General features: G+C 70.3%; 95 protein-coding genes and 5 pseudogenes (1 of these 100 only partly in view). 51 read left to right on the top strand and 49 right to left on the bottom strand.

The window, feature by feature from the left end; genetic code table 11:
* Positions 1-48 precede the first annotated feature (48 nt).
* On the bottom strand, positions 49-1299 hold the full coding sequence (locus M878_RS89770; protein WP_023553516.1) for an ATP-grasp domain-containing protein: 1251 nt from the start codon (positions 1297-1299) through the stop codon (positions 49-51).
* A gap of 1 nt (position 1300) precedes the next feature.
* The gene (locus M878_RS89765; RefSeq protein ID WP_023553515.1) at positions 1301-2533 is read right to left on the bottom strand and encodes an ATP-grasp domain-containing protein; all 1233 of its coding nucleotides are present in this window, start codon (positions 2531-2533) and stop codon (positions 1301-1303) included.
* A 292-nt stretch (positions 2534-2825) separates the two neighbouring features.
* On the opposite strand from M878_RS89765, the gene M878_RS89760 reads away from it, so the two are divergent.
* Both M878_RS89760 and M878_RS89755 read left to right on the top strand, forming a co-directional pair.
* Positions 2826-4259, top strand: a complete 1434-nt coding sequence (locus M878_RS89760; protein WP_023553514.1) for a coproporphyrinogen-III oxidase family protein — start codon at positions 2826-2828, stop codon at positions 4257-4259.
* Positions 4256-5350 carry a DUF1152 domain-containing protein gene (locus tag M878_RS89755; RefSeq protein ID WP_023553513.1) on the top strand — a complete coding sequence of 365 codons (1095 nt, stop codon included), beginning with the start codon at positions 4256-4258 and terminating at the stop codon, positions 5348-5350. Before M878_RS89760 ends, M878_RS89755 begins: the two co-directional genes overlap by 4 nt.
* 133 nt (positions 5351-5483) lie before the next feature.
* Here M878_RS89755 and M878_RS89750 read toward each other — a convergent pair whose 3' ends face one another.
* The 6 genes from M878_RS89750 to M878_RS89730 form a co-directional block, all read right to left on the bottom strand.
* Positions 5484-6008: a transglycosylase SLT domain-containing protein gene (locus M878_RS89750; RefSeq protein ID WP_023553512.1), complete on the bottom strand. Its 525-nt coding sequence runs from the start codon at positions 6006-6008 to the stop codon at positions 5484-5486.
* Between the two features lie 463 nt (positions 6009-6471).
* On the bottom strand, positions 6472-7704 hold the full coding sequence (locus tag M878_RS89745) for a cytochrome P450 family protein (protein ID WP_031227257.1): 1233 nt from the start codon (positions 7702-7704) through the stop codon (positions 6472-6474).
* A 261-nt stretch (positions 7705-7965) separates the two neighbouring features.
* The gene (gene acs / locus M878_RS89740; RefSeq protein WP_023553510.1) at positions 7966-10056 is read right to left on the bottom strand and encodes an acetate--CoA ligase; all 2091 of its coding nucleotides are present in this window, start codon (positions 10054-10056) and stop codon (positions 7966-7968) included.
* Positions 10057-10092: 36 nt separating this feature from the next.
* Entirely contained in the window at positions 10093-10389 is a 297-nt protein-coding gene (locus M878_RS92645; RefSeq protein ID WP_158692856.1) for a hypothetical protein, read from the bottom strand.
* 150 nt (positions 10390-10539) lie between these two features.
* Positions 10540-11010, bottom strand: coding sequence for a cyanase (gene cynS / locus M878_RS89735; protein ID WP_023553508.1), 471 nt, complete (start codon positions 11008-11010; stop codon positions 10540-10542).
* 167 nt (positions 11011-11177) lie between these two features.
* Complete coding sequence (locus tag M878_RS89730) at positions 11178-11783, bottom strand: carbonic anhydrase (protein WP_023553507.1); 606 nt, start codon at positions 11781-11783, stop codon at positions 11178-11180.
* Positions 11784-11909: 126 nt separating this feature from the next.
* Between M878_RS89730 and cynR the strand changes: the two genes are divergently transcribed.
* From cynR to M878_RS89695, 8 genes are all read left to right on the top strand, one after another.
* Entirely contained in the window at positions 11910-12902 is a 993-nt protein-coding gene (gene cynR / locus M878_RS89725) for a transcriptional regulator CynR (protein WP_023553506.1), read from the top strand.
* A gap of 220 nt (positions 12903-13122) precedes the next feature.
* Positions 13123-13665, top strand: coding sequence for a L,D-transpeptidase (locus M878_RS89720; protein WP_158692855.1), 543 nt, complete (start codon positions 13123-13125; stop codon positions 13663-13665).
* 165 nt (positions 13666-13830) lie between these two features.
* Positions 13831-14040 carry a cold-shock protein gene (locus tag M878_RS89715; protein ID WP_031227253.1) on the top strand — a complete coding sequence of 70 codons (210 nt, stop codon included), beginning with the start codon at positions 13831-13833 and terminating at the stop codon, positions 14038-14040.
* Between the two features lie 738 nt (positions 14041-14778).
* A complete protein-coding gene (locus M878_RS89710) occupies positions 14779-15048 on the top strand; it encodes a hypothetical protein (RefSeq protein WP_023553503.1) in 270 nt (89 codons plus the stop codon).
* Between the two features lie 111 nt (positions 15049-15159).
* Positions 15160-15423, top strand: a complete 264-nt coding sequence (locus tag M878_RS89705) for a hypothetical protein (protein WP_023553502.1) — start codon at positions 15160-15162, stop codon at positions 15421-15423.
* Between the two features lie 29 nt (positions 15424-15452).
* Positions 15453-15851 (top strand): VOC family protein, encoded by a 399-nt coding sequence (locus M878_RS89700; protein WP_023553501.1) that lies wholly within the window; start codon positions 15453-15455, stop codon positions 15849-15851.
* Positions 15852-16104: 253 nt separating this feature from the next.
* Entirely contained in the window at positions 16105-16647 is a 543-nt protein-coding gene (locus tag M878_RS92640; RefSeq protein WP_023553500.1) for a hypothetical protein, read from the top strand.
* On the top strand, positions 16640-18136 hold the full coding sequence (locus M878_RS89695; protein WP_245238324.1) for an LCP family protein: 1497 nt from the start codon (positions 16640-16642) through the stop codon (positions 18134-18136). Before M878_RS92640 ends, M878_RS89695 begins: the two co-directional genes overlap by 8 nt.
* A 634-nt stretch (positions 18137-18770) precedes the next feature.
* Here the strand turns inward: M878_RS89695 and phoU are convergent.
* Together phoU and M878_RS95565 are read right to left on the bottom strand one after the other, a co-directional pair.
* Complete coding sequence (phoU, locus tag M878_RS89685) at positions 18771-19445, bottom strand: phosphate signaling complex protein PhoU (RefSeq protein WP_031227249.1); 675 nt, start codon at positions 19443-19445, stop codon at positions 18771-18773.
* A gap of 206 nt (positions 19446-19651) precedes the next feature.
* The gene (locus tag M878_RS95565; protein ID WP_023553496.1) at positions 19652-20299 is read right to left on the bottom strand and encodes a SpoIIE family protein phosphatase; all 648 of its coding nucleotides are present in this window, start codon (positions 20297-20299) and stop codon (positions 19652-19654) included.
* Positions 20300-20656: 357 nt separating this feature from the next.
* Here M878_RS95565 and M878_RS89680 point away from each other — a divergent pair, with 357 nt between their 5' ends.
* Entirely contained in the window at positions 20657-24268 is a 3612-nt protein-coding gene (locus M878_RS89680; RefSeq protein ID WP_023553495.1) for a hydantoinase B/oxoprolinase family protein, read from the top strand.
* A 351-nt stretch (positions 24269-24619) separates the two neighbouring features.
* Here M878_RS89680 and M878_RS89675 read toward each other — a convergent pair whose 3' ends face one another.
* Positions 24620-25399, bottom strand: a complete 780-nt coding sequence (locus M878_RS89675; RefSeq protein WP_023553494.1) for an NAD(P)H-dependent oxidoreductase — start codon at positions 25397-25399, stop codon at positions 24620-24622.
* 138 nt (positions 25400-25537) lie between these two features.
* On the opposite strand from M878_RS89675, the gene M878_RS89670 reads away from it, so the two are divergent.
* Entirely contained in the window at positions 25538-26428 is an 891-nt protein-coding gene (locus tag M878_RS89670) for a helix-turn-helix transcriptional regulator (protein WP_023553493.1), read from the top strand.
* Between the two features lie 130 nt (positions 26429-26558).
* On the opposite strand, the gene M878_RS89665 is transcribed toward M878_RS89670, so the two are convergent.
* Both M878_RS89665 and M878_RS89660 read right to left on the bottom strand, forming a co-directional pair.
* Positions 26559-27716, bottom strand: coding sequence for an RNA polymerase sigma factor (locus M878_RS89665; protein ID WP_023553492.1), 1158 nt, complete (start codon positions 27714-27716; stop codon positions 26559-26561).
* Positions 27713-28132 carry a YciI family protein gene (locus M878_RS89660; RefSeq protein WP_023553491.1) on the bottom strand — a complete coding sequence of 140 codons (420 nt, stop codon included), beginning with the start codon at positions 28130-28132 and terminating at the stop codon, positions 27713-27715. The genes M878_RS89665 and M878_RS89660 overlap by 4 nt, the downstream gene beginning before the upstream one ends.
* Before the next feature lie 211 nt (positions 28133-28343).
* Between M878_RS89660 and M878_RS89655 the strand changes: the two genes are divergently transcribed.
* On the top strand, positions 28344-29309 hold the full coding sequence (locus M878_RS89655) for a PLP-dependent cysteine synthase family protein (protein ID WP_023553490.1): 966 nt from the start codon (positions 28344-28346) through the stop codon (positions 29307-29309).
* A gap of 40 nt (positions 29310-29349) precedes the next feature.
* On the opposite strand, the gene M878_RS50240 is transcribed toward M878_RS89655, so the two are convergent.
* Entirely contained in the window at positions 29350-30471 is a 1122-nt protein-coding gene (locus M878_RS50240) for a hypothetical protein (RefSeq protein ID WP_023553489.1), read from the bottom strand.
* A 157-nt stretch (positions 30472-30628) separates the two neighbouring features.
* The gene (locus tag M878_RS89650; protein WP_023553488.1) at positions 30629-31531 is read right to left on the bottom strand and encodes an SDR family NAD(P)-dependent oxidoreductase; all 903 of its coding nucleotides are present in this window, start codon (positions 31529-31531) and stop codon (positions 30629-30631) included.
* A 144-nt stretch (positions 31532-31675) separates the two neighbouring features.
* Here M878_RS89650 and M878_RS89645 point away from each other — a divergent pair, with 144 nt between their 5' ends.
* Complete coding sequence (locus M878_RS89645; protein ID WP_158692854.1) at positions 31676-32365, top strand: TetR/AcrR family transcriptional regulator; 690 nt, start codon at positions 31676-31678, stop codon at positions 32363-32365.
* A gap of 42 nt (positions 32366-32407) precedes the next feature.
* On the opposite strand, the gene M878_RS89640 is transcribed toward M878_RS89645, so the two are convergent.
* On the bottom strand, positions 32408-33229 hold the full coding sequence (locus M878_RS89640) for a TrmB family transcriptional regulator (RefSeq protein WP_023553486.1): 822 nt from the start codon (positions 33227-33229) through the stop codon (positions 32408-32410).
* A gap of 328 nt (positions 33230-33557) precedes the next feature.
* Here M878_RS89640 and M878_RS89635 point away from each other — a divergent pair, with 328 nt between their 5' ends.
* Positions 33558-34727 carry a S53 family peptidase gene (locus tag M878_RS89635; RefSeq protein ID WP_023553485.1) on the top strand — a complete coding sequence of 390 codons (1170 nt, stop codon included), beginning with the start codon at positions 33558-33560 and terminating at the stop codon, positions 34725-34727.
* Between the two features lie 159 nt (positions 34728-34886).
* On the opposite strand, the gene M878_RS89630 is transcribed toward M878_RS89635, so the two are convergent.
* Positions 34887-35132, bottom strand: a complete 246-nt coding sequence (locus M878_RS89630) for a Smr/MutS family protein (RefSeq protein WP_023553484.1) — start codon at positions 35130-35132, stop codon at positions 34887-34889.
* 249 nt (positions 35133-35381) lie between these two features.
* Between M878_RS89630 and M878_RS89625 the strand changes: the two genes are divergently transcribed.
* The gene (locus tag M878_RS89625) at positions 35382-36419 is read left to right on the top strand and encodes an urea transporter (RefSeq protein WP_245238322.1); all 1038 of its coding nucleotides are present in this window, start codon (positions 35382-35384) and stop codon (positions 36417-36419) included.
* Between the two features lie 255 nt (positions 36420-36674).
* On the opposite strand, the gene M878_RS97975 is transcribed toward M878_RS89625, so the two are convergent.
* The 3 genes and pseudogenes from M878_RS97975 to M878_RS95555 form a co-directional block, all read right to left on the bottom strand.
* Positions 36675-36911: a hypothetical protein gene (locus M878_RS97975; protein ID WP_158692853.1), complete on the bottom strand. Its 237-nt coding sequence runs from the start codon at positions 36909-36911 to the stop codon at positions 36675-36677.
* Between the two features lie 116 nt (positions 36912-37027).
* On the bottom strand, positions 37028-37552 hold the full coding sequence (locus M878_RS50235; protein WP_023553482.1) for a MarR family winged helix-turn-helix transcriptional regulator: 525 nt from the start codon (positions 37550-37552) through the stop codon (positions 37028-37030).
* Between the two features lie 246 nt (positions 37553-37798).
* Positions 37799-38064 (bottom strand): annotated as a pseudogene (locus tag M878_RS95555) (pyridine nucleotide-disulfide oxidoreductase); the annotation flags it as partial.
* Between the two features lie 113 nt (positions 38065-38177).
* Between M878_RS95555 and M878_RS000000101215 the strand changes: the two are divergent.
* A complete protein-coding gene (locus tag M878_RS000000101215) occupies positions 38178-38291 on the top strand; it encodes a DUF3574 domain-containing protein (protein WP_023553480.1) in 114 nt (37 codons plus the stop codon).
* Between the two features lie 62 nt (positions 38292-38353).
* Here M878_RS000000101215 and M878_RS92635 read toward each other — a convergent pair whose 3' ends face one another.
* From M878_RS92635 to M878_RS89595, 5 genes are all read right to left on the bottom strand, one after another.
* Positions 38354-39016, bottom strand: coding sequence for a hypothetical protein (locus M878_RS92635; protein WP_023553479.1), 663 nt, complete (start codon positions 39014-39016; stop codon positions 38354-38356).
* 369 nt (positions 39017-39385) lie between these two features.
* Complete coding sequence (locus M878_RS89610) at positions 39386-40186, bottom strand: right-handed parallel beta-helix repeat-containing protein (RefSeq protein WP_023553478.1); 801 nt, start codon at positions 40184-40186, stop codon at positions 39386-39388.
* Between the two features lie 79 nt (positions 40187-40265).
* A complete protein-coding gene (locus tag M878_RS89605) occupies positions 40266-41069 on the bottom strand; it encodes an FHA domain-containing protein (RefSeq protein ID WP_023553477.1) in 804 nt (267 codons plus the stop codon).
* 71 nt (positions 41070-41140) lie between these two features.
* Positions 41141-43123, bottom strand: coding sequence for a serine/threonine-protein kinase (locus M878_RS89600; protein ID WP_023553476.1), 1983 nt, complete (start codon positions 43121-43123; stop codon positions 41141-41143).
* 371 nt (positions 43124-43494) lie between these two features.
* Complete coding sequence (locus M878_RS89595; protein WP_031227238.1) at positions 43495-43986, bottom strand: peptidylprolyl isomerase; 492 nt, start codon at positions 43984-43986, stop codon at positions 43495-43497.
* A gap of 398 nt (positions 43987-44384) precedes the next feature.
* On the opposite strand from M878_RS89595, the gene M878_RS99115 reads away from it, so the two are divergent.
* The 5 genes from M878_RS99115 (at position 44385) to M878_RS89575 (ending at position 48727) form a co-directional block, all read left to right on the top strand.
* Positions 44385-44660, top strand: a complete 276-nt coding sequence (locus M878_RS99115) for a hypothetical protein (protein ID WP_023553474.1) — start codon at positions 44385-44387, stop codon at positions 44658-44660.
* 28 nt (positions 44661-44688) lie between these two features.
* Positions 44689-45087: an amidohydrolase family protein gene (locus M878_RS99110; protein WP_023553473.1), complete on the top strand. Its 399-nt coding sequence runs from the start codon at positions 44689-44691 to the stop codon at positions 45085-45087.
* Positions 45088-45342: 255 nt separating this feature from the next.
* Positions 45343-46008, top strand: coding sequence for a GNAT family N-acetyltransferase (locus tag M878_RS89585; protein ID WP_031227237.1), 666 nt, complete (start codon positions 45343-45345; stop codon positions 46006-46008).
* A 92-nt stretch (positions 46009-46100) separates the two neighbouring features.
* Positions 46101-47390: a gluconate:H+ symporter gene (locus tag M878_RS89580; RefSeq protein WP_023553471.1), complete on the top strand. Its 1290-nt coding sequence runs from the start codon at positions 46101-46103 to the stop codon at positions 47388-47390.
* Positions 47391-47485: 95 nt separating this feature from the next.
* Positions 47486-48727 carry an LmeA family phospholipid-binding protein gene (locus M878_RS89575; protein ID WP_031227236.1) on the top strand — a complete coding sequence of 414 codons (1242 nt, stop codon included), beginning with the start codon at positions 47486-47488 and terminating at the stop codon, positions 48725-48727.
* Positions 48728-48790: 63 nt separating this feature from the next.
* Here the strand turns inward: M878_RS89575 and M878_RS89570 are convergent, their stop codons facing one another.
* Complete coding sequence (locus tag M878_RS89570; protein ID WP_342452741.1) at positions 48791-49771, bottom strand: asparaginase; 981 nt, start codon at positions 49769-49771, stop codon at positions 48791-48793.
* On the opposite strand from M878_RS89570, the gene M878_RS89565 reads away from it, so the two are divergent.
* Positions 49747-50439 carry an NUDIX domain-containing protein gene (locus M878_RS89565; protein WP_209445601.1) on the top strand — a complete coding sequence of 231 codons (693 nt, stop codon included), beginning with the start codon at positions 49747-49749 and terminating at the stop codon, positions 50437-50439. The genes M878_RS89570 and M878_RS89565 overlap by 25 nt on opposite strands.
* A 54-nt stretch (positions 50440-50493) precedes the next feature.
* On the opposite strand, the gene M878_RS000000100775 is transcribed toward M878_RS89565, so the two are convergent.
* Positions 50494-51003 carry a DNA glycosylase AlkZ-like family protein gene (locus tag M878_RS000000100775; RefSeq protein ID WP_023553467.1) on the bottom strand — a complete coding sequence of 170 codons (510 nt, stop codon included), beginning with the start codon at positions 51001-51003 and terminating at the stop codon, positions 50494-50496.
* Here M878_RS000000100775 and M878_RS89555 point away from each other — a divergent pair.
* Positions 50926-51792, top strand: coding sequence for a helix-turn-helix transcriptional regulator (locus tag M878_RS89555; protein WP_245238321.1), 867 nt, complete (start codon positions 50926-50928; stop codon positions 51790-51792). The two genes, M878_RS000000100775 and M878_RS89555, sit on opposite strands and share 78 nt — an antisense overlap.
* A gap of 71 nt (positions 51793-51863) precedes the next feature.
* Here the strand turns inward: M878_RS89555 and M878_RS89550 are convergent, their stop codons facing one another.
* Positions 51864-53192: a C1 family peptidase gene (locus M878_RS89550; RefSeq protein ID WP_031227233.1), complete on the bottom strand. Its 1329-nt coding sequence runs from the start codon at positions 53190-53192 to the stop codon at positions 51864-51866.
* Between the two features lie 182 nt (positions 53193-53374).
* Between M878_RS89550 and M878_RS89545 the strand changes: the two genes are divergently transcribed.
* Positions 53375-54217: a lipocalin-like domain-containing protein gene (locus M878_RS89545; protein WP_158692852.1), complete on the top strand. Its 843-nt coding sequence runs from the start codon at positions 53375-53377 to the stop codon at positions 54215-54217.
* Between the two features lie 51 nt (positions 54218-54268).
* Here the strand turns inward: M878_RS89545 and M878_RS89540 are convergent, their stop codons facing one another.
* Positions 54269-55438: a carboxylate-amine ligase gene (locus M878_RS89540; protein WP_158692851.1), complete on the bottom strand. Its 1170-nt coding sequence runs from the start codon at positions 55436-55438 to the stop codon at positions 54269-54271.
* 385 nt (positions 55439-55823) lie between these two features.
* Here M878_RS89540 and M878_RS89535 point away from each other — a divergent pair, with 385 nt between their 5' ends.
* Together M878_RS89535 and M878_RS89530 are read left to right on the top strand one after the other, a co-directional pair.
* Positions 55824-58169 (top strand): ArnT family glycosyltransferase, encoded by a 2346-nt coding sequence (locus tag M878_RS89535; RefSeq protein ID WP_031227231.1) that lies wholly within the window; start codon positions 55824-55826, stop codon positions 58167-58169.
* Between the two features lie 394 nt (positions 58170-58563).
* Entirely contained in the window at positions 58564-61020 is a 2457-nt protein-coding gene (locus tag M878_RS89530; RefSeq protein ID WP_023553461.1) for a SpoIIE family protein phosphatase, read from the top strand.
* Between the two features lie 18 nt (positions 61021-61038).
* Here the strand turns inward: M878_RS89530 and M878_RS50215 are convergent, their stop codons facing one another.
* The 8 genes from M878_RS50215 to M878_RS89500 form a co-directional block, all read right to left on the bottom strand.
* On the bottom strand, positions 61039-61386 hold the full coding sequence (locus tag M878_RS50215) for a DUF1330 domain-containing protein (RefSeq protein ID WP_031227229.1): 348 nt from the start codon (positions 61384-61386) through the stop codon (positions 61039-61041).
* Positions 61387-61487: 101 nt separating this feature from the next.
* A complete protein-coding gene (locus M878_RS92630) occupies positions 61488-61670 on the bottom strand; it encodes an alpha/beta fold hydrolase (RefSeq protein WP_023553459.1) in 183 nt (60 codons plus the stop codon).
* Positions 61671-62000: 330 nt separating this feature from the next.
* Positions 62001-62153, bottom strand: coding sequence for a hypothetical protein (locus tag M878_RS97970; protein WP_023553458.1), 153 nt, complete (start codon positions 62151-62153; stop codon positions 62001-62003).
* Between the two features lie 347 nt (positions 62154-62500).
* A complete protein-coding gene (locus tag M878_RS89520) occupies positions 62501-62893 on the bottom strand; it encodes a hypothetical protein (RefSeq protein ID WP_023553457.1) in 393 nt (130 codons plus the stop codon).
* Positions 62894-62987: 94 nt separating this feature from the next.
* Positions 62988-63443: a MaoC family dehydratase gene (locus M878_RS89515; RefSeq protein ID WP_023553456.1), complete on the bottom strand. Its 456-nt coding sequence runs from the start codon at positions 63441-63443 to the stop codon at positions 62988-62990.
* 8 nt (positions 63444-63451) lie between these two features.
* Positions 63452-64966: an o-succinylbenzoate--CoA ligase gene (menE, locus tag M878_RS89510; RefSeq protein WP_023553455.1), complete on the bottom strand. Its 1515-nt coding sequence runs from the start codon at positions 64964-64966 to the stop codon at positions 63452-63454.
* 10 nt (positions 64967-64976) lie between these two features.
* Complete coding sequence (locus M878_RS89505) at positions 64977-65852, bottom strand: amidohydrolase family protein (RefSeq protein ID WP_023553454.1); 876 nt, start codon at positions 65850-65852, stop codon at positions 64977-64979.
* The gene (locus M878_RS89500; RefSeq protein WP_023553453.1) at positions 65852-66769 is read right to left on the bottom strand and encodes an SDR family NAD(P)-dependent oxidoreductase; all 918 of its coding nucleotides are present in this window, start codon (positions 66767-66769) and stop codon (positions 65852-65854) included. The genes M878_RS89505 and M878_RS89500 overlap by 1 nt, the downstream gene beginning before the upstream one ends.
* Before the next feature lie 231 nt (positions 66770-67000).
* Between M878_RS89500 and M878_RS50210 the strand changes: the two genes are divergently transcribed.
* From M878_RS50210 to M878_RS89485, 4 genes are all read left to right on the top strand, one after another.
* Positions 67001-67426, top strand: a complete 426-nt coding sequence (locus M878_RS50210; RefSeq protein ID WP_031227227.1) for a MarR family transcriptional regulator — start codon at positions 67001-67003, stop codon at positions 67424-67426.
* 108 nt (positions 67427-67534) lie between these two features.
* Entirely contained in the window at positions 67535-68362 is an 828-nt protein-coding gene (locus M878_RS89495) for a PaaX family transcriptional regulator (protein ID WP_031227226.1), read from the top strand.
* Between the two features lie 191 nt (positions 68363-68553).
* On the top strand, positions 68554-69987 hold the full coding sequence (locus tag M878_RS89490; protein WP_023553450.1) for a hypothetical protein: 1434 nt from the start codon (positions 68554-68556) through the stop codon (positions 69985-69987).
* 15 nt (positions 69988-70002) lie between these two features.
* On the top strand, positions 70003-71592 hold the full coding sequence (locus M878_RS89485) for an MFS transporter (protein WP_023553449.1): 1590 nt from the start codon (positions 70003-70005) through the stop codon (positions 71590-71592).
* Positions 71593-71699: 107 nt separating this feature from the next.
* On the opposite strand, the pseudogene M878_RS95545 reads toward M878_RS89485, so the two are convergent.
* Positions 71700-71920 (bottom strand): annotated as a pseudogene (locus M878_RS95545) (ATP-dependent endonuclease); the annotation flags it as partial.
* Here M878_RS95545 and M878_RS95540 point away from each other — a divergent pair.
* A pseudogene (locus M878_RS95540) lies at positions 71837-72378 on the top strand (LLM class flavin-dependent oxidoreductase); the annotation flags it as partial. The pseudogenes M878_RS95545 and M878_RS95540 overlap by 84 nt on opposite strands.
* A gap of 100 nt (positions 72379-72478) precedes the next feature.
* Here the strand turns inward: M878_RS95540 and M878_RS89470 are convergent.
* Entirely contained in the window at positions 72479-73222 is a 744-nt protein-coding gene (locus tag M878_RS89470) for an SDR family NAD(P)-dependent oxidoreductase (RefSeq protein WP_023553446.1), read from the bottom strand.
* A gap of 31 nt (positions 73223-73253) precedes the next feature.
* Positions 73254-73925, bottom strand: a complete 672-nt coding sequence (locus M878_RS89465; protein WP_158692850.1) for a VC0807 family protein — start codon at positions 73923-73925, stop codon at positions 73254-73256.
* A 228-nt stretch (positions 73926-74153) separates the two neighbouring features.
* Between M878_RS89465 and M878_RS50195 the strand changes: the two genes are divergently transcribed.
* The 7 genes from M878_RS50195 (at position 74154) to M878_RS50190 (ending at position 84251) form a co-directional block, all read left to right on the top strand.
* Complete coding sequence (locus M878_RS50195; protein ID WP_023553444.1) at positions 74154-75467, top strand: sensor histidine kinase; 1314 nt, start codon at positions 74154-74156, stop codon at positions 75465-75467.
* Positions 75407-76063 (top strand): response regulator transcription factor, encoded by a 657-nt coding sequence (locus tag M878_RS89460; RefSeq protein ID WP_023553443.1) that lies wholly within the window; start codon positions 75407-75409, stop codon positions 76061-76063. Before M878_RS50195 ends, M878_RS89460 begins: the two co-directional genes overlap by 61 nt.
* A gap of 182 nt (positions 76064-76245) precedes the next feature.
* Positions 76246-77433 (top strand): ROK family transcriptional regulator, encoded by a 1188-nt coding sequence (locus M878_RS89455; protein ID WP_023553442.1) that lies wholly within the window; start codon positions 76246-76248, stop codon positions 77431-77433.
* Positions 77434-77753: 320 nt separating this feature from the next.
* A complete protein-coding gene (locus tag M878_RS89450; protein ID WP_023553441.1) occupies positions 77754-79619 on the top strand; it encodes an alpha-galactosidase D in 1866 nt (621 codons plus the stop codon).
* An 89-nt stretch (positions 79620-79708) separates the two neighbouring features.
* Positions 79709-82126: a glycosyl hydrolase family 95 catalytic domain-containing protein gene (locus tag M878_RS89445; RefSeq protein WP_023553440.1), complete on the top strand. Its 2418-nt coding sequence runs from the start codon at positions 79709-79711 to the stop codon at positions 82124-82126.
* 163 nt (positions 82127-82289) lie between these two features.
* The gene (locus tag M878_RS89440) at positions 82290-83468 is read left to right on the top strand and encodes an SGNH/GDSL hydrolase family protein (RefSeq protein ID WP_245238320.1); all 1179 of its coding nucleotides are present in this window, start codon (positions 82290-82292) and stop codon (positions 83466-83468) included.
* Between the two features lie 153 nt (positions 83469-83621).
* Entirely contained in the window at positions 83622-84251 is a 630-nt protein-coding gene (locus M878_RS50190) for an AAA family ATPase (protein ID WP_245238319.1), read from the top strand.
* Between the two features lie 42 nt (positions 84252-84293).
* Here M878_RS50190 and M878_RS99105 read toward each other — a convergent pair whose 3' ends face one another.
* From M878_RS99105 to M878_RS89420, 4 genes are all read right to left on the bottom strand, one after another.
* On the bottom strand, positions 84294-84683 hold the full coding sequence (locus M878_RS99105; protein WP_209445599.1) for a gamma-glutamyl-gamma-aminobutyrate hydrolase family protein: 390 nt from the start codon (positions 84681-84683) through the stop codon (positions 84294-84296).
* Positions 84684-84750: 67 nt separating this feature from the next.
* A complete protein-coding gene (locus tag M878_RS89430) occupies positions 84751-85701 on the bottom strand; it encodes an XdhC family protein (RefSeq protein WP_023553435.1) in 951 nt (316 codons plus the stop codon).
* 128 nt (positions 85702-85829) lie between these two features.
* Positions 85830-86495 carry a class I SAM-dependent methyltransferase gene (locus M878_RS89425; protein ID WP_023553434.1) on the bottom strand — a complete coding sequence of 222 codons (666 nt, stop codon included), beginning with the start codon at positions 86493-86495 and terminating at the stop codon, positions 85830-85832.
* A gap of 306 nt (positions 86496-86801) precedes the next feature.
* The gene (locus M878_RS89420) at positions 86802-87623 is read right to left on the bottom strand and encodes a class I SAM-dependent methyltransferase (RefSeq protein ID WP_031227219.1); all 822 of its coding nucleotides are present in this window, start codon (positions 87621-87623) and stop codon (positions 86802-86804) included.
* A gap of 71 nt (positions 87624-87694) precedes the next feature.
* Between M878_RS89420 and M878_RS89415 the strand changes: the two genes are divergently transcribed.
* The 3 genes and pseudogenes from M878_RS89415 to M878_RS000000100765 form a co-directional block, all read left to right on the top strand.
* Positions 87695-88282, top strand: a complete 588-nt coding sequence (locus M878_RS89415; protein ID WP_023553432.1) for a TetR/AcrR family transcriptional regulator — start codon at positions 87695-87697, stop codon at positions 88280-88282.
* Positions 88283-88543: 261 nt separating this feature from the next.
* Positions 88544-88784 (top strand): annotated as a pseudogene (locus M878_RS000000100770) (IS110 family transposase); the annotation flags it as partial.
* Positions 88785-88888: 104 nt separating this feature from the next.
* Positions 88889-89023: pseudogene (locus M878_RS000000100765) on the top strand (IS110 family transposase); the annotation flags it as partial.
* A gap of 84 nt (positions 89024-89107) precedes the next feature.
* On the opposite strand, the gene M878_RS89410 reads toward M878_RS000000100765, so the two are convergent.
* Positions 89108-90274, bottom strand: a complete 1167-nt coding sequence (locus tag M878_RS89410) for an FAD-dependent oxidoreductase (protein ID WP_023553431.1) — start codon at positions 90272-90274, stop codon at positions 89108-89110.
* A gap of 1 nt (position 90275) precedes the next feature.
* Positions 90276-90746 (bottom strand): hypothetical protein, encoded by a 471-nt coding sequence (locus M878_RS89405; RefSeq protein WP_023553430.1) that lies wholly within the window; start codon positions 90744-90746, stop codon positions 90276-90278.
* A gap of 73 nt (positions 90747-90819) precedes the next feature.
* Between M878_RS89405 and M878_RS89400 the strand changes: the two genes are divergently transcribed.
* The gene (locus M878_RS89400; RefSeq protein ID WP_023553429.1) at positions 90820-91413 is read left to right on the top strand and encodes a PadR family transcriptional regulator; all 594 of its coding nucleotides are present in this window, start codon (positions 90820-90822) and stop codon (positions 91411-91413) included.
* A 111-nt stretch (positions 91414-91524) separates the two neighbouring features.
* Here M878_RS89400 and M878_RS89395 read toward each other — a convergent pair whose 3' ends face one another.
* On the bottom strand, positions 91525-92379 hold the full coding sequence (locus tag M878_RS89395) for a LysR substrate-binding domain-containing protein (protein WP_023553428.1): 855 nt from the start codon (positions 92377-92379) through the stop codon (positions 91525-91527).
* A 303-nt stretch (positions 92380-92682) separates the two neighbouring features.
* On the opposite strand from M878_RS89395, the gene M878_RS89390 reads away from it, so the two are divergent.
* From M878_RS89390 to amaB, 3 genes are read left to right on the top strand one after another with little or no spacing between them, the layout of a single operon-like run.
* Positions 92683-93855 (top strand): NAD(P)/FAD-dependent oxidoreductase, encoded by a 1173-nt coding sequence (locus M878_RS89390; RefSeq protein WP_023553427.1) that lies wholly within the window; start codon positions 92683-92685, stop codon positions 93853-93855.
* Positions 93856-93906: 51 nt separating this feature from the next.
* Entirely contained in the window at positions 93907-95316 is a 1410-nt protein-coding gene (gene hglS / locus M878_RS89385) for a 2-oxoadipate dioxygenase/decarboxylase (RefSeq protein WP_031227217.1), read from the top strand.
* Entirely contained in the window at positions 95313-96842 is a 1530-nt protein-coding gene (gene amaB, locus M878_RS89380) for an L-piperidine-6-carboxylate dehydrogenase (RefSeq protein WP_023553425.1), read from the top strand. Before hglS ends, amaB begins: the two co-directional genes overlap by 4 nt.
* 15 nt (positions 96843-96857) lie before the next feature.
* Here amaB and M878_RS89375 read toward each other — a convergent pair whose 3' ends face one another.
* Positions 96858-98192 (bottom strand): alpha/beta fold hydrolase, encoded by a 1335-nt coding sequence (locus M878_RS89375; RefSeq protein ID WP_031227216.1) that lies wholly within the window; start codon positions 98190-98192, stop codon positions 96858-96860.
* 79 nt (positions 98193-98271) lie between these two features.
* Here M878_RS89375 and M878_RS89370 point away from each other — a divergent pair, with 79 nt between their 5' ends.
* From M878_RS89370 to M878_RS89360, 3 genes are all read left to right on the top strand, one after another.
* Positions 98272-98889, top strand: coding sequence for a TetR/AcrR family transcriptional regulator (locus M878_RS89370; protein ID WP_023553423.1), 618 nt, complete (start codon positions 98272-98274; stop codon positions 98887-98889).
* A gap of 406 nt (positions 98890-99295) precedes the next feature.
* Positions 99296-101062, top strand: coding sequence for an ABC transporter permease subunit (locus tag M878_RS89365; RefSeq protein WP_051430350.1), 1767 nt, complete (start codon positions 99296-99298; stop codon positions 101060-101062).
* Positions 101063-101108: 46 nt separating this feature from the next.
* Positions 101109-102539, top strand: coding sequence for an ABC transporter ATP-binding protein (locus M878_RS89360; protein ID WP_023553421.1), 1431 nt, complete (start codon positions 101109-101111; stop codon positions 102537-102539).
* Positions 102540-102649: 110 nt separating this feature from the next.
* On the opposite strand, the gene M878_RS89355 is transcribed toward M878_RS89360, so the two are convergent.
* Positions 102650-103063, bottom strand: a complete 414-nt coding sequence (locus M878_RS89355; protein WP_031227213.1) for an ArsR/SmtB family transcription factor — start codon at positions 103061-103063, stop codon at positions 102650-102652.
* Between the two features lie 307 nt (positions 103064-103370).
* Here M878_RS89355 and M878_RS89350 point away from each other — a divergent pair, with 307 nt between their 5' ends.
* Both M878_RS89350 and M878_RS89345 read left to right on the top strand, forming a co-directional pair.
* Entirely contained in the window at positions 103371-104099 is a 729-nt protein-coding gene (locus M878_RS89350) for an MgtC/SapB family protein (protein ID WP_023553419.1), read from the top strand.
* Positions 104096-104123 carry the 5' portion of a hypothetical protein gene (locus M878_RS89345; protein WP_023553418.1) on the top strand. It continues 251 nt past the right edge of the window, so the window shows 28 of its 279 coding nt (coding positions 1-28); its start codon is at positions 104096-104098; the stop codon falls past the right edge of the window. Before M878_RS89350 ends, M878_RS89345 begins: the two co-directional genes overlap by 4 nt.

Below are 104123 nucleotides of genomic sequence, written 5' to 3'. Positions count from 1 at the left end.
GGCCCGGCGGCGCGCCGCTGCGTGCCGACCGCCTGCCGGCGGGGACGCTCACTGGCCCGCGGGGGTCAGCAGACGGCGGATCTTGTCGAGCCTGGGGACTGCGATGAAGCCGGTCCGCTCGTACAACTCGGTGAGTTCCTTCACGGCCCGCTGCTCGTCGCCCGGGTTCACGGTGAACGTGAGGATGCCGCCGTGGTTGTGGCCGTCGATGATCAGGTCGTGGCAGGTGACGAGGTCGATGCGGGCGCGGAGTTCGGCGAGCAGCGTGGGTGTGGGGTTCGCGGTGAGGCACTCGATCGCGAATCGCTCGGCCGGAGCGCCGCTGCGGGTCGGCCAGGTGCCCGTGAGGATGTCGAGAAGGGCGGCGAAAGTGTTGAGTCCGCCGGCGGCGATGGACAGGGTGGTGGCGCCGCCGATCCGGGGGTTGATCTCCAGGACGTGGTACACGCCGTCGGCGTAGATCATGTCGACGTTCACGGAACCCTCGACACCGAGCGCCGTACACAGGTCCACGAGGCGTTGCGCGGTGGGCCCGAAGTCGGCGCCCCGGGCGGGGTCGACGTAGCGGAGGTCTTCGAAGGTGAAGGCGGGAGGGCCGCCCGCGGTGCCGGTCCAGATGAGCGGCATGACGGTGTAGTGGCCGCCGGCGCCGACGATGTCGACCGAGCAGAGCCGTCCGCTGACGCACTTCTCCAGGACCGCGTGCGCCGCGGGCGGGGCGGCGAGATGACGGTCGAGGGCGGCCGGGTCGGGGATGAACTCGATGCCCATGCTGGTGGAGTCCCACAGCGGCTTGGCCATGAGGGGGTAGCCGAGGTCCTGGGCGGCGAGGCGGACGGCGTCCGGGTAGGCCGGGACGGGCAGCGCCCGGTCGTTGAGCAGGTCGCTGTCGACCAGGACGGCGGGCGGGGTGGTGAGGCCGTGCGTGCCGAGGGCCCGCTTGGTCTCCCACTTGTCGCACAGGACGCGCGTGGCGGCGAGGGGAGTCATGACGGTGCGGATGCCGAGGGCTTCGAGCTTGGTCTTGACGACGGCGTCCCGCAGTGCGTTCTCGTCCGGCAGGGAGATCGCCACGGCGGCGTCGGCCCCCCAGGCACGCACCCGCTCGACGAACTCGTCCGGCGTCGCGGCCGGGTCGAGCCGTTCACTCGTGCCCGGGAACATGTCCGGGCCGCACTCGCCGTGGGTGTGGAAGAGGCGGGCCTCGGCGCCGAGCCGCGCCAGGGCAGGGGCGATGCCGTGGATGTACGGGTCGGCGCGCTGGATGTCGACGGACCGGAGGAAGGCGATGCGCTGCATGTCAGCTCACTTCTATGCGGGTGTGGGCGAGTGCGTGGGCGGCGTCGGCGTTGACCTGTGCGGCCGTGGGCGCGGTGAAGACCAGATGGCCGATGCGGGCCGAGTTGTCGTGTGCGCTCCCGACGACGGCGCCGGTCGGCGTGGTGATGTCCCCGTCGACCAGGCCGTCGTGCCGGCCGTCGATGGTCACCCCGTGGAAGGTGCCGGCGCGCGGCGGGGTGAGGAAGCGGATCGCGCACGCCCCCTCCCGGGGCGCCGGCACGTCCGGCTTCTCGTCGAGGACGGCCTGGAGGTAGGCGCGGGCCTCGTCGATGCCGGAGGCCCGGCGTATGACGTCCACGAGGTGGTCTCCCGGCAGGCGGGCGCCGACCTCGATGACGACGGGGCCCGCGTCGGGTGAGATCTTGAGTTCGGTGTGGGCGACGCCGTTGCGGATGCCGAGGGCCCGCAGCGCCCGTTCGGTGGCGGCCCGCAAGGCGCTCAGTTCGGCGGCCGGCAGAGCGGCGGGGCAGGTGTGACCGGTCTCGGCCCGGTAGGCACCGGCGGTGGTGTGCTTCTCGACCGGGGGCAGGTGGAAGTACTCGTCACGCCAGACCACGGTGTCGAGGCTGAACTCGGGTCCGGCGACGTACTCCTGGACGATGACACGCTGGTCCATGGGCAGGCCGTGCGGGGCGGCGATCGGCCAGGACTGGGCGTGCTGTACGCCGGCGTCGAGCTGTTCGGGGCTCTCGACCACGCTGACACCCCAGGAGCCGCCCTGCTCGGCGGGTTTGACGACGACCGGGAATCCGATGCCGATGCGGCCGAGGGCGCGTGCCGCCTCCCCGGCCGTGCGCACACTGATCGTTCTCGGCGCGGGTACCTGGCCCGCGTAGAAGGCCTGGGCCATCACCGCTTTGTTCCGGCACGCCTGGGCGAGCCGGGGGTCGTTGCCGGGCAACCCCAGGCGCTCGGCCAGGTGGGCGACGAGCGGGGTGAAGAACTCCCAGCAGCCGGCCACCGCGTCGATCCCCGTCGCCTCGGCGAACGCGGCCAGGTCCGCCAGCGCCCGGTCCGGGTCGGTGAGGTCGGTGAACACCGCGCCGTGGATCTTGTCGCGCAGAGCGCCGGGGTAGCTCTCGTAAACGTCCTCGTGGGTGGCGACGAAGACGCGCGCGCCGAGTGCGCGGGCGGCATCCAGCACATAGGGGCCCGAGTTTGCGAGCGCTTCGATCAGCAGGATCTTCTTCACGCCGCGCAGTAGACCGCACCGGCAGGGCCGGGGCCATCAACGTAACAACCAGAGCAGGACAGCGATTTCGCGACAACGGTTGTAGCAAGCTCCAGCCGCCCGCCGGGGCACGGATCCTAGGGGTTCGGCTTTGCGGAAGCGACCTTTCCGGTGGAGTTCGGGTCATCGCACAGGAGTGCACGCTCCCAGCGGGCCGGGGTTCGTGGATACCGGACCTGGGTCCCGGCCACCGATCGCGGATTGACTCATCGACGACCCACCCGTCACACATGTACGAGAGGGGCACTTTCGCGTGACCGGCTACGCCGCACAGCTCACCGAATACATCCGGCAGGGCGTCATCCCGCCGTACAACTACTCCTATCCGTCACGCTCCACCTACCGGCCGCTCGACGGTTCCTGGACCGTCGAGGAGGCCTGGAAGCGGGACCTGACCCTGTATCAGGTACCCGAGCTCAACCTGTACCTGCACGTGCCGTTCTGTCGCTACAAATGCGGCTTCTGCAATCTGTACACCGTCATCAGCGAGGACACGGACGTCTACACGGCGTACATGAACGCGCTGTGCACCCAGCTGCGGGACCACGCCGACATCATCCGCGCCCGCCGGCTGCGTACCGTCTACCTCGGCGGCGGCACCCCGAGCCTGCTGTCCCTGCGCCACTTCGAGCAGTTGTTCAGCACGCTGGACGAGGTGTACCCCAACTGGCGCTCCACCGTGGAGGAAGTGGCGATCGAGGCCACGCCGGACTCGATCGTCAACGAGCCCGCCACTCTCGAAGGTCTGCTGCAACTCGGCCTGACCCGGGCCAACATCGGGATCCAGTCCCTGGTGCCGAAGGAGATCCGCGAAGCCGGACGCGGCCAGGCGGGCGAACAGGTCATCCGCAGGGCCATCGAGATCGCGCACGACAAGGGCCTGCCGGACCTGTCGACCGACCTCATCATGGGCTTCGCCGGCCAGACCGACGAGACCTGGCGGCACTCCGTCGACGAACTCGCGCGGCTCGACCCGGCCACGATCAGCACGTACTTCCTCACCGTGCGCCCGGACGCCTGGTTCTCCAAGACCGGTGCCTACCAGTACGCGCAGTCCCCGAACCTGTACGAGCGCTACGACTACGCCCGTCAGGTCTTCACCGACCACGGCTACGTCCAGGAGGGCTCCGTCCGCTACAAGAAACTCGGCCGCGGCGGCTACAAACAGAAGGTCCTCACCTTCCACGGCGTGCCGCTGCTCGGGCTCGGTGTCGGCGCCCGCTCCTACACCGGCGTCCTCGACTACATGGTGGGTTCCGTCAAACCGTCCATGTCCGAAGTGGCCGACTACATCGCCGAGGCCGAGGCCCACGTGCTGCGGCCGGTCACCGGCTTCGTCCTCGATGACGAGGAGATCATCCGCAAGCGCCTCGTCCTGGACACCTTCGACCTGGACCTCGCCGAACTGGACCGCTTCGGCTACCAGGACAAGGCTCACCTGTTCGAGCCGATCCTGGACGCCGCCGAGGAGACCGGGCTCCTGCGCCGCCTCGGCCGCCGCGCCCAGCTCACTCCCGAGGGCTTCAAATACCGCGACATCCTGTCCTGGATGTTCTTCTCCGACACCGTGGTGCAGCTCGACCGTGACTACTACGAACGCCTGCACGAGCAGAACAAGCGAGCCCGGAAGCACATGGGTACGCCGGTCGGCATCTCGGGGATCCGCACGGCGCGAGCGGCTTCGTGACCGAGCTGTTCATCGCGGCGGGCGGCGGCGGTGACCCGATCGGCACGGCCCTCACCCACGCGAGCCTGGGCTCCGACGCCGATGCCGTGGTCCTCACCTACGCCTGGGAACGCCTCACGGTGGATCCGCTTCCCGGCCCCCTCGCCCCGCATGACTTCGCCGGCCTCGACCGCGACACCCTGCCGGTGCCGCTCGTCACCGCCGGATCGAAGCCGGTCGGGCAGCGCGGATCGACCCTGCCGCGGCTGGCCGGCGACCTGCCGACGAGGCTCGGGCTCCTCGACCCCTACGCCGGTGTCGAAGGGCTGGCCGATCAGATCGGGCGGACCGCCCGCGCGCTCGGCGCCGGCCACATCAGCGTCGTGGACATGGGCGGCGACATCCTCGCCCACGGCGACGAACCCACGCTCGTCAGTCCCCTGCCCGACGCGCTCGTCCTGGCGTCCTGCCGGCTGGCGGGCATTCCCGCCACCGTCCACATAGCCGGCCCCGGCCTCGACGGCGAGGTACCCGAGGCGACCCTGCTGACCCGCTTCGCCGACGACGGCAATGACCTCGGCCGCACCATCCCCGAGTGGGCGGCGAACATCTTCCGCTGGCACCCGTCCGAAGCCAGCACCCTGCTCGCCGCAGCCGCTGCGGGGCTGCGCGGCCCCTGCCTCACGAGGGAAGGCGCGGGCCCGATCCCGCTCACCGGCCACAGCGGCCGCGTCTGGGACCTGCCACTCGCACGGGCCCTGGACCACAACCGCCTCGCTCAAGGCCTGCTGGCAGCTCGTCCCCACACCCTGGCCGACGCGGAGGACGTCAGCCTGCGGCTGTACGGATTCAACGAGGTCGAACGGGAGCGCCGACGCGCGATCCGGCGGCACACCGCGCGCGACCTCCTCGACGACGAGACCTTCCTGAGCGAACTGGACACCTGGCTCCACGTCCAGCGCGCCGGCCACCCCGGCGCCCGGTACGTGAGCGTCCGCTGCGCCGTCGAGTCCCTGGGCTACGACTGGCGCCTGACCGAACAGGTCCGCGACCTGCTGACCAAGCACCGTCCCGGCCTGGACGCCTTCCCGCTCCTGTCCCTGACACACTGACCTACCCGAGCACGCGCGGGGCGGCTCCTGGCAACGGGGGTCGCCCCCAAGTGGTCGCCGTATGTGGCGAGTTGTGGTGGCTGTCAGGCCTCGCGCATCACGTGCGCGCGGTGGGCGGTCGCCTGGAGCCGGGTCAGTAGGCGGAGTTGACGTTGTCGATGGAGCCGTAGCGGTGGGCGGCGTAGTTGGCGGCCGCGGTGATGTTGGCCACCGGGTCGGTGACGCTCTGAGCGGTGCCGGCGACGTGGTAGGCGTTGAAGGTGGGGTCGATGACCTGGAGGAGCCCCTTGGACGGGGTGCCCTGCCTGGCGTTGACGTCCCAGTTGTTCTGGGCGTTGGGGTTACCGCCGGACTCGCGCATGATGTTGCGCTTGAGGCCCTCGTAGCTGCCGGGAATGCCCTTGGCCTTCATGATCTGCAGAGACTGCTTGATCCAGCCGTCGAGGTTGTTGCCGTAGCCGGTCTGCTGCCCGGAGGTGGTGCGGGTGTCGCTGCCGGAGGCCTTGACCACGGAGGTGGCATGCACCTGCGTCATTTCGGCGGCCTGTGCGTTCGTCGGCATCAGGGTGATTGCGGCGGCTGCGGCACCGGTGGTGGCGATGCCGGTGAGGCCGAGGGTGCGGAGACGAGCGATGCGGGTGCGAGTGGTCATGGTCATGCGAAAGGGACTCTCCGGTGGGGGACGTCGTCATTGCCGACTGCTGCCGGCGGCGGCGTGGGGCGGAGCCCCGCGCTGCGAGCGGGAGTGGACAGACTTTGCGGGAATCCGAATTCCGCTCGGTCCGTCGCCGGGCTCCCAGCAACGACAGCAATGTTTAGCGGTGGCCCAGGCGGGGCGCAATGATGTGACGTACTATACCACTTCGGAGTAATGTCTGAAATAAGCCCTTATGACGGGTTTCTTCGCTGTTCAGGCAATTCTGTACCTACTATCCCGCTTCGGATGTGATTCGCGCCCTATGGGTCGCGTCACTCCCCTAAGCCCCTTGGAAGCTCTTTCGGACACCTGAATCGGACACCTGAATGGCATAGGGGTTCGTCTGCCGATGCTTCGTGCAGGGGTGACATCTGACCCGGCGTCGCTGCGATGCTTTCCCGCCGGGCCCGGGGCACGACCGGCTTCAGGCTGCCGGGGCGCCGAAGGAGGTGAACGTGACCGGAAGCCGCACCGGGCCGCGGAGACCGCCGGGCCGCCAGCGCAGCTCGGCCGGCGGGACGGCCAGGGCCAGGTCCGGAAGGCGGCGCAGCACCGTCCCGATGGCGATCTGTCCCTCCAGCCGCGCGAGTGGCGCGCCCAGGCAGTAGCGGATGCCATGCCCGAAGGCCAGGTGACCGTTGTCGCGCCGGGTGATGTCCAGCCTGTCGGGGTCGGGGAACCGTGCCGGATCACGGTCGGCGATCGCCGACGCGACCAGCACGGTGGCTCCGCGCGGGACGGTCACGCCCGCGATCTCGACGTCTTCGCGGGCGAACCGGGCGATGCCCGGACTGACCGGGCCGTCGTAGCGGAGGAACTCCTCGATCGCGTCGGGCAGCAGTTCCGGACGATCTCGCAGCAGGGCCAGCTGGTCGGGGTGGGCGAGCAGCGCGGCGATGCCACCGCCGATCAGGTTGACCGTCGTGACGTACCCGGCCACCAGCAGCAGGAAGGTCATGGCTATCAGCTCGTCGTCGTTCAGCCGCTGCTCGTCGTCGTGGGCGCTGATCAGCGCGCTGAGAAGATCGTCCCCCGGCTGGGCGCGCTTGGTTTCAAGGTGCTTCGTCACGTACGCGTGCATGCGTTGCCACGCCTCGTTGACGACGGCCGGGTCGGGCATCCTCTCCCCGCGCATGAGCATGGCGTCGGTCCACCGCTGGAAGTCGTGCCGGTCGTCCACCGGCACACCGAGCAGCTCGCTGATGACGGTGACCGGCAGCGGCAAGGCGAAGTCCGCCACGAGATCGGCCCGGCCGGCCGGCACCACGGCGTCGAGCAGGCGGTCGGTGATCTCCTGGATACGGGGCCGCAGCTCGGCGACGCGGCGTGCGGTGAACGCCTTCGAGACCAGGCGGCGCAGCCGGGTGTGGTCGGGCGGGTCGGAACGCAGCATGTTGCTCATCATCGAGTCACGCTCGAACTCGGGCAGCTGCTCGATGAGGCGGGGATCCGAGGCATCCCGCACATCGCTGCTCAGCCTCGGGTCGAACAGGGCGGCGAGCCCGTCCTCGTAGCGTGTGACCAACCAGGCGTCCAGGCCGCCGGCGATGACCGCTCGCCGGACCGGGCCGTCCTCGCGCAGCCGTCGGTAGAGCGGGAAGGGATCGGCCACGAAAGCCGGGTCGCCGTAAGGAAGAAGGACTGGCTGCTGGCTCATCATGTCTCCTGGGGCAGCATCGACCGCGCTCGTCCCGCTGCTGGCATCCAGGGGGCATATACCCAGCTTGTCCGATACCGCAATCGCCGACGGGCCTGACCACCGGTTCGTCGCTGCGGAGGTACGCGGTGTGTCCGGGTGGCTCCGGCCTGGTGCCGCCGGTTCACGATGCGTGGTTGTCGGTGGGCGACGCTGAGCTGACCGACTGGCGCGGTGGCGGACCGTACGACTGGAACAGCCCCGCGTAACCGCGACCCGCTCTCAGCTCGCGTCGCCGAAAGCACGGATCTCGGCGGCCTCCTGCTCGCTGAGGTCGCGCGGGACGTCCCCGCTCGCCATCTTGCTGCTCTGCACGTGGTGGCGGATGTCCTCGACGATCTCGGGGTTGGCCAGGGTGGTGACGTCGCCGACGTCGGCGAAGTTGGAGACGGCTGCGATGACCCGGCGCATGATCTTGCCGGAGCGGGTCTTGGGCATGTCGGGAACGATCCACACCGCGTGGGGGCGGGCGATCTTGCCGATCTGCTGGTCGATGGCGTGGGTGACCTTGTTCTCGATCTCCTCGCTGGGCTCCTCGCCGGGGTTGAGGGCGACATACATCTCCACGACCCGGCCCCGCAGCTCGTCGACGACCGGGACCGCCGCCGCCTCGGCGACCTCGGGCACGGTCAGGGCGGCGGACTCCAGTTCCTTGGTGCCCAGCCGGTGCCCGGCCACATTGATCACGTCGTCGATACGGCCGAGGATGCGCAGGTAGCCGTCGGCTGCCTGGACCGCGCCGTCGCCGCACAGGAACGGCCAGTCGTGCCAGTCGGTGCTCTTCTCGTCGCGGCAATAGCGGCCGTAGTACAGCTGCTTGAAGCGGTCGGGCTGGCCCCAGATGGTCTGCAGCACTCCGGGCCAGGGGTTGCGGATGCATACGTTGCCGGCGCGGCCGCTGCCCGGGTCGACCGTGTTGCCCTCGTCGTCGTAGATGACCGGATAGATGCCGAGCACACCGGGGCCGCAGCTGCCGGGCTTCATCGGCTGCAGGGCGGGCAGGGTGGCGCCCAGGAAACCGCCGGTCTCCGTCATCCACCAGGTGTCGACCACGACGGCCTCGCCCTTGCCGACCACGTCGTGATACCAGCGCCACACCTCCGGCTCGATCGGCTCGCCGACCGTGGTCATGTGCTTGAAGTGGTAGGCGTACCTGGCCGGTTCGTCCGGGCCCAGCTTGCGCAGCATACGGATGGTGGTGGGGGCGGTGTGGAAGATGTTCACCCCGAGCCGCTCGGCGATGCGCCAGCAGCGGCCCGCGTCCGGGTAGGTGGGGACGCCCTCATACAGCACGCTCGTCGCACCGAGCGCGAGCGGTCCGTAAACGATGTACGAGTGGCCGGTGATCCAGCCGATGTCCGCGGCGCACCAGTAGGTGTCGGTGGGGTGGATGTCCTGGTAGTACTTCGACGTGCCGGCCACGTACGCCAGATAGCCGCCGGTGGAGTGCTGGCATCCCTTGGGGCGTCCGGTGGTGCCGCTTGAGTACATCAGGAACAGCGGCGCCTCGGCGGGCATCGACCTCGGCTCGACGCGGTGTCCGCGATAGCGGGGCAGCAGGTCGTCGACGAAGATGTCGCGGCCCTCGACCATGGTGCTGTCGGACAGGTAGCGGTCCGGGTAGCGCCGCCACACCAGCACCTTGTCGACCTGCTGGCCCAGCTTGGCCGCCGCTTCCACGGCCTCGTCTGCCTTCGTCTTGTGGTCGGAGATCTTCCCGGCCCGGTGGTAGCCGTCCATGGTGATCAGGATCCGGCTGCCCGAGTCGGCGATCCGGTCGCCGCACGCCGTTCCGGAGAACCCTCCGAACACCTGCGAGTGCACGATGCCGAGGCGGGCGCAGGCCAGCATGCACACCGGCAGCTCGGGCACCATCGGCAGGTGCAGGGTGACCCGGTCACCGGCCTGTACACCCACGTCGTGCAGCAGCGCGGCCACCTCGTTGACCTGCGCGTACAGCTCCTGGTAGGTGAGGGGGCGGGTGGGCTCGTCCTCCGGTTCGGGGACCCAGATGAAAGCCGCCTTGTCGCGGTTCGCGGCCAGGTGGCGGTCGACGCAGTTGAAGCAGGCGTTCAGCCGCCCGCCGGCGAACCACTTCCAGAACGGCGGATCGCTGGTGTCCAGTGTCGTGTGCCAGTACGTGTCCCAGGTCAGCAGGTCCGCGTAGGCGCGGAAGCAGTCCGGGAAGTTCTCCTCACGGAACTGTTCGAGCAGGGCCGGGTCGGCGGCGTTCGCCTGGCCGATGAAGGCTGCCGGGGGCTGGTAGTACTCCTCCTCGCGCCAGTGGACGGCGATCTGGGACTCGGTACTCATCTGCCCAACCTCCCGATGATCCGGGCTCCGGCGGGGTCACTCCTCGTACACCAGCCCGGCACAGACACCGAACTCGTACAGTCGGCCGACAATGCCAGCCTGCCACTGGAATCCGGCCGTGTCCCCCCGGGACAGGGACAGCCAGCACAGCTGGTCCCCCGCCGCCAGCGCCCGCGCGGCAACCGCTCCCAGGGAGTCGAGCGGCCGCGTCTCCGCCTGCCGGCGTAGCCCGCGCAGCTCGCGGGCGACGTCCGTCTCCTCTGCCTGGGTCGCCGTCCCGAGCTCGGCGATCAGCTGGGACAGCTCCCCGGCCACATACTGCCGCGTCACCACCCTCGCCACCCCGGTCCTCGCGCCCGTGCCACGAGCACCGTGCCCTGCTCCCACCACACGCTCGGCGCACGTACCTGTCAAGGCTCCATGACCGTCAGGTAGTGACGTGACTGGTTGATTTCCTCGGTGTCACACGTGATGCCGCGTGGGTCAGAAGGGCTTGGTCGGCAGGTACTTGCCGTCCAGGGTGATGACGGCGCGCTCGCCGCCCTCGGGGTCGGCGACCTTCTTCACGTCCAGCTTGAAGTTGATCGCGGAGATGATGCCGTCCCCGAACTGCTCGTGGACCAGCGCCTTCAGGGTGGTGCCGTAGACCTGGAGCATCTCGTAGAAGCGGTAGACGGTCGGGTCGGTGGGGATGCCGCCGGGGATCGAACCGCGGGTGGGGATCGTCTGCAGCAGGAGTGCCGCGTCCTCGTCCAGGCCCAGCAGCTCGGCGACGGCCTTCGCAGACGCCTCGGGCAGGGCGTGCTGGCCGAGGACGGCCGCGGTGGTGAAGGCCACCGACAGCCCGGAGGCGTCGGCGATCTGCTGCCAGGAGAGGTTCTCGCGGGTCTTGGCCGCCACGGCCTGAGTGGCCAGGGCCTGGCGGGCGGTGGGGTCGAACTGGGCGTGCGCCATGGGAGGGGCTCCTTTTCTGAGGGTGCCGATTTTTCTGAGGGTGCCGATCCGCGCGGATGAAGCGGAAGAAGCGGAACGGCGGGTTTTGGGGGACGGTGGTCTCGGGCGCCACGTTGCGTGCGGGACCGTGTCAACGGCTCGCGGGCAGGGTGCGGACCGGGCCCTGGTCAGGACACGAGGGCGGCACCCGCGCCGGCGGCGTCGAGTCGTTCGATGCGCCCACCGGCGATGTCGAAGACCCAGCCGTGCAGTGTCACCCCGCCCTCCGCGAACGCCCGGGCGACAGAGGGGTGGGTGGCCAGGTTCGCCAGTTGCGCATACACGTTCTGGCGCACCAGGGCCGCCGTCTTCTGCGGGCCCGCCGCCATGCCGGCAGTGCGGGCCAGGGCGGCGTCCGCGTGCCGGAGCCAGTCGGCGACCACGGGTGCGCCGCTGAGGTCGTGGCCCTCGGCCAGAGCCGTCATCGCGCCACAGGCGGAGTGCCCGCAGACGACGATGTCGCTCACGCCGAGCACGGCGACGGCGTACTCGATGCTCGCGGTGACCCCGTTGGCGCCGGGGGTGTAGGCGGGGACGAGGTTGCCGGCGGTGCGGACGACGAACAGTTCGCCCGGCTCGCCCTGGGTGATCAGCTCTGGTACGACACGGGCGTCCGAGCAGCCGATGAACAGTGTGTGCGGCGTGTGATGCGTGGCCAGGCGGGCGAAGAGGTCCGCCTTGGCCGGGAAGACGTCCCGCTGGAAACGCGCGACGCCATCGGCGAGGTCGGGCATGGGGTCACTCCCTTCGGTGGCAGCCGGCCGCCGTGGGCTGGCGAGATCCACCTTGCATGACCTGCACATATAGTGTCCAAGAACTAGTCATCATGATTGCTATTGATCTCATCTATAGTTGCGTCCATGGCCACTCTGGAACTGCGTCACCTGCGCTACCTGCTCGCCGTGGCCGAGAACGGCAACTTCACCCGCGCCGCCGAAGAGCTGCACATCTCCCAGCCCACGTTGTCCCAGCAGATCAAACAGCTCGAACGCGCCCTCGGAGTGCAGCTGCTGGATCGCACCGGCCGCGCGGTACGGCTCACCGACGCCGGCGCCGCCTACACCGACCATGCCCGGCGCGCACTGCGCGACCTGGCCGCCGCCGAACGCGCCATCCACGACGTGCACGATCTCTCCCGCGGCCACCTGCGCCTGGGCGTCACCCCCACGTTCACCGCCTACCTCATCGGCCCGCTCACCGCCGAACTCCACGCCCGCCACGCCGGCATCGATCTGACCGTGACGGAGACGACACAGGACCGGATCGAAGCGGCCCTGCTCGCCGACGACCTCGACCTCGGCATCGCCTTCGCCGGTCCCCACCTGCCCGGCATCACCGCCACACCGCTGTTCACCGAAACCCTCAGCCTGGTCACCGCCGCCCAGCAGAACCAGACACCGCCTGAACCCCTAAGCGTCCGAGGCCTGCAAGAAAAGCAACTCGCTCTGCTCAGCAGCGACTTCGCCACCCGCGGCCACATCGACGCCTACCTCGCCGACCACCGGGTCGCTCCCCGTATCGCGGTCGAAGCCAACTCCATCCAAGCCCTCACCGAAATCGTCCGGCGCACCACGCTGGCCACAGTCCTGCCCGACGCCATCACCCACGACCACCCCCACCTCACTCCCATCCCCCTCGACCCACCCCTGCCCACCCGCACGGTCACCCTCCTACTGCGCGAGGGCGCCTACCGCAGCGCCGCCGGCCGCGCCTTCACCCGGCTCACCCACGACCTCGTCCGCACACGCGGATACACCCCGCCGGCCTCGTTGAAGACCATGTCAACAGAATCAAGACGATCAAGCGGCAGACGTACGGCCGAGCCTCCTCCACCTCGCTCAGAGCCCGCGTAGTCCTGCAGCCGTAGTCATCACGAAAGCGCAGCCACAACCCGCCAGTTGGCCATTGAGCGCTTTGGCCGGCCAGCTGAGGGCTCGACCGACCGGCTGAGCGCTTCAGCCGGCGGAAGCCCGCGTGGAAACCCGCGTGGAAACCCGCGAAGACAGGGCGAAGCTGCTTCGATGCGAGGGCGGAGGCAGAATGGGTTTGCAGGGAGAGCGACGGTGATCAGAAGTGTCCCACCAACGCCTGGTCCTACGCCCACGGCTTCGAGGCGCCACCCGGCTCGTGCTGGTCGGTGCTCTGGCGGCCGTCCTGACGCTGGGTGCCGGTCCTGTCCGGGCGGCCTCCGCGGGCCACGTTTCGACGATCGACGCGGCCACCCACCAGATGACCGTCACGGATCACGGCCGGACGGTGATGACCTTCACCGCGGGCTTCGGAAAGCCCGGCTTCCGCACCCCGTCCGGAACGTTCCACGTGCTGGGCAAGGACGCGGTCATCACGATGACCTCGTGCAGCGCGAACATCACGTGTAATCCGCGCAATCCCAACTACTACGTCCTCGCCGTCCACTGGGCGGTGCGCCTGACCGGCTCCGGCGTGTTCGTCCACGCGGCGCCCTGGGACCACGCCATCGGCCGGGCCGACACCTCCCACGGCTGTATCCACCTGAGCACGGCGGACGCCCACCGCTTCTACGATTTCAGCCGGACCGGCGACACGGTGATCGTCAAGAACACCGGCAGCCTCACCAGCGGCCCGAGCGGCCCGTAGCGCAATCCTGCCCGGCCGACTTGACTGGCCAACTGAAGGATTCCGCCCCCTTCTCCGGCGCCCGCGTCACCCCACTGATTCATCTCACGTGACCACCAGGTTCGTCGCAGGTCCTGCCGGGGGAACATAGGTCGAGCAGAGAACACCAAGCGTGAGGGACGTGTGATGGCTACGGGAACCGTGAAGTGGTTCAACGCGGACAAGGGGTTTGGATTCATCTCGCAAGACGACGGCGGGCCGGACGTCTTCGTGCACTTCTCCGCGATTCAGTCGTCCGGCTTCAAGTCCCTCATGGACAACGACAGAGTCGAATACGACGTGGTGCAGGGCGCGAAGGGGCCACAGGCCGAGAATGTAGTGGTCATCGAGCAGTAGGCCACGTTCCATCTGCAGAGAGACCGGGCATGGCCTGCCCGGTCTCCACCGGATCCGCTGCAACTGTCACCGGCGTCCTCCTGGCGCTCGGCGCCTGGGGCGTCGTACGCGCGTGACTTGGCGCAGCGACCCGGCCCCCGCGAAGGCAGCCCGCGGTCTGCGGTTGCCGCCGGCCGGCCGAGGACGGTGTTGCCCTTGTTGCGTCGATGTGCAAGTATGAGCTTCGCCAGCCTGGAGGCGGCCTGTGCCGGAGTGCCAGGCCGTGACGAATCCCGGGCGGCCGACCAGTGAACAGCGCGGGCCTCTCCCCGCGCTCGGACCGGAAGGGGGCGGACATGGACAGCGGTTGCAGTCCCGGCCATAGTCCGGCCCGGTGTCCGGACGCGCTCCCGCGTGCCTGACCGGAGCCGTATCACCGCCTGACGGGCGGTTGTCGAGGGCGTCCAGGAAGATCACCTCATGCCCGTGAGCATTCAGGGCGTCCACGGCACGGGGGCCACGCCGGCCAAGACCGCGCGCTGTCAGGCGGCGCGTCGGATGTCGCGCCTGGTACCCCGTACCTCATGAACGTCGCCGACAGGTCCGAACCGTCCTGGGGCATGGCGTCTTGACCCATGCCCTCCTTGCTGTCCCTTCAGCGTCGCGCTGATCCCGCTGCGGCATGTCCGCTCTGCCGCCGCCGACCGCGCTGCCACCGTACCGGCCGGCGCCCGACCCCCTGCGAAGGAGGACACCGCCATGCGCCTCCCCGGAAACCTCACCCCCGCGCCCTGCCCGCCCGGCAGGATCTGCCCCAGCGTCCGGCTGACCCTGGACGACGGCGTCGAACGCGCGTACCTGCTCGATCTCCTCGCCTGCACCGGGACCCGATGCGGGACGTATGAGCCGCGCGTTCATCTGGCCCACATCCTCGCCCGGCAGGGCCACCGCCCCGACTGGCTGGCCGAGTTCACCGGCCTCCCGCCGACTGCCGCACGGTGCATCGCCGACGTCGCGGCACACCCCTGACCCACGGACCCGCGCACCGTCCATACCCCTCGCCGACCCGCCCGGCCCTCCCCCGCGTTCCCGGAGGGCCGACATCGCACCCTGCGCACACTCCACCGGAGGCAACCGCTCATGTCCGTCTTCGCCCACCACCCTCTGCGCCACACCGGCACCCGCTCGCACAGCACCCTGCAGTCCGCGTATGCGCTCCTCATCGGCTTCGTCCGTCGTATCGCCGACAGCCCCCTGGAGCAGCCCGTGCTCCACGCCCTCGAAGCCCCGGCCCGCCGGTCGGCGGCCGGTGCCGCCCGGTGGCGGCCGCACGCCCACTGGCACGTGACCGGCGGCCCGGACGGCGGGCGGCACCTCGAAGCGACCTGGCACGCCCGTCACTGACGTCACCGACCCATGAACGGAGGTCCGGCATGATCACCGCAGTCGACCACATCCAGCTGTCCGCCCCGCCGGGCAGCGAGGAGTTGCTGCGCGCCTACTACGTCGACGCCCTCGGGCTGGTCGAAGTCCCAAGGCCTGCCCGCCTCGCCACCCGCGGAGGCTGCTGGTTCAGCGACGACGACGGCCGTGTCCGGATCCACCTGGGCATCGAGACCCCGTACCGGGCCTCCGCAAAAGCCCACCCCGGCCTGCGCGTCGAGGCCATCGACTCGCTCGCCGCCCGCCTCGAAGCCTTCGGCGCCCCGGTGATCTGGGACGACGCCCTCCCCGGCCACCGTCGCTTCCACAGCCAGGATCCCGTCGGCAACCGCCTCGAATTCCTCCAGCCCACCGTTGGGGAACGGCCGTTCAGCAGTACTCGCGCGTGACAGCGCGGGCTGCGGGCCCGGCCTCAGCCTTGCGATCAACGCATTCCTGTCACGCCCTCGGAAAACTCCGGGCCGCGTGGACCGCAGCTCCCTTCCCTGGCTGGAATCACGAGGATTGCGAGACTCCGCACTTGCTCGATTGCGCGACCGTGCAACTATAGGGGTCGTTTCTTCGTCTCACTGGTAGCAGTCGGGGCGACGCCGGTCGGATGTGACCACGTCGCCTTGCGTCGAGACGAGCGAGAGCGAGCGTATGCGCCATCAGCAGGAACGCATCACCGGCGCCATCGGCCCGCAGGGGCGGCACAGCCCTGTCATGCACGGGCGGGTGGTGCCGCAGGGCCAGGCCGAAGAGCGGATGCCGTCCGCCGGTGCGACCCGCGTACGACGCTCACATCGGGACGGGGGTGGCGGGCGGGCCGCGCGTCGACCCGGGGTCGGTGCCATCGCCGTGCTGCTGTTGGGGCCGTTGGCGCTGGGAGCCGGGGTGGATGCCCTGGTCGGCCGGGAGCCGGGCTGGGGTGTGGCGGTCGGTGCGACCGCGGGAGCCTTGCTCGCGGCCGTGGCGGCGGTTCGTTGCCGCAGCCTGGGACTGGTGGCGCCGCTACCGGTCCTGGCCGTGGCCGTCGTCACGGCGGGGGCGATGCTGACGTCCCACGGTCCGCTGGTCACACGACTGGTGCGGTGGGCCGTGGCGGTGTTCCCGGCCATGGCCGCCGCGGAATGTGCGATCGCCGTCGTGGCCCTGGCGGCAGCCGGGCTCCGGTTCGGGATGACGCGGAGGGGCCGTGCCTGAGACGATGCGACACCGCCCGCGACCCCGAAAGGCTCCTTTGCTGCTCGCCCTGCGCGTGGCGGTGTGGGGGGTGTCGGCCGCCCTGCTGCTCGGCTGCGGTGCGACCTGGTACGTGTACCGGTCCCTGACCCGGGGCCTCACTACCTCCGACGCGCTCGACGCGGTGCGCGGCAAGGCGCCCCGGCACCTGGACAACTCGGTCAACCTGCTGCTCATCGGCCTGGACTCACGCAAGGACATGAACGGCAACGACCTGCCGCGGCAGTTCGTGCAGACCGAACTGCACGCCGGGTCGAGCGACATCGGCTACTACAACACCAACACCCTGATCCTCATGCACATCCCCGCCGGCGGCGGCAAGGTACAGGCGTTCTCCATTCCGCGCGACGACTACGTGCAGACCCTGAACGGGGACGGCTCGGCACAGGGCCACTACAAGATCAAGGAGGCGTACGCCAACGCGTACACCACCGCCCACGACAAGTACGCGGCACAGGGCGTCAAGGGCGCGGATCTGGAGGCCAGGAGCCGTGAGGCCGGCCGGGAGGCGACGCTGTCGACGGTGCAGCAGTTCACCGGTGTGCCCATCGACCACTTCGCCGAGGTCAATCTCCTCGGCTTCTACGACATCGCCAAGGTTCTGCAGCCCATCACGGTCTGCCTCAAGCACCCGGTCAAGGACCGCTATTCGGGCGCCGACTTCCCCGTCGGCGTACAGCAGCTGAATGCCCGTCAGGCGCTGGCCTTCGTACGCCAGCGGCACGGACTGGACGCCGGGGACCTGGACCGCACGCGCCGACAGCAGGCGTTCATCTCCACGGTCACGCATCAGCTCAAGAGCGCGGGCGTATGGGGCAGCCCAGCCAAGCTGCAGGGTCTGTTCGACGTGGTGAAGAAGGACGTCGTCCTCGACAGCAGCTGGAACGTGCTCGACTTCGCGCAGCAGGCGCCCGACCTCACCGGCGGCAACGTCGTGTTCCACACCCTGCCCATCGAGGGCTTCGGCATCCGCAACCGCGAGGACGTCAACCTCGTCGACCCGGAGAAGATCAAGTCGATCGTGCAGCAGGCCTTCGGTGCGCCCGGTTCCGCCTCCCCCTCGGCCGGCACCACCGCGGTTTCCTCCACCACCGTGGACGTCATCAACGGCAACGGCGCTCGGGGGGCCGCTTCCGACGTGCTGTCGTCCCTGGTCAAACTCGGCTACAGCGCCGGTACGACGGGCAACACCGCCACGCAGTCCGCGACCACCGTCCGCTACGGCGCCGGGGCACAGCGGGCGGCCCAGCAGATCGCCGGCCGGCTCCACGGCGGCACCGCCGCGCCCGGTCCGGCCGTGCCCGCGGGCCACGTCGTCGTCACCCTCGGCGCGGACTACACACACCCCGACGCCCCGACGTCGTCCGCGACAGCTCCTCCGTCCAGCGGAGCCCCGGACGCCGACTCGGGCCCGGCCGTGAAGGCGGGCGGGGTGCCCTGCGTCAACTGACCGGCGCGGATCCGGTTGGGGTCGTAGATGGAGTTGCCGATGGACACTGCACGCCGGCCGACCGCAGCCCCTTCTCCGGGAAGCCAGTGTCTTCCACGATCGGGACTGCGTCCGTCGGCGTCCTACTCGTCCCACTCGTGCACGCCGCGTATGTGGCGAACCGGGAGTATCTGGCTCCTTGGGAACCTCACCGTCCGGACAGCTTCTTCACGGTCGCGGGGCAGGCCGAGCGCATAGCCGAGCGCTTGAGGGAATTCGCGGAGCGGATTCTGCACGACGGTCCGCCGTCGGACTGACCGCCGCCGAGACGTCTGGCGCGGGCCATTCACCGGGGCGCACGAGTACTTCAACGGCACCTGCCGTGACCACTGGCCAACTCAGCACGCGGGTACAGTCCATGAAGCCGCCGCCGCGCACGCTGGACAGCCGCCGCAGAGCACTACGGGTGCCAGCGCACCGCCGACGCACACTCCTCGGCCCATGACGGACGACGGGCGGCCCCTGGCCCCTGACACCACCCGCGCCGAGGTCACCACTGCGGAACAAGCCCTGACTCGCTGGCACCGGGATTCGCGTTGACTACGTCCGGGCAGCCGCCGCTGCAGGTGCGCGCCACAGTCGGCCGCAGGGTGGGTCAAGTGGTCGTGGGCGGCTCGGTGAGCAGGTCGTCCGCGTGCTGTCCGGTGACGAGGAAGACCACGTGCCGGGCCACCGCCACGGCATGGTCGGCGAAGCGCTCGTAGTAGCGGCCGACGAGCGTGGCATCCACGGCCGTCTCGACTCCGTGGTGCCACTGCTCGTCCATGAGGTGCTGGAAGATCGTACGGTGCAGTTCGTCCATGCGGTCGTCGTCCTTGTCCAGCTGGAGTGCCGCGTCGACGTCGTGGGTGGTGAGCACCTCGGCGGCCTGGGCCATCAGGCGCTGCGCGAGCTGGCCCATTTCCAGGATCGTGCGGCGCAGGTCGCGCGGAATCGCATGGCCGGGATAGCGCAGCCTGGCCAGCCTGGCCACGTGATGGGCGAGATCTCCCGACCGTTCCAGATCGGCGCTCATGCGCAGTGAGGTGACCACGATCCGCAGGTCCGTGGCGACCGGCTGCTGCCGTGCCAGCAGCGTGATCGCCCGTTCCTCCAGGTCACGCTGCAGATCATCGACCTTCTCGTCACCTGAGATCACGTTCTCGGCAAGGTGTAGATCGGCATCGAGGAGTGCGGTGGTGGCTCGGCCGATGGCCGAGCCGACCAGGTTCGCCATCTCCACCAGGCCATCAGTGATCGATTCCAGCTCTTCGTGGTAATGCTCCCGCATCATGTGCCTCCCGCTTCGTCGCTCGTTTCCCAGCCTCCGCCGACTACCGGAATTGCACACCTCGCGCCCAGGTCGACACCGAGTGCCAAGGCGGCCGAACTGAGGCACTCAGTTCTCGGCACAGCTGTCCCGTGTCACCCGAGGCCGAGCATGTGCCATCGACGGCATGGCCCGATGGGGTCAGATCGACCTCACTCACATCCATTTCAGGAGCTTCCGCCGAACCCGCTCGCGTGGGTGACGCGCCTGTGATGGCGGCGTCGATGGACGCCGGGCTCGCGGCGGAGCGCGACGAGAGCCGCGTCGTCGTCAAGGCGTCCGCGGGTGTACGCGTGCCCGCAGCTGACGATTCGGGTGATGGGGTCGTCGTCGGGGAGCTCCAGCAGCAGGGTGGTGGCGAAGCGTTCGCCGGATCCCTCGGCCGGCTCGAAGTCGGCCAAGTATCGGGTGACGCTCTGTTCCAGGGAAGCGGCCAGATCAGGCAGGGAGGTGTGCCGGTGGGCGGCTTCACGGAAGGCTCCGAGCAGGAGGGCGGCCTCGCCGATGGCGGACAGCCCCTTGCCCCGCACATCGCCGATCATGGTGCGCACACCTCCGATGATGCGGGTGGCCGCGTAGAGGTCACCGCCGATCTGCGCCTCGTCCTCGGCGGCCAGGTACAGGCAGGCAATCCGCAGGGCGCCGATCCGCTCCGGCAGCGGCCACAGCAGGACATGCTGCGCGGCCTCCGCGACCGACCGTATCCGGGCCAGCTGGCTTCGGTGCCGCTCACGCACCACGCCGAAGAACACGATCATGGCTGACAGCACTGTCAGGGCGAGGATCTGCACCAGCGCGTTACGCGAGAACAGCACGCCGAAGTGCCAGCCGATGTACGCGCCTGCGCCGCCACGGCCAGGAACCCCAGCGCATGACTCGACTGCCACAGCTGCCGCACCCCAGCCAAGCCGTGCTCGGCCTCCACATGTTCCAGATTGCCGCCGTCGAAGACAGCTGACGAACGACGACCGGGACATGAGCCGGTTCCGGGCTCGCAGCCGGTCCCGCTTCACCTGGCTCGCTCGGCAGCGGCACCGGACCGGTTTGCAGTTCATGGTCGCGCACGAGGGCGGCTGGCACACACATCTCCGGCCTTCCGCCCTGCCGCTTGTCCGAGCGCCACGACCCGTCTCCGACCGTCCGGTCACCGGCCGAGGGCGCACAATAAGTGCATGACTGGTCGCTGGCAGTTCTGGATCGACCGTGGAGGCACTTTCACCGATGTCGTGGCGGTGTCGCCGGATTCCGAAGTGGTCAGCCGCAAGCTGCTGTCGGAGCGGCCGGAGGCGTACCGGGACGCGGCCGTCGCCGGGATCCGGCTGGTGCTGGGCCTGGAGGCGGACGAGCCGATTCCGGCCGGCCGGATCGAGGTGGTGAAGATGGGCACCACCGTCGCCACCAACGCGCTGCTGACGCATACCGGCGAGCCGACCGTTCTCGTCATCACCCGGGGTTTCCGGGATGCCCTGCGTATCGCATACCAGAACCGCCCGCACATCTTCGACCGCCGCATCCTGCTTCCGGAGGCCCTGTACGACCGGGTGGTCGAGGTGGAGGAACGGGTGGGTGCACGCGGCGAGCCAGTCCGCCCACTCGACCTGGACGCCACGCGCGAGGCACTGGCGGCGGCGTACGCGGACGGGTTCCGCAGCGTCGCGGTCGTCTTCCTCCACGGCTACCGTCACCCGGATCACGAGGCCGCAGTCGCCAAGGCGGCCCGCGCGATCGGCTATCGGCAGGTCAGCTGCTCGCACGAGGTGAGCCCGCTGATCAAGCTGGTGCCGCGGGGCGACACGACCGTGGTCGACGCCTATCTCTCGCCCATCCTGCAGCGCTATGTCGACCAGGTGGCGAGCGAACTGAGCGGCGTACGGCTGATGTTCATGCAGTCCGGGGGCGGCCTGCGCGAGGCGGGCCACTTCAGGGGCAAGGACGCCGTGCTCTCCGGCCCGGCGGGCGGCGTCGTCGGTATGGCCCGCGCCGCGAGGCTCGCCGGCCACACCAGGGCGATCGGCTTCGACATGGGTGGCACCTCGACCGACGTGTCCCACTACGCGGGCGAGATCGAACGAGTCCTGGGCACCCAAGTTGCCGGGGTACGGATGCGGACGCCGATGACCGACATCCACACCGTCGCCGCGGGCGGTGGCTCGATCCTGCACTTCGACGGGATGCGCTACCGCGTCGGCCCGGACTCGGCCGGCGCCGACCCCGGCCCGGTCTGCTACCGGCGCGGCGGGCCGCTGACCGTCACCGACGCCAACGTCATGCTCGGCCGCGTCCAACCCGCCTTCTTCCCAAGGGTGTTCGGCACGGACGGCGACCAGCCGCTGGACGAGGCCGCGGTCCGTGCGCGCTTCACCGAGCTCGCCGAGCAGACTGCCGCCGCGACCGGGCGGCGCCGCAGCCCGGAAGAGGTCGCGGCGGGCTTCCTCGACATCGCCGTGCTCAACATCGCGAACGCGGTGAAGAAGATCTCCGTCCAGCGCGGCCGCGACATCACCCGCTACGCACTGGTCGCCTTCGGCGGCGCGGGCGGCCAGCACGCCTGCGCGGTCGCCGACCGGCTCGGCATCGACACCGCCCTGATCCCGCCACTCGCCGGGGTGCTGTCCGCGTACGGCATCGGGATGGCGGAGGCGGTGGCGCTGCGTGAACGCTCGATCGAGGCCGCCCTCGACCGGCCGGAGACGGCGGCCCGCGTCGAGGCTGTCCGCGCCGAGCTGGAGGAGCGGGCACGCACCCAGCTGCGTGAGGACGGCGTGCCGGACGCCACCGTCCGCACGGCCGCCCGCGCCCTGCTGCGCTACGAGGGCACCGACTTCTCGCTGCCCGTGCCGCTGGGCCCGGCCGAGGACATGCGAGCCGCTTTCGCACGCGACCACCGCGACCGTTACGGCTTCATCATGAGCAAGCCGCTGGTCGTAGAGGCCCTCGCGGTCGAGGCGACCGGTTCCTCCGGTCCGCGCACCGCCACCACCACCGTGCTGCCGCCGCGGACCGGAACGCTGCAACCCGCCGCCACCGTGCGGACGTTCACCGACGGTCGCTGGCAGCCCACCCTGCTCTTCCGACGCGAGGACCTGCGCCCCGGGGACAGTGTCGAGGGCCCGGCGATCCTCTCCGAGGCGGATGCGACGACGGTCGTCGACCCCGGGTGGCGCGCCACGGCTGACGAGCACGGCGACCTCGCCCTGACACGCTCAAGGCCCCGCCCGGCCCGTACGGCGGTCGGTACGACGGTCGATCCGGTGATGCTGGAAGTCTTCAACAACCTGTTCATGTCCGTCGCAGAGCAGATGGGTGTGCGGCTGGAGAGCACCGCCCACTCGGTCAACATCAAGGAGCGCCTCGACTTCTCCTGCGCGCTGTTCGACCCGGACGGCAATCTCATCGCCAACGCACCCCACATCCCCGTACACCTCGGCTCGATGGGCGAATCCATCAAGGAGGTTCTGCACCGCAACGAGGGCTCGCTCCGGCCCGGCGACGTCTACGCCATCAACGACCCGTACCACGGCGGCACCCACCTGCCCGACATCACCGTGGTCACCCCGGTCTTCGACGAGGCGGACGAGCGGCTGCTCTTCCTGGTCGCCTCGCGCGGGCACCACGCCGAGATCGGCGGCATCAGCCCCGGATCCATGCCCGCGTTCAGCACCACCATCGACGAGGAGGGCGTGCTCTTCGACAACTGGCTCCTGGTGCGCGAGGGACACTTCCGCGAGGACGAGACCCGCCATCTGCTGACGAGCGCCCGATACCCCTCGCGCGACCCGGACACCAACCTCGCCGACCTGCGCGCGCAGATCGCCGCCAACGAGAAGGGCATCCACGAACTGCGCCGCGTCATCGACCAGTTCGGCCTCGACGTCGTCCACGCCTACATGCGGCACGTCCAGGACAACGCCGAGGAATGCGTACGCCGCATCATCGCCACCCTCGACGACGGCGAACACCGCTACGAGACCGACAACGGCGCCGTCATCCAGGTCGCCCTGCGCGTCGACCGCGAACGGCGCGGCGCCGTCCTGGACTTCACCGGCACCTCGCCTCAGCAGCCCGGCAATCTGAACGCGCCGACGTCCGTGGTCATGGCGGCCGTGCTGTATGTGTTCCGCACCCTGGTCGCCGACGACATCCCGCTCAACAGCGGCTGCCTGAAACCCCTCGACGTGCGCATCCCCGCCGGGTCCATGCTCTCCCCCGCCTGTCCTGCCGCCACCGTGGCCGGAAACGTGGAGACCTCCCAGGCCGTCACCGGCGCCCTCTACGCCGTCCTGGGCGCTCAGGCCGAGGGGTCCGGCACGATGAACAACGTCTCCTTCGGCAACGACCGTGTCCAGTACTACGAGACCGTCGCCTCCGGCTCCGGCGCGGGCGAGGGCTTCGACGGGGCGGACGCCGTGCAGACCCACATGACCAACTCCCGCCTCACCGACCCAGAGATCCTGGAATGGCGCTACCCGGTGCGCGTAGAAGAGTTCCGCATCCGCGAGGGCAGCGGCGGAGCAGGCCGCCAGCACGGCGGATGCGGGGTGGAACGCCGGATCCGATTCACCGAGCCGATGACAGTCGCGGTCGTCTCCAGCCACCGCCGCGTGCCGCCCTACGGCATGGCCGGCGGCGAACCCGGCGCCCTCGGCGAGAACCTGATCGAACACGCCGACGGCCACACCCAGCAGCTGCGCGGCTGCGACACCGCGGACGTCACCGAGGGCGACGTACTGGTGATCCGCACACCCGGCGGAGGCGGGTACGGTCCCACAGACGGCACCCAGTGAGGCGGTATTCCTGAGGTGCGCTATTCGGGGGTTGAGACTGGCAGGCCCGCATATTGAGGTGCCGCGTATTCCTCTGGGATGTCGGGGGACCTGTCACCGTGTGTGGTCTCCGGGAGCGTGTCGGCTGTCGTAGACGTCGACGCGGGCCGCATCGACCCGCGTTGTACCACCGCCACCGGCGACAGTCGGTAAGCAGCCGCCGAACCCGCACACCGAATAAGCGGCACTTCAACATGCGAGCCCAGCAGTCCCGGAGGCCGGACTTCCTTCCCGCGGCCGACGCCCGGCGCTGATCGACTCAATGCCCCTTCGTCGTGTATCTCGGCGACATCCCCTGTCCATCGCCGGCGGTCAGCCGCGCACGTGCAGCCCGAACCCCGTGCGGCCCGCGGGCTCCAGTCCCTCCCTCAGGTGCAGCGAGGGGATCTCGTAGTCGCCGAAGTTCTGCCGCCGGAACGCGATCGGCTCGGTCGACTCCAGGGTGAGCAGGCGCTGCTCCCAGGCTTTGGCGATGTCCTGGTAGTCCTCGCCGGTCATCCGGTCGGTGCCGTACAGCACGAACGGCGGCAGCACCTCGATGCCCGGGTAGTAGAGGATGCCGTGGTGGATCGGGAACAGCAGATCGTCGATGGGGCCGTTGATCCCGCGAGCGGCGTAATGCGACTCCGGGCCGCCGGCGGTCACCGACAGCAGAGCCTTCCTGCCCGCGAGGGTGCCTTCGCCGAAGCGCTCGCCGTACCTGGTGTCGCTGTGCTCGCCGACGCCGTACGCGAAGTGGTAGGTGAACACCCGGTCCACCCAGCCTTTGAGGATCGCGGGCATCGTGTACCACCACAGCGGGAACTGGAAGATGATCGTGTCGGCCCACAGCAGCTTCTCCTGCTCGGCGAGGACGTCCGGGGTGAGCGTCCCGGCGTCGAAGGCTCGGCCCGAGTCCAGGGCGACCTTCAGCGGACTTGAGGCGTTGGGGCCGTAGTCCGCGGCGTCCACGACCGCCTTCCAGTTCATCGCGTACAGATCGCTCACCCGTACCTCGTGCCCGGCGGTCTCCAATGTGGACACCGCGAGGTCCTTCAGCGAGCTGTTGAGCGACTTCGGCTCCGGGTGGGCGTAGACGATCAGCGTCTTCATGGGAACTCCTTCGGATCGGGTGCCTTCGATACTGGGCGCCGCGGCGCCCGGCGTTCAGGGGCGCCTCTTCCGTCGGACGGGACTTCCTGGTAACAGCAGGACCACCTTCACGGGCACCACCGAGGCCATACTGGGGGCATGGACGATCTTGCGGGCTTCCTGCGGACCCGGCGTTCCCGCGTCGACCCGGCGGCCGTCGGCATCCCCACCGACAGCCGCCGCCGGGTCGAAGGGCTGCGCCGCGAAGAGGTCGCGCACCTGTCCGGAGTCAGCGTCGACTACTACGTACGCCTGGAGCAGGGCCGCGCGACCCAGCCATCCGAGCAGGTCGTTGACGCGCTCGCCCGCGTCCTCGGGCTCGACGAGACCGAACGCGGGCACCTCTACCGGCTCGCCCGGCAGCGCCGCCGCCGCGCGAAGGCGCCGGGCGGGCGGGTCCGGCCGGAGCTGCTGCGCGTCCTCGACCTGATCGCCGACGCACCCGCGCTGATCATGGACCACCGCCTGGACGTGCTCGCCGGAAACCGCCTCGCCGGGCTCCTCTTCGGCCGGCCGATGCCGGGCCTGAACACCGCCCGGCACATCTTCCTCGAGGAGGCTGAGCGCGGCCTTTACGCGGACTGGGAGAACTGCACCCTCGACGTGGTCGGGCACCTGCGCCTGGCCGCCGGCAAATACCCCGAGGATCCCCGCCTGGCCTCGCTCATCGGCGAGCTGGCGATGGGCAGCGAGCGCTTCCGCCGCCTCTGGGCCCGCGCGGACGTACGCGCCCGCACACATGGACGCAAGGCGTACCGGCACCCGCTGGTCGGACTGCTGGAACTGCATCAGGAGAACTTCGCGCTACCTGACGAGTCGGGCATGGAGCTGCTGGTGCTGTCCGCGGCCCCCGGCAGCCCCGCCGAGGACGGGCTGCGCCTGCTCGCGGGCCTGGGCGCGGACAGGGGTGACACGCATCCCGCGGTGAACGCCCAGGTCCGCGAGCAACTCAACGACGCCAACCCACCGCCGGGAACGCCTCAACACTGACGGCTTTCCGGCCCCCGGCCCGCTTTGTGCCAGCGGCGATGAGCCCACCGCGCGATGTCCTCCAGGGCCTGCCCAATCCGTTGCTCACTCACCTCATGCCGGGCCACATTCGTGATCGTCATGGCCAAGCTCAGGGGCTGGACGTGGATGAGCGAGGGGAGTTGAGTCGAGCGGCCTGGCGGGTCAGGTGGTCGCGTTCGGCGAGGTTGGGTGCCTTTCGGGCCGCCTCGGCGTACAGCTTGGCCGCCGTTGTCAGGTTGCCCGCGCGTTCGTGGAGGTAGGCCGCCACCGCGGTGTGGCGGGGCAGTGAGTCGTCCAACTCCGCGAGCGCCGCCAGGCCGGCGCGTGGGCCGTCGGCCTCGCCTACAGCCACCGCGCGGTTGAGCCGTACGACCGGGCTGTCGGTCAGGCGCGTGAGCTCGTCGTACCACTCGACGATCTGCACCCAGTCGGTCTCCTCGGCGGTGGGCGCGTCCGCGTGGAGTGCCGCGATGGCGGCCTGGGCCTGGAACTCGCCCAGCCGGTCGCGGGCGAGGGCCGCCTGCAGGATCTCGACGCCCTCGGCGATCGCGTTCGTGTCCCACCGGCCGCGGTCCTGCTCGGCCAGCGGCACCAGACTGCCGTCGGGCGCGGTCCGGGCCGCGCGTCGGGCGTGGTGGAGCAGCATGAGGGCGAGCAGCCCGGCCACCTCGGGGTGGTCGATCGCGGCCGTGAGCTGCCGGGTGAGCCGGATGGCCTCGGCGGAGAGGTCGACGTCTCCGGAGTAGCCCTCGTTGAAGACGAGGTAGAGGACACGCAGCACGGTCGCGACGTCGCCGGGCTGGTCGAATCGCACACCGGAGACGGTGCGCTTGGCCCGGCTGATGCGCTGCGCCATGGTCGCTTCGGGCACGAGGTAGGCCTGGGCGATCTGGCGGGTGGTCAGACCGCCGACGGCGCGCAGTGTGAGCGCGACCGCGGACGCCGGCGTCAGCGACGGGTGGGCGCACAGGAAGTAGAGCTGGAGCGTGTCGTCCACCGCGGGCGTGGGACCGGGCGCCGGCTCCTCGTCGACGAGGTCCTCACGCCGGCGGCGGGCGGCGTCCGCCCGGGTCGCGTCGAGGAACCGGCGCCAGGCCACGGTGACCAGCCAGCCCTTCGGATCCCGCGGCGGGTCGGCCGGCCACACGCGCAGCGCCTCGACCAGTGCGTCCTGTACGGCGTCCTCGGCCGCCGCGAAGTCGGCTCCGCGGCGGACGAGGATGGCGAGCACGCTCGGCGTGAGGCTCCTCAGCAGGGCCTCGTTCATCGATGAGGGCACTCCGTGATGGTGGGCGTCGCGGTCAGGAACGGGCGCACCTCCAGCCACTCGTGGATCGGCTTCCCGCCCGCCCCGGGGGCGGCCGACAGCTCCCCGGCCAGCTCGACGGCGCGCTCGTAGGTGTCGACGTCGATCACCATCCAGCCGGCGATGAGGTCCTTGGTCTCGGCGAACGGGCCGTCGGTGACCGGCGGGCGCCCCTCACCGTCGTACCGGACCCACATCCCCTCGGGGGCGAGTGCCTGGCCGTCGACGAACTCTCCGGTCTTCTCGAGCCGGGCCGCGAAGTCGTTCATGTACTGCAGGTGCGCCGAGATCTCCTCCGGCGTCCACTGGTCCATGGGCACGTCGTTGACCGGAGCCGGAGCGCCACGGTAGTGCTTGAGCAGCAAGTACTTGGCCATCGTCGTTCTCCTCGGTGCTGGTGCGATCCATTGTGGTCGCGTTCACCACGAGGACGGAGCCGGTCACGGGTTCTCGACATCACCGTCGGAAGTATTTCGGGCTCTCGTGGATGACCCCCAACGTTCGGCATGGAAGTATGATCGTTCGACATCGCGAACAGCGCTTCGCAGTGATCCGATCAGTAAAGGTCCGATCAGTAAAGGACTGACGATGAACGACGTCCTGCCCTCCGCCGTGGAAGCCATCGGGGCGACCCCGCTGGTGCGGCTCGACCGGATCACGAGCGGGTTCGACGGGACCATTCTGGCCAAGCTCGACTACCTCAACCCGGGCGGGTCCAAGAAGGACCGCGCCGCGAAAGGGATCATCGAGGAGGCCGAACGCTCCGGACTGCTCGGGCCTGGGCAACCCGTCGTAGAGCTGACCAGCGGCAACATGGGCACCGGACTGGCCATCGTGTGTGCCGTCAAGGGGTATCCGTTCATCGCGGTGATGTCCAGGGGAAACTCACCGGAACGGGCCCGGATGATGGCCGCGCTCGGCGCCGAGGTGGTCCTCGTCGACCAACAGCCCGACTCCGTACCAGGGCAGGTTTCGGGCGGGGACCTGGAACTCGTGGACGCCGCCGCGCAGGAGATCACCCGGAGCCGGGGCGCGTTCCGCGCCGACCAGTTCCATCGCGACGGCAACTGGCTCGCCCACTACCACGGCACAGGCCAGGAACTGTGGCAGCAGACAGGCGGCGGCCTCGACGGCTTCGTCGACTTCCTCGGCTCCGGCGGGACGTACGCGGGCGTCACCAAAGCCCTCAAGGAACACAACCCGGCCGTGCACTGCTACGTCGTCGAACCGGCCGGCGCCGCGGTCGTGGCCGGCCGGCCCCTCACCCACCCCGATCACCCGATCCAGGGAGGCGGCTACGCCATGAGCGACCTGAACTTCCTGGCCGGTGTGCCGGTCGACGGCTTCGTCCAGGTCACCGGCGACGAGGCGAGAGACGCCGCCCGCCAACTGGCCACCCGGGAAGGCATCTTCGGCGGTTACTCCTCCGGCGCCAACCTCGCCGCGGCCCTGAAACTGCTCGACGGCCGGATGCGGGGAAAGACCCTCGCCATCATCGTCTGCGACTCCGGGCTCAAGTACCTCTCCACCGACCTATGGGCCGCCGACGCCTGAGGCACCGCACCACATCCACCCACACGCGGGCAGATCAGGCTCACGTGGTCGCCCAGGTGGGCGCCGGCGTCGTTGCCTTCGGCTTGGCGCGGTGGCGGGCCGCGCGGTCCAGTGCGTACTGGGCGGTGAGGCAGGCGGCGGTCCAGCAGACGAGGAGGGTCAGCCCGGCTGTGAGGTGTGCTTCGTGGAAGTACGACGCTCCGCGCAGGGCGCGGACGGCGATGCCGGGTGGCATGGCGTAGGCGAGGGGGGCCAGCCAGGTGGGCAGGTACTGCGGGGGCAGAATGCCGCCGCTGGATGCGTTGCCGAGGATGAGCAGGGCGATGGAGGCCAGCGGGACCCCGGCAGGTCCGCAGGCGCGCATGATCAGGCCGGCAGAGGCGGCCAGGGCGAAAGCGAGCAGTGCGGTCACGGCCGCGGTGGTGGCGAAGGGGGCGGGGATCGCGTCGAGGCCGAGGCAGGCGATCGCGGCCACGGTCACGCCGGAGGCGGCGGAGAAGGCGGCCATGCTGGCCATGCGTGCCGTGAGGGCCATGCGGGGGGCGATCTGGTACGAGGACACGGCGAACAGGTAGCCGGCCAGGACGACTCCGAAGCAGGAGTAGAAGATCGACAGTCCGCGGGAGTCTTCGGGGGCCAGCGGTACGACATCGGCCACGGGGATCGGGTGGCCGAGCGCGGCGGTCAGTGCGGCCTGGACCGAGCCGGTGGCGGAGGGTCCCTGGGCGCCGGCCACCAGCAGCTTCAGGTGCTGGCGTGCATCGGTGACGAGGGCGGCGGGGACCTCGTCATGTCTGATCGCGGTACGGGCGGCCGCTGCCGTGGGGTAGCGGTGGAAGGTCATGGCCTGGCGGTCGAGGTCGTTGATCTCCAGTTCGACGCGGGCTGCGGCGCTGTCGGACGCGGCTACGCCCAGGGGCAGCCCGTGGGAGGTCGGCGCGTGGAACGCCGCGAGGAACACGGCTATGAACGCGGCGCCGACGAGCAGCGAGGTGATCACCGGGACGAGGATCGCTTTGCGGGGTGGGGCACCGGAGGCGAGGACCGGGGCGGGTATCCCGTGCTCGGTGTCGTCCAGGTGGTGGGGCTGCCGGTCGGCGTGGGCCGCGCGGTGGCGCGGCCGGCTGGGCTCGACGGCTGCCGGGGAGTTCGAGGAGGGCATGGTCTCTTCTTGTCGAGGTCGACTGGGTCGACCGGGTGATTGCGTGGGGGGTCGCGTGGTGGTCGCGTGGGTGGTCGCGGAAACCGGCGCGGGCCGGGGCCGGCGGATGCTGGTCTGCGCAGCAGGGCACGGGGAGGCTTCGGATGCTCGGGACGGTCTAGAAGAAGCCGCCGTCGAGGGGGAGGGTGCGGCCGGTGAGATAGGCGGCGTCGTCGGAGGCGAGGAAGGCGTATCCGGCGGCGACTTCCCGAGGCTCGGCGAGGCGGCCGAGCGCACCGTGGACCTCGAGCCACCGGGACAGGGGCATGGTGCCGCGGAGTGCGGGGTGCTGGTAGCCGGGGGCGTGTTCGGCAGCCATGTCGGTCGCGGTGCCGCCCGGGGCGATGGCGTTCATGGTGATGCCACGCTGTCCGAGTTCGGCGGACAGGTTGAGGACCATCGCCTCCACGGCCGCCTTGGACGCGGCGTACAGAGTGTGGCCGAAGACCGCGCGGGAGGCGCTGACGGACGAGGTGAGCACGATCCTGCCGCCGGCGCCCATGTGGGCGGCCGCGTACTGGGCGGCGAACAGCTGACCGCGGGTGTTGACGGCGAAGACACGGTCGAAGTCGGCCGGAGAGATGTTCTCCAGCGCGTCGAAGTGCTCGACGCCCGCGCACGAGGCCAGGACGTCAAGTCGGCCGAACTGGTCCATGGTTCGCTCGAACAGGGCCCTGGTCTGGTGGGGTTCGGCGACGTCGGCGCACAGTGCGACGACGCGGGCGCCCTCGGCGCTGAGCGCGGTGACGACTGCCTGTGCCGCCTGCTCGTTGCCCCGGTAGCCGATCACGACGGAGGCCCCCTCGGCGGCCAGCCGCGTCGCGACCGCCGCCCCGATACCCCGGCTACCGCCGGTGACGACGGCGACTTTGCCTGTGAATCGCGAGCAGTGCCCTGCGGTCATCGGATGTGTTCCTTTCCACTGGTGGTGCGCCGCGCCGCGCGCCGGCATCCGCTGGGTGCCGAGGTGCACCGCGTAGGCGTGGCTGACGTGCAGCGCGTACGCGGGGCTGACCTGCACCGCGCAGGCGTGACTGTGGCAGCGAGCGCCACGGCTCCGCTGTGGCGACACGGCGAGGCTAACACTAACCGCAGGCTTTCCTTCACTTACAGGGGTGTCGTAGTCTCTCGGCTGGCAGGACACGACGACAGCAGGGGTGAACCAGTGACCGCCCGACCGGCCCAAGGGCGCGCGGCAGCGCGATTGCGTACCGACGCGGCTCGCAACCGCGCCCAGATCCTGAGTGCCGCCCGCAGCGCCTTTCTGGAGGCGGGGACCGCCGTTCCGCTGGAAGAGATCGCCCGTCGCGCAGGCGTGAACATCGCCACTCTCTACCGGCGCTTCCCCAACCGCGAGGCGCTCATCGCGCAGGTCGTCGTCGACGGATTCTGCATCGTGCTGGAAGCCGCCCGGGCGGCGGCGACGTCAGCGCGGACGGATCCTCCCGCTGCCGTCCAGGCATTCCTGCAGAGCGTGGTCGACAGCCGGGACATGCTGGTCCTGCCCCTGATCGGCGGCCCCCAGACCGACGCCCTGGAGGCACGCGAGCTGCAACGGGACATCGCCGCCGCCTTGGAAGAGGTCCTCGAGCAGGGGCGCCGGCACCACGTGATCCGTGCGGACGTGACCGCAGTGGACCTGATCACCACCGCCGCGCTGCTGTGCCGCCCCCTCCCCCACCTTCCTCCCCAGCAGGCCGCTGCACTGACGGCACGTCACCTCGGCGTCTTCCTCGACGGGCTGCGCCCCGGCCACTCCGTCACCCTGCCCCCTCCCCCGAGCCACCAGGAAATGGCCGACCATCTCCTCGGGGGCCCCGCTGAGGCCGCCCCGAGCCGACACGGGCGGGGCTGACGGGACCGACGGGGGACCTCGGCGCCCAGGACACGCCGAGGATTACGGCGCCACGCTGGACTCCGGAGCCGGCGCAGCGTCCCTCCAGACGGTGTGGAAGGCCAGCCGCAGGCAGCCTGCGAGGGCCGGATGCTCGATGAAGAGGGTGGTGGTCGTGCCCGCGCCGGCCACCGGGTCGGGCATGTCGCACAGGACGAGGGAGGCGTCGGCGATGACGAGTTTCAGGGGCAGTTCGGGGGCGAAGCGGGCCTCCTCCCCCGCGGCGGCGAAACGCCGTACGTGCTCGACCGTCTCGGGGTCGTCCAGGGCGTCGTCGAGGTAGAGCGCCCGGACGGTGCCGCCCGCACGGTGGAGTCGGTGGACCACCGCCAGGCCCTCCGTGTTCTCGGCGGGGGCGACGAACGGCGGCTTGCAGAAGGTGAGCAGCTCATGTCGCGCCTGCCGCTGGATGTCGGCGAAGCGCTCGGAGATCGCTTTGGGGTCGCGCAGGATCTCGATGTAGTCCAGCGGATCGGTGTGTTCCCGCCCCTGGGACCAGAGCGGCTGCAGGACACCGGCCAGCTCCTGCGAGACCCGCTCCAGCCGGTCGACGGACTCCCGTTGCACGGTCATCAGCCGGGCGAGGGCCAACTCGGGCGTGACGGCGGAGTATGTGGCCACCCGTCCGGGGTGGGCGGTGACCAACTGCCGCCGTACGAGCGCGTCCAGCACGTCGTACACGCGCTGGCGCGGCACGTCGGCTTTCCGTGCCACCTCGGCCGCCGTGTAGGAACCACGCCTGATGAGTGACAGGTAGACCCGTGCCTCGTACCGGGGCAGCCCCAGCGACATGAGTTCGTTGATGGTTCCATCTTCCAGCTCCATGGCTGCACAAGGTATATGCCCGCACTGAGAAGTTGGAGGCAAAGTTTTTCCAACTGCCTCTGTTCTCTTCGGCAAACAGTCAATAGCCTCATCCATAGCCACCACTGACCGTGGTGGCAGCAACCAGCAGTATGCCCGGAAGCAGGTTCCGCACGGCTACCCCCAACGGAAAGCGCTTGTCATGTACGTGACATCGCTGCCCGGCCGCCGTCGTGGAACCACCCATCCCCCCACGGAGGGCAGTTCATTGCATTCTCATCGCAGAAGGAACTCCATACGTCGCGGCGCGCCCGCACTCCTGTCTGCAGCGGCTCTGATCACCGGCGGTGTGGCCATCGCCACTCAGTCGTCGGCCTTCGCGACGACGGCCCCCGCAGCATCCACGGCCTCGACGGTGCAGACGCACCGGCTCTGTTCCCAGCCGAGCAAGCCCGGTTACATGGCCTGCCAGGCAGAGGTCCGCACCGACCTCGCGCCGCAGAAGTCCCTCGGCCGGCACGACACCCCCAAGGGCTTCGGACCGGCCGACCTGCAGACCGCGTACAACCTCCCCAAGGACGGCGGCAAGGGCGCCACCGTCGCGATCGTCGACGCGAACGACGACCCGAACGCCGAGAAGGACCTGGCGGCCTACCGGTCCCAGTACGGCCTGCCGGAGTGCAGCACCGGCAACGGCTGCTTCAAGAAGATCGACCAGGACGGCGGCTCGAACTACCCGGCGCCCGACGCCGGTTGGGCCGGGGAGATCTCCCTCGACGTGGACATGGTCAGCGCGGCCTGCCCGCAGTGCCACATCCTGCTCGTCGAGGCCAAGTCCGCGAACATGGACGACCTCGGTGCGGCCGTGAACCAGGCCGTCAAGCAGGGCGCCAAGTACGTCTCCAACAGCTACGGCGGCGGCGAGGAGGCCGCCGACACCCAGGCGGACGACAAGTACTTCAAGCACCCCGGCGTCGCCATCACCGTCAGCTCCGGCGACAGCGGATACGGCGTCGAGTACCCGGCCGCCTCCCAGTACGTGACCGCCGTCGGGGGCACCTCGCTCAAGAAGGACAACAGCACCCGCGGCTACTCCGAGTCCGTCTGGGGCACGTCCGCCGGTGGCGAGGGAGCGGGCTCGGGTTGCTCCCAGTACGACGCCAAGCCGTCCTGGCAGAAGGACACCGACTGCGGCAAGCGCAGCGTCGCCGACGTCGCGGCCGTCGCCGACCCGGCCACCGGGCTCGCCGTCTACGACACCTACCAGGCAAGCGGCTGGAACGTGTACGGCGGCACCAGTGCCTCCTCGCCGTTCATCGCCGGTGTCTACGCCCTCGCGGGCACCCCGGGCGCCGGTGACGTTCCGGCCTCGTACCCCTACGCCCACCCGGACAAGCTGAACGACGTCACCGAGGGCTCCAACGGGTCCTGCAGCAATTACCTGTGCAAGGCGGGCAAGGGTTACGACGGTCCGACGGGCCTGGGTACCCCGAACGGTGTCGCGGCCTTCACCAAGTAAGCAGCACATGAGTCCCACGCGGCAGGCCTGAGCCGACACCAACGGCCACCGCCCCTCGCTCACGGCTCCGCAGCACTTCGCCCCGCCGGTCATCCGGCGGGGCGAAGTGCTCTTCAGTGCCGGAACAGCTCTCTCATCAGGTACGACACCTGCTCCTGATCACTGGAAGTAGATGAGAATGCGTCCGGTGTTGCCCGCGTCGACCTCACGCCGGACGTACAGCCTCCTGATGTGCTTCTGGTCCAGGAACGCCAGAACGCGGGCCTTCAGCCGCCCGGAACCCTTGCCCGGAATGATCTCCACGACCCGCTCGCCCGAGTGGTTCGCCCTGAAGAGGAACTGACGCAGCGCCAGCTCGATGTCGCGGTTGTTGCGGAAGATCGGGTGGAGATCGAGCGACAACATGCGGAGCCTCCTGGCGATGCGGCACGGGCGAGAGTCACCGCCGTAGAGCCTGCCATGCGAGAGGGGCCCTTTGCCTCCACGCCTCCCTGCTTCGGTGCGCCTGCCTCCACAGTGGTGCAATGTCGCATTGTGGAAATATGATGCCGCGAAGCGGAAAAGATGGCCTTGGGGGGCTTGGGTATGCGGCGCCGTATGCGGATGAATGTGCACGCCTGCGGAGATGTGTCCGGGAAAGGGTGGGACGGGCGATTGCCGGCTCGGCCCCGTCGGGGGGAGCCGAGACGCGGTCTGGAGTTCGGGCTGCGGGTGCTGCGCGGCCTCGCCCAGGTCATGTTCCTGGACAGCGCCTGGTCGGGCGCTGTCTTCGGCCTCGCGCTGTTCACCGCTGACTGGCGCTACGGCGCCTACGGTGTGGGCGGCGCCGCCCTCGGCACCGGTGCCGCATGTCTGCTGGGCGTGGCCCCCGACCGGGTGCGGGCGGGACTGGAAGGCTTCAACTCCTGTCTGATCGCGCTGTGCTTCGCCGTGTTCCTCGATGCGCGGAGGCCGGCCACGGCACTGCTCGCCGCCGCGGCCTGCCTCGTGGTCACCGTCGTCACGGCGGCCGTCGCCCAGCTGCTGCACGTCTGGGACATGCCGACGCTGACCCTGCCCTACTGCCTGCTGGCGGGCGCCGTCACCGTGGCCGCGCCCGCCTTCCAACGGATCTGGGCCCATGGCGGGAGCGTCGCCGCGCTGCCCCACGCGGCATCCGGACCTACCGGCCTGAGACCCTTCGACGTGGCAGGAGCGTTCTTGCGCAATCTGTCCCAGGTCTTCTTCATGGATCAGTGGTACGCGGGGGCTCTGCTGCTCGCGGGCCTCTTCCTGGCGAGCCGGGCAGCGGGTTGGGTGGCCTGTTGCGGCAGCGCGACGGGCATCCTGACGGCCTGGGCGCTCGGGGCACCGGCCGCACGGATCGCCGACGGCACGATGGGCTACAACGCCGTGCTCGTCGCATTGGCACTGTGCGGGGTGTTCCTGGCGGTCACCCGGGCGACACTGCTGTACGCGCTGCTCGGTGCCGCGACGGCGACCGCCCTCACGCCGGCCGTCGCCGCTCTCCTCGCCCCGTCCGGCGGCCACGCGTTCACGTGGCCGTTCGTGCTCACCGCCCTCGGCTTCCTGCTGGCCGCCCGGCGATTCCCGCACCTCACCGGCCCGAGCGCCGACCGCGCCCCGGACCGTCCCGCCGGCCCACTCCGCGACGACCGGGGCGCCGCCCGCGGTCAGCTCGGCTCCGCCTGAACGAGGTCCCGCTCGGCTGTCTGCCGGGAGGGGCACGCGGTCGAACAGAGCCCGGCATTCGCTTTCGCCGCCGACCTCAGCGGGCTCCGCGCCGGCGGCACGGAATCGTCGGTTGTGGTCGGCAGGGCGGTCAGGGACAGGGATCGTGCCCCTGCTCCTGACCGCCCCGGGGGTGGGTGGACTTCTTCCATGTGCGGTTGTGCGGTTGTGCGGTCGGCGGACAGGAACTACCGCCGGTTGTCCGTCAGTTGCACATCAGTTACAGAAGTTGAGGAGGTCGAGGAGGCCGTTGCCGCACTTGTTTTCCTCCCCTCCTCCGCCACCGCCGTAGGCCGGGGCGGCCTTTGTGGCGACGTGCGTGACGGGCGTCGCGGCCACGGCGGATGTGGCAGTCGCCACCCCCGCCGCACAAGCGATGCCCAGGGCGGCACTCACCGCGAAAACTCGCGGCATCCGGGAAACGGTCTTCTTGGGGTGAGGTGTAGTGATCATGAACTCACCATGCACACCCTCGCGACCGCTGTCGCGCCGAGCGCATCCGAGCGGGTGAGCCACCCCCCAGGGCCGGATCACCATCCGTTTCCGGGGATACGATCGTCGCGTTCGCTTCAGCTGCCCTGGCCGCGCGACGGTGCGGGGCCTGTGGCGATGGCCTCGCACTGGAGGTCGGCCACTCGGCGCAGAGCCGTCTTGAAGGCGGCGTACTCCTGATCGCCCAGTGCCCTCGCGTGGCGCTCCTCGATCGCGCGCATGATGGAGGCGGCGGCCTGCATCTGGAGGAGGCCGCGTTCGGTGGGGCAGATCAGTTTGGCACGGCGGTCCGCGGGGTCGGGTGTGCGTCCGACGTAGCCGAGACGTTCGAGGCCGTCGATGAGGGAGCCGATGACCTGCTTGTGCTGTCCCGAGGCGCGGGCGAGTTCGCTGGCCCGGATGCCGCCGGGGCGCAGGCAGGCCAGGACGGCACCGGCGCGGGGCTGGATGTCGTCGAAGCCCTGCTCGGCGAGGGCGGTGACTCGACCTCGAAGGAGTGAAAGATGAGCGAGCGCAGCGCGTTGCTGGAGCCGGTCACCCGGGAGAACGCCGTCGTGGTGCTCGTGGATCAGCAGGTTGGCCTCCTGTCCGGCGTCCGGCACATCCCGTCGGCGAGCTGAAGCACAACGTGGTGGCACTGGCGCGGGCGGCGACCGTGCTGGGCATCCCGCTGGTCGTGACCACCACCACCGCCGCCGAAAGCATGGGGGGCCGACCACCCCCGAACTGGTCCAGGCACTGCCGGCCGGTCAGGAGATCATCGACCGCAGCACGGTCAACGCCTGACACGACGACCGGGTGCGGGCGCGGTGCCGGCCGCCGTGCTGATCGGTGACGGTGAAGGTGCCGTCGTCGGCGGTCGGGAAGTAACGCTTGCTGTAGCGGCTGAACAACAACTCGGGATCCGGTGACAACAGGGAGTTCCCGTCCATCCGCAGGTTGAGCTCCAGATCGGACGTTCCGTTGTACACCTTGTTGATCGAGATGAGGGTGGGGTGCCGGGGGCCGAGCCGGCCTCCAGGATCCGGTAGGTGTGCCCTACCGCCTGAAGCTGACACCCGAGCTGGAGTCCGGCGGGGCCGACGCAGACCGAGCTTCTGTTCGGAACGCCCAAGCCGGACGGCGGCCCTCCGGTGACCGGCAGACAGTTCCACGCTTTCGTCGACGAGTTCGTCACCCCGCGCTTCCCGGCCGGCCTGACCTGCCGGTCGCCGAGGCGCGGGCCGGGTGCCCGCCACCGCCGACAGCGGCAAGATCGAGAAGATCCGCGCCGCCTACGACAAGCGCTTCCGGCAGGAATCCGTGGCCCGCATCGACGACACCGAGATCGTCGACTTCTGATCAGGCCACCTCACAGGCGGGCGTGGCCGGCGGCACGCTGTTCCACGTTCCGTGTCCGCCGGTCACATCCGCCAGGCGAAGACCATCCACGCGACGCCGAAGGCGCCCATCAGCCCGGCCCAGGCCAGCTCCGGGACGTCGCCGAGCAGGACGCCATGGACCACCATGACGAACGGGATGGTCAGCCACAGCCATCCGAAGTTCGGGAACGCGATCAGTTCCGAGGGCCGCCCGCTCACGACCGCCCAAGACCCCAGGCCCAGGAACAGCCAGGCCCCGCTCAGCCGCCAGGCCATCGAGTCCGAGGAGGGCGGAGAGTAGGTCTCGGTGTGGCCGTCCACCGTCATGCGCACGACCGCACCGTGCCAGATCCGCAGTTCCGCGGGGTCGCCCCGGTGCGCATCGTCGTACGTGCCCGCGTCGACGCCGAGCCACTGCGTGCGATCCGGGCGGCGCACCCGAAGCTCGTAGCTGGTGGTGCAGTGCTCGACGCCGTTGCTGTCGGTGGTGCAGGACTCACTGGTGCGCCGGTCGACTACCGTGCCCGACGCCTGCACCAGACAGCCGTGGTGGGCCGTGCCGTGGCAGACGGACGCCTGCCGGAAGGCCATGACGTCGTCGTACCGCCCGGCCGCCCATAACGCACAGGCGGCGATCCCGCCCGCCGCCGCCAGGAAGATCAGCACGCGCAGCCACGGCCACAGCGGCTCGCGCCAGGAAGTCATCGCCGCGTCCCCCGAGCTTCTTCGCCGATTGGGTCGCTCTCTCACTCAGATGACGCTCAGCGGCCCCGACCGGTTTCCTGTGTCCACCTTGCTCGGCCCCCACCAGACAGCGGCTTCGGCCGAACAACCGAAGCTCCGGTCTCCTGTCGTAGGTCCAAAGCCCGATTCGGCTCCCGGTGGGCGCCTGGCAGGATCGCCCCCTGGCACACTCCCGGCCTGGCCACCTCGACGTCGGAGCGGTCCGCTTCGCCTGGCGCCCTGGGTCTTCGGCGAGGAGCCCAAACCGGCCGGTTGGTCGAGCGAAGGATCACAGGACCTCGCGCCTGCGCAGGGCCGGATCGCACTGACGCCGGTCCGGGCCGGGAGCGATCAGGGAGGGCCGCCCGGCTTCGGGCCGCGGTAGCCGGGCCGGGAGGAGGCGTCGATGCCGACCTCGTAACGGACGCGGGGGTTGGTCCTGTTGCCGCAGACGTGGGCGCTCATGGAGTGGATGGCCAGGCCGATGGCGTGGTCGGTGGGGGCGGCGAAGGTGTTGCCGACGATGGTGACGTGCTGCACGTCCTCGAACATCAGGGCCTGGGACGCCCTCAGGGTCTCGCAGTAGTTGCCGCGGATCGTGAAGCCGAAGGTGTGGCCGTGACCGTCACCCTCCCCGTCATTGGGCCCCTCGGCCATCACGCACATGTTGTCGATGTGCTCGCAGCGGTTCCCCTCGATCAGCACATGCCGACTGGGCGGGGTGTCGCTGGCGAAGGTCTGCATGCAGTCGGCGTGACCGTAGCGGTTGGAGGCGCCTCGGACGGTGTTGTGCTGGATCCTCAGGTCGTCTCCGAAGAAGCGCATCCCGTCACCGTCGCCGCCGTGCGGGCTGGTGACGGTGTTGTTCCGTATGGTGATGTCGTCGCCGGTGATCTCGATGCCGGGCGCCTTGGGCCGGGTGACCCGGTAGTTCTCCACGATCACATGGTTCGCCTCGACCGTGATGCCGGCGACGGTGTGACCGTGACCGTCGTACACGGCCGGGTGTGCCGTGGTGCCGCCGTGGGTGACGACGAGCCGCGGGTGCGCGGCGGCCGAGGCGGAGGACGGGTACGACGCGGTCGCGCCCATGGCCGCTGCGGCGGCGAGCAGGACGGCGGTCCGGAGCGCACATCGTGATGAGGTGGGCATGGCGGGGAGCGTAGGCGCAGCGGTCGGGAGGGGTCCCGGGCCCGGTGGTCCGCGGTGGCTCGCGGGCGGGGCGTCGGGGTCAGGTCGCCTCGACGAGGGCCAGGTCCATCGGGACGAGAGTCGTGGAGGTCAGCAGGGCGCACAGGAGATGGTCGTTCAGGGCGTTGCCGACCGGTTCGCCGACCTCCTCGCGGGTCAGATACGGCACTCCATCGCGGGACAGCCGGGCGCGCACGGCGTTGACGATGTGCTCGACGCGCTTGTTCGTCCAGCTCGCCCCCGGTTGCAAGTCGACGAGCTGGGCTGCCGTCTGCTTCCAGGTCAGGGGCTGCGGCCTCGGCTCGTGCAGCAGATAGCGCGGGCCGAGTACGACGAGGGCCAGTTTCTCCTGTTCGGTCAGCACCCACACCCGCGGCGGGCGGGTGACGTCCGCGTGCCGGGGGCGCGGAGGCTCGTCGTCGGCGCCGGTGACGAAGACCTCGAGCAGGTGCTCGCGTCCCCGCGAGCCCTGGACGAACAGCGGGGTGTAGCCGGTGGACAGCGGGAGCGGCTCCTCGCCGCGGAAGAGCAGACGGCCCTCGGCGCAGCGGATCGGCAGCTGCCCGCTGGTGCTCAGCCACCACCGGCCGTCCCGATGCGTGAGCGTGCCCTGGTGGCGGCTGACGCGCGGATCGTCCTCGCCCAGACAGACGTGGACCTCGGGCCTGTTGCGGCCGAACAGGACCTCGCGTCCCTCCCCCGGCCGGAGTGTGATGCCGCCGGTGAGCGCGAGGGCGAAGAGCGTGCCCGTCACCGGCGCCGAGACGCCGCGCGCGAGGCTGCCGTGGGTGGCGGGGAGAACTCGGGTCGGTGGCTGTGTCATGCCGGTCGGCGTCTGTGTCATGTTCGTATTCCGGGGCGGGTCTGTCGTCCGGTCAGGCTCATTGTCCGGTCAGAGTCATTTTGCGGGCCGGGTCATTTCGCGGGCAGCCTCTTCTCGATGTTCTGTACGGCGGCGCCCGCGACCGACTTGGCGTCGTCGCACACCTTGGCGTTCTGCTGCCCCTGTTCCTTGAGGGTCAGCCGGAACAGCTCGATGGTCCGCTCGCCGACGGAGTCCGTGAACGTACGGTGCGGTGTGTAGACGACGCAGCTGTCGTCCCCCTCCTCCTTGGGGGAGACATAGCTGGTCGTTCCGGCCACCCGCGCGGGCCGTCCATTGTCGGACAGGTCGTTGTCCTGCGTGAACTGCAGCTGCACATAGGCGCTTTGACCGTCAGGGCTCGCCCAGTCACAGGTCCAGTCGGCAAAGCCGTGATCCTTGGGCCGCAGCTCAAGGCCGGGGACCTTCTTGAGCGTGGCCGGGTCCAGCACGGCGCAGGCGTCCAGTCGGCCCAGGGAGTCGGCGGGCCACACGGCCGAACGCCGGGGTACCGGGCCCTTGTCCAGCACCGTGACCGCATAGTCGACGGCGGCGTCGGACAGGGCGCAAGGGTCGGGCGCGCCGGTTCCGTCCCGCTTGCCGTTGACCACGATCTGCTTGCGGTCGGGGGTCGTGATGAACCGCAGGCACTGGTCCCCGTCCCGCTTCAGGGAGGCGACTTCGACGTTGCTGACCTTCCTGACGGCCACGTCACTGTCGAACTGTTGGAGATCACTGCTGAAGTCGACCTCGGCGTCGGCGATCTCGTCCCCGCCGGAGTTCAGCACCAGTACGTCACACCGGCTCAACTGTCCGTAGGCCGGGGCTAGTTCGGTGTGACCGAAACGGCTCAGCGACGCGGCGTCCATCACCTTGCAGGGGTCGGCGCTCGGGGCGTCGCCCAGGGCACCGGCCTGAGCCTGCCCCGTCGCCGAGGGCTTGGCGTCGGAACGGTGCCCGGTGCCGCCCTTGTGCCCGAACGGCCAAGCGCCGAAGAGAGCGAGCAGTCCGATCGCGAGTCCTGCCACGGCCAGGGCCGCCGCCGTGACCGTCAGCGCGCGGCGCCGGCCAGTCAGCCGGCCACGCAGCTTCCGCGGCAGCCACATCGTGAGGGACGGCAGGGCCAGCGTAGGACGGAGCCGAAGCGTCGCCTGCGCGGCCCCCTGCCCGCTCCGGCGCTGGTGCTCCTGGACGTATTCCTGGATGTGCGCGGGCGGCGGTGCGGCGCGCGTGAGCAGGCTGCGTGCCTCGCCGGCGTCCGGGCGGTTCCCGGGCTCGACCTGCAGCAGCGCGGTGAGCGGTGCGGTGAGCGGGCCCGCCTGTTGCGGGGCGTCCACATGTCCTTCGAGGGCCCTGGCGAGGTAGCCCATGACGTGCTCGAACTCCCCGTAGGGCGAGCGGCCTTCGACCGCCGCGAACAGGCTGGCGCCGAGGGAGAACACATCGGCCTTCGCGTCCGGCGCCTTGCCCTTGGCCACCTCGGGGGCGAGATAGCGGGGCTTGCCGCGCACCGTGCCTGTCGTGGTGTGCGTGCCGGTCTGGGTGACCTCGCTCCACAGGGCCCGCGCGATCCCGAAGTCCGTCAGCCGGGCCACGCCGTCATCGGTGACCAGGATGTTCTCCGGCGTCACATCGCCGTGCACCACGCCCTCGCCGTGGGACTTCGCCAGCGCGGCCGCGATCTGGCCGCCGATCGAGCCGGCCTCCTGAGGGGAGAGCGGTCCGCGCTCGGCCATCAGCTGGGCCAGGCTGCGCGAGGGCACGTACTCCATGACGATCCAGCAGGCGTCGCCCTCGGCGACATAGTCGAACACGGCTACGACGTTGGGGTGGTGCAGCCGCGCGGCGTACCGCGCTTCCTTCTTCAGTCGCTGGGCGGCCTTGGCGTCGTCCGGGCGGGCGCACTTGACCGCGACACGCCGGTCCAGCAGTTCGTCCCGGGCCTGCCAGACGACGCCCATCCCGCCCTGGCCGATGGGCTCCTGCAGCCGATACCGACCCCCGACCCTGTAACCGGCCTCCGGTGTCACCGGCACCGCCCCACTCCCTGCCCACACCGACACACCTGGTCCCGTACGGGTCACAGAGTGTACTCAGTGGCGATCAGTCCCAGGAGCCATCGGGCCGACCGTCACAGGATCCCCCCAGGAGCGGATCACGGGCCGATGCCGCCGAACTGCCGCACGGCGTACGGCGGTTGGCCGACGCTCTGCTCGATCGGGGGCGCTGAGGGTGACCTGCGGCCGAGCGGTCGCGGTGGACTCCGCGATTGCGCCCATGGAGGCCTGGCCGGGCCCTGAAGAGGGACCCCGGCCAGGCGTGGTGATCCAGAAGAAGAGCGCTGGTCGCGCCCCGGATGAGTGACCGCGTGGCCTCACCGGGGGCCACGCGGGTGAGGTCACCGACCTCAGACCACCTGTGCGGACACGATCGTCACGGGCTCCACCGGCACATCGCCGTGCCCGGCACGGGACGTGGTGGGCACGCCCTCGATCTCATCCACCACCTCGGTACCCGCGGCGACCTTGCCGAACACCGCGTAACCCCAGCCGTCCTGGCCCGGGTAGTTCAGAAAATCGTTGTCGTTGGTGTTGATGAAGAACTGCGCGCTCGCCGAGTGCGGGTCCGACGTCCGCGCCATCGCCACCGTGTACTTGTCGTTGCTCAGGCCGTTCTTGGCTTCGTTCTCCACCCGCCGCGGTGCCGCCTTCTGTTGCATGTCCGCGGTCATGCCGCCACCCTGCACCATGAAACCGGAGATCACCCGGTGGAAGATGGTGCCGTCGTAGTGACCGGACTGCACATATTCGACGAAGTTCGCCACCGTCTTCGGCGCCTTCGACTCGTCGAGCTCCAGGGTGATGTCCCCGGCGGAGGTATTCAGCAAAACTGTGGTCATTCGGCCATCGTATGTCTCCGGCTCGAAGAACCACGGGAACGGCCCGAAGCCTTTCTAGGCCGTGTCCGGCGAGCATGTGCGCTTCACGCGCGACGGCCGACCCACTACGCTGCCGGGGCGACGTGACCTGGACCACACATCTGGAGGTCTTCCGTCACGACCGATGGAAGCGTAGGTTCCGTTTACCCCGCGAGAGTGTCCTTGAGGGCCGCGAGAGCGTCCTTGAGGGCGCCGGTCCGCCAGTCCCGGGGCGGCGGACCAGCGGGGGCCAAAAACCGCACACACCATCGGGCCGGGCCACAGTCCGGCGGCACCCTTCTCTCCTGATCAGTGACAGATCGAACGCGAGGACGCAGCCAACCGAAGTCGCGTCGCCCATGTCTCTTGGGTGGCCACTGGTGACCCACAGCGACGAGATGTCCGAGTCGTTGCGTCGCTGGACGGGGCAGGGACTCCTGGAGGAGCCGTTGCCGGTCAAGGCCACTGTGGCCGCCATGGCCGCAGCAGACGTGGAGATCGGTCTCTCGGCGGCCTGGTACGGCCCTCAGGGCCCGCTGATCAGCAACGACGAGGTGGCCGAGTTCGTCGCACAGTCCGACGGACGGCTGCGCGGGGCCGCCGGCGCGGACCTCACCCGGCCCGTCCAGGCCGTACGCGAACTGCGCCGCTGTTGAGGAGCTCGGCTTCCTGGCCCTGCGGATCGTGCCCTGGCTGTGGCAACTGCCGCCCACCGACCGGCTGTACTACCCGCTGCACGCCGCCTGCGTCGATCTCGGCATCCCCTTCTGCACCCAGGTCGGCCACACCGGCCCGCTGCGCCCCTCCGAAACCGGACGCCCCATCCCCTGCATCGACCAGGTCGCGCTCGACTTCCCCGAACTGACCATCGTCTGCGGCCACATCGGCTGTCCGCGGACCACGGAGATGATCGCCGTAGCCGACAAGCACGCCAATGTCTACATCGACACCAGTGCCTACACCGCCCGCCGCTACCCGCGCGAACTGGTCGACTATCTGCGCGGCCGGGGCCGCGGGAAGGTGGACGAAGAGGCCACCGAGCTGTTCCTGTCCGGGAACGCCCGCCGGGTCTTCAGCCTGTGATCGCATGTGTCGGCCCGGCCCGGCCCGGATCCCGGCTGCGCGCCACCCGGGTCGGTACTTGGAGGCGTGACGTGACCATACGGTCACGCTCGGCAAGCTCGCGGCCTGCCTTCGCTGGATCGCGTCCGACGGGACGCACGAGGCGAGCGTCATCGCATGACGGGGCAGAATTCGCGCGACATGGAGTGATGACTCTGGCACGCTGACGCCCCGGATGCGGTGCGGACGGTCTGCACCGGCAAGGAGTGATGATCCGTGGGATTCACGCTTGAGGGCCCGGTTCTTGAAGGAGCGCTTGTGCGTCTGGAGCCCTTGGGTCATCGCCATGCCGCAGACCTGGCCGCTTCGGCGGAGGAGGACCGGAGCGTATACCGGTTCACGTGGGTGCCTCGGGCGAGCGAGGTCGAGGAGTACATCGACCTACAGCTCGCTCGTGCCGCTGCCGGAAAACTCGCTCCGTATGCGCAGGTCGAGAAGTCTTCGGGGCGGGCCATGGGAGCCACCGCCTACTGGGATCCGCGCCTGTGGCCCACCGGGGACGGTCTCTGCGCGATCGAGGTCGGTTACACCTGGCTGGCGGCGTCGGCCCTGGGCACGGGGTTGAACACCGAGGCCAAGTTCCTGCTGTTCCGGCACGCATTCGAGAACTGGGGCGTGGCGCGCGTCGACTTGAAGACGGACGCACGCAACGGCCGTTCGCGAGCGGCCATCGAGAAGGTGGGAGCACGGTTCGAGGGCGTGCTGCGGAACTGGTCACGGTCGTGGGTGCCGGGTGAGGACGGTCTGCTCCGCGATTCCGCGATCTTCTCGATCACCGCGGCAGAGTGGCCCGACTGCCGTACACACCTGGCACGGCGACTGGCCCGTGTCCCGGACCGCCCTCGCGGCATCGGCAACCTGACCCACTCGCCGGACAGCTGACGACAGCGCGGCAGCGCGCGCCGAGCAGCGGCGAGTTCTCCCCCTGGTATCAGACGAGCGGACGGAGTGTCAGGTCCCGCCTGCTCTTCCTGATGACGAACCTGAAACTCAACGGCTTCGCCGCCCTGCTGCTGGTGGCCGTGGGGGTCGGCCTCGTCCGGGGCATCCCGCTGGAGAAGATCCCCGACGTGCTCTCCGAGGGCATCGGCGGGCAGATCGGAGACACCATGCTCACCATCGGGCTCGGCGCGATGGTCGGCCGGGTGATGGGCGACTCCGGCGCCGCCCAGCGGATCGCCGGCCGACTCCTCGACCTGTGCGGCCCGCGCTGGGTTCAGCTCGCCATGGTGCTGTCCGCCATGCTGATCGGCGTCACCATGTTCTACGAGGTCGCCTTCGTCATCATCGTGCCGGTCGCCTTCACCCTCGTACGTGTCACCCGGGCGAATCTGCTCTGGGTCGGGCTGCCGATGTCGATCGCCCTGTCCACCATGCACAGCTTCCTGCCGCCGCACCCCGGCCCGACCTCGGTCGCCGCGACCTTCCACGCCTCGCTCGGACTGACCCTGTTCTACGGCCTGTTCATCGCCATCCCGGCCGGTGCGCTGATCGCTCTGATCTGGCCGCGTCTTCCGTTCATCCGGAGGATGGACCCCTCCATACCCACCGGCCTGGTCAGTGACCGCGTCTTCACCGACGAGGAGATGCCGGGCACGGGCTGGTCACTGTCGGTGGCCCTGCTGCCCGTGGTGCTCATCGCCGGAGCCGCGGTGACCGACCTGGTCGGCTCCGGGTCGGGGCCCGTCCTGCACTTCATCGCTTTCATCGGTTCCGCGCCCATCGCCCTGCTGCTCACGCTGGCCGTCGCGATCTGGGCGTTCGGCTTGCGGATCGGCCGCAGCCTGGAAGAGGTCAGCGTGTCCTGCCGGTCGGCCGCCCAGGCGATGGCGATGATCCTGCTCGTGATCGGCGCGGGCGGCGCGTTCAAGCAAGTCCTCGTGGACGGCGGGATCTCGGACTACATCAAGAACACCACCCACGGCTGGTCGCTGTCGCCGGTCATCCTCGCTTGGCTCATCGCGGCCAACCTCCGCGTGGCCCTCGGCTCGGCGACCGTCGCCGTCGTCACCGCCTCGGGCGTGGCCCTGCCGCTGCTCGCCGGCAGCGGAGTCCATCCGGAGATCATGGTCCTCGCCATCTCGTGCGGATCGATCGCCTTCTCACATGTCAACGACCCGGGATTCTGGATGTTCAAGGAATACTTCAATCTGTCCGTCATCGACGCGATCAAGGCGCGCACCACCTATACGACCGTGCTCGCGGTCCTCGGCCTCGGCGGTGTCCTCGCCATGGAGTCGATTCTGGACGCCCTCAACATGTGAGTGCGGTCACGGGGCGGGGCGCGAAGTGACTCATATCTTCCCTTACTTCAGGTAGGACTTGCGGAACGGGTGTGACTATGTGATGAAATCTGGCGATGCGTACCCCCCACAAACACACGCATCAATCTGCCCAGTCGGACGGGCCACCCACCGCTCAGGTTCCGTCCGGCCGCAATCCATACGACGAATTGGCGTCACTGGCGGACCATCCGCTGGACGACTTCCTGACCGAGGACGGCGCGGAGGCCCGGCAGGACAACCACGAAGAGCCCTGGGAGCCGCCCAATCACCGGCGCGGCAGCCGCCGTCGTAACCGCGCCACCGGCCTGCCCACCATCGCCCGATTCCTCGTCTGGGTGCTGACCCTCGTCTGCCTCGTCGTCCTGGCCGACCGGTGGGCGCTGCTCTACGCCGAGCACAAGGCTTCCCAACGGCTCAAGGACTCCATGCATCTCGCCGCGGCCCCCGAGGTCTCGATCGGCGGGTTCCCCTTCCTGACGCAGGTGGCCGCGGGGCGCCTGGACTCGGTCCAGGTCACCGTCCCCGACATCCCGGCCCACCGAGTCACCCTCACCCAGGTCACCGCGACCGCCAACGACATACGCATCGACGGTGACGGACCGACCTCGGTACGCGGCGCGCTCGTTCGCCAGGTGCACGGCCAGGTTCTGCTGTCGTTCGCCGACATGAACCGTGAACTCGGCGCCTCGCAGGTGGACTTCACGGCCCAAGGACCCGACCGCGTGCAAGCCCATGGCACCCTGCGCATCGCGGGCCGCGACCTGAGCGTACGAGCCGATGCCGAGATCCGGCGCGAGGGAGAACGCGGCATCGCCACCTCCGTGGACGGCATCCGGCTCGACATCGACGACCTCGCGACGTACCGGCCCGGCACCAGACCCTCCGAGGGCCTCCACCTCACCCCCGCCTCAGCGCGCCGTATCACCCACGAGGCTGACCAGATCAAGTCCATGCTGACGATCCCGGCGATCGTGCACCGCCTGGGTGTCCCCGACAGCACGGTGAGCGCCGCGCTCCACGACGAGGACAAACTCCATCAGCTCACCGGCGCGCCGCGCTTCCTGCACGATCTGACCAGGATCAACCTCGTGGACGTGGCGCTCGCCCACCCCAGCCTCCTCAAGCGACTGGGCCTCGACCCGTCCCTGCTCACCACGCTGACCAAGCTCACCCGCCCCCAGATCGCCGACCGCTTCTCCTTCGCCTTCCAGCTGCCGAAGCCGCCGGGAGGCGCGCTGCAGCTCCAGCGCGTGGCCGTTGACAAGGACGGCATCCGCGTCGACGTGTCGGGGACGGGACTGCTTCTGGGCCACTGAAGTCACGGCTCGTACGAGCGGGCACCTCATCTGCGCCCGACGGCATCCCGTTCCGCCGTGGTCTCAGCCCCGGAGGGCGAACGCCTCCGCGATGTCGCCGTGCCCGGCGCCGGCCGCCAGCAGCAGCCGGAGCAGCACCCGGGCCTTGTACGGGTCGAGGAATCCGCCGTCGATCAGCCCGCGCTGCCGCAGGTCCTGTTCCGAGCCGGGTGCGCTGTAGGTGTGCCGCAGGACCGAGCCGGTCCCGGTGCGCGAGGTCAGCACGACCGGTATGTGCTCGGCCAGCGCGCCGAGCCTGGGCGCGAGCACACCGGGTACGTGCCCGACGCCGAAGCCGGCGACGACCAGGCCCCTGTGCGTGGTCTCGAGCCCCTGGAGCTGTGTGCCGTCGTCGTCCAGGGTGACCACGTGCAGGGCGACGCGCGCGGCCTCGAGCCGCTCCCGGTCGAACCCGGCCGACAGCGGCTCGTACCGGGGCGGGGCGAGGAGCATCCGTACCCGGTCCTCGACGACATGCCCGAGCGGACCGGTGCTCGGCGAGGCGAAGGTCGCGGTGCTCGTGCTGTGTGTCTTGCGCACCCATCGCGCCGCGTGCACCTCGTCGTTGAGGACGACCAGCGCACCCGCGTCGCGCGCCTCCCGCGCCATGGCGACGCGCACAGCGGCGAGTACGTTGGCCGGTCCGTCCGCCCCCGCCATGGCCGGCTGCCGCATCGCGCCGGTCAGCACGAACGGCGCATCGTGCGGCCACACCAGGTCGGCCAGGAAGGCCGTCTCCTCCAGGGTGTCCGTGCCCTGCGTGACGACGACCCCGTCCGCGCCCTCGGCCACGGCCCGCGCGGCGACGGCGATGACATCGAGGACCTGCGCGAAGGTGAGACTCCCGCTGGGCACGGCGTGCATGTCCCGTACGTCCAGAGGGACCCCCAGCTCCGCCAGGCCCGGTACGGCCGAAGTGATCTCGGCACCACTGAGCCGCGCTCCCCGCGCGGCGCCCCGCACCGATATCGTTCCCCCAAGTGCCAGCAGTACGACGCTCAACACCCGCCCCCTCACACCGATTCCACCGAGCGGAGACCCGCCGGGCGCCCCCAACGTACAGCGCCTGCGCACGCATCTGCGCGCGCCACCCGTACACCCTGCCAGGCGGCAACGTCGAGCCCGGCGAACCCGTCCTTCAGGCCCTGGCACGCGAGCTGGACGAGGAGCTGGGCCTGGACCTCACGGACGTGGCCGGCGCCCCGCAGCTGGCCTGGATCCTGGACGCCATGGTCACTATGATCATGAGCATGTCCGCCCTCCGTGAGCGTTCCGCACACAGTCAACTGGCCCCAGGTGAACAGCTCTTGGGGTACGGCTCCGTCGTTCCCGCCAACAGCGCCAAAGGCGTCGGCATCGGCGCGGCCATCGCGAACCAGCTGGTCAACAACGTCGCGGCACAGTCCGGCCAGGTCGGCAGCATCGCGGCGGGGATGCCACGTACCTCCGGCGCGCTGCTGCTGCGCGTGACCGACCAACGGGTCGGACTGGTCCGGCCCCTGGACGGCACCCCGGTGTGGGAGGTGCCGCGTGCCTGGGTGATCCGGGTCGAACGCCGGCCCCGGACACAGCTGATGGCCCGCTTCCGGCTGCACTACTCGGACGGCTCCTGGCTCGCCTTCCTCACCATGCGGCGCCGTACGATCGAGCAGTTCCGCTCGCTCATCGGCTGATCCCGGAGCCGTGAACGACGCGGAGACCGAGGCGGTCCTCCCGTGCACGGCATGTCATGTGGCGAGGCGGCGTTCGAGAGGGGTTCGGTAGCAGGGGGTGACTCCGGTGCCGTCGAGGAACGCGAGGGTGCGTTCGATCTCGGTTTCGACGGCGGCACGGGCTCGGCTGCCGGGGTCGGTCAGCAGGTGGTGGTTGATGTGCCCGTCCGCGTGCTGGGCCCAGGTGCCGATGACGCGGCCGTTCCACCAGATCGTGGGGCCGATATCGCCGTTGCGGTCGAAGAGGGCCTTGCGGGTGTCGGTGACAGTCCGCCCGGTCCACCACTTCAGGTCGTCGGCCGTCACCGGGCCGAACGCGGCGATGTAGCACCAAGCGAGCGTGCTCTTCGCCTCCGCCTCGGGGATACACGGCAGGGGGTTGGCGGGAGCCCAGCGAAACTGGGCGGAGGTCCTCGCGCCGGTGCCGATCTCGCCGAACGCCTCGACGTGACCGTCCGGACCGTCCGCCGCGACATCGGCCCGCTGCGCGAACCGGGCTTCCCCGTGGCCGGCGCCCGCGGGCACGCCGGTGGCTACCGCCTCACCTCAGGCAGCGATCTGCCCCCACTCCTCCTCGACGACGAAGAGGCCGTCGCGATCGCCGTCGCCCTGCGCACCACGGCCGGTGGCCTGGCCAGGATCGAGGAGAGCGCCCTGCGGGCCCTGGCCGCGCTCGAACAGGTGCCCCCACGGCGGCTGCACGGGCAGGTCACCGCCCTCCGGACGTCCCTCGCCGGCATCACCTGGGAGGAGCGGGGACCGCGCGTCGACCCTGCGGTCCTGGCCGGGCTCGCCGTCGCCTGCCGCGACCACGAGATCGTCACCTTCGACTACACCACCCGCGACGGCACCACCGGCTCACGCCGGGCCGAGCCCTGCCACCTGGTCGATTCCGGTGGGCTGTGGTACCTCCTGGCGCGCGCAACCGGCAAGGAGGCCTGGCGTCTCTTCCGTCTCGACCGCATCGCCGGCGTCACGCCCACCGGCCGCCGCGTCGCGCCCCGTCCCGTGCCCGGCGACGACCCTGCCGCCTTCGTCGCCACCCGCCTCTCCGCCGCCCCCACCCGCTACCGCGCCGTCGCCACCGTCCACGCCTCCGCGGACCGGGTCCGCGCCCGCAGCCGCGGGCTGGGCACCCGCCTGCAGCCCATCGACGAGCGCACCTGCCGCGTCGACGCCTGCGACGACTGTCTGCCGCGCATCGTCCAGACCCTCGCCGGCCTCGACATGGACTACACCCTCGACGCCGACCCGGATGTCCTCACCCACCGCCGTGCCGCCGCGCACCGCGACTTGCACGCCGTAGGCAGCTGAGCCAGCGGCTTGATCGAAGCCTGCGCCATGCGGCTCAGGCCGCGGCTGCGGCGCACGCCACATCGATCTCCTCAGTCCGCCAGGGCGCCCATCGGGTCCCAGGCCGGGAGGACGATCGGCGGCTGGTCGAGGGCGGCGGCCAGCTCCGGCGGCAGCGCGGATCGCCGCACCGCGATCTCGAAGACATGCTCGCCGAACCAGGAGTCATTCATGGTCCAGAAGCCGTTGTCCGCCTTCTCCTCGCCCCAGCTGTTCTCCACCCGCCAGCGGCGCGGGCTCCCGTCGACCACGTCGACGCCGGTGAACAGCATCGCGTGGGTCATCTGCGTGTCGTGGTACAGCAGCCGGGTGGCCTTGTCCATGGTGAAGGGGGTGTCGTAGACGGCCGCGTAGTCGAAGAGCCCGGCGTCCCAGACGCCGGCGTCCGAGCGCATCATCTTGGTCACGTCACAGCCGAACCACACCGGCTCACCGCCGACGATCGTGTCCATCGCCAGCCGCTTCAGCAGCTCCATCTCCGCGTTGAGATAGACGACCGGCGGGGCGTCCACGATGTTGCCGAGGTACTCGACGGTGAAGGTACGGCCGACCGGGCTCGACTCCCGCGGGTCGTGCACCAGGCAGACATACTCGTCCAGCGGGAGCTGGACGTACGAGGCGGCGAACTCCGCCGGGGTGAGCCAGCCGTCGCGGTGGAAGTCCTTGTCCTTGTCCTCCCACTGCCACAGGAACCGCTGCGGAGGCGTGCCGAGGTGAATGCTGAGCACCCGGTGGACTGCGGCCAGCACCTCCCTCTTGTGCTCCCGCTGCGCTTCGACTCCCTCGGCGGCCCGCCCGCGCAGATCGTGGGCGCCCTGGCGGAGGAGGGTCTTCAGGGCCCGGTTCATCGCACGGGTCGCGGAGGAGCTGTCGGTCTCCGGCATGGCTGATTTGGGCACCAGGCCGTGCTTGGCGACCAGTGCCACGAACATGTTCCACTGCCCGCCGTCACCGATCGGGTCCGCCAGCAGGTGCGCGACCGTACGGTCGTCCACGTCCCGGTCCGAGGTCTCGATGATCGCCTCGAGGACATGGTTGGCCCGCTCGAACTTGTCCCACCAGAGCAGGTAGTTCTGGGAGAACTCGAAGTCCTTCACGCCCAGCTTCCGGGCGGCGCCGACCCGGAGCAGGTTGAGCCCGGCGAACATCCAACAGCGGCCGCTCTGCCTCTGGTTGGTGGCTTTCCAGTCGTCCAGGTGGTGGGAGACGGAGTGGTCGATACCGGTGAGGATCCGGCGGTCCAGGGCCACATCGTCCACGGGTGTCTGGGTGACGGCGTTCTGCATCAGCCGGTTCACCGGCCGGGCGGCGAACTCCTTCTCGAAGACCTCGAGCTGATCTGGTGTCAGACTGCGATCCATGGCCTGACGGGAGTCGTCGTTTCCGAAGGTCACAGCATCCAGCCTTCCGTTCCCGGTGATTCTCGAGAAGAGCGCGTCCTCACCGTCGCACGGCCGTTCGGCCGGAGTCAACGGAGTACCGAGGGTGAGCCGTTGGTTCAATGGGATCAAGCGGCAACTGCCGCCCGGTAAAAGGAGTTTCGATGACCACAACTCGCCCCACATTGATCGACGCCGTCAACGGCCTCGCCCCGACCTCCCCCGACAACACGGACTCCTGGTGGTTCTGCGCCAAGCTGCACAACGCCGAGAACGTCTTTTGGGCGAAGATCCACACGATGACGATGCAAGGCGTCTGTCACAGCACGGTCGCCCTGCTCGAGGAAGGCGACAGCCACGCCGACGGCAAGTACGCCGGCGAAGCCGTAGACGATGTGAAGGTGTCCGCGGATTCCCTCAATGTGCAGACTTCGGTACTCGCGGTGAGCGGAGACCTGGACCAACTCGACATCTCGGGTACGACAGACACCGCGTCGATCCGGCTCACCCTGCGACGCGAGGACCCCGTCCTCTACAACGGCGGCGGTGGAGTCTTCCCCTTCTTCGGCGGGACCACCGGACAGTACGCGCTGCCCGGCCTGATCACGTCAGGAACCGTCACCATCCAAGGCGTGACGCATCAGGTCGACGGACGCACCTGGTTCGACCGCCAGTGGGTCGCCGGCATCACCCAGCCGCCGCGCTTCACCTGGCTCGGGCTCGACCTCGGCGCGGGCCGGTATCTGAGCGTCTGGGACGCCACGGGAGACGGCACGTCCTGGCTCACCCAGCTCACGGCCGACGGCTCACACCTGATCACCCACGCTCAGCGAACAGACCACAACGGCGACTGGGTTCTCACCATTCCCGCCCTCGACGCCTCCCTCGAAGTCTCCCGTCACACGCTCTCCGACGTCCCTGGCGCCTACACCGGCGTATGTCACGTGACCGGCACTCTCGCGGGAGCGGACGTCACCGGACACGGTTTCACGGATGTCATCGGCTGATGCGGCTCTGATGTCCGCCGGTCCGATCTCCGCCGAGCGGAACTGACGGATTCACGGAAGCGCTACGGCGAGGTCGTCCACCACGGCCCGTAGGCCGTCCTCGTGCTGTTGCGCCACACGCCTCTGTCGCGCGGAGCCGGGCCCTTTGCACTGGACATCGCTCAGCCAGTCGCCGACGCGCTGGTCGTCGCCGTGCCGGCTGAGGTGTGGCTCGACCCGTTTCCACAGCTCCTCGATCAGCCGGCCGACGGCCAGGGCGGTGCAGTCGCGAGTGTGGGTGCCGGGCAGCGCACCGATCGGCCCCTGCCGGGCCGCCTGCCAGCACGCCGCCCGCAACAGCAGGTCGGGGACCTCGGGCGCGCGTTCGCCGGCGCGTACTGTCTCGACGGCGTGCGCGACGAGGGCGCGGACGAGCAGCGCGTACGCGGTGGTGGTCCCGGCGTCGGGCATCACGTCCGCGACGCGCACCTCGATGGTGGGGAGGTGCGCCGAGGGCCGCACGTGCCAGTAGAGCATGGCCGGATCCATCGCCGCTCCGCTGGCCACGAGTTGGTCGACGACCCATGCGTAGTGGGCCACACCGCGCAGGTAGGGCGGAGGTCCCGCCGAGGGCCAGCGGCTCCAGACCATCGAGCGCCAGCTCGCATAGCCGGTGTCCGCCCCGTCGCTGTACGGGGAGTTGGCGGTGAGGGCCAGCAGCAGGGGCATCCAGCCGCGCAGGTGGTTGACCGCCTGTACGGCTTCCTCCCGGTCGGCCACGCCGACGTGCACGTGGCAGGCGTTCACCCCCTGCCCATGGACGACGGGCCCGAAGCGGCGGGCGAGGGCGCGGTAACGTGCCTGGTCGAGGACGGGCGGCGGCCCGGGACGGCCGAGGACCGCCATGCCGCTGGGCACCAGCAGGCAGTCGTACTCGGCCGCGGCGACGGCCGCGCCGGTACGTAATCGCACGATTTCCGCCTCCAGTTCCACGGCGGTACGACACACCGCGCTGACGGTCTCCACCTGCGACAACGACAGCTCGGGAGTGGCGTGCGGCCCGCCGAGGTGAGCGCGCGCGGCAGCCACGACGGACAGGGATCTGTGGACAGCCGACCGGCTGTTCCGGTCGGCCAGGACGAACTCCTCCTCCACCCCGAGCGTCGGCGGTGCGGGCGCCTCCGGCGGGAACCCGGGTCCGCCGGCGACGGCAGGAGTCATGGCATCGAACGGCTCTGGCACGTCCAGCCCCTTCCGAAAGGACACGGGACACCAAACAACCGGTGGGAAGGGCCATGCTGAGGGCTCGACGGAGCCGCTGCAAGCGGTTGCCCGGCCACCATCAAGGCACGCGGCCGCCGCCCGTGACCCGTGCGGCGGCCGTGGACCAGAGCGCCGTAGGTGCACTTGCGGAGGGAGCACCGACCCGCCGGGCGCCTTTTCCGGCAGCTGTGTGCCACCTGTTGAATTCCTGTGTACGGGTTAATTGTGCGGGAGGCAATGCAAAGCACTTCCCAGATTTAAGGCCGGGCAAGGCCCGTAAAGATTTTCCCTCGATCTCACAAGAATCTCCTTGAAAGTCGCTGGTTCTCGATGACGGGCTCGGACAGTGCCGAAGAATGCGGGCATGGTTACGACAGTTCTCAGGCCGGCCGACTCCCTGCGCACCGTTCGTCGCGCTCCGTGGCGGTCGCCGGCGGGCCAGCCCGGATATGTGCGTCCGACACTGCTGGTCATCACCATGCTTGCGGCCGTGCTGTACACGTGGGGTATCGAGCACAGCCAATACCACACGTTTTATGCGACCGCCGCACGCAGCATGGCGGAGAGCTGGAAGGCTTTCCTATACGGCTCTTTCGACCCGGGAAACTCCATCACTCTGGACAAGTTGCCGGGATTCCTGTGGCCCCAAGCCATTTCTGCCCGTATCTTCGGATTTCATCCGTGGGCGCTGGTCCTGCCCCAGGTCCTCGAGGGAGTGGCCAGCCTGCTGGTGCTGCACCGCGTGGTGAGCCGGTGGGCCGGCGCCCACGCGGCGCTGATCGCCGACGCTGCGTTCCTGGTGACCCCGGTGGCCGTGGGGCTCTTCCGCACCGCCGTCGAGGACCCAGCCTTCACACTCTGCGTGCTGCTGGCAGCCGAGGCCACCCAGCGCGCCGCCGTGAACGGCCGACTGCGCCCTCTGGTGATCGCGGGTGTGTGGGTCGGCGTCGGCTTCCAGGCCAAGATGCTGGAAGCGTGGGCGGTGCTGCCGGCGCTCGCCCTCGTCCACCTCGTTTCGGCGCCGATCGCCCTGCGGAAGCGGCTGACGCACCTCGCGCTGTCCGCCGCGGTGATGACCGCCGTGTCGGTTTCGTGGATGCTCGCGGTGACGCTCGTCCCGGCCAAGGACCGGCCCTATGTGGATGGCACCACGAACAACTCCGCGTTCAGCATGGTGGTCGGCTATAACTTCCTGAACCGCTTCTCCTCGCTCGGTATCAGCGCGGCCTCCACCGGCAGCGTGAGCGCCACGCAGGGCGGAGGCGGCCGGCACGGCCAGGCGTCGCCTTCGGCCGGCGGGGCCGGCGGGGCCAGCGGGGCCGATGGTGCACTCGGTGCCGCAGGCCGTGGGGCCGCCAACCGTCGTCCTACCGGGGCGAGCCGGGCCCAGGGTGCGCAGAACGCCGGGAGCCAGGCACTGGGGCCGGCAGCAGGATTCGGGCCCGGCGCCGGGGGCAGGTTCCGCGCCGGTGGCGGGTCGGGCGGTGACCAGAACGGCTGGTCGAAGATGTTCGGCGCCTCGCTGGCCTCGCAGACCGGCTGGCTGTATCCGATGGGTGCCCTCGCCGGAGTCTGTGGTCTCCTCTGGCGCCGCGGCAAGCCGCGCACCGACCGCCTGCGTGCCGGGTTCGTGCTGTGGGGCACGTGGCTGGCCACATACTTCCTCGTCTTCAGCGCGGGCAGTGTCGGCGGCCACACGTACTACATGGGTGTGATCGCGGTCCCCCTCGCCGCGCTCACCGGCGGCGGCGTCGTTCTGATGTGGCGTGCCTACCGGGCGGGCGGCCCCCGTGCGTGGGCACTGCCCGGTGCGGTGGCGGCGACGGCGGCGTGGAGCGCGTACCTCGCCGGCCGGTTCCCGTCGTTCCTGCCGTGGCTGGCGCCCGTGGTGGGCCTGCTCGGTCTCGCCGCCGTCGTCCTGCTGGTGCTGGCCAGGACCGTTCGTACCGCGTCCGGCGGCAGGCTCGCCCTGGTCGGGCTGGTCGTGTCCCTCGCGGCGATGCTCATCGCGCCGAGTTCATGGGCGGCGCAGGTGCTCAGTCCTTCGTACCGGGACTCCGGGATGGGCGCGGTGGGCCCGTCCGGCATGACCCGCGGCCACGGTTCTGTGACGTCGGCGGGTCGTCGTACCGGGCAGGTGTCGTGGGCGGGCGGAACACAGCGCGGCCGGGCGGCAGAAGCCGACGGGACGCACGTCGTCGGCGACCTCGGCGACTTCGCCGGTGCCGGTGGCATCGGCGGTCCCGGCGGCTTCGGCGGCTTCGGCGGTTCCAGCGCGGGCGGCCAACTCACCGCAGATCAGCGCAAGTTGCTCGCCTACACCTCCGCGCACCGCGGATCGGCGAGCTACGTCTTCGCCACCACGAGTTGGAGCGGCGCGGCTCCGTACATCCTCGCCACCGGGGCCCATGTGCTACCGCTCGGCGGCTTCAGCGGCAGGGTGCCGTTCCCGAGCACGGCGCAGTTCCGGCAGCTGATCGACTCCGGCGAGCTGAAGTACGTGGTGCTGGGCGGCACGGGGCGCGGTGGGGACGGCATGTTCGGCGAGAGCAGCGGGACCACGGTCAGCGCGCGGATCACCGCATGGGTCGAGTCGTCCTGCCGTCGCATCCCGAACGCCGCCTACAGTTCCACCGCCCGCCCCACCGGCGGCCGTAGCGACGCCAAGGCCACCGAGCCGATTCTCTACCAGTGCCGTCCCGGCCGGTGAGGACAGCCTCGTCGGGCACCAGGGCGCCGAACTCCTCAACGGTCCGGGTCCGTCCTTCTGTTGCGGAGCCCGATGATGATGGGCTTGCCCCGGCCTTCGCGCCACCACCCGGCCCGGCAGTCAGGAGGACTCCGCCCCATGAGCAACGGCTACCCGATAGGGCCCGGAGCCGTGGAGGGTCTCCTGCTGACCTTCGAGCGCCCGCGCGGCTGACGTTCGCGCCGCCGCCCGCGTGGGTGACACTCACCCCGTCGGCCGGCGGCCGCCGCGCCCCGTATACCGGCGCGTGGCGCCTGCGGCCTGGGCACATGCCCGGGCCGTCGGCCCGAAGACACTCCCGGGTGCATGTGAGACCGTGGTGTCAGGAAACCCGCCTGCGGATGCGGCCGACGCGATGGATCTCAGGGATCTGGCTGCCAAGGACCGGGGCGACCCGCTCGGCATCATGTCTGCCGCCGTCGCCCTCGTGGACGCACACGGCCTGATCCGGTACTGGAGTCAGCGGGCGGAAGATCTTCTCGGGTATCCGGCGCCCAGCCTGCTGGGACGGCCCGCGGCCTCGCTCCTCACGAGCGCCACGGGCCAGGACTCGAGCGAGGACTCACCGGTGTCCGCGCTGTCCGTGGCGGAGCGGATCGGGGACGGCTGGGAGGGCCTGATCACCGCGCGTCACCGTGCGGGGCACCCGGTCGAGCTGGCGGTACGGGTGTGCCCGCTGCGCGCGGAGCAGGGCCCGGTCTGGCTCGCCGTGGCGTGTGAGGCCTCCGACTCGCGCCGGTGGGAACTCGATCAGGCCGTGCTGCGCGGCCTCCTGGAGGACTCACCGATCGGCATCGCCGTCCTCGACAGCGAGCTGCGCTTCCAGTGGGTGAACCAGGTGCTCGCTGCCATGGAGGGCCTGCCCGCGCACCTCGGGGACCACCACGCAGCCGGGGCCGCCGGACCGGGACAGGTGCCGTCGGCCGTGGACTGGCAGGCGCGCCAGGCCCTGCTGTCGGGTCAGGCCACGCCGGCCGTGGAGCATGTGCCGCCCTCGCAGAGCAGGTCCCGCCGGAACTCACACGGCCGCCTCCGGCTCCGCTCGTCGTTCCCGCTGCGGGACGGCGACGGCAAGACGCTCGGGGTGTGTCACACCGCCGTCGACTTCACCGCCCAGGACCGGGCGCGCGAGCGGCTCGCGCTGGTCAACGAGGCGGCGCAGCGTATAGGCACCACGCTGGACCTGGACCGCACGGTGCAGGAACTGGCCGAGGTCCTCGTGCCGCAGCTCGCCGACTTCGTGGCGATCGACCTCTTCCAGGGCGTCCTCGCGGCCAGGGACCTGTCCCCGCGGCCGGTCACCGGTGGCCCGCTGCAGCGGGCGGCACACCTGTCGATCCACGAGGAGCGGCCGGAGGCGATCGTGCCGGTCGGGGAGCCCACCGAGTACCCGTCGAAGTCTCCGCAGCGGCGTTGCCTGACCACGGGCCGGCCGATCCTCGATCCGGTGCTGGGCCCTACGACATGGTGGGTCGCCGACGATCCACAGCGCCTGGCCAAGCTCGTCAGTCTCGGTGTGCACACCCATCTGGTGGTGCCGCTGCGGGCGCGGGGCACGACCATGGGCGTGGTCAGCCTGCTGCGCTGGGAGAACCCCAATCCGTTCGACGAGGACGACCTGCTGCTCGTGGAGGAGCTGGTGGCGCGGGCCGCGGTGTGTGTGGACAACGCCCGGCGATTCGTCCGTGAGCACCACGCGGCCCTCGCCCTCCAGACCAGTCTGCTGCCCCCGGATCTGCCCGATCACTGCGCCGTCGAGGTCGCCTACCGCTATCTGCCGACCGACGCCGAGGCCGGCGTGGGCGGCGACTGGTTCGACGTCATCCCGCTGTCCGGCGCCCGCGTCGCCCTGGTCGTGGGGGACGTCGTCGGCCACGGAATCCACGCCGCGGCCAGCATGGGCCGGCTGCGCGCGGCGGTGCAGACACTCGCCGACCTGGACCTGCCCCCGGACGAGCTGCTCGCCCATGTCGACGACCTGGTCCTGCGCCTGGCGGACGAGGCGGAGGCGGCCACGGACGGACCGGTGGTGATCGGGGCGACCTGCGTCTACGCGGTCTACGACCCGATCTCGCGGAAACTCAACGTGGCCCGGGCCGGCCACCCCACCCCCGCCATCGCCCACCTCAGCGAACCGGTCGAACTGCCCGACATCCCCGCCGGCCCCCCGCTGGGACTGGGCGGTCTGCCCTTCGAGTCGGCCGAGATCGAGCTGGAGGAGGGCAGCGTCGTCGCCCTCTACACCGACGGGCTGATCGAGGCCTCGGACCGCGATGTCGACGTCGGCTTCGAGCGTCTGTGCTTCGCCCTGGCCCACCCCGACCGGCCGCTGGAGGAGATCTGCGACACGATGGTCCGCATCCTGCTGCCCGACCATCCGCACGACGACGTCGCGTTCCTCATCGCCCGGACGCGCGCCCTGGCCCCGGACCGCGTCGTCTCCTGGGAGGTTCCCGCCGATCCCCAGGCGGTGCACGAAGCGCGTGACAACGCCACTCGTCAGTTGGCCGCGTGGGGTCTGGAGGACATCGCCTTCACCACCGAGCTGATCGTGAGCGAGCTGATCACCAACGCCATCACGCATGCCTGCGGACCGATCAGCCTGCGTCTGATCCACGAACGGACTCTCATCTGCGAGGTGTCGGACGCCAGCAACACCTCGCCCCATCTGCGCCGTGCCCGCAGTACCGACGAGGGAGGGCGAGGTCTCTTCCTGGTCGCGCAGGTCGCCCAGCGCTGGGGCACGCGGTACACCGAGACGGGCAAGACCATCTGGACGGAGCAGCAGCTGCCGGCCAAGGCTCCCTGCTGACGGCCGGCCGGTCACCCGTCAACGGACGGCGAGCGCTTCCAGCATCGTCTGTGCGGTGTCCGTCGCGTCGTAGTCCTCGCTCACGCCCGGAACCAGGACGATGTCGCCCTCGATGTGCCGTGCACGCAGGGGCGCGATGGCCTGGTAGGCGTCGGAGTCCCACCAGGCGCGCGCCTTCACGATCGACGGGAAGCCGATCACGACGACGTGCCCGGGCCATGCGCCCTCCTTCACCTCGTGTGCGGTGCCGTGGACGAGGAAGCGGCCGCCGTACGGTTCGAAGGTGGCGGTGATCCGCGCGATGTACTCGGCGATCTCGGGGTGCGGGGCGGCTTCCTGCAGGTGAGCTATCGCGTACGCGGTCATGGTGGCGTCCTTCCGGCTGGTCGGCTGCTGATGTGCACGATCCTGCCGCCCGGGTGCGCCACGGTCGATGACCTGCCGGGTAATGAACGCGGAGCCGCGGATCACCGGGTGTCGAGGAAGCGGACGAGGTGTGCGGCGACCTCGTCCGGAGCCTCCACCTGGGGGTAGTGGCCGACGGCGGGTGGCCCGGCGAGTCCGGCGACGGTGGCGGACGGCAACCGCTGTCTGATGCGGGTCAGCACATGGGCGCCGCTGATCGGGTCGGCAGGTCCCCAGAGGAACAAGGTGGGGCCCGAGTAGCCCTCCAGTGCCGGGACCCAGCGTGCCTCATGGGTGCGCCGCTCGTCGATGTAGCGCAGCAGCCGCGGAGCCAGCAGGCGGCCTCCGTCATGGCTGATGCTCTCTCACATGGCGTGCAGGTCGGCGTCCTAGCGCATCGTCGTGCGGAAGCCGCGTTCGGTGACGGCGTGGCGAGCAGTTCCTGGGCCACGCTGACGCCGTAGTCGTGGGCGACCAGCGCTGTGTCGCCGTGTGCGGCCCCGTGCGCCCTTGAACGGTGACTCTGCTTCCTCCGGTGGCCCAGTGCGCGGTGGTGGGCATGGCGTTCCGGGACATCAGCGGCTCTCCAGTGTCGCGGCGATGCCGTCCGGCAGGCATCGCAGACCGAAGTCGAACTCCCCGTCGTCGTCCAGGCCGTTGAGCAGCGCCGAGTGGGCGGTGACCAGCGGATGGGCGCGGGCCGGCAGCGAGGCGAACGGGCCGGTCATGGCGGTGCGTTCGCCGGGTGTGCGCGCCGCTCCTCCGGTGTCCAGAGGGAGATCCGTACGGCACTGTCGGCGGACCAGCCGCCCCCGGCCAGCGCCCCGAGGCCTGTCCGCGGGCACGCTCCACCAGGCGGCCCAGCCGACCACCGGGCTCCGCTCGTACGGCACTTCACTCTGTGCGATCGTGCGGTGGCGCGGTGGTGCGCTGAGCCATGTGCGAGCCGACCGTTCATGAAGGGGCAGGGACGGCATCGCACCTCATGCGTCCAGCGGACGCGCCACAAGAAATGGCAGCGCGACCGACCCCCGCCCGGAGTTCCCGCACCGCCCGCGCTTGCGACGGTCGCGGATCAGCCGGCGAAGACCCTGCCCTGCTTCACGACGTAGTGGGCCGGCTCGGAGCAGCCGATGGACGGTGTGACCAGCAGGCTGACGGTGAGCGGCGCGGGCTGCGTGCTCGCGGTCGAGAACTCGCAGACGGCGCCGCTGCCGGTGAGCGGGTACCAGCGCCACCCGTGGGCATCGCCCACGGTGACCCGGTCGGACTCCTTCCAGCCGCCGTCGGTGTGCTGGTAGACCTGCAACCGTACGGGGGCGGCGTACTGGTCCTGCGTCGAGCGCAGCGCGGTCGGCGTGACCTCGTAGTCGCTGCCGAGGACGGACGAGGCGATCACCTGGGTCCGCGGTGCGGCGGTGTCGGCGCTGGACGCTCCGGCGCCGGCGGCCCCGAGACCGGCTGCCATGAGGAGCGTGCAGACCGCGGCCGCGACGCCGCGCGTGTGACTCCGTACAAGGCTTATGTCTTCCCCCAGTCAGCTGCTTCCTGTCTGTGGCGGGTCAGGCGCAGAAGCGGGACAGGCTCTGCAGGACGGCGGCGGGCTTCGTGCCGCCGTCCACCTCGACCGTGCCGTCGACAGTGATCTGAACGCCGCCGGGCACGTCCTCGACCGAGGCGAGCCGGGCGAGGAGCCGGATGCGGGATCCCACCTTCACCGGTGCGGGGAAACGCACCTTGTTCAGGCCGTAGTTGACCTTGGTGGTCACGCCCCGCACGTCCAGCAGTCCGGTGAAAAGCGGGATGAACAGGGACAGGGTGAGGTAGCCGTGTGCGATCGGTGCGCCGAAGGGGCCCTGGGCCGCCCGTTCCGGGTCGGTGTGGATCCACTGGTGGTCGCCGGTGGCGTCGGCGAAGGTGTCGATGCGCTCCTGGGTCACCTCGATCCAGTCGCTGGTGCCGAGGTCACTGCCGGCGAGGTACCTCAGTTCGTCCAGGCCGTTGACGGTGATGCTCATAAGTTGCCCTACTTTTCAGGGAGTTGAGTGCCGCAGAGGTGCCGTACGCGGGACTTGAGGAGTTTCCCGGAGGCGGTGCGCGGGAGTTCGTCCGTGACCACCACCGACTTGGGGATCTTGTACTTGGCGAGCCGCCCGGCCAGTGAGGCCAGGACTTCTTCCGGGTCCAGTTCGGCGCCCGCGGCGGGCACGACGACCGCGCAGGGCACCTCGCCCCATGTGCCGTCGGGGACACCGATCACCGCGCACTCGGTGATGCCGGGGTGGGCGAGGAGGAGGTCCTCGATCTCTGCGGGGTAGATGTTCTCGCCACCGGAGATGACGACGTCCTTGATCCGGTCGACGATGCGCACATAACCGTCCTCGTCGACCCGAGCCGCGTCCCCGCTGCGGAACCAGCCGTCCGCGAAGGCGGCCTCCGTCTCCTCGGGCAACCCCCAGTAGCCGGGCATGACATGCGGTCCGCGCACCATGACCTCGCCGGTCTCGCCCACGCCGACCGGGGTCAGGTCGGGCCGTACGACCCGTACGTCGCTGAAGAAGTGCGGTACGCCCGCCGAGCCCGCCTTGTCGACTGCGTGCTCCGGGTCCAGGAAGAGTGTGCCGGGCGCGGCCTCGGTCATGCCGTAGCCCTGGAGAAAGGTGAGACCGCGCTCCTGGTAGGCGGCGATGAGCGGGGTTGGCACCGGTGATCCACCGCAGGTGAGGATGCGGAGCGAGGACAGGTCGGCCCCCGCCCAGCGTGGATGCCGGGCGATCCGGTCGAACATCGTCGGCACCCCGAACATGAAGGTGATCCGGTGCCGTTCGATCAGATCGAAGGTGGCCTCGGGGTCGAAGGCCTCCACCAGGACACAGGTGCCGCCCTTGAGCAGCACCGGCAGGGTCAGCATGTTCAGGCCGGCAGTGTGGAACAACGGGGCGGACACCAGAGCGCGTTCGCCGGCGATCAGGTCGTGGTCGACCAGGACGTTGACGGCGTTCCAGGTGAGGTTGCCGTGGGTGAGCATCGCGCCCTTGGGGCGGCCGGTCGTCCCCGAGGTGTACATGATGATGCAGACGTCGTCGGGGGTGACGGGTTCATCGATCGGCTCGTCCGAGGCGGCTGCCAGGGCTTCCTCGTACGCGTCGCCGGTCTCGACGTGGATCCGTACGTCCGTGCTGCCCGCCAGTTCCGCGACGAGCCCGGCCTGTGCGGGGCCGTGGACGAGGGCCTTGGCGCCGGAGTCGGCGAGCTGGTAGGCGATCTCGGGGCCGGCGAGGCGGGTGTTGAGGGGGACGAAGACGGCGCCGAGGGTACCGGCGGCGAACAGGGTCTCCAGGTAGGCGGGGTGGTTGGGGCCGAGGTGGGCGATGCGGTCTCCGCGTCTGATGCCCCGGGCGCGCAGGGCGTGCGCGAGGCGGGTGACACGGGTGTGCAGGGTGCGGTAGTCGGTCGGCCGTTCCTCGTGGATCAGGGCCGTGCGGTGCGGGGTCTTGCGGGCCCTGCGGGCGGGCCACGATCCCAGTCCCTCGTTGCGCATCTGACGCCCCTTACGATGTCGTCAGCCCGAGCACACGGGCCGCGTTCTCCTTCAGGATCTTCGGCCTGACCTCGTCCTTGACGGAGAGCTTCGCGAAGTCGGCCAGCCATCGGTCCGGGGTCAGCACCGGGAAGTCGGAACCGAACAGGACCTTGTCCTTCAGCAGCGTGTTGGCATACTGCACGAGCTGCGGCGGGAAGTACTTCGGCGACCAGCCGGAGAGGTCGATGTGCACACCGGGCTTGTGGGTCGCCACCGCCAGGGCCTCGTCCTGCCAGGGGAACGACGGGTGCGCCAGGATGATCTTCAGCTGCGGGAAGTCGGCGGCGACGTCGTCCACGTGCAGCGGGTTGGAGTACTTCAGGCGGATGCCGCCCCCGCCAGGGACGCCGGCGCCGATTCCGGTCTGGCCGGTGTGGAAGAGCGCGATGGTGCCGGTCTCCTCGATCAGCTCGTACAGGTCGTACGCCACCGAGCGGTCGTTGGGGAAGAAGCCCTGGATGCTGGGGTGGAACTTGAAGCCCTTCACCCCGTACTCCTCGACCAGCCGGCGGGCCTGCCGCACACCCGCCTTCCCCCGGAAGGGATCGATGGAGGCGAAGGGGATGAGGACGTCCGCGTTGGCGGCGGCGGCCTTGGCGACCTCCTCGTTGGGGACGGGCGCGGTACCGGTGGCGGACTCCGCGTCCACCGTGAAGACCACGGCGGCCATCCGCCGCTCGCGGTAGTAGGCGGCGGTCTCCTCCAGCGTGGGCTTCCGCTTGCCCTTGACCTTGAAGTAGGCGGAGGAGGCGTCGTGCAGGTCGTCGTCCAGGGAGGAGTGGCCCTTGCTGGAGATCTCCGCGTGGGTGTGCACGTCGATGGCGACGAGACGCTCGATGTCCATCACGCCTCCGGGAGCTTCGGGGCCGGAATGCCGACCGTCTGGAGCTCCGCGCCGACCGATGCCAAGAAGGCGTCGGCCAGGGTCTGGGGAGTCCAGCCGCCGTCGGCGTAGGCGGCCCGGATCTCCTGTGGATGCGACCACAGGGCCACCTTGTCGCCGCCGATGCCGATGCACTGGCCGGTGATGCCGCGGGCGGCCTCGGAGGCCAGGAAGGGGACGAGGGCCGCACAGTCCTCGGGGGTGCCGAAGCCCTCCCCCTTGCGCAGGAAAGCCGGCAGCGGTTCGCCGTTGTGCAGGGCCTCGATGTACGGAGCGAAGGCCGGGATGGTCTCGGTCATCGCGGTGGCGGCGACCGGCACGATCGTGTTGACGGTGATGTCCGCGCGGGCCAGTTCCAAGGACCAGGTACGGGCCATGGCGGCGATCCCGGCCTTGGCGGCGGCGTAGTTGGTCTGGCCGAAGTTGCCGCGCTGCCCGGCCGGGGAGCCGACGAGGACGAGGGTGCCGCCCTCGCCCTGTTCGCGCATGCGGACGGCGGCGGCGCGGGCGCAGGTGAAGGTGCCCTTGAGATGGGTGCTGAGCACCGCGTCGAAGTCGTCGTCGGTCATCTTCCACAGCACCTTGTCGCGCAGTATGCCCGCGTTGGTGACGAGGATGTCGAGCCGGCCGAACTCCTCGACGGCGCGCCGCACCAGCCGGTCGGCGGCCTCGGCGGTGCCGACCGCGACCGCTTCGGCGACGGCGGTGCCGCCGGCCTCGGTGAGGGACTTGACGGCCTGTTCGGCCACGGTTTCGTCGATGTCGTTCACGACAACGGACGCGCCGTGGGCGGCGAGGGCGTGCGCATAGGCGAGGCCGAGGCCACGGCCGCCGCCGGTGACGACTGCGGCCTTGCCGGTCAGATCGATGGGGGGCACGAGCGGGTCCCTTCGCATGGGCTGCGGCGACTGTGAGATCGAAGCTAAGAGCAATAATTGTTGTCGTCAATAGTTGTTGGTGACCTTCAGCTGCGTCATGCTGGAATGCACGCGAGACCGACGCACCTCGGGGGAGCCGGGAACACCGCCCCCGAGACCGAGACCAGGGAGCCCGCCATCGCCCGCAAGCACACCGAGAACCCGGCCCCCATCGACGCGGACGAGCCGTGGATGCGGGCACTGCACGCGGACACGGGCTATCTGCTGTACCGCCTGGGCCTGCGCTCCGGTCAGTTGTTCAACGCGTTCCTGCAGGAGTCGGGGCTGCGGCTGCGGCACTACGCCGTGCTGCGCTTCCTCGCCACCTGCGAGGGCGCACTCCAGCGCGAGCTGAGCGCCCGGCTCGGCTACGACCCGAGCGCGATCGTCGGCCTGGTGGACGACCTGGAGAAGCAGGGCTTCGCCGAGCGCCGCCCCGCCCCCGACGACCGCCGCAGCCGCATCGTCGTCCTCACCGAGGACGGCCGCGTGTTCCTCCGCGACACGGACCAGGCGGGCCTGCGGGTGACCGAGGAGCTGCTCACCCCGCTCTCCCCCGCCGAACGGGAGGCGCTGCACACCCTCCTGCTGCGCGTGGCCGGGGACGGGCTCGACTGACGCTGCGGCCGGCAGGTGCCGGCGCTCCGGCCATGGCCGTCGACCACCCCGCGCCCGACCGGACGCCACCCGCCGTGCGTGTCGAGGGGAGACGCGGCCTCGTAATGTATCCGCGTGACCGGTCCTGCCCCACGCCCCCAGTCCCTCCTGCTCAGCTTTCTCGGCGACGAGGTGCTGGGCCGTGGGGTGTGCGTGTACACGGGGAGCGTCATCGAGGTGTTCCGGCGCGCCGGAGTCGGCGAGCAGGCCACCCGCTCGGCCCTCACCCGCATGGTCGGCCGCGGTCTGCTGAGCCGGCGGCGCGCGGGCCGGCGGACCTACGTCGGCCTCACCGACCGCTCGGAGGCGATCCTGCGCGACGGCGAACGGCGCATCTGGAGGACGGGCGCGGTCAACCGGGACTGGGACGGCACCTGGACATTGCTCGGCTTCTCGCTCCCGGAGTCGTGGCAACGCCAACGGCACGATCTGCGCTCCCAGCTGACCTGGGCGGGCTTCGGCGCCCTGTTCAACGGGCTGTGGATCGCGCCGGGCGAGGTCGACGTCTCAGGGATCGTCGCCGAACTGGGCCTGGCCGCACATGTGAAGGTCTTCCGTGCCCACGCGGACGCCGGGATGGACATCGCCGAGATGATCGACGACACCTGGGATCTGCACGAACTGGCCAGCCGTTACCGGGACTTCGAGACCCGCTGGCGACGGTACTCCGTGGAAGGCGCCTTCCTGGCCGCGGAGGACGCCCTCGCGCTGCGCCTCCGGCTCACCGCCGAGTGGCTCCAGGTCATCCGCGGCGACCCGAGGCTGCCCGTACGGCACCTGCCGGCGGACTGGCCCGCAGCCGGAGCCGAGCAGACGTTCCGCGCGGCGCACGCCGTGCTGGAAGCGCCCGCACGGGACGCGGCACGCCGGCTGATCGAGACGATCCCGGCGGCATAGCGCCTTTCACACGGCCCGCTTCTCCGTATCCCGTCATACATCTCGCGCGTCCAAGCGTCCCGGCCTTCACCGATGTTGTGCATCGCATTGACGGCCGTAAGAAATCCGCCCTACATTCCTGGCACCTTCGTTCAGTGCACTGAGCATCTGCCCAAGTCCCGCTCTGCAGCCACCCAGAAGGAGCCGACGCCATGCGCGCCAGCAACCACCCCCGTACTCCCCGCACAGCCCGTACTTCCCGCACTCGTCTCCGCGTCGCCCTGGCCGCCCTGGCCGCGCTGACGTCGGCGGCCCTCGCCACGTCCCCCGCGCCGCCCGCTCGGGCGGACACGGCAGCCGGCACCCACCTCACCGGCACATTGCCCGACGGTGCCACCTGGATCGCGGACGTCCCCGCCCACTGGAACGGCACCCTGCTGCTGTTCAGCCACGGTTTCGGCCCCACCGTCGCCCAGGACGCCCCCTCCGCCGCCGCACGCAGCGAGTTGCTCGCCGAGGGGTATGCGATGGCCGGGTCGTCGTACGACCCCCATGGCTCGATGTGGGCTCTGAACAGTGCGGAACACGACCAGTTCGGCGCGCTCGGCGCCGTCACCGCGAAGATCGGTACCCCACGGCGGACCCTGGCGGTCGGGCAGTCCATGGGCGGGCTGGTCAACGCGCAGATCGCCCGCGACGGTGCCGGCCGCGTCGACGGCGCGCTCGGCCTGTGCGGGCTGGTCGCGGGCGGCACCGACCTGGACAACTACCAGCTCGACACGGAGTACACCATCGCCCGGCTGCTGCTACCGCCGGGGCAGGACGTCGGCCTGGTCCGTTTCGGTTCCGCAGACGACGAGGCCGCCACCGCCAAGAAGCTCACCGGCGCGGTCACCGCCGCCCAGGCCACCCCGCAGGGCCGCGCCCGGATCGCGCTGGCCGCGGCCTTCCTCAACCTGCCCGCCTGGGCGCCCGCAAAGGACCGGCCCACTCCGGCCGACTGGGCGGGGCAGGAGGAGCAGCAGTATGTGTGGTTCGCGCAGGGCATCCTGTCGTTCGTCGAGGGCGGCCGGTACGCCGTGGAGCAAGCCGCCGGCGGCAACAACTCCTGGAACCGGGGCGTGGACTACGCCCGCCTGCTGGCCGGTTCCGTCCACGCCCCGCAGGTCCGCTCCCTGTACCGGACGGCCGGACTCGATCTGGCCGCCGACCTCGCGTCCCTGACCCGGGGCGCCTCGATCACCGCCGATGGGGCCGCGGTCCGTAGCGCACAGCGCACCTCCTCCGCCGGTCAGGGACTCGGCGTACCTCTGCTGGACGTGCACACGATCGCCGACAATCTGGTCCCGGTCGAGCAGGAACGGCAGTTCGGCGACCGGGTGCGCAGGGCCGGAGACGGTGTGCTGCTGCGGCAGGTGTATGTCGCGCGGCAGGGCCACTGCACGTTCACCACGGCCGAGACCGTGGCCGCCCTGCACGCGCTCGAACACCGCGTCACCACCGGTCACTGGGACGCCGCCGCCACCCCGGCCGCGCTCGAGAGGTCCGCCACCGCACTCGGTCTGGACGGGGCGGCGTACGTCCCGTACCGCCCGGCACAGCTCACGGTCGGCCGCGACCGCCCCAAGTACCCCGCTCACCACTGACGTTGGGACCCGTTCATGTCCGACGCACCCGCTGCCCCGCGTACGTCCCTCCCCCTCGGCACGCTCGTCGCCGGCTGTCTGGCCGTCTGCCTCGCCCAGATCGGTCTCGCGATACCGGCCACTCTCAACGGCCTGTTCCAGGAACACCTCCATCCGGTCGGCTCCCAACTGACCTGGATCTCGGACGCGTTCCTACTGCCCGTCGCCGTTCTCGAACTCTCCTTCGGCGTGCTCGGCGACCTCTTCGGCCGCAAGCAGCTCCTTGTCGGGGGCGCCGCACTGGTGTGCGCGGGCGAGGCCGTCGCCGCGAGCGCCTCCGGCATCCATCAGCTGTGGGTGGGGCAGGCGCTGGCCGGTCTCGGCGCCGCCGCGCTCTTCCCCACCTCGCTCGCCATGATCGCCGCCGGCACACACACCGGCGCCCGGCGCGCCCGCGCCATCGCCGTATGGGCCTCCAGCCTGTCCGCGGGCGGCTTCCTCGCCCCGCTGCTCGGCGGGATCACCGGGACCTACGGCTCCTGGAGATCGGCGTTCGTGGTCGTCGCCGTACTGGCTGCGGTCAGCGCCCTGGTGAGCCTGTGGCTGGCCGCCAACTCGCGTGCGCCGCAGGGGCGTTCGCTGGACGTGGGCGGACAGATCACCATCGGCATCGGTCTGTTCGCCCTGCTGTACGCCGTCATCCAGGGGCCGACGGACGGCTGGGGGTCGGCTCCGGTGGTCATGGCGTTCGTGATCGCCGGGGTGTTCCTGGGCCTGTTCGTGGTCGCCGAGAGCCGGGCCGGCTCCCCTCTCCTGCGCCTGGACCTGTTCCGCAACCGTTCCTTCGCGATCGCGTCCGTCGTCGCGGTCACGGGCATGTTCAGCTTCCTGGGCACGGCCTACGCGGCGAGCATCCGACTCGGCCCCGTCCAGCACCAGAGCGCCATGCGCACCGCCTTCGCGTTCCTGCTGCTCAACGGCATCACGCCCGTCCTCACCCCGCTGACCTCCCGGCTGCTGCACCGGCTGCCCGCGCGGGCGCTGCTCAGCGCCGGTCTGGCGCTGATCGCCGCTGGAGACTTCCTGGCCGCCGGGCTCGCCGTCGGCGACCGGAACCTCATCTCGCTGATCCTGCCACTCGGGCTGGTCGGGATCGGCTTCGCCTTCACGGTGTCGTCGATCACCGCGACCGCCGTCAACACCGTGCCGCTGCCACTCGCGGGCATGGCCAGCGCCGCCACCAACCTGCTGCGTGACTTCGGCTTCACCCTCGGCCCCGCGGTCATCGGCGCCGTCGCGCTGAGCCAGGCGGCCTCACGGGTGACCTCCTCGCTGACGACCCCGTCGTCGTTGAACGCGGAGTCGAAGGCGGCTGCGCACGAGGTGCTGAAGGAGGGCGGCCCTCTCGCCCTGAACTCCGTCCCCACCGACTCTCCGCCGGGTGCGGCCCGCTCCTACGCCCTCGACGCCCTCGGCCACGGCTATGCGCTCGGGTTCGTGGTCTGCGGCTCGGCCGCCCTCCTCTCAGCACTGCTGGTGGTGACGGCACTGCGCGGGCGTACGACGCAGGAGGACGCGTCGCGGTCGGACGACGGTACGGAGCGGACCGTCGTCATCGCGGGATGACGCCTGAGGACGGCCTCTGATCCTCACTCACCCGCTGACTGCAAAACCTGCTCAACAAGCCCCGGATTCCCTCGAGTTGCTTCACCGGGCTGTGCGCGCCCGAGAGGTCAGAGGCTGGTGAGCAGGCCGTCGAGTGGGGCGGGTACGCGGTCGGGGTCGAGGGCTTCGACGAGGACACGGCCGTAGCGGATCTTGCGCCCTGTCTTCGTGCCGAGGAAGCGCCGCAACTGCCCTCCGCCCGGACGAGTTCCTCCACCCGTGCCACGCCCAGCGCGCGGATCAGCTCGTCCTCCAGATCCGCCGCGAAGACGAAGAACCCTTGCTCGGCCCGAGCATCCCCCTGTACCTGGCGGCACTGTCACCGGCCATGTTGCGTCTCACCGGGGAAGTCGCCGATGGCTGGCTGGGCACCAGCTCCGCCCCCGAAGGCGCAGACGGCGCCTACTTCGCCCACCTGGACGAGGGCCTCGCCCACAGTGGTCGTACACGCGCCCACCTCGACGTCTGCCAGGGCGCCGAAGTCGCCTTCGCGCCCGACGAGGAGGCACTCGGCGCGATGGCCGCCCGGCGCAAGAAGGAACTGGCCTTCAGCCTGAGCGGCATGGGGTCGGCGTCCACCACCTTCTGCAACAACGCCTACGGCAGGCAGGGCTGGGCCGAGGGCGGGTGTGGCGCGCCGCCGGCGTCGACACCGTACGTCTGTATCCGGCCGGCGACACCATGGAAGCCCGGCTCGCCACCTTGGCCAGGGCGATCGAGCTGGTGCGGGAGGTCGACGACTCCTGATGAGCCTTGCCGGTCACAGCGCTTTTCGCGCAGGTCGTCACGATTGCCCGTCCGGACATCCCGGCAGGCGGCGGCCCCGTGCCCGGCTCGCGGGCGGCGTTCAGGTGTCGGTGCGTACCAGGTCGAGCCGGGGGAAGGCCACCGGCTCGGGGGCGCTGCCCGCCTGGAGCACGTACGCACGGCCCGCCTCCTCGCTCGCCGCGATCTCAGCGACCGACGCCGCGATCTCGGCGGGCTCCGCCAGGGCGAAGCCCTCGCCGACGATGTAGTCGATCGCCTCCGGCGGCAGGATCGGCGTACGCACGAACCCCGGGCAGATCGCGTTGATCCGCACCCCCTTCTCCTGCCAGGTCGGGGCCAGCGAGCGGACCAGACCGATCACGCCGTATTTGGTGGCCGCGTACACCGGGTCGAAAGGCGCCATCCCTACTCCGGCCATGCTGGAGGTGACCACCAGTGAGCCCCCGCCGTGTGCGGCCAGCACGGGCAGGGCCGCGTGCAGGCCGAACATCACGCCGTGCAGGTTCACCGCCAGCACCCGGTGCTGCCGCTCCGCGTCGTAGTCGTCCTGGCCGAACCCGCCGCCGTCGCCGATCCCGGCGTTCAGGTGGACGAAGTCCAGCCCGCCGTAAGCTGCCACGGCGGCTTCGATCAGCGCCAGGTTGTCCTCCTCCCGCGTGGTGTCGGTACGGACGAACAGCCCGCCCGCCTCCTCGGCGACGGCGGCACCGCCCGCCTCGTCGATGTCCGCCACGACCACCCGCGCACCGAGGCGGCCGAAGTGCCGCGCCACCGCCGCACCGATCCCGCTCGCCGCGCCCGTGACCACTACCACCTGCTCCATGTCCCTGCTCCTCCTGAGTTCTGACGGTCTGTCATGCCGCTGTCGCGGCCGCTGCGGCCTCGTTGTGGATGACGGCTGTCCGGGCCGGCTTGCGACCGTAGCGACGGCTGAAGATCTCCAGGGCCACGAACAGCGCGACGTACTGGAGCGTGGTCACCAGCAGCACCGAGTCGATGGGCAGCGTGTAGGCGAGCACCACCCGCACGACCGAGTCCAGCAGCAGACCCATGCCCCAGACCGCGGTCAGCAGCCGCATCACGTGGCGGAAGGTGGGCGACGCCTGCCAGTTGCGTTCCAGCTCCGCACGTTTCTCTCCCTTTGCCACGGACGACAGGACCCGGTAGATGACCGGCTGCCCGCGCAGCGTGGCCAGGAACACCAGTCCGACGATCCCTGTCATCCAGCCATCCTTGGCGAACATGAACCGTGGGCTCCCGGTCACCAGCGACAGCACCGCGCCCAGGGCGACCATGCTGAGCACCAGGACGCCCAGCATCCCGACGCGCCGCTCGCGCGCCACTGTCAGCAGCGCCTCCGCAGTCGGCGGCACGGCGCTCGCCAGCACCGCCCACCACAGGCTGACCCCGGCCGCCCGCAAGCCGTAGAACACGGCCAGCGGCGCGGCGACGTTCAGCGCCAGGCTCTGCAGCAGCGGTCCGTTCGACGACCCCTCGTGCTTGTTCGCGATGCGCATCCCCGTCATGTCCTTCACCCTCGCCCCTGGTTCGTGATCCGTGTCGGTGTCCGTTCTTGATGTCTTCGACGCTACGGACCTGCGGGAACGCGCACATTGGGCTCAGGCGCCGAGTCGGGGTGGGGCTAGGCCCACCCCCGTGCGGGGCCCGGACGCACCCTGTCCGGCCTTCGGGCGCGTCACACTGGTGAACCGGTACAGGCGACGAACCGCACAACCCCTTGGAGAGGCAGGCCGATGACCACGACCGCCGGACGCGCCGTCGGCACCGCCCTGCGGCGCTTCGGCCGGCGACACCGGGAACTGGGGTACTGCTGGGGAGTCGGCTGGTGCAGCCCGGCGGCCCTGGTGATGCTGTTCGTCTGTCTGCCGGGCTGGCTCTTCACGGCCGGTGACCCGGACCAGGGCTGGCTGCGCGCGATGCGCAGGCTGACCGGCGTCTACCGCAGGGTGCCCGGGCGCTGGGGCGGTACGGCCGTCGTGAGCCCCTATCTCCATGACGGCCCACCGCGCGAGGACCCGGCCACCCACCGTGACCTGTTCTTCCTCGCGCTGGAGCCACTCATCGCGGCGGTGGTGCTGCTCGGCCCCAGCGCGATGGTGTGGTACGGCCTCTTCGGCCTGCTCGCCTCGGGCATCGTCGAAATCTTCGGCGGCAAAGGCGGCGTGTCCCACGCCTCTGTGTTCGGCTCACCGGCCGTGGCACTGCCCGGTGGCCTCGTCCTTTACTACGCCGGGCTGCGGCTGGCCGGCCCCGCCTCGCGGCTGCACGCCCGCCGCTGGCTGCCCTGGCTGCTCGGCCCGGACCCTTCCGTCGCCGCCGAGGTGGAACGCCGCCTGCTGGCCGAACGGGTCGAGGAGCTGACCGAGACCCGCGCGGCCGCCGTGGACAGTCGCGAGGCGGAACTGCGCCGTATCGAACGCGACCTGCACGACGGTGCGCAGGCCCGGCTGGTGGCGATGGGCCTCGCACTCGGCGCGCTGGAGACGCTGATGGAGACGGACCCGGACCGCGCGCGCGAACTGGTGCGGCAGACGCGCGAGAATTCGGCGCGCGCCCTGACCGAGCTGCGCGCCCTGGTGCGGGGCATCCACCCACCGGTGCTGGCCGAGCGCGGACTGGTCGACGCGCTGCGTGCGCTGGCCCTGGACGCCCCGTTGGAGGCCGAGGTCGCCGCCGACGGGCTGACGGGCCGTCCGGAGGGGCCGATCGAGGCGGCGCTGTACTTCGCCGTCGCCGAGCTGCTGACCAATGCGGCCCGGCACGGGGACGCGGCGCACGCCCGCGTCGAACTGAGCCACACCGGCCCCATGCTGCGCTGCACGGTGTGGGACGACGGGTGCGGGGGCGCCCACGAGGAGGACGGGCCCGTACTCGGGGCGGGCGGCAGCGGCCTGCGCGGCATCCGCCGCCGACTGTCGGCCTTCGACGGTAGCATCGCCATCCTGAGCCCGGCCGGAGGGCCGACCCTGGTGACGATGGAGCTGCCTTGCGTGTTGTCCTCGCCGAAGACCTCTTCCTCCTCCGGGAAGGGCTCTGCACCCTCCTGACGGCGCACGGATTCACCGTGGCCGCCGCCGTGGCCAGCGGGCCGGAGCTGCGCCGCGCCCTGGCCGAGGAGGAGCTGGACATCGCCGTGGTGGACGTACGACTGCCGCCCACCTTCACCGACGAGGGCCTGCAGGCGGCACTGGAGGCCCGCCGCAGCCAGCCGGGACTGCCCGTGCTCGTCCTCTCGCAGCACGTCGAGCAGCTGTACGCACGCGAGTTGCTGGCCGACGGCACGGGAGGCGTCGGCTATCTCCTCAAGGACCGGGTGCTCGGCGCCGCTGAGTTCGTCGAAGCGGTACGACGTGTGGCGGACGGCGGCACCGCCATGGACCCCGAGGTCGTGGCCAGACTACTCGGCGGCCGCCACCGCGACGACCCCCTGGCCACGCTCACACCGCGCGAGCGGGAGGTGCTGGCACTGATGGCCGAGGGCTACTCCAACGCCGCCATCGCCGCCCGGCTGTTCATCAGCGAGAGCGCCGTCGGCAAGCACTCGGCGAGCATCTTCGGCAAGCTCGGCATCACCGCCTCCGAGGAGACCAACCGCCGGGTCCTGGCTGTGCTGGCCTATCTGAACGGGTCCGCCCATCCCTGACCCGCGCGGTCAGCGCTGCCCCGTCCCGACCGCGTCCGCCGCGCTCGCCTCGCCTTTGATCAGTCACCAACTCCCGGATCACACCTGTGTTTTCCAGGGGATCTTGGTGTCAGCTCGCACCCTTGCAAAGGATCGCACCTTATTTATTGACAGCAAAAAAGAACCTCTCTAAGTTTCCGGCCATGCGTTCGGCCCCCCATCACGAGGCGACCCCGGCGATGACGCCGGCCGCTTCCCTGGTCTTCACGACCCTGCTCTCCCACGGTCCGCTCACCCGGGCCGAGGTGGGGCGGCGCACCAGCCTCTCTCCGGCCGCCGTCACCAAGGCGGTTCGTCCACTGATGGAACTCGGCTATCTGGTCGAAGGGGTGGACGAAGAGGCGCGGCCTGCGGTGGGACGACCGGCCACCCTCGTCCGGGTGGACGGGGGGAGGGCGTTGTTCATCGGGATCAAGGTGACCGGCGACGAGATCATCGCCGTGCTGGCCGATCTGTGCTGCCGTATCCGGATAGCCCGTCATGTCCGGCTGACGGGCCGCGCGCCGGAGACGGTGCTTCCCGTCCTCACCGCGCTGGTACAGGAGTTGCTCACGGAGGCCGACGGATTCGGTGTGCGGGTCCGTGGGCTGGGCATTGCGATCTCGGGGGACGTGGACCGCGCCGGTGGTGTCGTCCGCTACTCGCCCTTCCTGGAGTGGCGGGACATTCTGCTCGCCGAGATCGCCGGGACCGCGACCGGGCTGCCGGTCACGGTCGACAACGACGTACGGGCGCTGACGGTCGCCGAGCACTGGTTCGGGGCCGGTGTCGGGCTCTCGGACTTCGCCCTGGTGACCGTGGGCGCCGGTATCGGTTGTGGCCTGGTGGTGCACGGGCGGGTGGTGTCGGGCGCGCACGGCGTGGCCGGCGAGATCGGACATCTGTCACTCGATCCGCACGGCCCGCTCTGCCATTGCGGCAACCGGGGATGTGTGGAGGCGATCGCGTCGGACCCCGCCATACTCCGCGCGGTGCGCGCGGCCACGGACCAGCCGGTGACCGATGCGGCCGATGCTCTGGCGCTGGCTCACGGGGGAGATCCCGCTGTCAGAGGGGTCTACGCACGGGCCGGTGAGGCGATCGGCCAGGCCATCGGCTTCTTGGTGAACATCCTCGGCCCCGAGCGGGTGATCATCTCCGGGGAGGGCCTGGCCGCGTACGACCTGGTCGCCGAGGGCATCCGGGACGCGTTCGCCGCGTCCGCCTTCGGCACCGCCGCGCAGTGCGATCTGACGACACGCCCCCTGCCCTTCGAGGAGTGGGCACGCGGGGCCGCGGCCACCGCCATCCAGTCCTTCATGGGATCGGGTATGTGGGAGGAGGCGCGATGAGCCGCAGAACGCAGAATCCCGCGGGAGGCAGACACAGAACGGTGTTCCGGGCTCCCCGGGTCGGGCCGCCGCCGTAGCCGTGCCGCTCCCGGTGCCGGGCCGCCGCCGTAACCGGGCCGCTCCCGGCGCCCGCGGCGCGGGGGCCGGCTGAGCCGCCCGGTCCGCCTCTCTGACGGCCGCTTCTCGACCGACCGTCGCCTCTCCCCCGGCGTCCTTCCGGATACGCCGGTTCCCTTCTCCTGACAACGCCCGTCCCCCACCGGGTACCACCGCGCGATTCCCGCAGCAGCGGCAGCTCACCTCACCCCTGGAGGCGACCCATGCGTTCATCCCCGTACCGAGCCCTGCGCGGAGCCGTCCCCGGCTTCCCGCGCCGCACCGTCAGATCGATGCTGGTCCTGGCCATCACGGCCGGACTCGCCGCAGTGGTCCCGACCGCCGCCACCCGGGCCCTGGCCGTATCCCCCGATCCCACGACCCCAGCGGCGAACTCAGCCGACGCCGCCTCCACCATGGCCGCCAAGCCCTACATGGGCTGGTCCAGCTGGAGTATGCAGTCCTCCCACTACCCAGGCCTCAACCCGGACGGCAACTACAGCTACCTGACCGAGGCGAACGTCCTGAAGCAGACGGACGCCCTCGCCACCACGCTGAAGAAGTACGGCTACGACTACGTCAACATCGACGCCGGCTGGTGGATGGACAAGAACTGGACATCCGAGTTCGACCAGTACGGCCGGCAGACACCCGACCCGGTCCGGTTCCCCCACGGTATGAAGCCGGTCGCGGACCATATCCACGCCAAGGGCCTCAAGGCCGGTATCTACCTGCCCGTCGGCCTGGAGAAGGGGGCGTACGGCGGGGGCAAGGTGCCGATCCGGAACGCCCCCGGCTGTACCACCGCAAACGTCGTCTACCCGGATCTGCGCACCACCAACGGCTGGGACAGCGCCTACAAGCTGGACTTCGGCAACCCGTGCGCCCAGAAGTACATCGACTCGCAGGCCCAGATGCTCGCGGACTGGGGCTACGACTTCCTGAAGCTGGACGGCGTGGGCCCCGGCTCGTTCAAGTCCGGGGACAACTACAACAACATCGCGGATGTCGCCGCCTGGCATCAGGCCATCGCCGCCACCGGCCGCCCGATCCACCTGGAGCTCTCCTGGTCGCTCGATATCGGTCACGCAGCCGACTGGAAGAAGTACTCCAACGGCTGGCGCATCGACACCGACGTCGAGTGCTACTGCAACACCCTGGTCACCTGGGAGAACTCGGTCAACGACCGGTGGAACGACGCCCCCGCGTGGAGCCACCAGGCGGGCCCGGGCGGCTGGAACGACCTCGACGCGATCGATGTCGGCAACGGAGCGATGGACGGCCTCACCAAGGCCGAACGGCAGAGCTACATGACCCTGTGGGCCATCAACAAGTCACCCCTGTTCACCGGCGACGACCTCACCCGGCTGGACGGCTACGGCCTCTCCCTCCTGACCAACCAGGAAGTCATCGCCGTCGACCGGAACAGCTCGCCGGTCGCACGTCCGGTCACCCCGATGGGCGACCAGCAGGTGTGGGGAACCGAGAACGCCGACGGCACGTACACCGTCGCCCTGTTCAACCTGGGCAGCTCGCCGTCCGCCGTCACCGCCGACTGGGCTTCCTTCGGCTTCACCGGCGCGGCCTCCGTGCGCGATCTGTGGAACCACCAGAACCTCGGGACGTACAAGAAGAGGATCACCGCGACACTGCCCGGGCATGGTTCACGGCTCTTCACCGTGAGGCCCGGCGGCAGCAAGCTGCCGACCACCGGCTACGAGGCCGAGTCCACGGACAACACCCTGACCGGCAACGCCTCGATCGCCGCATGCGACGCCTGCTCCGGCGGCAAGAAGGTCGGCAATCTCTACCTCGGCAGCAAGCTGCAGTTCAACGACATCAGGGTGAAGAAGGACGGCATCTACACCGTGAACGTCGCCTATGTCAGCGGCGACCCCCGCTCCGTGACCGTCTACTCCAACAGCGGCAACGGCACCAGCCTGAAGTTCCCCTCCACCGGCGACTGGAACACCGTCGACACCGTGAGTGTCCAGTTGGCCCTGAAGGCGGGCTCCAACACCATCACCTTCGACAGCGGCTGGGACTACGCACCTGACATCGACAGGATCGACGTGCCCAAGACCCTCTGACGCCTTCGCGGGTCCCGGGGACACGACCGGGACCCGCGCCCGCAGCCCCTCCCCCGCACGTGCAGTTCCCCCGGACATGGAGTGCACACGTGGACACTCAGCACACGGCATCGCACGACAACCACCCGAGCCGCAGGGGCTTTCTCGCCCTCGCCGCCGCAGCCGGTACGGCCGCCGCCCTCGGCGGACTGCCCGCCTTCACCGCCTCGGCGGCCCCCGTCCGGCCCACCTCCTCGCCCCTGCTCTCGCCGGCCGCCGCCGCGAAGAACCAGCTGTGGTGGCAGGCCCCCGGCTCCTCCGACTCGATGATCCGGCAGGGTCTGCCGGTCGGGAACGGGCGCCTCGGAGCGCTCGCGAGCAACGACCCCTCCAGCGAACTGCTGACGATCACCGACGCCACCCTGTGGACCGGCGGTCTCAACGACACCCTGCAGAGCGACGGCCAGTTCCCCTACGGCCGGGACGACTTCGGCTCCCTGACCCTGCTGGCCGAGGTCACCGTCGACATCCCCGGGCACGACCTGGGCGCCGTGGACAACTACCGCCGCACCCTGGACCTGGCCCAGGGCCTCGTGAGCGCGTCGTACGACCTGTCCGGTATCACCTACCAACGGCAGATCTTCGCCAGCCGCCCCGACGACGTCATCGTCCTGCACTTCTCCCAGCAGGGTGGCGGCACCTACACCGGCACCGTCTCGCTTGCGGGCACCCACGGCGAGTCCACCACGGTGGATGGCACGGGGCGCTATGTCTCGTTCGGCGCCTCCCTCGCCAACGGGCTGAAGTACGGAGCGGCCGTCACGGCCCGCAGCAGCACCGGGAAGGTCGCCGTCAACGGTACGTCGGTCTCCTTCAGCGGCTGCAAGGACCTCACCGTCGTCTTCAGCGGCGGCACGAACTACGCGCCGGACGCGGCCGCCGGGTTCCGTGATCCGTCCCTGGACCCGGAGCGCCTGGCGCGCTCCAAGGTCCTCGACGCGGCAGGCCATTCCGCGAGCACCCTGCTGCACACCCATGTAGCCGACTTCCGCCCGGTGTTCGAGCGGCTGGGCATCAGCCTCGGTACGTCATCCGCCGCGCAGCGCAGGCTGGACACCTGGCAACGGGTGCAGGCCCGCTACCGGGACGATGTCCCGGACCCCGAACTGGAGGCGGCCTACCTGCAGTTCGGCCGCTACCTGATGATCTCCGGGTCGCGGGGCGTCCTGCCGATGGGTCTGCAGGGGCCGTGGCTGGACGGCAACGACCCGGACTGGATGGGCGACTACCACACCGACATCAACGTCCAGATGAACTACTGGCTGGCCGACCGCGCCGGCCTTTCCGACTGCTTCGACGCCTTCACGGACTACTGCCTCGCCCAGCTGCCTTCCTGGACGGACGTCACCCAGCGGCTGTTCAACAGTCCGAGCAACAGATACCGCAACTCCAGTGGGAAGATCGCCGGTTGGACGGTGGCCATCTCCACCAACCCTTATGGCGGTGGCGGCTGGTGGTGGCACCCGGCGGGCAATGCCTGGCTCTGTCACAACCTGTTCGAGCACTACACATACACCCAGGACCGCGCCTACCTCGACAGGATCTACCCGCTCCTCAAGGGAGCCGTGGAATTCTGGGAGGCCCGGCTCATCACCACGACCGTCACCGACGCCTCCGGAGCCTCGCACGAGGTCCTCATCGCCGACAGCGACTGGTCCCCCGAGCAGGGGCCGCTGGACGCCAAGGGCATCACCTACGCCCAGGAACTGGTGTGGAACCTGTTCGGCAACTACCGCACCGCGACCCAGGTGCTCGGCAAGGACACCTCCTACAGCGCGACGGTCGACGGGCTGCGTCAGCGCCTGTACCTGCCCGTGGTCAGCCCGAAGACCGGCTGGCTGGAGGAGTGGATGTCACCCGACAACCTCGGCGAGACCACGCACCGGCACCTGTCGCCGCTCTTCGGCCTTTTCCCCGGGGACCGGATCCGCCCGGACGACTCCACGCCGAAGGACATCCTCGCCGGAGCCACGGCACTCCTGACCGCCCGCGGCATGAACAGCTACGGCTGGGCCAACGCCTGGCGCAGCCTGTGCTGGTCCCGGCTGAAGAACGCGGAGAAGGCCTACCAGCTCGTCATCACCAACCTGAAGCCGTCGGTCGGCGGCGGCAACGGCAGCGCGCCGAACCTCTTCGACATCATGGACATGGGGCAGGGCCGCGGCATCTTCCAGATCGACGCGAACTTCGGCACCCCCTCCGCGATGATCGAGATGCTGCTCTACTCGCGGCCGGGTCATGTCGAGTTGCTGCCCGCGCTGCCCGCCGCATGGGCGGCATCCGGATCGGTTTCGGGTGTCGGCGTCCGCGGCGGCTTCGTCGCCGACCTCAGATGGAAGAACGGCAAATTCACGCAGTTGACGCTGAGGAGCGTCGGCGGCCGTGACACGACCGTGTTTGCGGGCGGCTCCTCACGGAGCATCAGCCTCAAGCCGGGCGAGTCCGTGACGCTGCGCACCTTCGGCTGAGGACGGGTCGGCAGACGTGGCCAGAGAGTCCAGAGGAGAAGAGTAGGAGAGATCAAGGATGTTCCCGGAAAAGGAAAGAACGGCGGCGGGTCGCCGACCGCGGCGCAGATCCTTGCTGTCCGTGCTCGGCGCGGTGACCGGCACGGCCCTGACGGTCGTTCCGTTGAGCACCGCGCACATGGCGAGCGCCGCCACTCCGTCGGTGCAGGGCAAGGGCACGCGGGTCAGCGCCTGGTCGCCCAGCATGACGACCGGCGGCCCGTCCTTCGACCACGAAACCATCCGGATGGTGGTGCACAGCAGCATCGCGGGCTCGGGCGCCCGCATCACCCTGTCCAACCGGTACAGCACCACCCCGCTCGTCGTCGGCGCCGTGGACGTGGCCGTCCAGGCGAGCGGGGGCGAGGCGACGCGCGGCACCATCCGGAACGTCACCTTCGGCAAGTCCCGTCACCTCACGATCCCGGCCGGCGCCGAGGAGGTCAGCGACGTCGTCCCGATCTCAGTCAGCACCGGGGAGAACCTGCTGGTCAGTCTGTACGTGCCCGGCAGCACGGGGATGTCGACCTGGCACTCCGACGCGTTCGACACCACCTACATCGCCTACGGCAACCACACGGGTGACGACGGCGCCGCCGCGTTCGGCACCACCAGGACCTCCTGGTACTACCTGGCCGGACTGGACGTCGTGTCCGCGACCGCGAAGGGCACCGTCGTCGCGTTCGGCGACTCCATCACGGACGGCTACCGCTCCTCGACCGGCACCTACACCCGCTGGCCCGACTTCCTCGCACGCCGGCTGGGCGCCAGGCCGGGCCCGCAGAGGCTGAGCGTCGTCGACGCCGGTATCGGCGGCAACCGGGTCCTCACCGACGTCCCGAACCCGTGGCAGGGGGTCAGCGCCCTGAAGCGCTTCGGCCACGACGCCCTCGGCCGGCCAGGTGTCAAGGACGTGATCCTCCTCGAAGGCATCAACGACATCGGCAACAACGCAGGCCCCGACGGACAGCCACTGACCGCCCAGGATCTCATCGACGGCTACCGCGCCCTGATCGACGAGGCGCATGCCGCCCGTGTCCGCGTCATCGGCGCGACCCTGATGCCCGACAAGGGCAACGGCTACTACACGCCTGCCGCCGAGGCGATCCGGCAGAGCGTCAACCGGTGGATCCGCACCAGCGGTGCCTTCGACGGTGTCATCGACTTCGACCGGGCCATGCGTGACCCCGCGAACCCGGCCGCCCTCGACCCGGCGTACGACTCGGGCGACCACCTCCATCCCGGCGACGCGGGCATGAAGGCCATGGCCGACGCGGTCGACCTGCGGCTCCTGCGCACCTGACGTACCTTCGGGGCTGGTGCCCGGCACCAGCCCCTCCCCATGGATCAAGCGGTGGCCTCGTCGTCGCCGTACCAGCCGCCGACCCAACGGCCGCTCTTCAGCCGTGCCCGGACGAAACGGGCATCCCGGTCTGCGAACACCTGGTAAATGCGATTGCCGACCACCCCGCCCGCTGACACGATTGCGGACGTGAACACGGCTGAGAGACCGGACTGCCTGATCGTGACCGGGATGCCGGGTGCTGGGAAGTCGACGGTGACCAGGCTCATCGCTGAGCAACTGCCCCGCTCCGCCCGGCTCGACGGCGATTTCATCAGCAGGCTGGTGGTCGGCGGTCGCGTCGGAGCGCTCGGCGAGCCGGCCGAAGAGGCGGCGCGGCAAGTCGAGTTGTGCAACCGCAATCTGTGCACGCTGGCGAACAACTTCGCCGACGCCGGCTTCACGCCGGTTATCGACTGGGTGATCCCCGACCGCGCACAGCTGGACTTCTTCGTCTCCCTCCTCCCGGCTCGCCGGGTATTGTTCGTCGTGCTCGCGCCGGGCAGCGAAGTGTGCCGGTACCGCAACACCATCAGGGACCCTCGGGAGCGGTTCGACTTCGACGGTTACGACGCTCTCGACGCCGCCATGAGGCGCGAACTCGGCGATGTCGGCTGGTGGTTCGACACCGCGGCCCTTTCTCCCGAGGAGACCGTGGAGTGCATCGTCCGGGAAGCCGGGATGGAGGCCGCCGCCGGGTCCAGCCGTCGTATCGCAGCCGACAGCGAGGGCTGCGACACGTAACAGGCGGCCGCCGCGAGGTGAAGGAACGGTCGATCCGCGCCTTCAAGCAGCCCGGCGGGACGCGTGCGCCAGGAAGTGGTGCGGGGCGTCCTCGTAGGAGGTCAGGTCCCAGCCGGCGCTCAGCAGCTCCGGCACGGCGGCGAACAGCGGGGCGGTGTGCGTGGCGGCTGGCGTGCGGACGTCACCCCGGCCGATCCGCGCGCCGGTACCGGGCCGGGCGGTGCCGCCCGCCGCGATCGCCAGCAGTTGAGCGCCGAGGCACACACCCAGCACGGGCACCCCGGCCTCCAGCGCGGCCCGCAACAGCGCCAGTTCCGCGCTCTGCGGGAGGGACGTCCACGCCGTCGGAGACAGGGCCGCTCGTCGCCACCAGGGCCACCATGTCGTCCATCGTGTCCGGCCCACCACAGCCCAGCAAATGAGCTGGAGCATGCGCAACCGGATTCCCGGCACCGTCACCGACCTGGATCGGCCCGTCCGCCTCGCGCAGCACGCGGGCCTAGCGCCCGTCGAGGGCGGCGAGCACCTCGGCGCAGATGGCCAGTGCCGTCTCGGCCGGAGTACGGGCGCCCAGGTCGAGGCCGATGGGGCCGTGGATGCGCCCGAGCTGCTCCTCGTCGAGGCCGGCCTTGACGAGATCCGCAGCGCGCCGGGCCTGGGTACGGCGTGAGCCCAGCGCACCGACGTAAGAGATGCCGCTGGTCAACGCGGCGGACAGGACGGGGATGTCGACGTCCGGTTCATGCGAAAGGACGATGAGGCAGGCGGCGGCCGGGCGTTCGGCGAGCCGCCGTACGGCGTCCTGCGCGGCGGTCTCCACCGTGGCGTGCCAGCCCAGCAGCTGGGCCTGCGCGGTGAGCAGGTCGGCGAGTTCGCCTCCTCCCACAATGACCAGTTGGGGTACGGCCGGGAACGTCTCGATGAGGACGAGTCCGTCGTCTGTGTAGCGGGCGTCCCGACCGGCCCGGCGGCGGGTGAGCAGTTCCCGAGCGCGTGCGACGGCCTGGGCGGGCCCTTCATCGCCCTCCGGCGCCGTCGTCGCCACGGTGCTTGCCACCCGGGTGTGCTGCTCGTCCAACTGGGTGATCAGCGCGACGTCGGCTCCCTCGGCCAGCAGATCCCACCAGCGGGCGGGCACGGTGTGCAGGGATTGCAGCAGCACCTCGGCCTGGCCGCCGCAGGTCATTCCGGCCCGCTTCACGTCGTCATCGTGGACGGAGACCGCACGTACGCATGCGGTGTGGCCCGCGGGCAGAGCGGCGGCCTCCGCGGCCAAGTACTCGTCGAACACACCGCGGTACAGGGTGCCGTAGCACCGACCATCCTGGTCGATCAGGACCGCGTCGGCAGGGTGCCGGGGGCCGAAGCCCTGCTCGGTGAGGGGGCGGGCGAGAACGCCCGTACGTCCCTGCGCCGCCCACTGCCGGGCCGTCTCCGCCAGCTCACGCATGATCGCGGTCCCTCCTCGTCCGGGCGTCGGCACCGGGAACCGCCTGGTCAGCGGCGGCACCGTTACGGGAATTCTAGTAAGGCGCCCCAGGCTGCGTGCGATACGCTCCGCTCGAGTCCCGCCGTCGCTCAGCCGACGGCCGTCGGCGGCTCCGCGATGCCGATGAAATTCCAGGCCACGGGCCGGATACGAACCGACCACCCCAGCGCGGTGAGGTCGTCCGTGAGCGTCCGGACATCGTGGAACACCTTCACGATGCGGTACTGACTGCCGTCGTCCAGCCGACGCAGCGCCGCCGGGACGGGCAGGTTCGCCAGGACTTCCTCCTCAGTGGCAGCGACAGCGGCGGGGCCGTCGTCGATGAAGATCGCTTTGCCGCCCGGCGCGAGCGCGGCGGCGACGGTGCTCCAGAAGTCGGCGAACCGCGACGGCGGGACATGGGAGAGCCAGAAGGCGAAGAACACGGTGTCGTAGCGGCGCGGCGGCTGCCATTCGAAGAGGTCGGCCTCTAGGAAGCGGACCGTGGGCGACTCGGTGCGCACCCGGGCCAGCGCCAGGACCTCGGCCGCCGCATCGACAGCCGTCACCGACCGCGCCCGCTCCGCGAGCCTGGCCGTCCACTGGCCCGTTCCGCAGGCCAACTCCAACACATCGCCGATGACCGGGAGTTCATCGACGAAAGCCAGCAAGTCCCGCAGTTCTTCGACCCGCTCATAGGGCCGGTCGTATTCGGCCGCGGCCGCCCTGTAGTAGTCCCTCTGCTCTGCCAGCAGGGCGTCGACATCCCCATCCATGCAGGGTCCTCTCCTCTCGGTACGGTCCGAGTGCGGTTGACACCGAGCTTGGTCAGATCGCCGACCCGCTCGCCAGACCCCACAGATCCCCTCAGCGGTACGTCAGTCCCCCGTCAGCAGGCTCTGCCAATCTGATTCACGTGAACGGCACCGGACACCGACCGGGGCCGGGAACGAGGTGAGGTGCCCGGAGTGGTGGATCGGGGACCAGCGAGCACGCCTCGTGGTCGGGTCCACCAGGCCCACGCAGGTTCAAATCCTGCCCTCTCCGCCACATGGGAACACTCTGGTCGGCACGGGGACCTTTCACGAGGTGCGCACGCTGGTCAGCACCAGCGCGGTGTAGTGCATGGTGAAGCTGCCGCCAATCGCGTCGATGGCGTCTCCGAGGCCGGCGAGGAGGGCATCCAGTTCGGCCGAGGGGAGCCGGCCGTGGCCGCCGAAGGTCGGCACTTGGTCCAGCCACTCCTCACGGGTGTAGTGACGGTCCCAGTCGAAGTGCCACTGCTCGGGTTCGCCGAACGCGCCTGACTGTGCGAGCCCTCCGGACGCCCTGGCGAGCACGCCCACGCTGCTCTGCGGGCCGGCCATCGCGCGCTGGTAGATCGGCGAGTCGGGCAGCACCCGGGCGTAGACGGCGCCGAACGCCTCGGCCACCTCGCGGGCGGGCCGGAACGCGTTCCAGAACAGGGCCAGTCGAGCGCCGGGCCGGAGCGTGCGGGCCGCCTTGGCGGCGCCGGCCACCGGGTCGATCCAGTGCCAGGCCGTCCCGGCGATCAGCGTGTCGAAGATCCGGCCGGCCGGGTCCCAGTCCTCGAACCTGGCGACCTCGACCTCAAGTCCCTTGTGGCGCGCGAAATCCGCCATCCGTGGGTCGGGCTCGACCCCCAGCACCGTGCAACCAGCGCTTTGGAAGGCCAGTCCGGCGATACCGGTGCCCGCGCCCACGTCGAGGATGTCGCGGCCGCGGCCGGCGGCGATGATGCGCTCCACCAGGGCGTCGGGGTAGCGGGGCCGGGTCCGGTCGTACCGCTCGGCATCCGTGCCGTACGACTCCGCCACACTCCGCTGCGTGTGTGCCTCGTGCTCGGTAAGGCGCCCGTGATGCGCCGAAGGTAAAGTGGGCATGCGCCCACTATAAGTGGGCGCATGCCCACTCGACAACGGGTGAGCGCGATTCGAGAAGGGTGAGGTGTGCAGTGCCGACAGGGATCGCTCTGCGCGACGCGCGTGAGCAACTGTTCGCCGCCGCGGAGCGCGTGCTGCTCCGGGACGGGGCGAACGCGTTGACCAGCCGGGCGGTCACCACCGAGGCGGGGGTCGCCAAGGGCCTGCTGCACCGGCACTTCGCGGACTTCGACGACTTCCTCGTCCAGTTCGTCCTGGACCGCATCGGCCGGATCGAGGCTCAGGCCATCGCGCTGCGCGAGTCCGCCGGCACCGGCAGGGTCGTCGACAACCTGACCCACACGCTGACCGGCCTGTTCGAATCGATCGCCCTGAAGATCGTCGGTCTCGTCGTCTCCCGCGACGCCGTACGCACCAGACTGCGCGAGGTCACAGGTGGCGGCATTCCGGTGCTGCGGGAAGCCACCGACATGATCCGCTCCTACCTCGCCGTCGAGCGCGAACGGGGGCGGGTCGCAGCCGACGCCGACATCGAGGCGCTCGCACCCACGTTGATCGGCGCCGCCCATCTCCTGTTCGCCGGACGGGAAGACACTCCACCGGCGACCGGCGAGGTCGAGAAGGTCGTCACCACGGTCATCGCGGACGCCGCGGCCTAGGCTGCTTCGTCGGGAACGGGTCCCCCGGTCGTGCGGCTCTACCCTTCTTCCTGGGTCCGCCCCAGCCATTCGTAGGGTTGTGGCACCAGGGGGCTGGGTGTGGCTTTCATGCGGCTGCCAGCTGTGGCTCGGTAGGCTTGGCCGCCCGGCTCCCCACGACGGCTCGGCCGCCGATCGGGAAATGCGAACAGGTCGCTGTGTAGAACAATGCCGGCGACGCCGTCCGTGGTACGTACTGCACGCACGACGAGCTGGAGCACTCTGAGCCGGATATGGGCCGGGACCGACTGCGGCACAACCCACCACCAGTGCCTGGTCCTGGACGACGAGGGCAACGCACGGCTGTCCCGACGGGTGGCCAACGACGAGCCCGACCTGCTGAAGCTGATCGGAGATGTCCTGGACCTCGCAGACGGCAGAGAGGTCACCTGGGCCTTGGACATGGCGGGCGGCGGCCCCGGCCCGCTGATCGCCCGTCAATCACGGCCAGGAACTGGTCCACTGCCTGGCTGCGCAACCGGAAGGCTCGCAACCCCGAGGCTCTCGCCGTCAAAACCGTCAAAGCCGTCGAGGCCGCCGAGCGGCAGCACACCGCCGTCGCAGGCGAGACGGTGTGCCGAGGGCAAACGCCATGTCCAGGCCGTGCTCGCTCTCGCCCGCCGGCGCGTGAACGTTCTGTGGGCCCTGATCCGTGACCGACGCTGCTACCAAGTGACACCTCCCGTCACTGCGCCGGCTTGACTTCAGCATGGGGAAGCCCGCCCCGCACCGCGCTCGCGGGCACAACGACGTCAAGCGGCGCGTCCACGGGATTCCGTCCCGCACTCAGGCGGCGACGGGGTCCTCCCAGCGGATCCGGTGGTCGTACTGCCATGCCATCTTCTCGGGGGTGGCGAGGCGGGCGAACAGCGGCAGGAGAGCGTCCCGGACCACCCGGCCCACCGGCCCGGCGGCCTTGCCGCTGTTGCTGCGGGCGCCCTGGGCGATCACTCGCTCGACCCGGGCGCGGCGGGCACGCTCATAGGCGGCGAACGCCTGGTCGTGCGGCAGGTCCCGGAGCGCCCGGGCGAGTTCCACAGCGCTCTCCGCGGCGAGCGAGACGCCCTGGCCGGAGCTGGGCGAGGTGGCGTGGGCGGAGTCGCCGACCAGCACCATGCGGCCGCGGTGCCAGTGCGGGACGTGCGGGAGATCCTGCATGGGACCGGCGGTGATCAGGTCGTCGGGCGAGGTGCGCCGCAGCAGCTCCAGGGCGGGGACGCCGTCCCCGGCGAAGGCCTCGCCCAGCCGGCGCAGCCACTCCTCGTTCGAGGTCTGCCGCACCTGCTGCCATGTCAGGTAGGAGTGGGGAAGGTTGGCGAACCAGACGCCGGTGCCGTCGTCGAACGACTGGTAGCCGAAGAACGCCCGGCGGCCGAAGGCCATGTACATACGGTCGCCGGTGGGCGGCAGTCCGGCGCCGTGGACCTGGGCGCCGAAGCCCAGCAGCCCTGAGTAGCGCGGCTGGGGCGCCTGGGGGTCGATCAGCCTGCGCACGGTGGAGCGCAGGCCGTCGGCACCGATCAGCGCGTCGGCCTCCTCGCTGGCGGTGCCGTCGGCGAAGACGGCCCGGATGCCGGTGTCGCTCTCGCGGACGTCGACCAGCTGATGGCCGTGGTGCACCTCGACGCCCTGGCTCAGAGTCAGGTCGTAGAGCCGTCGGTACAGATCGGCGCGCCAGCTGAACTGCATGGGCTGGCGGATCTCGGTGATGGTCCTGCCCTTGTGGTTCTGCAGCACGATGGCGTTCATCGGGGCGCCGACCCGGTCGAGTCCGACCAGACCGAGTGCGGCACGGCCGTTGGGCGCGATACCCAGGCCGCCGCCTATACCGTCGGCGGTCGTCGCATAGGACTCGTGCACGGTGGCTTCGATCCCGGCCCGGCGCAGCGCGAGGGCTGCGACGGGGCCGGCGATGCCGCCGCCCACGACGATGGCGGTGCGGGTGCCGGACATGTCAGTGGGTCCTCTCACGGGTCGGGTCGTCCACGACGGGCAGGCCGCCCTCGCGGTGGGCGCGGCGCAGGTCGTCCAGGTAGGCGCGGGAGCACATGGCGGTGAGCTGGGCGGTGCCGCCGCGACGGATGCGGATCTCGCCGTCGGTGACCACTCCGGCCAGCCGCAGCAGCGCCGGACCGGTACCGGGCTGGGCGTCCTTCACCCGTCCACGGCGGGTGAAGGCGAGGTCCCAGCTGTCCACGGCGACGTCTTCGGGCAACAGCAAGGTGACCGCGGCGGAGAGGAGCTCCAGCCGCACGCTGACCGGTTCGCCCCAGCCGATCCGCGGTGAGCGGAGGTCCAGCACGACGGTGGCGCGGCGGGCTCGTACGTCGAACTCGGTGGCCTCGGTCCAGTGACCCAGGTGCTTCACGGTGGCGTGGTCCGCATGGATGCGCTCGGCGGACTCGAGCGGAGTCGCTGTCATCATGTGTGGATAGTTGCAGTGAAACTAGTATCTCGTCAACTAGTTGCTTTGAGAGTGGCTCCGGTAGGCTCCCGGCATGCGCAGCTCCCCTCTCGGCCTCACCGTTCTCTCGCTCCTGCACCTGCAGCCGCTGCACCCGTACGGCATCCAGCGGCTGATCAAGCAGTGGGGGAAGGACCAGGTCGTCAACGTCAGCCAGCGGGCGAGCCTGTACCGGACCATCGACCGGCTGCTGGAGGCGGGGCTGATCGCCGTGCGCGAGACCAGCCGGGATCAGCAGTACCCGGAACGCACGGTCTACGAGGTGACGGACGCGGGCCGTACGGCAACGCGCGAGTGGCTGCGGGAGATGCTGGTGGCGCCGCGGGCGGACTACCCGGAATTCCCCGCCGCGCTCTCCTTCACCATGATGCTGCTGCCACAGGAGGTTGCGGTCGATCTGTCCGCTCGTGCCGCACAAGTACGCGCCCGGCTGGGCGAGTTGGAGGCTGCCGCCGAGGGCGCCCGCCAACTCGCGCTGCCCCGGGTCACCATGCTGGAGGACGAGTACCGCCGCGCCGTACTGATCGCGGAGCTCAACTGGCTCGACGCGGTCACATCCGACCTCCGTTCCGGCGCGCTCACCTGGGACTTCGAAACCCTGGCAGCTCTCGCCAGAGCTACGTCCTGAGGAGCCGGAGCACCCGCTGCCAGCGGACTTCCTCGTACGTTCGCCCCGGGACACGAGTCCACCCGCAGGCCGCTCCGCGGGGGTGACAGCCTCGTGGCCGAGAAGCTGTGGCTACGAGAACAACGGGGCGCCGGTCACCCCGGGGCCGGACGGCACTGCCTGCATCAGCGTCTTCGACGGCGCGGCCGCCGTGCGCGACGGCGGGTGTCCTTCGCGGGCGGTCCGGGCCAGGACATCGGCCAGGGCCGCCACCGTCGGCCGGTGTTCGGCGAAGGAGGGGCAGACCACCACGATGTGACGCTCCGTGGTCTCCCGCAGTTCCAGGACGTCGAAGCAGGACGGGCGCAGCCGGAGCATCAGGTCGGTCACCTCGCTGACCCCGACGCCGGCCTCGACCAGGGCCAGGGTGGCGGCCGTGTCCGTCACCTCGTGCAGCACCTGCGGTTCGAATCCGGCTCGGCGGCAGGCGGTGAGCACGGCGCGGCCGTAGTAGCTGCCGGCCGACGGCAGGATCCAGCCCAGTCCGCCGGCGTCGGCGAGCGAGACCTTCTTCCGGCCGGGCATGGCTCCGGCGGGCAGCGCGAGCGAGAAGCGTTCCCTGGACAGCTCGGTCTCCCGCAGGGACGGATCGCGCGGGATCGGCACGTCCGGGTAGTCCAGGCCCAGGGCCAGGTCCACGGTGCCGCCGGCGACCGCGTCGTACACCTCGTCCACATCCATGTCCCGGCTGCGCACGGTCACGCCGGGATGCCGCTCGCGTACCTGGCGCAGAGCCGGCGGCAGGATCTCGGCGGCGGCCGTGGCGAAGAGCCCGATCCGCAGCGTTCCGGATATCTCGTCGCGTGTGCGCTCCAGCGCTTCGACTGCCTCGGCTTCCGTGGTGAGGATGCGCTCGGCGTGGAGGGCCAGGGTGGCCCCGGGGTCGGTGAGTTCCACGCGGCGTCCCACCCGCCCCAGCAGCTCCATCCCGGTGGCCTTCTCCAGATGCGGCGATCTGCTGCGAGACCCCGCCCGGTGTTATCCCAGGGCTTCCGCGACCGCGGTGATGGTGCCACGCCTGGTCAGTTCCACCAGTGAGCGCAGCTGCGGACTAGTCCGGTCCAAATTGGGACCTAAAAGATCAATGGCATGCATCGTCGATGGACGTCGATGGTCGGCTTGCTGCACGATGACGCGGAGACTGGTGATCGGCATCACTCTGTCACTGACAGCCCCGCCGCCCGGACACGGCACCGTCCGGCGCGGTGGCCTCCGGAAGGGAGTGGCCCGTTGTCCTCCTCCGTCTTCCGCACCGTTCCGGCTTCCGCCGATGTGGTGATCATCGGTGGTGGCGTCATGGGTGCGAGCACCGCCTTCCACCTCGCCGAGGCCGGCGTGACGAAGGTCGTCGTCGTGGAGCGCGGCGACCTCGGCTGCGGCAGTTCGGGCAAGCCGATCGGCGGTGTCCGCGCCCAGTTCTCCGATCCGCTCAACATCGAGCTGGGCAGCCGCAGCCTGCGTGCCTACCGGGACTTCCCCCGCCGACCCGGCGCCGGCATCGGGCTGGACACCGTCGGCTATCTCTTCCTCCTCGACAGCGAACAGCAGGCGACCGCCTTCGAGGCCGGGGTCAAGCTCCAGAACAGCCTCGACGTGCCGAGCCGCATGATCGGCCCCGACGAGGCCCGGCGCTTGTGTCCGTACGTCAGCACCGACGGGCTCGTGGCCGCCGCGTACTCCCCCACCGACGGGCATGCCCGCCCGGCCCTGGTCGTCCAGGGGTATGCGCGGGCCGCGGCCCGGGCCGGCGTCACCCTCGCCACCCACACCGCGGTCCTGGGCCTCGACACGGCCGGAGACCGCGTGGTCGGTGTACACACCAGCCACGGCCGTATCGCGTGCTCCACCGTCATCTGCACGGCGGGGGCGTGGTCGGCGCACATCGGCGCCATGGCCGGCGTCGGCCTTCCCGTCCGGCCGGTGAAACGGCAGCTGTCCTTCACCGTGCCGCTCGCACCGCCCGCCCCGCGCATCCCGTTCACGATCGACTTCTCCTCGACCGCGTACTTCCACAACAGCGACGACGGCCTGCTGTTCGGGCTGGCCGACCCCGGCCAGCAGGACGGCTTCGACACGACCTGGACCCCGGAGTGGCTGGAACTGTTCCGCGCCATCGCCCGCCGCCGCGCCCCGGCCCTTGCCGAGATGCGGACCTGCGACGGCTGGGCGGGCCTGTACGAGGTCACACCGGACCACAACGCGCTCATCGGCCGCTCCGGCGAGCTGCCCAACTTCCTTTATGCCGCCGGGTTTTCGGGGCACGGATTCCTGCAGGCGCCCGCGGTCGGCGAAGTCGTACGCGACCTGTACCTGGAGCGGAAGCCGTTCACCGACATCTCCCCGCTCAGCGCCGACCGGTTCCGTCCCGGCGCCGGCGCCCGCCCCGAAGCCCACGTCGTCTGACTACCCATGGCTCACCTCGTGTGACCCCGACCGAAAGGCCGAACCATGGCCATGATCAGTCAGTGGCGGCTGCGAGCCGCCTTCGCGGAGCGGCTGTCGCGGATGTACGGGCGGGAGGTGCCCGCCTACACCACGCTCGTGGACGTCTCGCGCGAGGTCAACGAGGACGTCCTGCGCGCGCGGGGGGCCGACGCCGAGCGTCTGGGGTCCATCGGCAGGGTGACCGCCGAGCGGCACGGGGCCATCCGCGTCGGCACACCGCGCGAACTGCGGCAGGTCGCCCGTGTCTTCGGCGCTCTCGGCATGTGTCCGGTCGGCTTCTACGACCTGCGGGAGGCCGCTGCCAGCACCGTGCCCGTCGTCTCCACCGCCTTCCGGCCGGTCGACGGCGAGGAACTGGCGCGCAACCCCTTCCGGGTGTTCACCTCGATGCTCACGCCGGCCGACCCCCGATTCTTCGACGCCGACCTGCGCGCACGTCTGGAGACCTTCCTCGCGGCTCGCGAACTCTTCCCGCCCGAGCTGCTGGCGCTGGCCGACCAGGCCGCCGCCGAGCGGGAACTGCCCGAGCCGCAGGCCGAGCGGTTTCTGCAGCTCGCCGTGGCGGCCTTCGAACTGTCCGCCGAGCCGGTCGACAAGGCCTGGTACGAGACGCTGGAGCGGATCTCCGCCGTAGCCGCGGACATCGGCGGCGTGCACAGCACCCACATCAACCACCTCACCCCGCGTGTCCTGGACATCGACGAGCTGTACCGGCGGATGACCGAGCGCGGCATCGAGATGATCGACACCATCCAGGGCCCACCGGCCTGGAAGGGCCCCGACGTCCTGCTGCGGCAGACCTCCTTCCGGGCCCTGGCCGAGACCCGAGCGATGCGCACCCCGGACGGCAGCGTGGTCAGCGGCGCCCTGCGGGTCCGCTTCGGCGAGGTCGAAGCCCGCGGCATCGCCCTCACCCGCGAGGGCCGCGCCCTGTACGACGACCTCCTCGGCCGCGTGGACGAGCAGGCCTCGCAGCACCCCTCGGAGCCGCGCGGTGACATCGCACGCGCCGTGTGGGAGCGGCACATGCCCGGCAGCGAACTGGAACTCGCCGCCGAGGCACTGGCCTACTTCACCTACCGAGTCAGCCCCGACCGGACGCGCGACGGCAGCCGCCCGCCCGCCGATCTCGGCGCACTGGTCCGGCAGGGCTGGGTGCGGGCCGAGCCCATCGTCTACGAGGACTTCCTGCCCCGCTCCGCCGCCGGCATCTTCCAGTCCAACCTCAGCGGCGAGGGCATCCGCGACACCGGCCGGCAGGGCATCGCGTACGACGCCGCCTGGCTCTCCGGCGCCATCGGCCGCGACGTCCTGGACCCCTTCGCCCTCTACGAACGGCAGCAGAACCGCTCGCTCGCGGAGGTCGCCCGCGCGCTCGACCTGACCGGCACTCCCTCACCCCTTCAAGGACGGCCATGACCAGCACCCCACTGCCCACCACGGACGAACTGCGCGCCCGCGCCCGTACGTCCCTCCGGAACATCGGCGTCGACGTGCCCGAGGGCGACGCCCTCCACGCCCGTACGCCCCTCACCGGCGAGCACCTCTTCGGGCTGCGGGCAGCCACCGGCGCCGACACCGAAGAGGCCATCGCCACCACCCGAACCGCGTTCCTCATCTGGCGCACCACACCCGCACCGTGCCGTGGTGAACTCGTACGCCGCCTGGGCGAGTTGCTGCGCGTACACAAGGGCGATCTGGCCGACCTCGTCACCATCGAGGCGGGCAAGATCCGCTCCGAGGCGCTCGGCGAGATCCAGGAGATGATCGACATCTGCGACTTCGCGGTCGGCCTGTCCCGGCAGTTGTACGGCCGTACGATCGCCTCCGAACGCCCCGGCCACCGCCTGGCCGAGACCTGGCATCCGCTCGGCGTGGTCGGCGTCATCTCCGCCTTCAACTTCCCCGCCGCCGTATGGTCCTGGAACACCGCCGTCGCCCTGGTCTGCGGCGACACCGTGGTCTGGAAGCCCTCGGAGTTCACGCCGCTGATCTCCCTGGCCTGCGACCACCTGCTCGCCCGTGCCGCCGAGGATGTCGGCGCGCCCCGTGACGTGCACCGCCTGCTCCTCGGTGACCGGGCGGTGGGCGGGCAACTGGTCGACGACCCCCGTGTCGCCCTCGTCAGCGCCACCGGCTCGACCCGTATGGGCCGCGAGGTCGGCCCGCGCGTCGCCGCCCGCTTCGGCCGCAGCCTGCTGGAGCTCGGCGGCAACAACGCCGCGATCGTCGCCCCGTCCGCCGACCTGGACCTCGCGGTCCCGGCCATCGTCTTCGCCGCGGCCGGCACCGCGGGCCAGCGCTGTACGACACTGCGCCGCCTGATCGTCCACCGCGACATCGCCGACCCCCTCATCGAGCGGCTGACCGGCGCGTACACCAAACTCCCCATCGGCAACCCGTTCGACGACACCACGCTCGTCGGCCCGCTCATCTCCACGACGGCGCTGGACGCCATGCACCACGCCCTCACCCGTGTCCAGGCCCAGGGCGGCAAGATCCTGGCCGGCGGGAACCGGCGCCTCGCCGAGGCGGCGCCCGCGGCGGCCTACACCGAGCCGGTCCTCGTCCGCGTCGCCGAACAGACCGACGTCGTACGGGAGGAGACCTTCGCGCCGATCCTGTACGTCCTCACCTACGACACCCTCGACGAGGCGATCGCCCTGCACAACGACGTCCCGCAGGGCCTGTCGTCCAGCATCTTCACCCGCGACCAGCAGGAAGCCGAGATCTTCCTGTCCGCCGCCGGCTCCGACTGCGGCATCGCCAACGTCAACATCGGCACCTCCGGAGCCGAGATCGGCGGCGCCTTCGGAGGCGAGAAGGACACCGGCGGCGGCCGCGAGTCCGGCTCCGACGCCTGGAAGTCCTACATGCGCTCGGCCACCAACACCGTCAACTACTCCAGCGAACTCTCTCTCGCCCAGGGCGTGAGCTTCCTCTGACCCCTTCCGCGCGGCTCACTTGTGGTCGTGCAGGAAGGCGGGGATCTCGTCGCGGGTCGGGTAGTTCGGCAGAGGTGCCGGCTCGGCTTGGAGGAACGCGGTGATGACAGCGGCGGCTCGGTCGTTGTTGTCGTCCAGACCGTTCCACAGGTGATGGCCGACTCCGGGCATGTACTGCGCGCGCTCGATGGCGGGGTCGTCGGCGAGGACGGCGGTCTCCCATTGCCGGACCTGCGAGGAACACTCGGCGATCATCAGCATGGCGGGCGTCTTCGAACGCCTCAGCCGCGGTGCGAGGGAGGGCGCGTCCTGCACCGTCTGCTGGATGCGGAGGCTGGCGGCGGGGCTGAACGAGAAGTTCTGTGCCGTGTCTTCGGAGGGGATGCGGTGCGCGTCGCGCGCGCAGTAGGCGGACGCGGTGTCGCCGCCGAGGTCGGCGGCGGTGAACGCGTTGTCGCCCTCGGCCTGTCCGATCAGTCCGGTGTCGGGGGTGAGCAGTCCGAGTCGCATGAGGCCGAAGGCCACGGCGTACCGGGGGACGTGGGTCGATCGCGGTCCGGCCATCGCCGGTGCGAGGCCGCGCGCGGACGGACGCCCCCGGTGCCCGCCGATCCTCGCCGTCGGGCCGTCCATCGGGCCGGGTTCGGCGATGACCGCCCGGTGCAGATGCGCGGCGACGGAGGGGTCGGCCAGGGCTCGGGTGAGCACGACCGCGCCCGACGAGAAGCCGAGGACGTCGGCCTTGCCCTGGCCCAGGTGGTGGATGAACGCGCCGAGGTCACGGACCGATCGGGAGATCGTGTACTGGTCCATGGGGAGCAGGTCGCTCCGTCCGCCGCCGGCCTGTTCGTAGGCGTACACGTCGTAGCCCTGACGGGCCAGGAGTTGCAGGAACCGGTGGTCGAGCACCGAGATGCCGCGGACCGGTCCGCCGTTGAGGTACACGAGCGGGATGCGGTGCCGGGTCCCGGGGTTCGCGGGCGGGTAGTGGTACACAGCGACCCGGCTGCCGGTGTCCAGCCTCCAGTGCTGCGTGGCCACGAACGGCAGGCCGGGCGGATACCGCCGGGCCGTGGGTGCGGTCGGGACGCAGACCGACGCTGTCAGCGCCGCCGCGAGGATCACGGGCACGAACGGCACGAGCCGCGCCGCCCCGGTGCGGCTGCGGCCTCGCCACAGTGCGGCGGCAGAACCGGCGCCGAGGGTCGCCAGCCATGCGGCGAGTCCCGAGTCGGCGCCGTTGGTCAGGACGAGCGACGCGAGAAAGACAACAGCCAGTGTCACGACGGCAGTCAGCGCCAGCAGCACGCGTCCGGCGAAGCGGACAGGGCGTATGGCATACGTGGGCACGGTGAACCCCCAGGTTCCAGAACGTTGTTTCGGAACGATGTTTCAAAACGACGTTATCAAAGGAGGTAGGCTTCTCGTCATGGGCAGGCCCAGAACGAACGACGAGACCGTCAAGGAGCGCCTGGTGGCCTGCGCGACCGAGATGCTTGCCACCCGTCCGCAGGAGTCGGTCACGCTCCGGTCCCTGGCCACCGCCGCCGGGACGTCGACGACGGCGGTGTACTCCCTGTTCGGCGGCAAGGACGGACTGATCCAGGCGGTACGCGACAGTGCGGTCACCGGCCTGTTCCAGGACCTGTCGGCCGTGCCGGCCTCCGAGGATCCCCTCGCCGACATCTACGCACTGGCCGTCGCGTATCGGCGTTGGGCGTGCGGACACAGCCACCTGTACACGGTGCTGTTCGGAGGGGTGCAGTCCTTCGAGCCGACAGGCGCGGTCGGCAGCCATGACCCCATCGGGCCGCTCATCGCCGCGATCGACCGGGGCATGACAGGCGCGGTCCTCGCCGGCGAGGCGACATCGATCGCCCTCTCGCTCTGGGTGACCCTGCACGGACTCGTGACGCTCGAACTGGCGGGGGCCCTCGACGCCCCGGCGGCAGAAGCCGCGTTCCGGCCGACGATGCACGCCGCGCTGCGCGGCTGGACGACACCGGACGTGTTTCGCGGCCTTCGCCACGCCGAACCCGCCGCCTGACAGCGACCGTCCCGGGCTATTTGCGTACCGACGCAACAACGGGCACACTCTTGGTGTCGGGTCCTGTGCGCGTGCTGAGCGCGTTCGGGGCGGAGCCACATCACGGAACGGAGGCAGCCATGGGTGCAGACCCTCCCAGTCCGCGGCGCCTCCAGGGCATTCGCTGACTTTTACCGGCCGCGGCCTCGAAGGCCCCGGCGACTCTCACCAGCCGGAGCGCCTTGGCACCGGCTTCCCGCTCCGGGCACGGCCTTGAGTCTCGACGAGGCGGCCGTGGCCGCCCGGGCGGGCTCTTCTTCCTCACCTGTATTTCCCATGCTGCCTGGGTGACCCCTGTCCTGCCGTCGGTGCGTTGGCCACGGCCGGGCATGCCGTCGTGTCCAGAGTGTGGGCGGAGGTCTTCGTGATGTCGATCCGTACGGACAACAAGCCCGCCGAGTCGGCGGGGCGCACGCCGCTGGTGGCGAGGCTGCCCGGGCGGCTGTCCCAGTTCTCCTGGGTGGACGCGGCGGTGGCCGCCGCCGTGCTGGTGATGCTCTATGTGGTGCTGCGCGTGGGGCACGGCACCACCGTCGCCTTCAACACCCACCAGAACGTGAAGGTCGACACCGATCCGGCGCAGCTGCCGTACGACGCGGCCCGCTCGTTGCTGCGGATGTTCGCCGCGCTGGTGCTGTCGATCGTGTTCACCTTCGGCTACGCCTACGCCGCCGCCAAGAGCAGAAGGCTGGAGCGGATCCTCATCCCGGCCCTGGACATCCTGCAGTCCGTGCCGGTGCTGGGCTTCCTGACGGTCGCGGTGACCGGGTTCATCGCCCTGTTCCCCGGCTCGATGCTGGGCCTGGAGTGCGCGTCGATCTTCGCGATCTTCACCTCTCAGGCGTGGAACATGACGTTCGGCTTCTACTACTCCCTCGCCTCCCTCCCCCGTGAACTCGACGAGCTGTCACGGTCGTTCGGCTTCACCCGCTGGATGCGGTTCTGGAAGGTGGAGCTGCCGGCCGGGATGATCGGCCTGGTCTGGAACGGCATGATGAGCTTCGGCGGCGGCTGGTTCTTCCTGGTCGCCTCGGAGGCGATCAGCGTCGACAACCAGCGGTACGCGCTGCCCGGTGTCGGCTCGTACGCCGGTGCCGCGATCACCGACGGCGATCTGGGCAAGGTCGGCTGGGCCATCCTCACCATGGCGGTGATGGTGATCGGCGTGAACTTCCTGTTCTGGCGGCCGCTGACGGCGTGGGCGGAGAAGTTCAAGAACGAGCAGTCCGAGGCGAGCGAGGTCCAGCGGTCCGTCGTCCTGGACTTCCTGCGCCGCTCGCACTGGCCGCAACTGCTCGGCCGAGTGCTGCGCCCGCTGGGCCGCGCACTCAGCATGGCCGGACGGGTCTTCGGCCGCGACGACCGTCCGCTCGTCGTCGACAGCACGCGGCAGCGCACCGGCGACATCGTCTTCACCGTGGTCGCCGGCGGACTGATCCTGTGGGGCCTGCTCAACCTCGGCCACTACCTCCACGACCGCACCGGCCTGGGCGTCTTCGGCGAGCCGCTGCTGCTGGGCCTCGCCACCCTCGCTCGCGTGATGGTGCTGGTGGCGCTGGCCACCGTGGTCTGGGTACCGATCGGCGTGAAGATCGGCTTCTCGCCACGGCTGACCCGGATCGCCCAGCCGGTGGTGCAGGTGCTGGCGTCCTTTCCCGCCAACTTCCTTTTCCCGCTCGCAGTGTGGGTGTTCCTGAGGACCGGGCTGTCCATCAACATCGGCGGCACGCTGCTGATGGCGCTCGGCGCGCAGTGGTACATCCTGTTCAACACCATCGCCGGCGCGATGGCCATCCCGAGCGACCTGCGCGAGGCCATGGACGACATCGGCGTGCGCGGCTGGCAGCGGTGGCGGCGGCTGATCATCCCGGGGATCTTCCCGTCGTACGTCACCGGCGGGATCACCGCCTCCGGCGGCGCCTGGAACGCCTCGATCGTCTCCGAGGTCGTCACCTTCGGCGGCACCACCCTCACGGCCACCGGCCTCGGCGCGTACATCGCGAAGGCCACCGAGAGCGGCGACTACCCGCACCTGATCGCCGGGGTCGCGGTGATGAGCCTGTACGTCGTCGGGCTGAACCGGCTGCTGTGGCGCCGTCTGTACCGGCTGGCCGAGACCCGCTACTCCCTCTGAGATCCCCCCTGAACTTCCCTTTCCTGACAAGCATTTGGAGCATGTCATGGTGCTGAACGCCCTGCGCAACCTCCGCGCCGACCGCCAGGCCCGCGCCGGCCTCGCCCACCTGACCGCCGACAAGCCCCGCCGTCCCGCCGACGGCGAGCTGCTGCTGGAGACCGTCGGCCTGACCAAGTCGTACGCCGGTGCCGACGGCGAACTGCCCGTACTGTCCGGCATCGACCTCCAGATCCGTGCCGGTGAGGTCGTCGCGCTGCTCGGCAAGTCGGGCTCGGGCAAGTCCACCCTGCTGCGCTGCCTGGCCGGGCTGGTGCCCGCCAGCTCCGGCACTGTCGCCTACAAGGGCACCCCGCTCACCGGCGCCAATCCGGGTACGGCCATGGTGTTCCAGACCTTCGCGCTGCTGCCCTGGCTGACCGTGCAGCAGAACGTCGAACTGGGCTTGGAGGCCAAGGGAGTTCCGGCCGCCGAGCGTGCCGACGCCGCCCGGCAGGCCATCGACCTGATCGGCCTGGACGGCTTCGAGTCCGCCTACCCCAAGGAGCTGTCCGGCGGTATGCGCCAGCGTGTCGGCTTCGCCCGCGCCCTCGTCGTGGAGCCGGACGTGCTGATGATGGACGAGCCGTTCTCCGCCCTCGACGTGCTGACCGCCGAGAACCTGCGCGGCGAGCTGATGGAGCTGTGGGAGTCCGGCCAGTTCCCCACCCGCGCCATCGTCCTGGTCACCCACAACATCGAGGAGGCCGTGCTGATGGCCGACCGGATCGTGGTCCTGGGCGCCCGGCCCTACGGCACGATCCGCGAGGTCTTCGAGGTCGGCCTGGACCGCCCCCGCGACCGTGACTCGGCCGCCTTCGACGACCTGATCGACCGCGTCTACCGCACCATGACCGGCCGCCAGAAGGAGGGCCGTGTCCCTGGCCGGCACGAGGCGGTGGAGCTGGAGAAGCGCACCCCGGCGAACACCCCGCTGCCCCCGGCCAGCGTCGACGGACTGTCCGGGCTCGCGGAGTTGGTCCTCCACCGGGGCGGACGGTGCGATCTGGCCGACCTCGCCGACGACCTCGGCCTGGCGGTGGACGACCTGCTCCCCCAGGTCGACGCGCTCGACCTGCTCGGCTTCACCACGCTCAGCGGGGACGACCTGCTGCTGACCGACACCGGTACGGCGTTCGCGGGCGCCGACGTGCAGGAATCGAAGAAGATCTTCGCCGAGGCGGTCCAGCGTGCCCCGCTGGTCACGCTGATCACCAGGAGCCTGCGGACCAACCCCGGCGGCACCGTGCGCACCGGCTTCTTCCGCGACCTGCTCGCCCACCACTTCACCGCCGAACAGGTCACCCGCCAGCTGGAGACCGCCACCGACTGGGGCCGCTACGCCGAGCTGTACTCCTACGACGCCGAGCCGCAGGAGTACCACCTGGACGAGAACGACGACACACGTCTGGCCGCCACCACCGCTGGGCGGGACTAGGGCCCTGTCCGGCGGATCAGGTCGCGGGACAGTGACGGCACGTCATCAGCGCAGGCGTGCAGGCCCCGCGTCCGCGACAGGATCCGCCGGACAGGCCCTGGGTCTAGGCGTCAGTGTTCCGTGGCCGGCCGCCGGGCCCTGGCCACCCGTGCGGGAGCGCTCCGCTCCTGCGGGGCGGCCGCACCCACGGCCTCCGGTGCCTCTCCGGACACCGCGGCCATGGCCTCGTCGGTGGCCAGCACCGCGCTCTCCAGCAGCGCCCGCACCTGCGGGCCGGTGGCCCGGTAGAAGATGCGCGTGCCGTCCCGCCGCGAGGTGACCAGTCCGGCGGCACGCAGCTTCGCCAGGTGCTGGGAGGTGGCCGCGACGTGCGCCTCGATCAGCTCGGCGAGGCGGCTGACCGGCAGCTCCCGCTCGCTCAGCGCCCACAGCAGCCGGTAGCGCGACGGGTCCGCTACGGCCTTGAGCACCGCCACCGACCGCTCGGCCCGGTCCTCGTCCCATGACGCTACTTGCACTTCCATGCAAATATGGTAGCCGGTGATGCACACGACACCTCGGGGCGCGCTAGTTGCATAGATGTGCAAATATAGGGGAGCGTGATGTCCAGGGCGCGCCGTCCAGGGCATGTCGTCCGAGGAATCGCGTTGACCGAGGAACCGAGGAGGAGGTGAGCGACATGGATCGCAGCAGTAGTCCGGGCCACGATCGGCCCCACACCCCCGTGTCCCCCCACTCCTCGGGCATCCGGTAGCCCCCGGCACCACGACCGGGCAGCTGACCGCCATGCCCTCGACCTGTCCCGCTCCGGCGGGGCGAGGGGAGGTTCCCATGGCGAACCTGACCACCTTCGACTTCGCACTCCGTCTCGCCGTCGGCGTCGCCTGCGGCGCTCTGATCGGCGTCGAGCGCCAGTGGCGCGCCCGCATGGCCGGACTGCGCACCAACGCCCTGGTGGCCGTCGGCGCCACGCTCTTCGTCCTCTACAGCGAGGCCGTCGGCGACGCCGGCAGCCCCACCCGGGTCGCCTCCTACGTCGTCTCCGGCATCGGTTTCCTCGGCGGCGGGGTCATCCTGCGCGAGGGCGGGGGTGTGCGCGGCCTCAACACCGCGGCCACGCTGTGGTGTTCGGCCGCGGTCGGCGTACTCGCCGCCTCCGGCCGGCTGGCGCTGTGCCTCATCGGAACGGCCACCGTGCTCGCCGTACACGTGCTGCTGCGCCCTGCGGGCCGACTGATCGACCGCGTTCCGCAGCGCGACCCCGACAACGAGGGTGTACGGGCCACCGTGCACCTGATCTGCGAGCGCAACGACGAGACGCATGTCCGGGCGCTGCTGTCCCAGGCCCTCGCGAACGACGGGCTCGCGCCCACCGGGCTGCGGGTACGGCGTGACGACGAGGGGAGCACCAGCCTGCGGGCCGCGGTCGCCCTGAACGGTGACCCGGCCCGGGCCCTGGAGCAGCTCATCGCCCGCCTGTCCCTGGAACCGGGCGTGCGTGACCTGCACTGGCATCTGGACGACACGGTGCTCGACTCGGAGCGGGAGGCAGTGGCATGAGCGGCCTCGACACCCGAACCGCCC

The organism is Streptomyces roseochromogenus subsp. oscitans DS 12.976 (assembly GCF_000497445.1).
GTDB lineage: Bacteria > Actinomycetota > Actinomycetes > Streptomycetales > Streptomycetaceae > Streptomyces > Streptomyces oscitans.
The sequence above is the reverse complement of the archived record's forward strand: the minus strand, read 5'-3'. Positions and strand labels throughout refer to the sequence as shown.

Bases quoted from the DNA above. Each gene is read 5' to 3' on its own strand.
- M878_RS89705 (WP_023553502.1), top strand. From the start codon at position 15,160: ATGTCCGTCTTCGCCCACCACCCTCTGCGCCACACCGGCACCCGCTCG.
- M878_RS89605 (WP_023553477.1), bottom strand. From the start codon at position 41,069: ATGACACAGACGCCGACCGGCATGACACAGCCACCGACCCGAGTTCTC.
- M878_RS89580 (WP_023553471.1), top strand. From the start codon at position 46,101: ATGACGAACCTGAAACTCAACGGCTTCGCCGCCCTGCTGCTGGTGGCC.
- M878_RS89530 (WP_023553461.1), top strand. From the start codon at position 58,564: ATGGATCTCAGGGATCTGGCTGCCAAGGACCGGGGCGACCCGCTCGGC.
- M878_RS89520 (WP_023553457.1), bottom strand. From the start codon at position 62,893: ATGGCAGCCGGTCTCGGGGCCGCCGGCGCCGGAGCGTCCAGCGCCGAC.
- phoU (WP_031227249.1), bottom strand. From the start codon at position 19,445: ATGCGGGAGCATTACCACGAAGAGCTGGAATCGATCACTGATGGCCTG.
- M878_RS50195 (WP_023553444.1), top strand. From the start codon at position 74,154: ATGACCACGACCGCCGGACGCGCCGTCGGCACCGCCCTGCGGCGCTTC.
- M878_RS89370 (WP_023553423.1), top strand. From the start codon at position 98,272: ATGGGCAGGCCCAGAACGAACGACGAGACCGTCAAGGAGCGCCTGGTG.
- M878_RS89730 (WP_023553507.1), bottom strand. From the start codon at position 11,783: ATGCCCGACCTCGCCGATGGCGTCGCGCGTTTCCAGCGGGACGTCTTC.
- M878_RS89465 (WP_158692850.1), bottom strand. From the start codon at position 73,925: ATGACGGGGATGCGCATCGCGAACAAGCACGAGGGGTCGTCGAACGGA.
- M878_RS89575 (WP_031227236.1), top strand. From the start codon at position 47,486: ATGCGTACCCCCCACAAACACACGCATCAATCTGCCCAGTCGGACGGG.
- M878_RS89700 (WP_023553501.1), top strand. From the start codon at position 15,453: ATGATCACCGCAGTCGACCACATCCAGCTGTCCGCCCCGCCGGGCAGC.
- menE (WP_023553455.1), bottom strand. From the start codon at position 64,966: ATGCGCAACGAGGGACTGGGATCGTGGCCCGCCCGCAGGGCCCGCAAG.
- M878_RS89670 (WP_023553493.1), top strand. From the start codon at position 25,538: ATGGACGATCTTGCGGGCTTCCTGCGGACCCGGCGTTCCCGCGTCGAC.
- M878_RS89405 (WP_023553430.1), bottom strand. From the start codon at position 90,746: ATGATGACAGCGACTCCGCTCGAGTCCGCCGAGCGCATCCATGCGGAC.
- M878_RS89770 (WP_023553516.1), bottom strand. From the start codon at position 1,299: ATGCAGCGCATCGCCTTCCTCCGGTCCGTCGACATCCAGCGCGCCGAC.
- cynR (WP_023553506.1), top strand. From the start codon at position 11,910: ATGGCCACTCTGGAACTGCGTCACCTGCGCTACCTGCTCGCCGTGGCC.
- M878_RS89710 (WP_023553503.1), top strand. From the start codon at position 14,779: ATGCGCCTCCCCGGAAACCTCACCCCCGCGCCCTGCCCGCCCGGCAGG.
- M878_RS89665 (WP_023553492.1), bottom strand. From the start codon at position 27,716: ATGAACGAGGCCCTGCTGAGGAGCCTCACGCCGAGCGTGCTCGCCATC.
- M878_RS89660 (WP_023553491.1), bottom strand. From the start codon at position 28,132: ATGGCCAAGTACTTGCTGCTCAAGCACTACCGTGGCGCTCCGGCTCCG.
- M878_RS89680 (WP_023553495.1), top strand. From the start codon at position 20,657: ATGACTGGTCGCTGGCAGTTCTGGATCGACCGTGGAGGCACTTTCACC.
- M878_RS89430 (WP_023553435.1), bottom strand. From the start codon at position 85,701: ATGCGTGAGCTGGCGGAGACGGCCCGGCAGTGGGCGGCGCAGGGACGT.
- M878_RS89750 (WP_023553512.1), bottom strand. From the start codon at position 6,008: ATGACCATGACCACTCGCACCCGCATCGCTCGTCTCCGCACCCTCGGC.
- M878_RS89640 (WP_023553486.1), bottom strand. From the start codon at position 33,229: ATGGAGCTGGAAGATGGAACCATCAACGAACTCATGTCGCTGGGGCTG.
- M878_RS89535 (WP_031227231.1), top strand. From the start codon at position 55,824: ATGGTTACGACAGTTCTCAGGCCGGCCGACTCCCTGCGCACCGTTCGT.
- M878_RS89350 (WP_023553419.1), top strand. From the start codon at position 103,371: ATGGCGAACCTGACCACCTTCGACTTCGCACTCCGTCTCGCCGTCGGC.
- M878_RS89515 (WP_023553456.1), bottom strand. From the start codon at position 63,443: ATGAGCATCACCGTCAACGGCCTGGACGAACTGAGGTACCTCGCCGGC.
- M878_RS89420 (WP_031227219.1), bottom strand. From the start codon at position 87,623: ATGCCCACTTTACCTTCGGCGCATCACGGGCGCCTTACCGAGCACGAG.
- hglS (WP_031227217.1), top strand. From the start codon at position 93,907: ATGATCAGTCAGTGGCGGCTGCGAGCCGCCTTCGCGGAGCGGCTGTCG.
- M878_RS89490 (WP_023553450.1), top strand. From the start codon at position 68,554: ATGCGCGCCAGCAACCACCCCCGTACTCCCCGCACAGCCCGTACTTCC.
- M878_RS89450 (WP_023553441.1), top strand. From the start codon at position 77,754: ATGCGTTCATCCCCGTACCGAGCCCTGCGCGGAGCCGTCCCCGGCTTC.
- M878_RS89470 (WP_023553446.1), bottom strand. From the start codon at position 73,222: ATGGAGCAGGTGGTAGTGGTCACGGGCGCGGCGAGCGGGATCGGTGCG.
- M878_RS89395 (WP_023553428.1), bottom strand. From the start codon at position 92,379: ATGGAGCTGCTGGGGCGGGTGGGACGCCGCGTGGAACTCACCGACCCC.
- M878_RS99105 (WP_209445599.1), bottom strand. From the start codon at position 84,683: ATGCTCCAGCTCATTTGCTGGGCTGTGGTGGGCCGGACACGATGGACG.
- M878_RS50210 (WP_031227227.1), top strand. From the start codon at position 67,001: ATGCGGGCACTGCACGCGGACACGGGCTATCTGCTGTACCGCCTGGGC.
- acs (WP_023553510.1), bottom strand. From the start codon at position 10,056: ATGAGTACCGAGTCCCAGATCGCCGTCCACTGGCGCGAGGAGGAGTAC.
- M878_RS89425 (WP_023553434.1), bottom strand. From the start codon at position 86,495: ATGGATGGGGATGTCGACGCCCTGCTGGCAGAGCAGAGGGACTACTAC.
- M878_RS89545 (WP_158692852.1), top strand. From the start codon at position 53,375: ATGACCACAACTCGCCCCACATTGATCGACGCCGTCAACGGCCTCGCC.
- M878_RS89630 (WP_023553484.1), bottom strand. From the start codon at position 35,132: ATGTTGTCGCTCGATCTCCACCCGATCTTCCGCAACAACCGCGACATC.
- M878_RS97970 (WP_023553458.1), bottom strand. From the start codon at position 62,153: ATGACCGGCCCGTTCGCCTCGCTGCCGGCCCGCGCCCATCCGCTGGTC.
- M878_RS89400 (WP_023553429.1), top strand. From the start codon at position 90,820: ATGCGCAGCTCCCCTCTCGGCCTCACCGTTCTCTCGCTCCTGCACCTG.
- M878_RS89485 (WP_023553449.1), top strand. From the start codon at position 70,003: ATGTCCGACGCACCCGCTGCCCCGCGTACGTCCCTCCCCCTCGGCACG.
- M878_RS89360 (WP_023553421.1), top strand. From the start codon at position 101,109: ATGGTGCTGAACGCCCTGCGCAACCTCCGCGCCGACCGCCAGGCCCGC.
- M878_RS50215 (WP_031227229.1), bottom strand. From the start codon at position 61,386: ATGACCGCGTACGCGATAGCTCACCTGCAGGAAGCCGCCCCGCACCCC.
- M878_RS89715 (WP_031227253.1), top strand. From the start codon at position 13,831: ATGGCTACGGGAACCGTGAAGTGGTTCAACGCGGACAAGGGGTTTGGA.
- M878_RS89675 (WP_023553494.1), bottom strand. From the start codon at position 25,399: ATGAAGACGCTGATCGTCTACGCCCACCCGGAGCCGAAGTCGCTCAAC.
- M878_RS92635 (WP_023553479.1), bottom strand. From the start codon at position 39,016: ATGACTTCCTGGCGCGAGCCGCTGTGGCCGTGGCTGCGCGTGCTGATC.
- M878_RS89550 (WP_031227233.1), bottom strand. From the start codon at position 53,192: ATGGATCGCAGTCTGACACCAGATCAGCTCGAGGTCTTCGAGAAGGAG.
- M878_RS89410 (WP_023553431.1), bottom strand. From the start codon at position 90,274: ATGTCCGGCACCCGCACCGCCATCGTCGTGGGCGGCGGCATCGCCGGC.
- cynS (WP_023553508.1), bottom strand. From the start codon at position 11,010: ATGGCGCACGCCCAGTTCGACCCCACCGCCCGCCAGGCCCTGGCCACT.
- M878_RS89455 (WP_023553442.1), top strand. From the start codon at position 76,246: ATGCGTTCGGCCCCCCATCACGAGGCGACCCCGGCGATGACGCCGGCC.
- M878_RS89595 (WP_031227238.1), bottom strand. From the start codon at position 43,986: ATGACCACAGTTTTGCTGAATACCTCCGCCGGGGACATCACCCTGGAG.
- M878_RS92640 (WP_023553500.1), top strand. From the start codon at position 16,105: ATGCGCCATCAGCAGGAACGCATCACCGGCGCCATCGGCCCGCAGGGG.
- amaB (WP_023553425.1), top strand. From the start codon at position 95,313: ATGACCAGCACCCCACTGCCCACCACGGACGAACTGCGCGCCCGCGCC.
- M878_RS89365 (WP_051430350.1), top strand. From the start codon at position 99,296: ATGTCGATCCGTACGGACAACAAGCCCGCCGAGTCGGCGGGGCGCACG.
- M878_RS89355 (WP_031227213.1), bottom strand. From the start codon at position 103,063: ATGGAAGTGCAAGTAGCGTCATGGGACGAGGACCGGGCCGAGCGGTCG.
- M878_RS97975 (WP_158692853.1), bottom strand. From the start codon at position 36,911: ATGATCACTACACCTCACCCCAAGAAGACCGTTTCCCGGATGCCGCGA.
- M878_RS89655 (WP_023553490.1), top strand. From the start codon at position 28,344: ATGAACGACGTCCTGCCCTCCGCCGTGGAAGCCATCGGGGCGACCCCG.
- M878_RS89610 (WP_023553478.1), bottom strand. From the start codon at position 40,186: ATGCCCACCTCATCACGATGTGCGCTCCGGACCGCCGTCCTGCTCGCC.
- M878_RS89505 (WP_023553454.1), bottom strand. From the start codon at position 65,852: ATGGACATCGAGCGTCTCGTCGCCATCGACGTGCACACCCACGCGGAG.
- M878_RS89745 (WP_031227257.1), bottom strand. From the start codon at position 7,704: ATGAGCCAGCAGCCAGTCCTTCTTCCTTACGGCGACCCGGCTTTCGTG.
- M878_RS50240 (WP_023553489.1), bottom strand. From the start codon at position 30,471: ATGCCCTCCTCGAACTCCCCGGCAGCCGTCGAGCCCAGCCGGCCGCGC.